We start from the raw sequence: 100,725 nt of genomic DNA on the forward strand, positions 1-100,725 counted from the left end.
GAGAGGCCGAGCGCAGGTTCTGCGCAGTGGGCAACCCGGCATGGATGCCGGGTTAGCCGCCCCCGGCCATGGATGGCCGATGGCGGCGGGCCCACGGAGCAGGACCGGAGCGAGGGCATGCCGAGCCTTAGCGAGGCACCGAACGAAAGGGGCAAGAGCCTTTTGGTTACTTTGGGGCTTTTCCAAAGTGACTCGCCGTAAGGGCGAAACCAATTGCCGCCGTTACCGCAGAAACGGATATGTACACAATCAAAACGAGCAAACGCCAGACCTCAAGACCGCTTCGCCGGCAAGCCAACTCCTACAAGGTCAGGCTCAGGATTCAACTGCTCCCACAACTCCGCCGCACCGGGAAATTCCGTGCCGTCTTCAGCGCTCATATCATCCGGATCATAACGACTCAAACACCCCTCCCCCAATGTCGCGGGAGCCTTGGAAGTAGCTTTGTCCAGTGGATCAGCCATGGTCATGTCCTCAGTGCAGAAACGGCGAAGGGCCTGGAACGATTGAACGCCCAGGCCCTTCGAATTTCAACCGCGTCGTGTGACGGTCAGAACACTACAGTCTTATTACCGTGCACCAGCACCCGATCTTCCAAGTGATAACGCAGACCGCGGGCCAACACCATTTTCTCGACATCACGACCGAAACGCACCATGTCTTCGATGCTGTCACTGTGGCTGACGCGCACAACGTCTTGCTCGATGATCGGGCCGGCGTCCAGCTCTTCGGTCACGTAGTGGCACGTCGCACCGATCAACTTCACCCCACGCATGGAAGCCTGGTGATACGGCTTGGCGCCGACGAACGACGGCAGGAAGCTGTGGTGAATGTTGATGACCTTGTGCGCATACTCGCTGCACAACTCGGGCGGCAGGATTTGCATGTAGCGGGCAAGTACCACCACTTCGGCATCGTGCTGTTTGACCAGGCGCGAGACTTCGGCGAACGCCGGCTCTTTATCCTGCGGATTGACCGGTACGTGGTAGTAAGGAATGCCGTGCCACTCGACCATGCTGCGCAAATCATCATGGTTGGAAATCACACAGGAGATTTCGCAATCCAGTTCATCGCTGTGCCAGCGGTGCAGCAAGTCGGCAAGGCAATGGGACTCACGGCTTGCCATCAACACCACGCGCTTCTTCTGCGCGGTATCGGTAATGCGCCAGTTCATCGAGAACTCTTCGGCAATCGGCGCAAACGCCTCGCGGAAAGCCTCGATACCAAAAGGCAGCGAGTCGGCACGAATTTCGTGACGCATGAAAAACCAGCCACTGAGATTGTCCGAGTGGTGGCTCGCTTCAGTGATCCAGCCGTTATGTGACGCCAGAAAGTTACTGACTTTAGCAACGATGCCGACGCGGTCCGGGCAAGCAATCACCAGCCGAAAAGTGCGCATGAGGGGGAAACTCCAGAACTTCGCAAAGGCCGCCATTCTAGCGATTGCGCAAAAAAACTGCAGTATAGATGACACCTCGCGTTGCACGAAGGCCGGTGGCACAAGCGTTGAGGGCTGTCGGTTACCTGCGCGATGGTGATCCTGTCAGCATTCTTCAAGCATTCAATTGTGAATATCTGTGATACCTGCGTCACACTATTTAACTGTACATCCAATTTGCGCCCTATTCATCGCAACTAATTTAAATAAACCCCGGTTAAATGTTTACTTGATGAAACACCCTGACTATTATTGCCGCACTGTCCCCTGCCATCCAGCGCACAACATAAGGTAGTCCCCATGTCCTTGATCAACGAATATCGTGCCACCGAAGAAGCTATCAAAGAGCTGCAAGCCCGTTTGAAGAACCTGTCCCAAGACGACAAACTGCAAACCGAGCTGGAATTCGAAGGCAAACTGCGCACCCTGATGGGCGAATACTCCAAGTCCCTGCGTGACATCATTGCGCTGTTGGATCCAGAATCCAAAACCAAAGCACCACGCGGCGGCGCAGTAAAAACTACTGGCACCAAGCGTGCTCGCAAAGTTAAACAATACAAAAACCCGCACAACGGCGAAGTCATCGAAACCAAAGGTGGCAACCACAAAACTCTGAAAGAGTGGAAAGCCAAGTGGGGCGGCGACGTGGTTGAAGGCTGGGCTACCCTGCTGGGCTAAGCCGCAAAGCTTGTCGCAGACCCATCCGCGACAAAAAAGAACGCCAGCAATCGCTGGCGTTTTTTTATGCCCGAGATTCAGGCCCGTGCATTTTCATTTTCAAAGATTCAAACGTTTGCGCAATGCCTGGACATAACTGTTCCACTCATTGAGCACCTCTTGCTGGAATGGCGTCGCAGTAATGTTCAATTGGGCTGCAGCTTCTACAAATGCTTCCAGGGTATTGGGTGCCCCGCACTCGGGCGCTGACAAACGTTGCTGACAGAATACTCGCCAGCGTTCTTGCTCTTCGAAACTCAACGTTTCGGGAAAGTTACGTGCGCGATATCGAAACAATAATTCAGGCAAACGTTCATCATCGAAAGGCCATTGCTCTTGCGCTAATTGCGCCGGGTCAGCCGCCCGGACTTGCTCACAAAGACGCCGGTCCCGATCACCGATAAAACCATCGTATAACTGTTGTTCAGGGTCTTGGCTCTGGGCGAAATCCTCTCGGGCATAAATGGCCTGAACTTTATCTCGCCAAATTGTTTGTGCGGCACTTAGTCGCAGCGTGCGTTCCTGATAAAGCGCCATATCCAGCCCCAGTCGTTGCTGATCATCGGGACGAAGCACCGACAACGGCGCCACCACCGGGCATTTGTTGATGTGGATGAGTTTGAGCGGCACCGGCAGTTCGCCTTCGGCCAGTTCATCGCGACGGGTATACAAACGCTGGCGCAAGGTCTCGGCATCCAGGTCGAGCAACCCCTGGGGATCCAGGTGCAGGTCACAGACAATCAGCGCGTTCTTGTTGCGCGGATGCCAGGCCAGCGGCAACACCACGCCGACATAACTGCGTGCCGCCGAAAAACGCCCGGAAATGTGCACCATCGGCTGCAACAGCCGAATCTGATCCATCACCTTTTGTTTGCTGCGCAACTGAAACAGCCAGTCGTAGAGCTTCGGCTGTTTTTCCCGGATCAGCCGTGCCAGTGCGATGGTCGCGCGAACGTCCGACAGCGCTTCGTGAGCATTGCCGTGATCGATACCGTTGGCGGCGGTCAGGCGTTCGAGTTTGAGCGTCACCCGTCCTTCGTCGTCCGTCGGCCAAACCAGGCCATCGGGCCGCAAGGCATACGCCGCACGCACCACATCGATCAGGTCCCAGCGACTGTTACCGCCCTGCCACTCGCGGGCATAGGGGTCGAAGAAATTTCGGTACAGGCTGTAACGAGTCATCTCGTCGTCGAAACGCAAGGTGTTGTAACCCGCGCCACAAGTGCCCGGTGCCGCCAGTTGCGCGTGAACCCGAGTCATGAAATCGGCTTCGCTCAAACCGTGTTCGGTCAGTTGGCCCGGCGTGATGCCGGTGATCGCGCAGGCTGCCGGATGCGGCAGGATGTCTTCACTGGGCTGGCAATAAAGATTGACCGGCTCGTCTATGACATTGAGATCAAAGTCAGTGCGCAGCCCCGCCACTTGCAGTGGACGATCGCAACGCGGGTTGATGCCGGTGGTTTCATAGTCGTACCAGAAGATCGAGGTCACGGGCTATTCCTGAACTGAAGATCGGCGAAGTCTAGGCGTTCACATCCCGCCCCGGCCAGTAATCTTGCATTCAATCACCTCTGACCACGCACCGTGCAATACATAGTTATGTCGTTTCCCCCCGTGAGGCTGCTAGCATCGGACACACAGAGAATCCCGATCAGGCCACATCACCAGGTTGCCCATGCTCGAGACCACAGCACTGCAAAGGAAAGCGACGCTGTCCCCGCCACTGGATACGCGGTATCAGGTTGAAACGCCGGAAGGCATCGACTTGCCACTGCGCCCGGCCGGGTTGATGGTCCGTGCGCTGGCGTTCTCCATCGACCTCGGGCTGCGCGGGCTGATTCTGGGTCTGCTGTTTATCGTCCTCGCGTTTCTGGGGAAACTCGGCGCCGGGCTGGGCTCGATCCTGCTGTTCGCAGTGAGCTGGTGGTACATGGTGTTGTTCGAAGTGCTCAATCAGGGACGCTCGCCGGGCAAGCAATGGATGGGCCTGCGGGTGGTGCAGGATGACGGCACGCCGATCGGCTGGTCCGCTTCGCTGTTGCGCAACCTGCTGCGATTTGTCGACCTGTTGCCGTTCGGCTATTTCCTCGGCGCCATCAGTTGCCTGCAACACCCCAGCTTCAAACGCCTCGGCGACCTCGCCGCCGGCACGCTGGTCATCTACCGCGAACAGCCGCTCACCCGACCGCAAGTGCCCGACGCCGAACCGCGACGTCCGGCCTTCGCCATGACGCTGACCGAGCAACGCGCCATCCTAGGGTTTGCCGAACGCCAGGGTGAACTCTCCGAAGCGCGGGTCAATGAACTTGCCTCTATCCTCGCCCAACCGTTGAACGTCGCAGCGCCACGGGCGGTGGCGGAACTCAACGGCATCGCCCGCGGCTTGTTGGGCCCCGCATGAAGCAAAGTCTTTTCGAGAATCGCCACAAGGCTGAATGGGCGCAGTTTTCCCTCATGCTCGACAGTCTGGAGCGCAATAAAGACACCTCACGTGTCGCCAGTTTTGCGAAAGACTATCGCCGGCTCTGCCAGCACCTGGCGTTGGCTCAGGAACGTGGATACAGCAGTTTCCTGATCGACTCGTTGCAGCAACAGGTCCTGCGCGGGCATCAACAACTTTATCGACATCGCAGCCGCCTGGGTGCCAATGTGCTCGGCTTCATCCTCGCGGATTTTCCGCGGCTGGTGCGCGAACAGTGGCGCTTCGTGCTGGCCGCCAGCCTGATGTTTTTCGGCAGCCTGATCGGCTTCGCACTGTTGGTGTATCTGTTCCCGGACCTGGTCTACAACCTGATCCCGGCACAACAGGTCAGCGACATGCAAAGCATGTACGACCCCAACGCCGGGCACCTGGGCCGCTCCGCGGAACGGGCGGCCAGTGAAGACTGGGTGATGTTCGGCTTCTACATCATGCACAACATCGGCATTGCTTTTCAGACGTTCGCCAGCGGTTTGCTGTTTGGCCTGGGCAGCGCGTTTTTCCTGTTCTTCAATGGCTTGATGATCGGCGCGGTGGCCGGGCACCTGACACAGATCGGCTACGGGCAAACCTTCTGGTCGTTCGTGATCGGCCACGGTGCTTTCGAACTCAGCGCCATTGCCCTGGCGGGTGCCGCCGGCCTGCAACTGGGCTGGGCATTGATCGCACCGGGGCGCCTGCCACGCGCCGAAGCGTTGCGAGTCGCGGCGCGCAAAAGCGTATTACTGATTTGCGGGGTCATGCTGTTTCTGTTGATCGCTGCATTTATCGAAGCCTACTGGTCATCCATGACCGGGCCGGCGCCGATGACCAAGTATCTGGTCGGCGCGATGCTGTGGTTTTTGGTAGCAATGTATCTGCTGTTTGCCGGACGGACTCGTCATGCGCCTGAGTGACGCGACCGTGGTGATCCGCCCTCGAACAACCTGGGAAGCCATGGACCTCGGCGTCCTGCTGAGCCAGCGGCACCGACGCCTGTTGATGACCAGTTGGGCCATCGTGACCTTGCCGGTTTTCGCCATGCTCACCTTGTTGTTGTGGGATTCACCGTCCCTCGCCGCCTTCATTTTCTGGTGGCTGAAACCGGCGTTCGAACGCCTGCCACTGTACATCCTGTCCAAAGCCATGTTTGGTGAAACGCCCACTTTGAAACAGGCGCTGCGCCAATGGCCGAGATTGCTCAAGCCACAATTGCTCGCAAGCCTCACCTGGCGACGCTTGAGTCTGAGTCGCAGTTTCCTGATGCCGGTGGTGCAACTCGAAGGCCTGAGTGGGCAAGCGCGGCAACAGCGCTTGCAGGTGCTGTTGCAACGCGACGGCGGCGCGGCGCGATGGCTGACGATCATCGGCGTGCATCTGGAAAGTGCACTGTGGGTCGGCCTGATGGTGCTGTTTTATCTGTTCCTGCCGCAACAGGTTGAATTGGACTGGAGCTGGCAGACGCTGCTGTCCGCCGCCACACAAGACTGGCGCTGGCTGGAACACCTGACCAACGTGTTTTACGTGTTGGTGCTCGTGGTGTGGGAACCGGTTTACGTGGCCTGCGGCTTCAGCCTTTATCTGAACCGGCGCACGGTGCTGGAGGCCTGGGATATCGAGCTGGTGTTCCGTCGTCTGCGCCAACGTCTGAGCAGTACCGCCGTCGCCCTGCTGCTGGCGGCATTTTTGCTGATGCCAGCGGCGCAAACCGTGTGGGCCGCCGAGCCCGCGATCTCACCGGACAGCCCGCGTCTGCTGGACCAGCCTCTGACCAGCCAGGCGTCCCGGGACAGCATCAAGGCGATCCTCGATCAGCCGCCATTCAAGAACAAGGAAACGGTCACCCGCTATCGTTTTGGCGGCGAAGACAAACCCGCCGCCGAAACACCGGACGATGGCAAGGCCCCCGAGTGGCTGAAGGCGCTGCTCAAGTTGCTGGATAACCAGCGTTTCGGTGCATTGGCCACCCTGATTGAAGTGCTGCTGTGGGGTACGGTGATCGGGGTCATCAGTTTGTTGATCTGGCGTTACCGCGACTGGTTGCAGGCGTTCGTCAGTCGCCGACCGAGGTTGCCGCGCAAAGTTGCACGGCCGCTGCCACAGCAAGCATTCGGCCTGGACCTCAACCGTGAAACCCTGCCTGCCGACATCGCCGCCAGTGCGGAAAGCCTCTGGCAAACCAACCCGCGTGAAGCTCTCGGATTGCTTTATCGCGCCCTGCTCAGTCACTTGCTGCACGACTACAACATGGCGCTGAAACCGGCCGACACCGAGGGCGAGGTGCTGGAGCGCGTTGAACACCTGCAGCAACCCGCGCTGCTGACTTTCAGCAAAAAACTGACGGGGCACTGGCAGAACATGGCCTACGGGCATCGCCTGCCCCCCGCGCAGGTGCAACAGGAACTCTGTGATGGCTGGCGGGCGCTGTTCGGCCCGGGAGCGGCGCATTGAACCGGCGTCTCTGGCTGGCGGTCGGCGTGTTCATCGCGGTGCTATTGGCTGCGCTGAGTGTTTATCTGTTTTTCAAGGCAACGCCCTATCAGGCAGACATCGATCACGGCCCTTCGCCCGAAGCCCAGGCCAACCCTTATCTGGCCGCCGAACACTTCCTGCGCAAACAGGGCCTGACCGTCGGCCATGCCAACAGCCTCGACGTGCTGCCGACGCTGGACCCGCACCAGCACAGCCTTTTGTTGCTCGGCGACCGGTACAACATGACGCCACGGCAGATTGACCAAGTGATGAACTGGACCCGCGCCGGTGGGCGCCTGTTGTTCATCGCCGAATCACTGTGGGATGAAAAAACCGGCCAAAGCAATGACCTGCTGCTCGACCGGGTGCAGGTGCACCAGTCACTGAGCAAAGACCTCAAGGACCCGCCACCCGCTACCGGTGAGGATCCTTACCCCAACCTGACCAAACTGTATCTTGAGGATGAAGACGCCCCGGCCTACGCCACCTTCGATACCGCGTTCCATCTCGAAGACCCGAACAATCTCGCGCAAGCCTGGGCCAACAGCGGCAAGGCCACGCACATGATGCAACTCAACCAAGGGCTGGGCTCGATCATCGTGGTCACCGACGCCGACCTGTGGAAAACCCCGGCCATCGACCAGTACGACAATGCCTGGCTGCTCTGGTACCTGACCGCGGACACCCAGGTGACGCTGCTGTTCAACACCGATCACGACAGCCTGCTGACCTTGTTGCTGCGCTATTTCCCTCAGGCATTGGTCGCGCTCATCGCCCTGATCGGCCTTGGCCTCTGGCATGTCGGTGTGCGCCACGGTCCATTGATTGAACCGGCGCCGAGAGCCCGTCGACAACTTCAGGAACACCTGCGTGCCAGCGCCGATTTCATCTTGCGCCGCAGCGGTCAGGACAGTCTGCTGCAAGCCTTGCAGCAAGACATCCTGCGCCGGGTGCGGCGCCGTCATCCCGGTTTTGATCAACTCGGCGTCGCCGAACAATGGCTGGTGCTCGCACGCCTGACCGGCCAACCCACACGCGCTATCAGCCAGGCCATGAGCCCGCGACCGAAGCAACGGCTGTCCAGCGTTGAATTCAGCCGTCAGGTCGCCCACCTGCAAACCTTGAGGAACGCCTTATGATCTGGAGCGTTGCTGTCGTTAGATCTATATGATATTAAAATCATAGCTCTGTTCATGGGGAGTGAAGGGTCGCATGGTTAGCCTTTACACAGACCAAGCAGACAGAGTCACAGAACGATTGGCCGACGACAGGGTGAAAGATGGAGCTAGTGTGGGGCACCGAGGATTTCGTAATCGCAGGGCAACCTTACCAAGGGTTTCCGATTCTGCTATGGGACTCGATGGAGAGCTGCACTCAGGCCAATCTATTCTTCCGTCGTTACCTCCTTCGTGGGGAGATCGGCTCGAAGCAATCCTGGCCCAGTACAGGAAGAGCGCTGTACGACTTCTTCAGCTTCCTGCAAGCCCATGACCTCGATTGGCGGGACGTAGATCGTGGTGAGGCCAAGAGCCTTGTAGCTGCCTACAGGGACTACTGCCTGGTGACTTGCGAACTGGCCCTCAACACTACCCGCCAGCGACTGACGTACATCTGCAAGTTCTACGAGTTCGCCCTGGAGAAAGGTTGGGTTAAGCGCCTGCCGTTCGGTCACGAGGAGCGAACTGTAAAGCGCGAATCCAGCTTCCTTGAGCATGTTAATGCCAGTGGTGGCAAAGCCTTGGTAAACGATGTGATGCCGCGTCGTCACAAGCCTCTGCCCAAGTTTCTGAGCATGTCCCAGACCAAGTCACTTATGTCCGTAGCGGATAATCCACATCACCGAATCATGATTCAGCTGGCCCTGCGCACAGGTCTGCGTCGTAACGAATTGGCGACTTTCCCACTGACGTATGTTTTCGACCCAGACAAGGCCGGACGAACCGAGCGCAATCTTCGCATCCGACTGGATCCTTTCGACGGCAGCGGCATGGAGACCAAGGGTAGTAAGGAGCGAGATATCTGGGTCAGTCGCAAGTTCATGTCCGAACTCCACCGCTACGTGTCCAAGGTACGTGGCGAGCGGGCGTCTCTGAGCAAGAACCAAAAGCCACTGTTCCTCAACCATCTCGGAGAGCCCTACGGCAGCGCCGGCAAGAGCCTGAACCGGATCGTTAGCGAGACCGGGAAGCTCGCTGGAATTGACGTCAATGCCCACATGCTGCGTCACACCTACGCAACCCACACCTTGGTCAACCTTCAGCGCAACCCACAGAACGGGCTCGATCCCTTGGTGTTCCTGCAGGGTCAACTTGGCCACAGCTCGGTTCAGACCACCATGATCTATCTGCACTTGGTCAACGAAATGGCCGATGAGGCCGTGTTTGCCTATGACGACGAATTGAATGAGATGGCGGGAGCGGCTTGATGGGTAAGCGTAAGGTATTTACCAAGACTGACCTCAGCGTCCCACAGGTCGAACACAGCGTGGACGCGGCAGGTAATGTGATCATCTTGCCTGAGGCTATCCCTCCAGCAAACACAGTGGTCTCATTTGGGCGCAACTCATCCAACGCCAGAGCATTCGATTTTGCTCGGTGGTACGGTTCAGGTATTGATCCCATCACCTACGTCTGCCAGCGACAAATCGAGCGCTTCCTAGCAGGGCAAGAGGGCATCCTCTCGGTTGCTACAGTGGTGAGTTATTGCAACAGTGGATTAGTGAAATTCCTAGATTTTTGCGTGCTCCAGGCGATGGCCTTAGCGCGTGAGTTGACGCTGAATGATGTGAGTCGGAGCCTTATCGACAGCTATCTAGGCCATCTCGCTGGACAGGCATTATCCACCCCTGGACAGAAAACCTATTACGCGCGTGCCAAGGCGGTGCTTCATGCCCTTGGGACGCGGGGCATTTTCCCGCTGGTCACGTCTGGCGATGATGCCACCTTTCCGCGCAACCCATTTCCGAACTCCAATCGCAAGTCCAAGGGCGAGACGCCCCTATCCAAGCGTGAACGACAAGAGTTCGCAGCGGCATTGCGGCAGGCCATAAAACCCATTTTTATCAATGACGCGCCGCCAACCAGTGAACTATTGGCCTACAGCTTGCTGGTCGTGGCTCTGCATACCGGACGTAATGCCACTCCATTGCTAGAGATGGGCCGCAATTGCTTACGTCCCCATCCCAAAGACGACACCGTCTTCCTCGTGCTATGGAAGCGCCGTGGCTACAACACCAGCAAAGTAGCTATTCGAACTGAGTCGAAGGCCGAGCGCGTGCTGGAGGCAATGCCCAGCGTCAGGGTCAACGTGGAACGCCTGATCCGTCGCGTGATGAAGTTGACTGAACCCCTGGATTCAGAAGCTCCGGACGACCTCAAGGGTCGCGTGTGGCTGTACCGCAATCGGCAAAGAAATTCAACGAGTGAGGTCACGTCACTATCCGGAGGAATGTTGGAGGCAGGCACGGCCAGCCTGGTAGCTGAGTATGGGTTGAAGGACACCGACGGAAAACCGCTTCGTATCAACATCGCTCGCCTACGTAAGACTTTTGCAAACCGCATCTTTGAGCTAACTGATGGAGACCTCGCAACCACCGCATCTGCTCTCGGCAACACCCCACGGATCACCGATCAGAACTATTTAGCTCCCAACGAGGATGCTCGGCGAAACTGGCGGTTCATGGGAGAGTTGTTGGTGGAGGAGCTTCTGACTGCGACTATCGGTGCAACCTACAAGGAAAACCCCTTAGGCCGCTGTGCAGATCCTGTAAACGGCCAGTTCGCCCCGAAACGCGAAGGCGCAACCTGCATGAATTTTATGAACTGCGTGCGCTGTAAGCACTACGCAGTGACCGCCGAAGACCTCTACAAACTGTTCAGCTTCTACTTCCGCGTTCTGGCTGAACGCTCCCGTATGGACAAGCGTCGGTGGGCACGTGAGCTTGCCCACATCCCTCGCCTCATCGACGACTACATCATTGCTGAGGGACTTCGCCGTGGCACCTTCAAGCCTGCTGCAGTGGAGGCCGCGAAGCAGCACGCTCGTACTCAACCTCACCCGTTCTGGTCTGTTGAGCTTATTGGCAGCTTGGAGGTCTTCTCATGATTGAAGACATCTCAGAAGATCTACCTTTTGCGACCATCACCGCTCAACCTGGAGATGTGCGCGGCCTGTCCGATTCAGAGCAAGATAGGCTGATCATCAGTGCCAATCAAGTTGATGGGCATTGGGTGATTATCAGCAGATATAGTGATGACGTTTGGTATCTCAATGGCTTCCCTAAAAACGTTGCGATCAGTGATAGACGGATTGCTTTCGATACGGTGCCCCCAGTGTTTCGTCAGGTTGTGAAGGCAGTGTTTTATCGTTATCTGAGACGAGGTCGGGAGGCAGGTAATCGGCCTAGAGGCGCGACAATTACCGGTCTCTTCACTGGGCTGTCACCCTTCCTACGGCACTTGGACGCTCTGAAACTTAGCCAGCTTGGCAGTGTGACACCTGTGCTCGCCGCCACGTATGTCAAGGCCTGTAAGGCTCATTTACAACCTCGCAACGGTAAGCCGTTATCAGCAGACGGCTTGCACGCTCGATTCAAGGCTGTAGAGGCGTTGTATGAGTTGAGTCAATACACCGATGACAAGTTTCCACAGCATCCTTGGCCTGAGACTTCTGCAAGAGCAATGGCGGGGATACTCGGTACGCCCAATGGGGGGAAGACACCACTGATTCCCGATGATGTGTTCTGTACTTTATTCGAGGAAGCTCATCAGCAGGTGGAGCGAGGTAAGCTACTGCTAGATCTGCGCGATGACTTGGATAATATCGCCTCGAAAGCAGGGTTTCAGAAAAGATTCGACGTAATCCGAGCTAAAAACCAGCACTTGAGTGAGGTGGGTTGGGAGGGTGGCCTTAGGAAGTTCAACAAATCGCTATTAGACCTACGCACAGCCTGCTACATCGTTCTGGCGAGCACCTCGGGTTGCCGTAATCACGAATTGGCTAACCTGCAATCGGGGGCGCATCGGCGCACCGAGGATGATGACGCGACGATTTACCATTGGATGCGATCTAAATCGGAGAAGACTGATGAAGGAATCCATGACTGGATGATCCCAGAGGCAGGGGTTCGGGCCCTCCGCGTCATCGAGCGCTGGGCTACGCCATACCAAGCGATGATTTCCGACGAAATCATTCAGCGACGTCTAACAAACGCGCAAGATCCAGAGATCACTGAAGCCCGTGCGCATCGTAACTCTGTGTTTCTAGGCTTATACCCCAAAGAAGGTAATCGAGTTCGTACACTTTCTAACGCGGGTTGGGACGGCCTTTTAAAGGCATTTGCCAAGGACTGCGGATTGAAATGGAAGCTCGCCAGCCACCAATTCAGACGCAAATTCGCTAACTACGCCGCCCACAGCCGCTTTGGCGACCTGCGCTACCTCAAGGAGCATTATGCTCACTGGTCGCTGGACATGACCTTGGGATATGCCATGGACGAAAGCTGGGGACAACATCTGGATCTTGATTTGTACGTTGAAATTCAAGGTGAGATGGAAGACATCAAGCTCGGCATCGTCGACGGATGGATTGGTGATGAACCCTTGGCCGGAGGCTACGGGCGCGCCATCAAGGGCTGGCAACGAGAACCGGAAAACCTGCTGATCTTCAAAGATCGTACCTCCATGCTGAAGTCCATCTCTGAGAGCACAGCGATCCGCAGCAATGGCCATGCCTGGTGTACGGCAGACAACGACGGTTGTGTCGGCAACACCCTTGAGCGTACCCGTTGCAGTGGTTGCGACCACTCCGTGATCGGGAGTACTCATGGGCCCATCTACCAGCGACTCTACGATGACCTTAAAGAACTGCTGAACTGCAAAGACATTGGTGAAGGAGGTCGCCAACGCGTTGAGCGCGACCTGAACCGCTGCCGAGAGGTTTTGGTACAGCTGGGCGTGCCTCCAGAGGCTCTAAGCGCATGAAGAGCAAGGACAAATCAGCCAATTACAAGCCTGCCGTGGATCGAGCGAAGGATCTGAAGCTAGCCATCTATTGTATCCAAAATGGTCGATCTCGTAGCGGGGAAACTAAGGTGACCATCGCCGCTGTGGCTCGTGAGGCCGGAGTATCGACGGCGCTCATCCATAATTACTATCCAGCAATCGCAGAGGCTATACGAGAGCTCCAGGGACGATCCAGTCGTGCCATGCGAGATGTCAAACATCAAGATCTTATTGCCGAGCGTCAGAAGTCTGCGGGCTACCGTCATGAGATTGAGGAGCTTCGGGCCAAGCTCGCGACCATCGCATCCATCAATGAGGTACTGCTGGACGAGAATCAGACGCTCAAGGCTAAGGTGAAAGAACGAAACGTGGTTGAAATGGTTTCGTCCACCCGCATAGATAAATCTCGCATCTGACGAAGTCTCCACTAATGGAAATCAAAAAAATCCGAATATCGGTCGCTGTGGGGATGGCATTTACCTGCCCCCCCTCAGATCCGGACTTACGGAACTACCACCTGAAACTCCTACAACCTCGGGTATGTGGTGCGAAACGATCCTCATCCGCATCGCTGAATCACCCTCTTTCACCCTGCCTTTCTTAAGCTCAACGATCACTATCTGCAGGCCTGAGCTTAACTAACAGGGCACGCGACACGATGCACCTCAAGATGCTGCACCCGAGGTTGTCTTCTGGCGACGAGGTAGCGTTGCGCAAAACGTATGATCTTTTCGCACAGGGAGTTGTGTCCCGATCATTTGATCATCGCACCTTTCGGTAATCATCAACGCTGCGGTAGTGGTGGCATGCCCTTGCAGGGACGGCTGTCGTTAACCAAGCCATGTCTACGACAGGTCTTGGCCCTGCGGGCTTCCATCCTCATGCCCTCCGACCTTCCAGGTCTGCGCGCTCCGCTTGCCTGGCAACGTGAGTCACTCCCTATCAGCAGCATTAGCCACGCAGGGGGAAGACGGCCTTTATAGTGATCAGATCCCTCCTAACAAAGGTAGCCTCCGCTTAAGGGTATGCTCATAACATACTGATTTTTCGTCGGAAATCTCGGAAAACCCACCTTTCTTCCTTGACCCCTGCAGCCCCGTAGGTTTCATTTCACACCACAACCTCGGAGAGATGCAGTTTGAAATCTAGGATGCTGAGCTCGCATTTAGGTCTGTCTTTTGCGTGCCCTACCGGGCCGGCTGTCGTGAACCAGGCCCGGCGATGCTCGCCGTTGTCCCGGCCCTGCCGGGCTTCCATCCTTAAGTCTGCGCGCTCCGCTTGCCTCAAAGAAAAGCCGTAGTCGCTTGCTGGAAAATAAGAGGTCTCTCCAAGCTGGGAGACCTTGCTAAGGGAGAACCCTGAGATGCATCAGTCACCATATCCCCCCCCAATGAAAATGCGTTCCATGTTTCGACAGCAATGGAGAGCGGTATGATTTTTTTATGGCGATGCATCGAATTCGTTTGGCGTGACAAAAGATCTGGCTCAGAGCAAGCGAGAGATCGCGCCTTCATTGCTGCCCTCAATAAGCTGCAGTCGCTCCGCGTGACACCTGACGGCGGCATGTCGATAAATCCAGACGAGATACGAGAGCAAGTGATAGCGAGTCGACGATCACTCAAACGATTCGTGCGATGACCATCTGCGGTCTTGCTGGCGGAATGAGCCGAGCCGTCGGCTCGAAGGAGCGACGGTTGGACAGCATTGGATCGTGCTCGACTACCGCCTTGTGAACTACGCCAGCACTCGAATGCGCTCATGAAGCGCAAAGCCCCGGTTCTAGGTAATCCTAGGTCTGAACAGATCCCTGCAAGGGAATCCGCACCGGGGTTGTGCTCTTCAATGGACAGCAGCATCAAATAGGCTGCGTACTTTCGCCGAAATTATCTATTCAATCGTCGTCCGCGTGTACGTCGTGACCTGCAAGAATTGCGCGAAATCGGCGCACTGCGGTCGATAGCCATTCCGACTCAGGCATTCCTTCTGCCCGAAGTAGCGTGGCGCTCTTCGTCAAGACAATGTCTGCGTCCAGCATAAGGTCAAGTGTGCTTCGGTCGCAGATAATACCGGGAGGCAACATGGAGCAGCTAACGATGACACTGCGTTCATGCTATCGCACATGGACTATCTTTCAGCCGGGCCTTTGGGCCCGAAATGGCGACCGCAGTCTTGGAATTCGCAGGTTGTGATGCAGTTTTCAGATTTTTTCCGAGTTTGCCCCCCTGACTGCAATCGGGAGCCTACGTAAAGTCGACCACAACGCTTAGGCGTTCAATCCGACCTTAAAGGAAAATGACATGACCAAGAAAGCTTCAGGCGCAAAATCGCAGCCTATGACTCAAGACGCCAAATCCCGCATCTACTCCGCGACGGCTCGAGAGAATGACGGCATTATCCCTCCGAATAGCTTTGCTTCCCGAGCAGCGAGTGCGGCAGACAAAACAAAAAAATGAAGGATCAGTGCCCAAGGGGGATTTCCTCCTTGGGTCAGGTGATTGTATGAAACTTCCAGTCTCACCCTATCCCTCTATAGGCGAAATCGTTTACGAGGTTGGCACCCGTAGCGGCCTTGTTCTTTCAACTGATAACACTGGCTTCTACGATGATTTAAAGGCATTCAAGGACGAGCGCAAGCGCCCTGGTCTCGATCCGATTGAAATTCCAACCACCATTCTGTGCAAGCTTGAAAAACGATTGGCCGTCTTCATTGGGGATGAGGTGTTTGCTAACGCAATTTTTGTAGCATGGCGTCGCTGGCTCGAATATTACGCGTCCCTTATCCCCCGACACGATGCAGGCTTACTCAACCGGCGAGAAATGATGTACCTGTTGTGGCCGACAATTTTCGCGTTTGGCGGCAGCTTAGTGTTGAGGATGACTCATCACATTCTGCCAGTCGTATCTTTGGATAAATTGTTGTCTGACCCAGCACCGCTCGGTTGTCTCATTAAGGCTTTCTGCACCAGGGGGGTTCAGGACTACGTCCAGATTTGTGAGTTTCGGGCAGAGGTGAATGCAATCGACCTCGACAATTGCCGAGATACTCTCGATGCATGGCTCAAAGGCTCGGCAGTTCCTAATCTGGATAGAGCTGAAGAAATACTGCAGGCGCTGGGTCTCAGCGATCAGTTCGCTCCCAAGCTGTGGATGGTGGCCTCCAGGCTCCTAGGCCGTACCCCCTTGAAGTATCGTGAGTCGATCTTAAATCACCTGAATCTTCCCGAGGGTTCCGGAACCATCGAAGAGGCTTTCTTCTGGCGCAAGCGAGAGCTATCAATGGAGCGGGGAAAAGCTCTAAATATCGGCCCAGATCGACCGTATTCAGCACTTCGAGAAGCACTCTACGACCCGGCTATACCTAGAGATGCGGATGCCGTTGAGGACATGCTTGGCCGTCTTGAAAAGACGTGGGAACCCATTGCTGAGGAGACATGCCACATCACGAAATGGCTTCGTGGACGCTTTCTAGTTCTGTCCGGACAGGAAGAAGAAGCCATGAAATGCTATCAGGATGCTTACGTGCATGGTGTGGGAAGGGAAGGTGATGTCTTCAGCCACGTCCTGCCTGAAGCTCTCGCACTTGCCAGCAGGCTGGGTAAGAAAAAGTGGGTAGCTCGGTTCGACTCGTTGCTTGGTCTTCATTGGAAGGGGGACTGGGATGGTGACCCTGAGTCGTTTGAGGGGCTTTTCGAAAAGCATTTCGATAGTCGGTTGCTGTACAGAAAAGATGAGTCCAAATAGGAGTGATGGCGTTACGGTTCATGCCCCTTTGGGGACGGCTGTCGTAAACCAAGCCCCGTCTATCGACGGGTCTCGGCCCTGCGGGCTTCCATCCTCATGCCTTACGACCCTTGGGGTCTGCGCGCTCCGCTTGCAGGATAACCGGGGCCATTTCCAATCGGCTGTCTGAACGAAGCCGCCGTCTACATGATGATCTAGGCCCTTTCCAGCTAAGGGTATGCTCGTAAGATACTGATTTAAAAAGGGAAAGAAAAAATATATTTGCCTTGTCTCCTTGACCAACCCTATCTCATGGTCTTCATTCTAGGTACCACCTAGGAGAGATGCAGTCATGCCCTTTTTATCCGTGTTTCATCCTGAAAGCGCTCCTGTATCGCTCGGCGATAACCTCCACTACGTCGTGTACAGCGCTCTGCAGTGGAATGACGCCAACCTGCGGATTGATGACCATAGAGGTCGATGGCTGGCAGATCACATTCTTCATTGACTGTGGCGATCTGGATTACTGCGACAACGGCGTTTCCCCTGACGATAGACGATATGAGTTCAGCTCAAAAGATGCATTTGATTCGGTCGGGCTTTTATCCCCGGACGAGCATCGACAGGTAGAAGAACTGCTTCGTCATATGTGAACAATTTGTAATTGTTCGACCACACTGCGAGGCTAGGAGCACGGCATGAACGACGACTACGTAGATAAGGCCAAAGGCCTTTTGTCTGCTATTGGCATCCATCAGCTTTCGGAAGGTGTATGGGCATTCACGGATGTTCACACTGCCAACCAAGCCTACATCCACCACTCACTACAACCAGTCGCCCTTGCTGCCTACGCGGCAGTTAACCCCACGTTCGCTGCTGGCCGTTTTCCAGGATGGGCGTTGGTTGATATGGTCGATAAAGTGCCTTGCATGGACGGTGGTGAGCTTACGGCGCTGGCGATGGTTTGCGGAGCATCCATCCCTACACTCCCCTGTGCATCAGAGCGCGGACATATTTTTGGGCAAGCTCTGTGGGGAATCGTAGAGGCTTACTTGCTTGATGGTTGTTTTGAGCACGTCGAACGCCCCTATGGAAGTCCAGGCAGGCATTACAACTTGCGGCCTCGCGGCTTCAATTGGGCTGGCGGAGAAGAGCCAATGCCCGAATCCTTGAAAGCAATGCGCAAAAGCTATCGCGCAATGTCGCCGCTGCAACAGGTCATGGTTTTAACGATTATGCACTTGTACAGCCAGGGTAAAGACAAGGCGTATCTGACGGGGGGCTGTCCGACGAAAATTCCTGCCGCCGAGGCAATGGACATCCTCCGCAGTAATGGGTCGGCGCTCTCGGCCTGGGGTTACTTGGTTACTCATTACGCGGGCTGGTAAGTCATGGTTTTTTGAGCCCCCATGGCGGCAGAGATGGTATGTCGTCGGATTCACAAGAGTTGATCCCGCTTTAATACCCACCCGTTGTATGCCGAGAGCGACCTGCACCTGAGTCGAAGATACGATTTGGCCTTATGAAGGAGTGCTAGCGGCAATCACCCCAGGTGCTTTCGATTGTTTCGCTATTTTTTTGACCGCAAAACAGACATCCGTTAATGACCCCAAAATGGGTCATTAAATGGCAAAAGCTAGGTTAGTGTCCCTTTTAAGGGACATTAAGTGAGGTCGTGCCTAGCCGAATCATCTCGCACCGGATAGTTGGGGCGTTACAGGCGCGATGCGCCTCATTAACGCGCTTAGAAATGAGCGACTTCAATCGTCCACGAAGTAAGGGCTGGATTGATCAGGCGTGCGTTAGGCACGGCCCTACGCACATCCTCCACGGTGCTCTCAATTGCGTGATTTGCAGAGGGGGCTTCACGGACGAATTCCAACGCCAAGCGACCTCGCTGTCGGACTCCGACCAATGCATCATCGCAGCCTTCTTCCGCCAAGCGATCCAATACCGCATCCACATCCATGTCGCCCGCTGGTAATAGATATTTCAGGGTGAAAGTACACTCCATCGCTGGCCTCCGGCTCTGAGCTCTTGTGCCTCCATCATAGTGGGTGAGGATGCCTACAACTGGCGTAGTCGCATGATGGCGTCCGTGATGCCACGGGCATTTGTGTCCAGCGTTTCCATGGCAGCAACCGCGTTGTCGGCGACACTCCCCACTCCATTCTCTGAAAGCCACTTGGTAACTTCTTCTATGGCCGCAGCTAAGGCATGCTGATTGTGCAGGAGCAGTGTGAGGGCGTCCGCTGTGGCTATGTTGGCGTCAGAGTTATTTAGCATGGGTATCGTCCGTGAGTAACCGATGCGCGAAGCCTAGCTGAATTTGCCCTTGGCTGGATCCACCGCTCCCGATTCTTGCTCGTTACATCCTTATTTTTTAATGGAAACGATTGCGGCTTTGCCATCCTTTACCTTAAAGGAAAACGATACATGGTCTCCGACCTTCAGACCTGTCAGCTGATCTTCCGTCACTGAAAAGGCCATGGTCATTGGAGGCCACTGTACGGCTGGAACCGCTCCGTGGGAGATGGTCACCGTATTCTTCGTAGTATCTATAGCCTTGATCGTTCCCTCGGCATTGGCAACTTGAGCCTGTTTTGAATCTTGTTCCATCTGCATGCCCTCCATACCGTCCATTTTCATGCCCGGCATATCCTCCGCTTGGACAGAAAGTGAAAGCGCAAATACGGTGCTTGCAACTGCAATCATGGTCAGTTTCATACGACTTTTCCTTGAGGGTTGATGGGTTCAACTATGAGGTGCCGGCGACGCATCAGGCGATAGGCTGCCGGAATGACAAACAGGGAAAGCAAGGGGGCCGTGATCATGCCGCCGACCATAGGCGCGGCGATGCGGCTCATCACTTCGCTACCAGTACCGCTGCCCAACAAAATGGGTAAAAGGCCGGCAATGATCACGGCAACGGTCATGGCCTTGGGTCGAACGCGCTGCACAGCGCCTTCGCGAATGGCCGCAACCAGCCCGCGCTCAGTGTTGTCGCCGAGGTCTTCACGCTCGGCCCAGGCGTTCTTCAGGTAAAGCAGCATGATTACGCCGAACTCGGCAGACACCCCGGCCAGGGCGATAAAGCCGACTCCGGTGGCGACCGACAGATTGAATCCCAACAGATAGAGGAACCATGCCCCGCCCGTCAGTGCGAATGGCAGCGTGGCCATGATCAACAACGCCTCATCGAAGCGCGCAAACGTCAGGTAGAGCAGCACGAAGATGATCAACAGCGTGGCTGGCACCACCAGTTTGAGGCGTGCGTTAGCCCGTTCCAGAAATTCGAACTGCCCTGAGTAGCTCAGGCTCATGCCGGGCTGCAACTTGACCTGTTCATTGACGACCTGGCGTAGATCGGCGACCACAGAAGCAATGTCCCGGCCACGCACATCGATATACACCCAGCCTGAAGGCCGTGCGTTCTCGCTCTTGAGCATTGGCGGCCCGTCGCTGACCTTGACCTTCGCCACAGTGCCGAGGGTGATCTGGCTGCCTAACGGAGTGTAAATCGGTAATCGCTCCAGGCTGCCGACCGAGTCACGCCATTCACGTGGGTAACGCACGTTAATCGGAAAGCGTGCGAGGCCTTCAATGGTCTCCCCGACGTTTTCGCCGCCGATAGCGCCGGCAACGATGGACTGCACATCAGCGATATTTAGTCCGTAGCGGGCGGCGGCCTTGCGGTCGATATCCACGTCGATATAGCGGCCACCGGTCAGTCGCTCGGCCAGAGCCGAACTGACACCGGGTACACCCTTGGCCACCCGCTCGACCGCCTGAGTAGCGGCATCGATCTCCGTCAGGTTGGTGCCAGCAACTTTCACTCCGATGGGACTCTTGATCCCAGTGGCCAGCATGTCGATGCGGTTTCGAATCGGTGGTATCCAGATATTGGTTAACCCAGGAACTCGTACCACTCGATCCAGTTCTTCCACCAACTTTTCCTGGGTCATGCCTGGGCGCCATTGCTGATGAGGTTTGAATTGAATCGTGGTTTCGAACATTTCCAGCGGTGCCGGATCGGTAGCGGTTTCGGCGCGACCTGCTTTACCAAAGACGTGTTCGACCTCTGGAACAGTCTTAATCAGGCGGTCGGTTTGTTGCAGCAATTGCGCCGCTTTCTGCGCCGACAATCCCGGCAGGGCTGAAGGCATATAGAGCAGATCGCCCTCGTCCAACGGGGGGAGAAACTCGCCGCCCAAGCGCGACATTGGCCATAGCGCACTGACAAAAACCAATAGCGCCACCAGCAGCGTGATCTTTGGTCGACGCAAGACCGCGTCCAGAGCGGGCTGGTAGATCCGGATCAGCCAACGGTTTAGCGGGTTATGTTGCTCAGTGGGGATTCGACCCCGAATCCAGTAGCCCATCAGCACTGGCACCAAGGTCACTGACAATCCTGCCGCTGCGGCCATGGCGTAGGTCTTGGTGAAAGCTAATGGGCCGAACAATCGCCCTTCCTGTGCTTCCAGGGTAAAAACTGGAATGAACGACAGGGTGATGATTAACAAACAGAAGAACAGTGCTGGGCCTACCTCCGCTGCCGCTTCAGTCATCACATGCCAATGACGCTCTCCCTTCAGTTCCTCCCCAGGATTGGCCGCATGCCAGGCCTCGATCTTTTTATGGGCGTTCTCGATCATCACCACGGCGGCATCGACCATGGCGCCGATGGCGATGGCAATCCCACCCAAGGACATGATGTTGGCGTTGATCCCTTGGTAACGCATTACGATGAAGGCAATCAACACACCCACCGGCAGGGAGATGATCGCCACCAGCGATGAGCGCAAGTGCCACAGGAAGATCCCACAGACCAATGCGACAACGATGAACTCTTCGATGAGCTTGTGACTGAGATTTTCCACAGCACGGTCGATCAGTTTGCTGCGGTCATACGTTGTGACGATTTCTACTCCAGCCGGCAAACTGCTTTTCAGTTCGTCGAGCTTCGTCTTGACCGCCGCAATGGTCTCGCGAGCATTCTTGCCGCTGCGCAAAATCACCACGCCGCCGACGGTCTCGCCTTCGCCGTCGAGTTCAGTAATGCCACGCCGCATTTCCGGCCCCAACTGGATCGTGGCGACATCGCCAAGACTCACCGGTACACCTCCAGCACCGAGCTTCAACGGGATAGCACGAAAGTCATTAAGCGTTTTTAGGTAGCCTGAGGCCCGTACAATGAACTCAGTCTCTGCCATCTCCAGCACGGCACCACCGGTTTCCTGATTGGCCTTGCCGATAGCCTCGGTTACCTCAGCTTGAGTGATACCGAGGCTGGCCAGTTTGAGCGGATCAAGCTGCACCTGGTACTGCTTGACCATACCCCCCACAGTGGCCACCTCCGCAACGTTCGGCAGGGTCTTGAGTTCGAACTTTAGAAACCAGTCCTGAAGTGCACGAAGCTGTGCCAGGTCGTGTCCGCCACTGCGATCTACCAGTGCGTACTGATAGATCCAACCCACTCCCGTTGCATCCGGCCCCAACGCTGGCTTGGCGCTGGCTGGCAACCGACTTTGTATCTGACTTAGATACTCCAACACCCGTGAGCGGGCCCAGTACAGGTCAGTACCGTCCTCGAACAGCACGTAGACGAAGCTGTCACCGAAGAAGGAATAACCGCGCACCGTCTTTGCGCCTGGCACCGAGAGCATGGTGGTCGCCAACGGATAGGTCACCTGGTTTTCGACAATCTGCGGCGCCTGGCCTGCGTAAGTTGTACGGATGATCACCTGCACATCGGAGAGATCCGGCAGCGCATCGATGGGCGTGCTCTGCACCGACCAAATGCCCCAAGCCGTGACGAACAGTGTCGCCAGTAGTACCAGGAATCGGTTGGCCACCGACCAACGAATGAGGGCAGCAATCATGGCTGGCCCCCCGATTTATCCAGGCGCTCAACACGCAAGCCATCGTCAGTCTGGCTCACCGCGACCCGAACCTTGTCACCCGTTTTGAGGCCCTGCATCAGGGCCGGGTTGGCGAGTGGGAAAGTCATCGTCATGCCAGGCATGCCCAGCGTCTTGAAGGGGCCATGGGCGAGCGTGACTTCTTTGTCGTTGATCTCAACGATCTGCCCATCCGCCTCATGAAAACTGGAGGTTGCTGCGCTGGGCGGTGACTCTTCCTCCGAGCTTGCAACGATGCCCTTGAGACTGGCCTCCGAGTCGAGCAGGAACTGGCCAGACGTAACCACCTTCTGGCCTTCTTCCAGACCTTTCACTATCGCCGTCTTGCCATCGCTTTCCTGCCCGAGGTGCACTTCCACTGGACGGTAGCGGCCCGCGTCTTCGGCGAGCATCACCAAGGCACGTCGGCCAGTGCGAATGACAGCCTCGCTCGGCACCCACAACACACTTTGCCCGGTCGAGCGATTCAGGCGTACCTGCGCCGTCAAACCCGGTCTGAGGCGCCCGTCGGGATTGGGGAGTTCTACCCGCACGCGAAGAGTACGGCTGTCCGGGTTGGTCTCGGGCAAAATCGCGCTGACTTTGCCGCTGAGCATTGTCCCTGGGAAGGCTGGCAGACGCGCTTCGACCGCCTGCCCCACGGTGATCGATCCGGCATCCGATTCTGGAACGGCCACGGCTAGCCAGACACTGCTCAAGCCATTGACGCGTGCCAGAGTATCGCCAGTAGCCACAGTCATACCCGCACGTACATTCAATTCTTGCAGCACACCACCAATTGGGCTGGTGAGAGTCAGGTAGGGCTGAACCTTACCGCCACGCTCTACCTGAGTAATCAGTGCTGCCGGCATCCCTGTGAGCTGCAGTCGCTGGCGGGCCGCAGCCAACAAATCAGCATCCCCGCTGCGCTTCAATGCAAGAAACTCTGTCTGGGCAGCCGCCCATTCCGGCACCAGGATATCCGCCAATGCCGCGTTGGCTTTGAGCACATCACCGGGAGCGTGGGCATATACCCGCTCCACAAAGCCTGTGGTGCGTGCCTGAATCACAGCGACATCACGTTCGTTGAATCCCAAGACACCCGTCACATCGAGGCTGGAGTCAAAGATTCCACGGGTGACTGTTGCAAAACGCAGACCGAGATTCTGGGTCAGACTCGGATCGATACTGACGGTCGCTCGATCCCCTGCGCCACCGGCGTACTGAGGAATCAGTTGCATGTCCATGAAGGGGGACTTACCCGGCTTATCGAACTTTTGCTGCGGGTACATGGGGTCATACCAATACAGAGCCTTGCGTTCGTTAGGTGAATCGAGGCTCTGCTCCTGGGCAGAACTGGATACCCCATTCATGCGCTGTTGAGCGAACCAGTAACCACCGGCAATACCGAATGCCAGCGAGATGCCAACCATCAATGCCCCATTCCATTTAAGGTTCATTGACTGGCCTCCCCATAAGCAAAATACAGACGCGCACTGGTCAGCGCTCGCTGCTCTTCCACGTCGATCTGCTTGAGGCGGGCCTCGATGAGTTCACGTCGAGCAGCAACAACAGCGTTTAAATCGCCTTTGCCGGCACGGTAACTGGCCATGCTGAGTTCGACCTTTTCCTTGGCCAGCGGCAACAGGCTTTCCTGGTTACGGCGTACCGCACGATTCAGGCGCTCATAGTCAGCCAGTTCGTTTTCCAGTTGCTGGGTATGCTCGCGTAACAGGGCTTCGCGCTCGGCCTCAAGCTGACTGAGTTCCGCCTGTTTGGCTGCGATTTTGGGGTTTTGGCGAGAGTCAGGAAACAGCGGCAGATCCCAGGAAAATTGCACGCTGACCATATCGCCGAACTCACGGCCACGGCGCTGGTAATCCAGTTCCCAGCTCCAGTCTGACTGTTTCTCCGACACGGCTTCACGAACCTTGGCTTGCGCTTCGCGGGTCATCGGTGCAAACGCTGCCAACTCGGGATGGTGTTGCAGTTTATGGGCGTAGCTTGAGGTATCGACGGGCCATACAGGCAAGCTGCCCACAGGCTTGTCATCGGCGGTGGAGCCAATCCAGCGTTTGAGGGCAGCTCGGGCCTGTACGCGCTGGCGAATCAAATCGTCCTGCTGCTCCGCCAATTGAGCCGCTTCTTGCTTGGGCGTCACCGCATCGGCGGGTTGAGCGCGGCCCCCGGCAATCTGGGCCCGGACGGTATCGGTCAATAATCGGTTTTCTTTGTAGAAGTCCTGGAACAGCGCATCTTTGCGCTCAACCGCGTAGCTACTTATCCAGGCCAATGCCGTGGCCTGGCGTACCTTCAGACGTTCGACTCTACGCTCCGCAGCAGCGCGATCAACGGCCGCATCGGCGACCTCGATGCGCGCTTTGCGCTTGTCGCTGTTGGGCATCTCCTGCATGACACCGACCATCTGCATGGTCATGAAATCCTGGTCGATGCTCCAACGATCCGGGCCGCCAATGGGGTAGTTCTGCACGCCCACCAGCAGCTTGGGATCAGGTAATTCCCCAGCTGGAATGGCAGCACTGCTGGCTGCCTGAATTTTCGCGTCTTGTGCGGTCAGTGACGGCGCATTATTTTCGGCCAGCCGCAACGCTTCATCGAGCGTCAAGGCGGCAGCGAAACTCGGCAATGCCAGCACGCCTGCCGCCAGGCCAGCCACGAGATACCAGCCTGTGCAATTGCACTTGGAGTTCATGTTTACGATTCCTGTGATCATCCACTGCACGCTTCAAAAGACATGCGCACAGCTAGTTCATCCCGCTAATGCGGAATGAGGCTCAATGTGGGACAGGAATCAAACGCGAGGCGGTCGCCAAACCCCGGACGAGGTCTTTACAGGTAGGGAATCGCTGAAAAATGAAAGCACTACGGGGCTGAATACGGTTACAGGAGGCTTTAGGATCGAGACTTGCAACATGCCGCCCGTCTTGCATTCCTGGCCCGGCTTACAAGGTTTGCCGTGCTCGGAAGGGCTTTTCATGTCGTTGCAGCAGTCCATCCCCATATCGTCCATCATCGCCATGCCCATCGTCTTCATAGGGCACGGTTCTGTCGGTGCCTGAACGCCCGCCATCCCGCTGAGGGGAAGCGCCAAGCTGATCATGAAGATGATGCAAAACCGCAGATAGCGTTTCATGGGCTGGAGTGTAGTCGCTGCAAATGGCTCTTACAATTGGACACGGATCAACAAAAAGCTATCGTCAATCTCCAAAGCAAGCAATAAAGCCTATCAAGAATTAAGCCAGTATTACGCGAAAAAACTAGCCGTTGAGCCGGAACTGGCACTACGTGGCAGCCCCGTAGGCATGTGTTCGCGTTCGCGCGTCATCACCTGAGTGTCGTATACCCATAACGCTTAACGCGATCTCCGCTGATCCATCACTACATTTCGACCTGTGTGCCCAACTCGATGACCCTGTTCAATGGCAACTTGAAGTACTTCAGGTTGCTGTTGGCGTTCTTGAGCAAAAACGCAAACAAATACTCGCGCCACTTTGCCATACCAATGCGCTTGGTCGGGATAACCGTCTCACGGCTCAGGAAATAGGTCGTGCGCATAGGACTGAAATCAAGTTCGGGCAAATGGCAGGCACGCAACGCTTGGGGGACATCGGGCTCTTCGGTAAAACCAAAGTGCAGACTGACCCGAAAGAAACCTTCGCCAAAGGATTCAACTTCGAATCGACGGTCGACAGGCACTCGCGGGCTGTCTTCGGAGACCACAGTCAACAACACCACCTGCTCATGCAAGACCTGGTTATGCAGCAGGTTGTGCAGCAGCGCATGGGGAACAGCATCGGCCCTGGCTGTCAGGAACACTGCCGTACCTTGCACACGATGGGGTGGTTGCGTACGAAGACTGCTGATGAATATCGGTAAAGGAAGTGAGGTTTCATCCAGCCGCTCGACGATGATCTTGCGTCCCCGCTTCCAGGTTGTCATCAAGATGAACAGGCCGATACCGGCAATCACCGGGAACGCACCGCCCTGAAAAATCTTCGGCGCATTGGCTGCGAAATACAGACTGTCCACCAGCAGAAAGCCAAGCAACATCGGGATGGCCAACCAGCGCGGCGTTTTCCACAGGAGCAGGACGACCGCCGAGGACAAAATGGTGGTGATCAGCATGGTTCCCGTCACCGCAACCCCATAAGCCGCAGCCAAGGCGCTAGATGACTCGAAACCGATCACCAGCAGCACAACACCCACCATCAACGCCCAGTTGACGGTGCCAATGTATATCTGCCCCTGCTCCTGGCTGGAGGTGTGCTGGATAAACATGCGAGGTACGTAACCCAGCTGAATGGCCTGGCGAGTCAGCGAGAACGCGCCGGAGATTACGGCTTGAGACGCGATGATCGTCGCCAGCGTAGACAGAGCCACCATCGGCAACAGCGCCCAGTCAGGTGCCAGTAAATAGAACGGATTGCGCACCGCTTCCGGGTTTCCCAGGATCAATGCGCCCTGGCCAAAATAATTGAGTGCCAGACCGGGCAAAACGAGAATAAACCAGGCACGTGAAATCGGTTTGCGACCAAAGTGGCCCATGTCGGCATACAAGGCTTCAGCACCGGTCAGTGACAGGACGACAGCGCCCAGAATCGCCACACCAATGCCCGGATGAACAACGAAGAAACGCACCGCCCAAACGGGATTGAGCGCTTGCAACACTTCGGGCTGCTGCAAAATACCGTAGATCCCTAGAGCCCCCAGCACCACAAACCACAACACCATGACCGGGCCAAACAGGATGCCGATCCGGGCTGTGCCGTGTTTCTGGATCAGGAACAACGCTACCAACACCACCACTGACAGTGGCACAACCCAGTGCTCTATGCCGTCAAACGCCAACTCAAGCCCTTCAACCGCTGACAGCACCGAAATGGCTGGGGTGATCATGCTGTCCCCGTAAAACAATGCAGCACCGAACAGTCCCAGCAGAACCAGGACTTTGCTCATGTAGGGGTAAGGTGCCGCCGCGCGGCGGGCCAAAGCCGTCAACGCCATAATGCCGCCTTCACCCTGATTGTTGGCGCGCAGGATGAACAGCACGTACTTGATGGAGACAACCCAGATCAGTGACCAGAAGATCAACGACAGAATGCCCAGTACGCCGTCGTGATTTAACTGAACGCCGTAGTGACCGGAAAACACTTCTTTGAGCGTATAGAGGGGGCTGGTGCCAATGTCCCCATAAACCACTCCGACAGCGGCAACAAGCAAGGCCACTCCTGACGTTTTGGTTTCGGAGCCGTCATTCGCACTGGTCACTGTTTTACTCAAGGGGCGTTTCTCTCAAACGGCGGGAAGGAACTGCATGCCATCCTTGGGCAATACGTTTTGCCAGAGCCGTTGGAGGCTCGGGCACATGGTCGATATAAAATCGCGGCCAGTATCGTTGCGAACGAAAGCAGCAACCGTAAAGAATGCGTAAAAATTTAATGCGTTCACGGAGCCGATTGCCTACCTTCACCACCGACAATTGACGGTTGTGGATTCAACCACCCAGTAAAAAAACGGTTTAATTCAGAGAACGTAAGCCCACCAAACACCCACAGCAGCAATAAGCCAGACTAATACAATGACCACCGCAGCAAATCTGCTCACTGGCCGCTTCTCACGGCTTTCCTCCCACTTGATCGTTTTGACCAGACACTCCTTTAGCACCTGCGCAGGCATCAGCCGGATAGCGAGAAGTATGCCAAGCGGCAGAATGATCACGTCGTCCAAATACCCCAACACAGGAATGAAATCGGGAATGAGGTCGATAGGACTCAACGCATACGCCACAACAAAAACCGAAATCCATTTGGGTAACCAGGGTGTTTGTGGATGTTGATAACAAAACCAAAGCACCATGGTTTGCCGCTTTAGCGTTCTAGCCCAGCAACGTAGACGATCCAGTATGCGTTTCATGTCGTAATTGCCGTTACCTGAAGGAGCGTGTCTGCGAGCGTAGCGTCTTGGGTGATGAATCGATTGGGTCATCAATAGCATGTCGTGATCGGCCGCATAGTCACATGTGGGTACTGCCCAACGCAGCGCTCAATCCAAAATAGTCACTCACTATTCACATATCCTTTCGTAGGGGGTGATGGCCCCAACATTGGCTGTATTTCCCCACTTCCCGCATTTACCTTTCGTGCTGACGTTATTGCCAAGACATTCAATTTGCCCCGTTTCAAGCATTGAAACAGTCGAACATCGGTTGGATTGCTAACCTGGCTAAGCCCTGAGTTGCTGGCATAGAGAATGCTAGGTCTTCCTCTACGATTCGTTGAGTGATTCAAGCGGATACAACTGGCTAAGCAGTGCGAACAGGACACTCCCATGCAGCCATTATCGGTTTTTTTCAGACGTCAGCCTTGGGAAGCAGCCGACTCAATTGCGCCGACCAAACCGCCCAACCTCTTGCGTTGGTTTTCGATCATCAGCTTCATCCTGATCAGCGCCATAGCCATTGGGCTGGGTTTTGTGTCGACGCGCTTTCTGGTCATCGAAAGCCTGGAGCGCGACGCGCTGTTGTCAGCGCAATTTATCCAAACCATTGCCAAAGGTGAATTACGTCACCACGGGTTGGACGGGATGCGGATGGGTGACGTTTTGGCCGCCACCCAATATGGGATGCTCTCAGAAGAAATGGCGCTGAACAGGCACCGGGCCCGCTCTGAGTTCCTCGACCACCTTTCGCACCTCCCGGACTCACTCCTAATCAGCATCTACTCGCCGCTTCGGACGGTGATGTGGTCGACCAATCCGCAACTGATCGGACAACGTTTTCTAAACGATAAGGCACTTGAAGCGGCATTCAGCTCGAAAGACCGAGTTTCCACCAAATACAGCAATGCGGATGAACGCCGGCCCGAACAGCAGTTCTTGCTCGCTCCCAAAATGTTCTTTATAGAGAGCTACATCCCCTTGGTAGATGATCTGGGCAATACGCTGGCGGTGGTGGAGATTTACAAGGAACCGGCCGATCTAAGCGAACGGCTCAATCGTGGCCACTGGATAATTTGGCTGTCTACCGCCGTGGGCGGCCTGCTGCTTTATTTCGGGCTGTATTGGCTTGTTCGACGGGCATCGATTCAATTAGCGTCACAGGAAGCCCAGCTCGTCGCCAACAAGACCTATGTGGGCTTGGTCGAGATGTCCACGGCGGTCGCTCATAGTTTGCGTAACCCGCTGGCCTGCATCCGCTCCAGCGCAGAATTGGCAAGCGAAATGGACGGCCAACCCGCGACGAAGAACATCGAAGATATTGTTAGCCAAGTGGATCGAATGGCGCAGTGGGTACACGAATTGCTGATGTGCTTACGACCGATCCGTGGAGAGGCAGAACTGGTAGAGCCGATGATTGTGGTACAGGCGACACTGGCCAGCTACAGCGCACAACTAGCTCAATCAAGAATCCAGGTCGAGTTCAACAATGAGCCCACCCCACGGATCATTAGTAATCCGCTTTTACTTTCCCAAATTCTGAATAGCGTCATTGCCAATGCCGTCGAGGCAATGCCGGGCGGCGGAAAGCTAACCATCCAGGCGGGTGTGGATGACACCCATCAATGGTTGCATCTCATCATCGCTGACACCGGGGATGGAATATCACGGCAACAGGAAATGATGGCTTTCAAGACCTTCTACACCACCAAGCAAGGTAAGCTGGGTATAGGGTTGATCATGGTGAAGCAGATCATGGAAAGTTTTGGAGGAGAAGCCAGCCTGACCCACCACGAAGACCAGGGAACGTCCGTGCACCTAAGTTTCAGGGTTGTGGAGAGAAGAGCCAGTGGGTTGCGCTAACTGGCCTCCACAAATGTGAAGAGGCTGCTTGAACTTAAGCCCAGTCCAGGACTTGGCTGGGCTTTTTGCATTAGTGACAGCGGTAGTCGTCACTTGTGGGGTCGCGATGGCAACCTCTATCTAGCACTCAGTGCCTCGTTAGGCGGTCAGTCCCATCCAGCCATGGAACCCTACATAGAGGCCAACACTGATGATTAACACGCTGGAAAGGTAAGGTGCGCGACGAGCAACGGTGCCCAGCCATGGCCAGCGGTTTGAAGCCTGTTTAGCACCAATGGCCGCAGCAGCACCCACAGTCACCAACGTGATCGCCAAGCCAATGCTGAAGCACAGGACGAGCATGCCTCCCAGCGCGACCTCTTTAACCTGAAGACACAGCAACAGGACGGTAATGGCGGCAGGACAAGGAATCAGACCGCCAGTCAGACCGAACATGACGATCTGGCCCGTGGTGACCTCTCGGTTGGTGAAGCGCTTACGGATATCGTTGGCATGCGCACGTTCATGCGCATCCTGGTAGCCATCAATCGACAACTCCAGGCCTTCCAGTTCGGAATGTGCGTGCCCATGGTCATGCTCCTGGTACTCCAAGTCGTAATCATGGGAGTGACCCGCATGCCCGAGACTCAAGCGAGCACTGAATTCATGAGGCTCTGGAATATTGACCTTCGATTCCAGGAAGCCTTCGCGCTCGACGAATGAAAACGTTTGAGTGCTGCCGTCTGGACGGGTAGTAGTGAGACGAACGTCTGAAGCAGGCCAGATATGCCCGGTCAACGCCTTCAAGCGCCAGTGCGGTGGCATACCCTCTTCAAAGACAGACAGTTCGATGCGCCCGTGGCCGGTATCGATTCGATGGGTCTCATCATGATGACCATGCTCATGCTCGCCGTGGTGGTGATGATCAACTTGCTCGAACTTGAACATCTGCTCACCGCGCCAGGTACGCCACAGCATCCACAGGGCAATTACGATAATCAGTGCAGAAGACGCGAGCTGGAAGTACGGCTCAGTGGTTTGAGCGTCCAGACCTTTGCCCAGGTACATACCACCGATGGCGACCAACCACACCACAGCGGTGTGCGACAGCGTCGCGGCCAAACCCAACAAAACAGCCTGTTTTACCGAGCCACGGATGGCCACGATAAAGGCCGCCATCATGGTTTTTGAATGGCCCGGTTCTAGGCCATGCAAGGCACCGAGCAAAATAGCGCTCGGGAAATACAGCCAGGCGTGAGCCCCGCCTTGTTGCAGCAGTTCAGCGAAGTTGGGCATGTCAGACCTAGAGGTACTTGGTGATTTGCTTGAAGGCTTCCAGCGGTGCGCGCTCGCCATTACCTAACGCCGAAACGGTGTCCTCAAGGCAGTGATCGATGTGATCCTGGATGAGCGTGCGCTTCGCCTGGCAGACCGCTTTTTCGACAGCGTGCAACTGCTGAGCAATGTCCACGCATTCACGACCCTCTTCGATCATGGTGATGATGCCGCGTAAATGGCCATCAGCCCGCTTGAGGCGCTTGATGATCGCCTCGTGACTTTGGTGGGTGTGCGGATGGCTATGTTGGTGTTCTTGCTCACTCATGGCTTGAGCCTCGGGCCTCAATGAATTACGCCGGCATCCTATCCCCCCCGGGGGGATAGGTCAAACGTATCAAAACCCGATAAGACGAGTTGAAGCCCGAACGCCATGTTCAGCAGAACACTCACAATGACGGTGGTACTCACGTTTGTTCTTGCCATGTTTGTGGACAGGGCCGGGCGATCTCTTTGCTTTCACTCGTGGTCAGCAGGCCACGCGGGTAGGCTGATCATAAAGGTCGTATAACCTTCTCTGGAGTCACATCCAACGGTGCCGTCATGGGCGTCAACCAGTGATTTGACGATTGCCAGCCCTAACCCCGCATGGTTCGTAGCGCTCTCTCTCCGTGCGGGATCGACTCGGTAAAAACGGTCAAACAGCCGGGGCAGATGCTCTACCGCTATCTCCTCGCCGGGGTTTTTCACTGAAAAGCTGATCATGTCGCCAAGGGGCTCGATTTTCACGGAGATCGTACAGTCAGGTGGGGTATACCTGAGCGCATTGGACAGCAAATTTGAGATCGTCCGATCCAGCATCGTCCTGTCACCATTCACCGCGCCGTGCCCGACTACCTGCAGCTTTACCCCTGTGTCGTCTGCCAGAAGCTGGTAATACTCGAACAATTTTTCGACGACCGAACGCAACTCGACTTTCTCTTTGGCAGGTAGAACCAGACCGTTGTCCGACTTTGCTAAGAAAAGCATGCCGTCAATAATGCTGGAGAGTCGGTTCAGATCTTCCAGGTTGGAATAAAGATTCTCTTCATAATCCTCTGGTGCACGTTTCTTTGTGAGGATGACTTCGGTGTGTGTGCGCAGATTGCTGATAGGAGTACGTAGCTCGTGCGCGATATCGGCTGAAAAGTTAGACAACCGAGCAAATGATTCTTCCAGGCGAGCAAGCATAGCGTTGAACGAAGTGACGAGGAGCTCTAGCTCGCGAGGCACGGAGTCCATGGGAATCCGCTCTTTCAGCGATCCGGCTGACATCGAGGCCGCGACTTGCGTCACTTGGGCAACTGGCTTCAGCCCGCTCCGCGCCACCAGCCACCCTAAACCTGCGCTGACCAAGGCGCTAATTGCCAGCCCGATCACCAACCACCAGCGCAGAGTTTCAACGAAATGCATATGGCTTGTGACGTCTAGACTCAACCACGCGGTCAGTGGCTCAGCTTCATTCGCCAAATGAACTTGGGCTTTCATGCCTCTGTACATATGGCTTCCAGCTGTCCACTCCCACATATCTTCCCTTGGATCACCAGAGGAGGAAGGAGGATGTCCAACTGCATTTGAAGTTGCGAAGAACGTCTTCCCTCCCTTCGCGATAATTGAGGCTGAGAGTTCCTGGTGAGCACCTAGGAGAGCTTGCAGTTGCAACACAACTTCTGAAGGTTCTGCAGAGCCAGCTTCGCCATCCATTATTTGCCGAATGGATTCGAGCTTTTCCGTCATCGATTGACGGTCGAGGGCCTTGAAGTGATGTTGGCTGAATCCGTCAAAAGTAAAGCCTGCAACTACCAGCACGGCGACCACGGCACAGACAAACATCATGCTTAAACGGAGGGTAAGAGATGCGCGCTTCATTCAGTATCCGGAGCATCTAGCATGTACCCCATTCCCCTCGCGGTCTGAATCATCTTGGTGTCGAAATCGTCATCGATTTTGGCCCGGAGCCGACGAATCGCGACTTCGATCACGTTAGTGTCACTGTCGAAGTTCATGTCCCAAACCTGCGATGCGATCAGTGATTTCGGCAAGACTTCTCCCCGACGGCGCATCAGCAGCTCTAGCAGCGAAAATTCCTTGGCGGTAAGGTCAATGCGTCGACCTGAGCGCGAGGCCCGTCGCTTTAGAAGATCGACCTCCAGATCCCCGATCTTAATAGATGTCTGGTTGGGTACGGCGGCGCCACGGCGAAGCAAGCTTCTGACGCGGGCAAGCAATTCAGAAAATGCGAAGGGTTTGACTAGATAATCGTCCGCACCTAACTCCAAGCCTTTGACTCGGTCATCAACTCCGTCCCTGGCAGTCAGAAACAGCACAGGAACCGAGTTCCCGGCTGTGCGGACAGATCGAATGATCTCCCAGCCATCCAGGCCCGGCATCATTACGTCCAGGATTAGAAGATCGTAGGCCTCATTTAGCGCCTGGTGTAACGCCTCTGTTCCCGTCACAACCCGGTCGACACTGAAGCCGGCCTCCAAGAGGCCTTGCTGTAGGTACATTCCAATTTTGGGTTCGTCTTCTGCAACCAAGATTTTCATGCAGGGGCTCCGGTTTTGCGGTGTTCTAGTGTGCTACCAATCTGACGACTGTGCGGAAGCTTACGCAAATGTAATTGCCCCAACAGCAAACGGATAGCTCCTAGTCGGCAGCTTACAAAAACGTAATCGGCAATCTGAGCTTTTTGCGCTTAACCTGCCTTCCATCCAGTGCGGAAGCACGACTCCTGGCCTACGGCCAGTGCATAGAGCGCAACCACACACTAAAACGTGACGAGGTGCATCGAATGTTCAAACGAAAGCTATCGCTTGCTATGGGATTGATGATTTGTGGGGTTGTGCAGGCAGCTGAGCCACTCACAATCGATGTACATCGGGACGCGAACTGCGGGTGCTGCAAGGAATGGGTCAAGCACCTCGAATCGAATGGATTCAAGGTGGTCGACCACGTGGAAACCAACATGAGCGCTATCAAGCAGAACCTGGGCGTGCCACAGGGACTCGCTTCATGCCATACGGCTGTGATTGACGGCAAATTCGTAGAGGGTCATGTCCCAGCCGATGAAATCAAGAAGCTGAATGGTCGTTCAGACCTCGCAGGAATTGCAGTGCCAGGCATGCCCGCAGGTTCTCCTGGTATGGACTACGGCCAGAATCATCAACCTTACCAAGTCCTGGGGCTCACCAAGGCAGGTGCGCAAGAAGTGGTCGCTGACTACCCCATCAGCCGATAGTCGTTGCTCAGATCTGAGCGCCCTTGGGGCCGCTCGGATCTAGCTCCTGGATCACCCTTGAGCCATCTCGATTGAGGGGCTCAATGTTCCTAGCCAAGCCACCAAGCAAACGATGACGACAGCACAGGTCGATTCGATCACCACACTTTTTCTCAAAGCAGTTGCTGCTAGAGAAAAATCACCGGCCACCACAGACCGCTCTAGTGAAGGGCTCAGGTAGAAACGATTGAGGGTAGCCAGCCCGATCATGCCCACGAAAAGTAGGATCTTCACGAGTAGGAGAGCGCCATAGGTGCTGGTTACGACTTCGATTACTGTCGGCCCGACGATGAAGAGATAATTAGCGACGCCAGTAACTATGATCGTACCAACAATGAATGCGCCCGCTGTTTCGAATCCCCTGAGCGCTCGCGATAGCACTCTTACCAATTGCTCCGAATTAGCCCCCCTAATACTCAACATCAGACCAAACGCCGCGAGAGCTCCGATCCATCCGCCAGCGGCAAGTAGGTGCAGAATATCAGCGGCAAAGTGCCAGAATCGCAGGGCGCCTTCATCCATCGCCCCGTGACCTGTCCATGGGATTGTCGCTAAGGCAATGCTGCCCGCAATGGTAGCGACCCAGAGACTGCCCGTCGGCCATCGCCTGTTCTGGCTTCCAGCAAAAATCACCACTGCTAGCGAGATCATGCGTGTCACCCAGCTGTAGCCGACCTCAGTCTCGTACAGCATCATTTCCATGTGAGGTCGCAGCTCCGCCCAGTCGGATGCGCCGCTCATATTTTTTGTCATAACTACAAAAGCTGCTATGGACAAAAGCATACCTATAACAGCGGTGCCAGGTAGTAGCGACCCAAAATGCAACAGCGTCCCCGATACACGCTCTTTTCCCCGAAAGCTGTATAGCCCAAAGACGGCAAGACCGAACAGGAGCATAAGATCCAGGTAAAGCGCGAGGCGCAGTACCACATTCAAAGGGTCGCTCATGCTTATTTCACTTTGAAAGTAACGCTGCCGGTAATCGGATGGGTATCGGAGGAAACCGCTCGCCATTCCACTTTGTAGGTGCCAGCTGTGAGAGGAGAGGCCGGGGTCAAGACCATGGTTTTAGGATCGTTACTGCCGGCCACGCTGGCTTTCACACCCATAGGCGAGTGTGACATGCCAGGCATGTCGGTCATGATCAACTTGGCTCCTGAAAACTGGGTAACCAAGTTTTCAGAAAAGTGCAGCTCAATCTTTGCTGGAGCTGGGCCGCTCTCGCCTTCAGCCGGAGTCGAAGACACCAGTTTCGGGTGAGCCTGGGTAACTGCACTGAGCAGAAGGCTGGATGAAAGAGCGACGGCCACAACACAGGATTTAAATACAGACATGCAAGGCTCCTCACAGCGCGTAGCTGTTGTAATGAGGTTATATAATTATTTGGTGCCGCTAACTGTGGTTTAGAACCACACCCGTACGCCGAGCACCAGGCGTGCTTCGTTACTGTCGTCGCCTTCCTCGCTGGCATAGTCAGCGGTCTTTCCATAAGCCCGATTCCAAGTCACGCCTACATAAGGTGCGAACTCTGGACGGATTTCGTATCGGAGCCGCAAACCGACTTCACTCTCAGACAGCCCTGAACCAACTCCACGTTTGGGATCGTTTTTGCCATAGAAATTGAATTCTGCCGTCGGTTGCAAAATCAGCTTATTGGTTAGGAGAATGTCGTAGTCACCTTCCAGCCGCGCTGCGGTCTGGCCGCCTTCACCCAAATAAGCAGTAGCCTGGGCCTCGAAATTGTAGAGCGCCAAGCCCTGGATACCGAAAGCCGCCCACGTTTGAGGGTCGCCTGGTTTGAAGTCTTGACGAACGCCGCCGACTAGATCCCACCAAGGGCTGATGGCGTGTCCCCATAAAGCTTGAACCTCAGCTTCTTCAGTCTTCCCATTGGTACGCTCGCCTTCGGAGCGCAACCATAGACGATCAACATCTCCCCCTATCCAACCTTGGGCTTCCCAATTCAGTGCGCTTCCATCGTCAGCATCCTGCCATTCCAACTTCTCAAATATAAAAAATGAGTTGAGGGCTGTGTCATGAACCGCGTGACCACCAGGGGACTTATAGACAGCGGCTCTGTCGGCATCAGTCAATTGCGGTATCGGCGTCCGGCTTTGGGTCTGCGGTTGTTGCTTGGCGGGCTGCATACCCTCCATTTTGCTGTGATCCATACCCTGCATCTGGCTGTGATCCATACCCTGCATCTGGCCGTGATCCATAGTCTGCATCTGCCCGTCTTCGGTACCCTGGCTTGTTTCAGCGGCTGCGGGGAAGACAAAACCAGCGGTCAGAGCGACCGTAAACACAGCTGAGTGCATGCGAGTCCCGCAAAGAAAATTGCTCATAGTCGACTCCTTATTCCTCTACACGCACTTCGCGGAACATCCCCATTTCCATGTGGTACAGGAGATGGCAGTGATAGGCCCAGCGTCCCAGTGCATCGGCTGTCACTCGGTAACTGCGCTTTGATCCAGGCGGCATATCAATGGTGTGTTTGCGGACAAGGAATTGCCCGTTTTCATCTTCAAGGTCGCTCCACATGCCATGCAAGTGGATGGGATGAGTCATCATGGTGTCGTTGACGAGAACGATCCGGACTCGCTCGCCGTATTTCAGTTTTAAAGGCTCGGCGTCCGAAAACTTCACCCCATTGAAAGACCAGGAAAATTTCTCCATATGCCCGGTCAAGTGCAGTTCGATAGTTCGACTTGGCTCACGGCCATCTGGATCCTCAAACGTGCTCTTTAGGTCGGAATACGTCAGCACCTTTCGACCATTCTCGCGAAGGCCCATGCCAGGATCATCAAGCTTTGGCGACGTCGACATTGCCTGCATGTCGACGAGAGGATTGTTGGATTCTGTGGCTGGGTGCGACTGCATTTCTCCCATACCACTCATGCCGCCCATGGACATTTTGCTGTGATCCATCCCAGCCATGCTGTCCATGCCGGACATGTCTTGCGTAGCGCCATGGTTCATGCCTTTCATGGCACCGCCGTCCATGCCTGACATGCCCTCCATTGAGCTGTCCCCCATGCCGGCCATCTTGCTGTGATCCATTCCAGCCATATCGCCCATACCAGCCATCGCGCCATGATCCATACCGGCCATACCCATGTCGGCCATGGTGACGAGAGGACGTGGGTCTAGCTCAGGTACTGGAGCGGCCAAGCCAGACCGGACGGCCAAGGTGCCTCTTGCGTACCCCGACCGATCCATCGACTGCGCAAACAGTGTGTAGGCGTCCTGAGTTGGTTCGACGATCACATCGAAGGTCTCAGCTGTGGCGATCCTGAACTCGTCCACGCTTACGGGCTTAACATACTGGCCATCGGCAGCCACGACAGTCATCTTCAAACCCGGAATACGGACATCAAAGTAGCTCATGGCCGAACCATTGATGAACCTCAACCTAAGCTTTTCGCCAGGTTTGAAGGTGCCCGTCCAGTTGGAGTTCGGCGCGTGGCCGTTCATCAAGTAGGTGTATGTCGCGCCACTGACGTCTGCAATGTCAGTGGGATTCATCTTCATTTCTGCCCACATCTTGCGGTCAGCGACGGTAGCTGACCAACCTTTGTCAGCTACGTCATGTATGAAATCACTGACTGTACGTTTGTGGGTGTTGTAGTAGTCAGACTGCTTCTTCAATGTTTTCATCAACGAAGCAGGATCTTCATCCGTCCAGTCAGTAAGCATCACCACGTAGTCACGGTCATACTCAAATGGCTCGGGCTCTTTCGCGTCGATTACCAATGGGCCGTATACACCTACCTGTTCTTGGAAGCCGGAGTGACTGTGATACCAATACGTTCCATTCTGCTTAACCTTGAATTGATAGACGTACGTGCCGTTAGGCTCGATCCCATGGAAGCTAAGGCCCGGCACACCGTCCATATTCGCGGGGAGGATAATCCCGTGCCAGTGGATTGATGTCATATCCTTAAGGCGGTTCTTGACCCGCAAGGTCACGGTATCGCCCTCACGCCAGCGCAGCTGAGGCCCCGGAATCCCGCCATTGATTGTCATGGCAGTCCGGGCATTCCCAGTGATATTTACCGGTGTTTCTCCGATAAAGAGGTCGAACTCTGTACCTGACAGGACATTAGTCTCGCCCAAGCTACGGGCCGCCCATATAGGTGTATGCCAGAGGCCTAAGCCACCGAGAATCCCGCCTGCGGTGAGACCTTTCACAAAGGTGCGCCGAGAAGTTTTGGAATGCATACCGATTCATGTCCCGTCAGTCGGATGTCAGGTGCACGCACGTTAGCGTGTTCCCGAGGGTTCACGCTTTGGATAGCTAGTGCGCTTGATACATTGGAAGATGCCATAAGCCAGCAAACGGGGTGATTACATTTCCGTAAGCTGGGCGACTCAGCATTGATGCTTCTGCTCTTCAGCCGTGGGCTTTTCCTGTGCAATATCCTCTTGCACTTGCGATTGTGGGACGGGTTTTGTGGTGGTCATTGCCGTCTCGCGAGCTCGTTCCATGCGCTCAACCGCACGGTCGCCGCCACCTTCGGCAAAGGCCAGGGACGATATAGCCAAACTGAGTGTAAGAATCACAACGTTGGTTGCTTTCATAGTGCATCTCCTTCAAGGAATTGACTCTCGATGAAACCAGAGAGTTTGAGCGTCAGCTCGATGAGGATGATGAGGGGACGCACCTGTCAGCACGCTTAGCCGGTGATTACACTTTTGACAGCACACGGAGAAACTCAACATCTGAAAGATCGACGGGCGTCATAAAATTTGACCGCACCACAGAACCGACAGCCGGCTGCATAAATTGATGTAGATCAACCGTGGCATTTCAATGTGGCGTATGTTGAAAAAATAAAATCCGCTAATCAGTACCGGAGATTCTCCATGTTCTGGTTTCGCCATCGTCAACCAACGTTCATACGCCTCGCCATCGTGCTGTGGGTGTTAGCGTTTGGTCTGGCAGCGACCCAGGGATGTCTGGCACAGCCCAGCCACAATCCGGCTACAACTCATGTCTCGCTGATCACCGCGCAAGATCACGATAGCCACGACGCCCATGCCATCGGTTGCCTTCAGCACTGCGCCGATGCGGCAATAGCTGTAAGTCCTTCGCTCCATCTTCAAATATTTGACCTGTTCAGTTGGACGTTTCTGCTCCTTATCCCAGCGTTGCTAATTTTGTATCCCGCCAATCCCTCCGCTTTTGCCTTTCTTGCATTACTGCGCCCTGTACCGGCCAGACCTCCTGCCCGCCTGATTTTCGTCCGTTTCAACGATTAAACCGACCTTCTGCGCGCCGATCTTCGGCGCACTGTCTGACTGCGCCAACCTGGCGCGGCTCGGTATTACCTGAGTTGTCCTGACCCTTTGGAGATTGCCATGCATGCCACATTGAAATTTATCCTCGCCACCCTGCTCGTGAGCAGCCCACTTATCGCCTCGGCAGTCGATGAGCATCATCCGGAGGGGCAGACCGCGCCCGCCAAGACAAGCGAAGCAGCTACGCCGATGCAAAACAATGTCATGACCGAGCAAATGCAAAAAATGCAGGCTGCACACGACAAGGCAGCCGCCGCCAAGACCCCTGCCGAGCGACACGCCGCCATGCAGGAGAGCATGAAGACGATGAAGGACAGCATGGCCATGATGCATAAGAACTGTCATGGCAAGGGCATGGGCATGGACGGCAACAAAGACGGCATGGAGATGGGAATGATGAACATGATGATGAAAATGATGGATCAGCAATCGAGCATGATGAACATGCCGATGAGCAAGTGACGCGCACAAGTCTGTAGGCAATGCAGCGACGGTTTTACTTTAGCCAATATGCCAAGGGTAAAACTGCCGCCCGTTGCACCTTTACGACGTATCACTAAACAGCACTCCCTCAGGAGTACAGAACCATGATGAATTCACCACATTCCGCTAACACCTCTCCAACATTTTGGAGGAGCAAACCCGGCATAGCGCTGGGCATGCTGCTGGTGATCGTGCTGTTCTATCTGGCAAGAGAACACTACGGCCATATGCTGGGCTTACTGCCTTACATGATTTTGCTGTTGTGCCCGCTGATGCATTTTTTCGGGCACCACCACGGTGGTCACAGCCATCACGACGACACCTCAGCCTCAACCAAGGATGCGAACAGGAGTTAGCTCATGCACACCCCTGAGCTTCGTCAAGAGCACGACTTAATACAGAAGTCTGAACCTCAACCCACCGGCACCCATGATCCGGTATGTGGCATGACCGTCAGTAACGACAGCCAGTTCAGCACGGAGTATGAGGGGCAAAACTACCGGTTCTGCAGCCAGAAATGCCAAACGACCTTCAGGGCCGAGCCCGAGCGTTATCGAATATCTCAACTGAAAATCGAACCAGTCCATCAGAGAACAGTAGAACCGGTAACGGGCGCCGCTGAATACACATGTCCCATGCATCCGGAAATTCGCCAGATCGGCCCCGGCGTCTGCCCTAAGTGCGGCATGACCTTAGAGCCGGTGATTCCCGAATTGGAGGAAGAAGAGAACTTAGAACTCAAGGACTTCACCCGGCGCTTCTGGTGGACATTGCCACTGACAGTGATCGTAACCGTGCTGGCTATGGGTGGCCATGCTCTGGAGCTGTTCCATGGCACCACGCAAAATTGGGTCGAGCTGGGATTGGCTACACCCGTCGTGCTGTGGGCTGGCTGGCCGTTTTATGTGCGTGGTGTGCGTTCGGTGATTCAGCGAAGTCCGAACATGTGGACGCTAATCGGCCTCGGCACGGCGGCGGCCTTCCTTTACAGCGTCGTGGCCACCCTGACCCCCGATGTATTCCCCAGCAACTTCATGATGGAGGGCCGCATCGGTGTGTACTTCGAAGCGGCGGCTGTGATCATTTCACTGACCCTTCTCGGCCAGATGCTTGAGCTCAAGGCTCGCTCGCAAACCTCAGCTGCCATCAAGTCGTTGCTTGGACTGGCACCCAAAACTGCCCGACGGATCAATGCTGATGGCACGGAAGAAGACATCCCGCTGACACACGTACACAGCGGCGACACGTTACGTGTGCGACCGGGCGAAAAAGTGCCTGTCGACGGTCAGGTGTTGCAAGGCGAAAGCGCTGTAGATGAGTCGATGCTCACCGGCGAACCAATACCGATCATGAAGAGGGCCGGCGACGCGCTGATCGGAGCCACCCTCAACATCCACGGCAGTCTGGTGATGCAGGCGCAGAAGATAGGATCAGCGACCCTGCTCGCACAGATTGTGCAGATGGTTGTGCAGGCACAACGTTCAAAAGCGCCGATGCAACGGCTGGCAGACGTGATTGCCAGTTACTTTGTGATAGTAGTGATTGCTATCGCCGCGCTGACTCTACTCGGCTGGGGGCTTTGGGGGCCCGAGCCAAGTTGGGTGTTCGGACTAATCAACGCTGTCGCGGTCATGATCATCGCCTGTCCCTGTGCCCTTGGCCTAGCGACACCGATGTCAGTCATGGTTGCCACCGGCAAGGCTGCTGGCAGCGGCGTATTGTTTCGCGATGCCGCCGCCATCGAAAACCTGCGCAAGATAGACATCTTGATAGTCGACAAAACTGGCACCCTCACTGAAGGTCGACCAGCGTTCCATAGCGTCGAGGCCGTACACGGATTTACTCAGAATGAAGTGTTGCGCTTGGCCGCAAGTCTCGATCAGGGCAGTGAGCATCCATTGGCCCACGCCATCGTCGAGCAGGCTCGTGCCGCAGGGCTAAAACTGGTGACACCTGAAACCTTCGAGTCAGCCTCAGGTATTGGTGTAAGCGGTCAGGTCGAGGGTCGCCGCCTGATGCTAGGCAATACCGCGTTGATGCAGGAGGCCGGCGTTTCCACAGAGAGCTTGCAAGCACATGCCGAGAAGCTACGCGGTGACGGTACGAGCATCATGTACCTGGCAGTCAATGGCGCCCTTGCGGGTTTGCTGGCTGTTGCCGACCCCATCAAACCCACCACGAAGCTGGCCGTCGAGCGTCTGCAGGCGGATGGCGTCAAGGTCATCATGGCCACTGGCGACGGCCTTACGACTGCTCGCTCGGTAGCTCGCCAGTTGGGCATCGAGGAGGTGCACGGCGAGGTCAAACCGCAAGATAAAGAACGTCTGGTGGCATCTCTGCAACAAGCCGGACACCGCGTGGCGATGGCCGGCGACGGCATTAATGATGCCCCCGCACTGGCTCGCGCTGATGTAGGTATCGCCATGGGCACTGGCACTGATGTGGCGATGAACAGCGCTCAGGTCACCCTGGTCAAGGGCGATCTGCTCGGTATCCTGCGTGCTCGCAGCCTGTCAGTAGCAACGGTGAGAAATATGCACCAGAACCTGACCTTCGCCTTCCTTTACAACGCTATGGGCATCCCACTGGCTGCCGGCTTGTTCTATCCACTTACCGGTCACCTTCTGTCACCGCTCATTGCCGCACTGGCCATGAGCGTGAGCTCGGCGTCGGTGGTATTCAACGCCTTGCGTCTGCGCCAGGCGTCCTTTGATTGAGTGAAAACGACCGCTTGACCTTGCCATGGCGGCAAGGTTGACGATAAGCCAACGCCGCAGAAAAGCCTCATGCGTCAGTCTTTCCATGATCAACTTTGTTGTGAGGAGTCATCAATGAAAACTGTTGAACTGCGAGTCCAAGGCATGAGCTGTGGTTCATGTGTCAAACATGTCACCGAAGCGCTGCGCCCAGTTGAAGGCGTGAGTGACGTAGCGGTGGATTTACAAGCCGGACAGGTGAAGGTCAGCGGCGATTCGGACAGCCATGCGCTGCTTGCAGCCCTGGAGAACGCGGGCTATCCAGCACAGCTGGCGACAGTGGAAAGCGTAGAAAGTAAGAAATCCTCCGGTTGTGGCGGGAACGGCGGCGGTTGCTGCTGTCGGTAAGCATTATTTATAAACAGGAGAACTCCCATGAATGCCAGTCTGCGAATTGCTGCGTTCACGACACTACTCATGACCGGAGCGGCACAAGCCGCTGAAGTCATCGACGTTTACCGCGATCCTAACTGCGGCTGCTGCAAGGACTGGATAAAGTATCTTGAAGTTAATGGCTTCAGCGTGCGCGACCATGTCGAGCCCAACATGAGCGAAGTCAAACAGCGCCTCGGCGTCGCTCCACGCTTGGCCTCCTGTCATACCGCGATGATTGACGGAAAATTTGTCGAAGGCCATGTACCGGTAGCGCAGATTCTCGACCTGAAGAACCACCCCGACCTCGTCGGAGTTGCGGTGCCGGGTATGCCCGCTGGTTCGCCTGGAATGGAGTACGGCCAAACCAAACAGCCGTACCAGGTCATAGGTCAGACCCTAACGGGTACCGATCAAGTAGTCGCCGATTATCCTAGCAATTTACGTTAACCAACCCTGCCAGTGTCTGATAGTCCTGAGTCGCCTTAGCCTGGAAGCCGATGCGTCCGCTGAAATCTCCTGCTTCTTCAGCGTTCTCAAAATCACTGGCGTAGTGCAAACCATCTCAGCCCTATCGCTACCATCATGACGCTTTAGTCAAATGCTTGAAGCGTCGTCATCAGAAGTCTTCCTGCACCTCCCGAATGTCGACTTCGCCCATCGCTCCCAGGTGAATGTTCCGACAAGGTAACTTGGTGATGAATCCGCATTCGAAAAGCATCCTTGGTATTTCCGATAACAAGCTCGACACCTCCCATCTCTCGGTCAGCGGCTTCATTACCTCTGTAACGAATGAATCGAGGTCGAAGTCCTGCGTAGCGACAAATGGCCCGGCGCGGTCGTACCCTTCGAAAATGCCCGAGGCTATGCAGATGATTTCGCCTGCCTTGACGATCATGACACCACCTTGGAGTTACTCAGGAAGCTTCATCCATGGCGAAGAAAAACACGACCATCACTGCAGCACGTGGGGGGGCAAATGGTGGTGCCCCCGTGAAAGACGCAGGAACTCACGGAGGGTTGAGCGACCGTTCCCTCGCTGAAAAGTCGCAACTACGTACCGTGAGTTCACTGTTGTCAGCACCCAAAATCGTCCCTCGCGTTCAGCCTTAATAACGTCTGAAGTTCGGATTAAATGACCATCGCCGAACCGACCGTACTGGTCTTCGCGTTTGTGGCCAAAAACCACACCGATGCCAGTGCGCGCCCTGATGGCGACTCCGCAGAGGTAGGCGGTAACGGGCTCGTCAAACCCTTGCCCCTGAGCTTTGATGATTCGCATAAGTTCGAAATCTGTATGGCGCTTTACGTGAAAACTTACTTCAATCGTGTTCGGCATAATTGCGTTCCTTTGACCGCTCGTATGGCGCGACTAGGAGTTCGACACGGAATCAACCAAGCTGATGCCGTGCCGAAAACCTGATGGATTTCAGGCTGCGCGGATCATGCCCGCTTGAAAAATCGGGCTGAGATTGGTCAGCAAGTTACTTTGGAAAGCAGGGTTGTGGGAGCTGTGGTATGTGGAGCCTGTCTCTACTTCCACTAGACACACCACGCCCTCGTTCTCGTCTTCACCAAGTGTCACCTTGGTCAGAGTTTCCATGCGCCAACCTTTTGTGCCATTCATGTGGGCCGGCGTGACTACCTGAACATCGGTGACGATGGTCTCGGCGTCTTGGGCAATCAAAATTTGCTGTAGCCGATTTTCGTTGTCGACCATCAGCGCCGCTTCGGTGATTTTGTCTTGGTACTTTGCTTGGACGGTCACGTGATACCAATGGGTTCGTAGCACTCTGGATACCTTCTGCCAATGGCATTGACCTTCGCCAAACATGCCCGGTAGACCGAGCATGTCGTCGTCGTGTGTTCTAAACATCGTATGTCCTTGGGTCTCAAGAGGCCGCGTTACAGAGCGCAGATTAGAAGAAGGAAAAAATAGTCTTCAGGCTCGCAGGTTGTTCATGACCTGGGCCGATCAAGGCGTAAATGGTGTTTCTGGTTTCGAACACGACACCGTCGTTGAAATTGGTGCACATGCTTGAGCGAACCCAGTCGCCTTGCTGAAAACGTCCCTGACTGTCCTCGACCACATTGTGAGCAAACACGATCATTGGGAGCTGACCCGCTGCATGAACCTTGGAGAGTTCGTCGGGAGTGACTTCGATGCGAAATATTGTCCAGTCCGTGATCAAGCAGTACGGCTTTCCGGGGAAGCGTTGGCTCACCAGCGCTCGTGCTTCTGAGCTGCTCGACAGGCCTTCAAGAGGCGTCCGTGGCCCTTTCATAAAGTCGGGTTCTTCGACGCTAGCCATAGGGTGTCCTTTGATTAATAACCAGGAAATTGACAATTCAATCCTGTTTGTTGCCGTTCGCCGTCGTGCGGATAGGCCTCCCGCACGCGTGCTGCGTTGCGCTATTTGCGACGATCTAAATCATGGAAGGCCGACCTTAGACCTCGGCGCGCACCGTAATACGGATCATAGCCCGTGTTATGGTGCGTCGCAATATGGCTTTATCCTCGATTTACTTGAGGAAAAGTCATGGAGGCGGCAGAAGCACTAGCTGTAGTGGTACGCGCCGTGCGTAGAAGAAAAGGCCTATCTCAAGAAAACCTGATCAGCATCGACCGTTCCTACTGGGGCCAGATAGAGCGTGGGGAAGTAAATATCACGATTGACGTCCTCATTCGGCTAGCAGCGCTACTGGAGGTAGAGGCGGCTTCGTTGATCCTCATGGCGACCTCTCTGCAGTCCAATGAACCATTCCGGGAAGGGCTGAAGCGTCTAAACAAGCAGTTGAATAAGATTAAAAGAGATGGCGTCGATTCTGAGATGGAGTCGTTGTCACGTGCTGGGAAGCTACCACCTGGCCGACCACCTCGATCCGGGGCGGCGGACAAGGCTGCAGAGGCTAATCGTCTGAACAACGAAGGAGTATCCGTGGCCGAGATTTCGGAAGCATTGGGGCTGTCGAAAACTACCGTTCGCAGATATCTGAAAACAACCACACCCGAACATCCGTGATTTCCGAATGACCTCTAAATGACCAGCACCCGACTGAAAATGTCACAGGAGGGACTGCTGTGGAAGGCTGCTCTGGAACACCTTGGCCCCATAGATCTCCATCAAGTGGTGGTCGAACTATGGACAATAACCCGGCCACCCGCCCGCACTACTGTCGAGTATCTGGACAGCGACTACGTCGGTGGTGACGTGCTGAATTTACTGAGAATTGCTCAAATCGCTGTCGGCGCGGTAGTGCCTTACAGGCCGGTTGAGTCAGGCAGGATCGCGATCTATTCCGCTCACGCCGAGCATCTTGCACATGGGTTATTGCAGGCCATGCCGGTCGGAAAGCTTCCGCCCAGTTTGAAGGGGGCCCGGCTTGAGGCTGAGCTGGGAATGTAGATCGAATGCCGTACTCCGGCCCAAGCAGGCCATTTCACTCCTATTCATGCTCAGCTTGGCCTCGACCTGTCCCGAGTGGCCGGGTAGGTCGGGTAGGTCGGGTAACCAATAGATTTTTTCGACCCAGGTACTTCAGCGAGTCGCCTAACCAGGTAATTAGATGGTTGTGAGAAGTTTCCATACCGGGCACTGCGATGTGATCGTGGCCTTCTCTGGAGTCAACCATCTATTTCGAAGGAAGACCGAAGCTCGCGATAAGGCTTGCCGTCGCTAGAGTGCACATCACAACGAGCAAAGGTGTTGAGCCTAGTTTGTCCAGAATCACAGCCGCTGCTACAGGGCCTACTGCTTGTGCGACCAGCATTGGGCGGGCCAATAAGCCCATGCGAGTACCGTAGCCATCTTGCCCAAAAAGAGTCAGTGGTAATGTCCCACGGGCGATGGTCAGAATCCCATTTCCAGCGCCGTATAGCGCCATCGCAATGAATGCCAGCCATGGAATAGCCGGTATCAGCAGCCCGATTCCTATCCCGCTTAGCAATATCGCCGCCTTGGCAGATGTGGTCGGATGCAAGTTTCGCCCAAGGGAGAGCTCTGCAAGCCGGGCTACGACTTGAGATGGCCCTATCATCATGCCGATGGCCAGTGCGGTGGCTGTAGCGATGCCGAGCAGTTTCAGCACATCAAGCAAATGGACAGAAATTGAAGAGATCACCAGCGACTGGAGTGTCAGTAGCGCTGCCAACAGCAGAAAGAGGCGATTACCCGATTTTGTGTCATGGGCGGTGGCGGCGGAAGAGGCGTGTGTAGGAACTGCCGCCCTGCTAGGGATGCACTCACTCTTTGGAATCAACAAGAGATGAATCGGTAATCCTACGACCAGATGAGCTGCGGCTAACGTGACGCAGCTATATCTCCAGCCAATCTGATGTTCTAGGCCAGCGATCAGTGGCCAGCCCAAAGTGCTGGCGAACCCACCCAGAAGAGTGAGTCCGGTCATCGAAGTGCGCGCGCTGTCCCCAAATAGACGTCCAAGAGTCGAGAATGCGGCGTCATACAGGCCGGCAGCCATGGCGGCGCCAATGAATGTCCAGGCCACGTAGTAGATGACCAGGTTGCTAGCCACACCCATCAGCAGCAGCCCCAGTGCCATCAATATCGAACTGGTTGCCAGGACGGGGCGGCCACCGTGCCGATCTATCTGCCTCCCAACCATGGGAGAACAAGCCCCTGCAACCAACAAACCCCATGAAAGTCCGGCCACGGTGCTGGTAATCGACCATCCCATCTCTCGTGCAATCGGCGTCGCGAGGACTGCGGGCAAGTAGTACGTTGTACTCCACGCGAGTATCTGTGCGATGCCCATCGCCCAGACCAGCCCAACTCGATTGACTGTGCCCTGTCTGCTGATTGGATAACTCACAAGGTGCGAGCCTATTTTAGTTGTTAGATGCAACAAATTAGCGAGGCCTGTACAGCATCGTCAACCAAAATGAAGAAGTGGTTGACCGTTTCCTGAAACCAAGATTATCGTTGCACCTAACAACTAATTTGTGATGGCCATGGCAAAGCGAAAAAAAGACCAGCTGACTCAGGATTCCGAAGATCTGTACGAAGCCTTGAACCAGCTCGTCCGGGTGTATCAGTTCCGCGACCGGGATCGCATCTGCTGCTACGACGTTTCGGTCACGCAATGCTATGCCATCGAGACTCTGGTCAAAATGGGCCGACTCCGCCTGCAAGCGCTGGCAGAAGAGATGTTTCTGGATAAAAGCACTGCAAGCCGGGTGGTCGATACGCTTGAGCGCAAGGGTTATGTGTCGCGGGTGGAGGACTGTGAGGATCGTCGTGCAGTGCAGGTTGAGGTTACTGAATCTGGTCATGAGCTTTACCAGAAGATCCGCGCTGACCTGATCGCTGAAGAGCGGGCAATGATCGAGCAGTTGTCACCCGAAGCGCGGCAAGGCGCGTTGAGCTTGCTGAAGCAGATCACTAGGGCGACTGAGATTCGCTGTGGCCTGGTCAGTGGCTGCTGCCCGTCGGTGCCCGAAATGAAATAAAAGGTAAACCCCTTTTTTATCTGAAATGTTGTTACTACCAACTGGATGGGTTCAAGCATGCACATTCGATTCGCCGAAGTCAGGGACGCTGCGTCGATAGCTGGCATCTACAACCAGGGTATTGCGGAGCGAAGCTCTACATTCGAGACCACGTTGCGCGGGCCAAATGACATGCTTGAGCGCATTGCCTTGATGGAGCGCTATCCGACCTTGGTTATGGTTAACGATGCGGATGAGGTGGTCGCTTGGGCAGGTTTGAGTAGTTACCGTTCCCGTACCTGTTACGACGGTATCGCAGATTTTTCGATCTACCTGGATCGGAGCATTCGAGGCCAAGGACTAGGAAAAGTTTTGCTTCAAGCGCTACTGGATGAGGCCAAAACCCGAGGTTTCTGGAAGGTGCTATCACGCATTTTCACCTTTAACACGGCCAGTTTGGCGTTGTGTCGTTCGTGTGGGTTTCGGGAGGTAGGTGTGTACGAAAAACATGCATGCCTTGAAGGTCAGTGGCTTGATTGTGTGATCGTTGAGCACCTAATTCCTGTTAATCAGCCGCACTGAAGCGAGGAGTCAGTCATGGACAGTAAACTTCCTGTTGCCATCATTGGTGCCGGCCCTGTGGGGCTGGCTGCTGCCTGCCATCTCATCGCGAGGGGGCTGACACCTTTGATCTTTGAAGCGGGGCCCAGCGCAGGGGCTAGCATCGAAAACTGGGCGCACGTGCGGATGTTCTCTCCATGGGGGTTCAACGTCGACAAGCAGGCTGCCACGCTGCTCACGGCCCAAGGATGGGTGGCGCCCGCTGAAGACGTTTATCCCACCGGACGTGAACTGCTGGATGAGTACGTATATCCACTTGCAGCGCTGCCATCCGTGAATAGGTACCTGTGCCTGAACACCGAAGTCCTGGCGGTGACTCGGTTCGGCCAGGACGTCATGAAGACGAAGAACCGTGCAGCCGCATCATTTCTGCTACGGGTCAGGACACAAGAGGGCGAAAAGGATGTGCTCGCCAGTGCAGTCATAGATGCATCCGGTACGTTCCGCTCGCCAAATTGGATGGGGGCACATGGTATTCCTGCCTTGGGCGAGAAGGGCCTGGCTGATCGCATCGCTTACGGCATTCCCGAAGTGCTTCATAGTGAGCGGCAACGCTATGCAAATCGGCGAGTCATGGTGGTTGGCAGCGGCCATTCGGCGTTCAATGTCTTGCAAGATTTGACTCGGCTTGCCCAGCAGGAGCCCCGCACGAAGATCTATTGGGTGATTCGTGGCGCATCTTTGGATCGCATATTGGGTGGTGGGGCAAACGACAAGCTGGAGGAACGAGGAAAGTTAGGACAGAGGGTTCGCCAACTGTTGAACGATGGGGCCATTGAGCTGTTCACTGACATCGCCATCGACAAGGTTAGTGCATCTATCAATGGCATCGTTGTCGAGGCGGACGGCCATGCTCTCCCGGTTGCGGATGAAATCGTGGTCGCAACGGGTTTCCGACCTGAATTGGGACTACTTGCCGAACTGCGCTTGGCGCTAGATTCAGCGACTCAAAGCCCCATTCATCTTGCTCCGCTGATTGATCCGAATGAGCATAGTTGCGGCACTGTTCGTCCACATGGTGCCGTCGAGCTGGCTCATCCTGATGAAGGGATCTTCATCGTAGGAATGAAGAGCTATGGCCGCGCCCCGACCTTCCTCCTCCTGACAGGCTATGAACAGGTGCGTTCGGTGGTAGCGGCGCTGGCCGGTGATTGGGATGCGGCCAAGCGAGTTGAATTGGTCTTGCCAGAGACAGGTGTGTGTAGCACGCAGTTCGATGATTCTGAGTGCTGCGACCGAGCGGCAAGACCTGGTTGCTGCGAATCAAGTTGTTGCACCGTTGCGGATAAGGCTAAGGATGTGGCGCCGACCAGGTAGGCGTGCATCATTGCTTTAGTTGCTCATCGCTGCGCGACTATCAACATTTTTTTACCCGTGATGCGCAGATGGCGTAGCAAATGTGGAAGGATGACTTCAGCGTCAGGCCCTACACCTCTGAGAGTTGCTGAGGCGAAATTGCGCTGCTTTGGTAACCCCATAAAGTACAGGCCTGGGATGTGCAGTGCTCGTCCATCGCGCTGCATTAATCGCCCTCGATCATCCGTCACCGCGAGGTCTTCTAGAAAGGAAATATTTGGGCGGAAACCAGTGGCGAAGATTAGGCAATCAACGGCTTCGTGGTGACCATCCGTCCAAACAACTCCGGTTGGGGTTACTTGCCCGAACATCGACCGCTGGTTGAAAAGTCCTGACTTCAGTGCCTTTTTGTAAGTACCGTCATCCAGTACCGGAGTGCTCTGGTCATTGAGCCAGCGGGTTCTTTCCAGGCCTGTCCATTTCAGCCAGGCGTGGAAATCTGCGCCGAGCAGCTTCTGCGGAAAGAATCGAATCGCCTCGCGCGTGGCAAGCGTGACCTCGGCCACCTTGGCTAGCTCGTAAGCAATCTGCACCGCCGAGTTCGCCGCTCCAATCACTACAATGCGTTGACCACGGAGCATTTCCACATTCCGATACTCGGCACTGTGAAGGCGAACACCTTGGAAGCTTTCGAGCCCAGGAATGTCCGGTGTATAGGGACGACTGAATGCCCCCGATGCCACGATCAGCGCCCTGGTAAAGAAGCGCTGCCCATTGGCAGCCACTATCTGGAACCCCCCAGCTTCCTCATCCACCTTTATGACCTGTATCCCCGAAAGAATCGGCAACTGGAAGAAGCTGGCGTACTGCTCCAGGTAGCGCACTACTTCATCGCGGGAGGGGTAGCGCCCCGGTTCTCCAGGAAACGGCAGTCCCGGTAGAGAGGAGTAGGCTGCCGGAGAGAACAGTTCGAGGCTGTCGTAGTAATTACGCCAGTTGCCACCTGGTTGCTGCTGTTCATCCAGGATCAGGAAATCGAGTCCCTGCTGTTTCAAATGCCAGCCACAGGCCAGTCCTGCCTGCCCTGCGCCTACTACGACAACATCGAATGGGTGATCTATTGCGTTCATGTGTGCGCACCTATACACATTTTAAGGTAAGAAAAAATCAGCGAGACCCACCTGGGCAGCACAATAAAGCAATGCTCTTGGTGTGATGGAGGATGTCCTCCAGTCGCTTGACGATGGCTGGGCCGTCCACCTCATAGAACATCTGACGTCCCACCTTAGTGGCGCGCACGATCCCGGCATCCAGCAGCACCTGAAGATGACGAGATACCACCGAACGCTCCTGGGGTAGATCCGCCGCAATCGCGGTCACATCTGCTCGGCCCAATTGCATCACGCGCTTTAGCACCGCGACTCTTGGCGGCTCGCAGAGGGCTTTGAAAAATGCACCATCGAGAGACTCAATGGCAGACTCAATGGCTTGTGATCGGTTGGTGGTGACGTTCATACCGAGAATATATGTGCATGTTGATGCACATGTAAAGTCCCGTTTGAAGGATGGCGTTGCCCCTTCAGCCGAGAATAGGCAGGGTCAGTTTGTTCAGCGCAAGGCTCATGTTTGAGGTTGCGGTGCGGGAGAGCCTAACGCGACAACGATGACAGATTAATTACCAAATACGGATATGCGAGTAATCAGATGTTAAATAGCCGGAGACAAGCCATTGAATGCGATCAGACTGAGGCTTATGGGCGTCTCTGGTCTGAAATTGGCTATTTTGTGGAGTCACCAGTCTTGCTGCTTTACTGAATATTCGGAAAATCGTATATTCGTAAAACCATATCCAATTCGAGACTTGGCGATGACCGATAAGACCCGCGTGCTGTTTGTTTGTGTGGCTAATGCTGCCCGCTCGCAGCTTGCTGAAGCGCTGCTGCGCCACACTGATTCAGAGCAATTCGAAGCCTTCAGTGCAGGTACTGCGCCCGGCGAGATTGATCCCCGCACCTTGGGATCACTTCAGCACCTGGGTGTAAGTACCGAAGGGTTGCACAGCAAGTCTATCGATGAGTTTGCGGGAGAGCGTTTCGATTACGTCATCACGCTGTGCGATAAATCGTCTCTGGAATGTCATGCCCTTCCAGGCGCCGGAGAGGTGCTGGCCTGGAACTTTGAAGACCCGGTCACTAGCACCAAACATGATGCATTTCGTCACACCCTTCACGAGATCCATGAACGCATCAAGATGTTCGTGTTGGTGAAAAACAAACGTTGAGACCCCTATGGCTGACCATCTGACACCGACCACCGTATTCAAATGCCTGGCCGACGAAACCCGCATTCGCCTGATGTTGCTCATCACCCGTGAGGAAGAGCTGTGTGTTTGCGAACTGACCTGCGCACTCGATGAGAGCCAGCCGAAGGTTTCCCGCCACCTGGCGCAACTGCGCAATTGCGGTTTGCTGGAGGATCGTCGGCAAGGTCAGTGGGTGTATTACCGCCTGCATCCCAGTCTGCCGGACTGGGTGATCGCCGTACTGAAAACCACTCTTGACGCCAATCAGCATTGGCTCAGTACCGACGCCAAACGCCTCGACGTGATGGGGGATCGCCCTCAGCGCCTAGCCGCTTGCTGCTGAGTTAACGCCTGCCCGAGCAGCGCTCGGTCTTTACGAGATAGCCTGATGAAGATTCTGTTTCTGTGCACCGCAAACAGCTGCCGCAGCATTCTTTGTGAAGCCATGTTCAATCATTTGGCTCCGACGGATATGCACGCCTACAGCGCCGGCAGCCAGCCGAAGGGTGAAGTGCACCCGCTGAGTCTGAAAACGTTGGATAAGGCTGAAATCTCGCCCGCAGGGCTCTATAGCAAGTCCAGTGATGTCTACGAGAACCTGGCGCCTGATTTCGTCATCACGGTGTGTGACAAGGCTGCCGGCGAAGCCTGCCCGGTGTTTTTCGGGCCGGCCACCAAGGCCCATTGGGGCTTGGCAGACCCTTCGGAATATCAAGGGACTCAAGAAGAGATCGAGGCGGCTTTCGAAGCCACTCTGGAGCAGATCAGAACCCGAATCGAAGCCTTCCTCGCTTTACCGCTCAAGCGGTTAAGTGCCGAACAACTCAAGGCCGAGCTGGCCCTGATCGGCACCCTCTGACACTGGAGACATGACGATGAGTAAAAGCCGTCTTTCTTTTTTGGATCGCTATCTGACGGTCTGGATCTTTCTCGCCATGGCGATTGGTGTCAGCTTGGGCAGTCTGTTCGAGGGGCTGCCGGCCTGGCTTAACAGTCTTTCGGTGGGTTCGACCAACATCCCGATTGCCATCGGCCTGATTGTGATGATGTATCCGCCGTTGGCCAAGGTCAGGTACGAAGAGCTGCCGGAGGTGTTCAAGGACAAGCGCATCTTGGCGCTATCGTTGATCCAAAACTGGGTGATTGGCCCAGTGCTGATGTTCGTACTGGCCATCGTCTTTCTCGCTGACAGGCCGGAGTACATGACCGGCCTGATCCTCATCGGTTTGGCTCGCTGCATCGCCATGGTGCTGGTGTGGAATCAGATCGCGGGTGGCAACAACCAATACGTCGCTGGGTTGGTTGCCTTCAACAGCATCTTCCAGATCCTGTTCTTCAGTGTGTATGCATGGATCTTCCTTGGTCTGCTGCCGCCATTGTTCGGTCTACAGGGCAGCGTAATTGACACCAACTTTGTCAGCATCGCCGAGTCCGTGCTGATCTACCTGGGCATCCCATTCCTGGCTGGTTTCCTTACGCGCAAGATCCTCATCAGTCGCAAAGGCGAGACCTGGTACAGCCAACGCTTCATTCCGCGTATCAGCCCCCTGACGCTGGTCGCGCTGCTCCTGACCATCGTGGCGATGTTCAGCCTCAAGGGCGACATGGTGTTGCAGCTTCCGCTGGATGTGCTGCGTATCGCTATCCCGCTGACTATCTACTTCGTGGTGATGTTCTTCATCAGCTTTTGGATGGGCAAGCTGCTCCGCGCTGACTATCCACGCACTACCGCGCTGGCCTTTACCGCTGCCAGCAACAACTTCGAGCTGGCCATAGCCGTGGCCATCGCGACTTTCGGTCTCGCCTCACCGGTGGCCTTCGCCACGGTGATTGGCCCACTGGTGGAAGTGCCGGTGTTGATCTCCCTGGTTGGCGTGGCCCTCTGGCTGAAACGCCGCTGGTTCGATCAACCCAAAGGCGCCCTCACACAGGAATAAATCTATGACTGAAGAACTGATCCCCAACCTCGATGCCGAACTGGTTGATCTGCCGAAACTCGATAAGCTCGGCAGTACGTTGTCGGCCACGCACAAGCCGCGCATCCTGCTGCTCTACGGTTCGACTCGCGAGCGTTCGTTCAGCCGCCTGCTGACTGAAGAAGCTGCGCGCCTGCTGCAGCACTTCGGCGCAGAAACACGCATCTTCAATCCATCTGAGCTGCCGTTACCAGATGTCGTGCCGGACAGCCACCCCAAAGTGCAAGAACTACGCGAACTGGTGCTCTGGTCAGAAGGTCAGGTCTGGTGTTCCCCAGAGCGCCACGGCTCGATGAGCGCGGTGTTCAAAGCGCAGATCGACTGGATTCCGTTGACCATGGGCGCGGTGCGCCCAACCCAGGGTAAGACGCTGGCGGTGATGCAGGTCTGTGGTGGCTCGCAATCCTTCAACGTGGTCAACCAGCTGCGTGTGCTGGGTCGCTGGATGCGTATGTTCACCATTCCCAACCAGTCCTCGGTGCCGAAGGCCTACCTGGAGTTCGATGAGGCCGGGCGGATGAAGCCCTCCGCATTCTACGACCGTGTCGTGGACGTGATGGAAGAGCTGGTGAAATTCACTTTGCTGCTGCGTGAGCGGCAGGACTATCTGGTCGACCGCTATTCCGAGCGTAAGGAATCGGCGGAAGAACTCATGAAACGTGTTAATCAGCGCTCCATTTGAGGGTATTTCGCCGTGCAACAACACCCATATTCCGTACTACCCCTGGCACAGTTCAGTGGCCAATTGATCTTCACCCCGTGCCCCGGCACCAAGGGCACCCTACCTTTCGAGGCGCTGCAAACCCTTAAGGCAGCAGGTGCATCGGCGCTGCTGACTCTGATGCCGACCGAGGAGTTGCTTCAGAACGAGATCGACCTGCTGCCCGAAGAGTGCCAAATGCTCGGCATCGAGTGGTTTCACCTGCCAGTGGACGATGATCAAGCTCCTGGCGAAGCATTCAAAACCGCATGGGAACAGCACAATTCACGACTTAAGCAGCTGCTGAACGAAGGGAAAACCATTGCCATCCATTGCAAGGGTGGTTCGGGCCGTACCGGCTTGATTGCGGCGCAACTGTTAATCGAGAGCGGTGTGCCATTCAACGATGCCATCCGTGACGTTCAGTCGTTGCGTCCTCGCGCTATCCAGCATCCTGCCCATATTGAATACATCGGCCAGTTTGACTCTGAGTCGAACTCCCACTGACGACAGATACAGAGCAAAACAACATGACTATCAAAGTTGGTATTAACGGTTTCGGTCGCATCGGTCGTCTCGCCCTGCGTGCAGCCTGGAGCTGGCCAGAGTTCGAGTTCGTGCAAATCAACGACCCGGCAGGCGATGCAGTAACCCATGCGCACCTGATCAACTTCGACTCTGTGCATGGTCGTTGGCACAGCGAAGCCAGCGCAGAAGGCGATCATGTAGTGATTGGCGGCAAGCGCATCAAGGTCAGCGCGAACAAAGCGATTGCCGACACCGACTGGTCGGGTTGCGATTTGGTGATCGAGGCCAGCGGCAAGATGAAGACTGTGGCAGTGTTGCAGGCCTACCTGGATCAAGGCGTTAAGCGTGTGGTGGTCTGTGCGCCGGTTAAGGAGCAAGGCGCCTTGAACGTGGTGATGGGCGTTAACCAACACCTATTCGACCCGGCGCAGCACCGTATTGTGACCGCTGCCTCCTGCACCACCAATTGCCTGGCCCCGGTCGTCAAAGTGATCCACGAGAATCTGGGCATTCGCCACGGCTCGATCACCACGATTCACGACCTGACCAACACCCAGAGCATCCTCGATCAGCCGCACAAGGATCTTCGCCGTGCCCGTGCCTCGGGCATGAGCCTCATCCCGACCAGCACCGGCTCGGCCACCGCCATTGCGGAAATCTTCCCCGAACTGCGTGGCCGCCTGAATGGTCACGCGGTGCGCGTCCCGCTGGCCAACGCCTCGCTCACCGATTGTGTGTTCGAAGTGGAGCGCGCCACCTCAGTGGACGAGGTTAATGCGTTGCTCAAGGCGGCGGCAGAAGGCCCACTGAAAAATATCCTGGGCTATGAAGTTCGCCCACTGGTGTCCATCGACTACCGCACCGACCCGCGCTCATCGATCATCGATGCGCTGTCGACGATGGTGATCAATGGCACTCAAGTGAAGATCTATGCCTGGTACGACAACGAATGGGGTTACGCCAACCGCGCTGTTGAGTTGGCCAAACTGGTCAGTTTGGCCGATTAACAGGGAGAGGTCATGAACGCGTTGTCAGCTCTTTCTCCGCAAGTGCGCCAGTACCTGTTGGTGACCGGCAATTACTGGGCCTTTACCCTCACCGACGGTGCGCTACGCATGTTGGTTGTGTTGCACTTCCATGCGTTGGGCTACAGCCCGTTACAGATTGCGTTCCTGTTTCTGTTCTACGAAATCTTCGGCGTCATTACCAATTTAGTGGGCGGTTACCTGGGGGCCCGTCTAGGCCTGAATCGCACCATGAACATTGGTTTGGGCTTACAGGTGGCAGCCTTGTTGATGCTGACTGTGCCCGCCGCCTGGCTGACCATCCCTTGGGTGATGGGGGCCCAGGCGCTGTCGGGTATTGCCAAAGACCTCAACAAGATGAGTGCGAAGAGCTCCATCAAGCTGCTGGTGCCCGACAACCAGCAAGGCACCCTTTACCAGTGGGTGGCAATTCTCACCGGCTCGAAGAACGCGCTCAAAGGCGTGGGTTTCTTCCTGGGCGGTGCGCTGCTGGCATTGCTGGGCTTCACGGTTGCCGTGCTGGCGATGGCCGCAACTCTGGCGCTGATATGGATAGCCAGCCTGTTCCTGCTGAAGAAGGATCTGGGCAAAGCCAAGGCTAAACCGAAGTTCCGCGACATCCTCTCCAAGAGCAAGGCGATCAACATCCTCTCGGCGGCGCGAATGTTCCTCTTTGGTGCCCGAGACGTGTGGTTCGTAGTGGCGTTGCCGGTCTACCTGAGCACGGTGTTTGGTTGGGACTTCTGGATGGTTGGTGGCTTCTTGGCGGCCTGGGTCATCGGTTATGGCATCGTCCAGTCGTTGGCCCCGAACATCACCGGAAAGAAGCGCGGCCACGTCCCGGATGGGCGGGCTGCCTTTGTTTGGGCGGCATTGCTGGCAGGTCTGCCTGCTGCAATCGCTCTCGGTCTCTCGGCGGGTGGGTCGCCTCACGTTGTGCTGCTGGGTGGGTTAATGGTGTTCGGCGTGCTGTTCGCGGTGAATTCCTCGCTGCACAGCTATCTCATCGTCTCGTATGCCAAAGAAGACGGGGTATCGCTGGATGTGGGTTTCTACTACATGTCCAACGCCTTGGGCCGATTGCTCGGAACCGTGCTGTCCGGCTGGATTTATCAGAGTTACGGATTGGAGGCTTGTTTGTGGGTTTCCTCGGCCTTCGTGTTGCTGGCTGCCCTGATCTCTATCGCCTTACCCAGGCATGTCCAGGCGATATGAAGCCGTCAGGCAGGACGGAGTGATCCTCTAAACGACTGCATGGTCAGTATCCAGCTATATGCTTCAGCGGAAGGTATCCAGCAAGGCCCCCCCCTCAACAGTCAGCGGTATATACCAAGGCCGACTGTAGTCCGCCTCAGGTGGACTGATCAGCGAGAAAGGCCACGATCTCACTGACTGTGCTCCTTGCTGTTCGTGTTACACCGATCAAAGTGGCGGAAGCCGAACCTGTCCACTCGCCGTAACCGACCAGCCATAGTCTTGGCTCTTCGGTCGAGTGTGTACCTTCGACCTCAACGCGGCCCTCGGTGTTGATCACCCCCAGTGAATCCAGATGCTGTAGGGCTGGTCTGAATCCGGTACACCAGATCACCACATCCACGGCAGATTCAGATCCATCGGCCCAAATCACGCCATCGCGAGTGAAACGTTCAAAAGGGCGTACAGATTTGAGAGCTGCACGCTCACGGGCTTCTACAACTGGCGGCACCATTACAATGTCCCCCAACCCGCCGACGGGCTGGTCAATGACACGCCCGTCCTGCTGAGCTTTCAAGCGCTGAGTGGCACGCTCGAATAGTACCCGTCCATCCACTTCGTCAGGCAAAAACACCGGTTCAGTAGGGGTTACCCAAGTGGTCTCGGCGACTTTGGACACCTCGGCCAGAATCTGTGCCCCTGAATTACCGCCACCCACCACCAAAACCTTCTTGCCAGCAAACGCTTGTGCATCGACATAGTTCGCGGAGTGCAATTGCCGACCGGCGAATAACTCGGCATCAGGGTAGCGAGGGATATACGGATTGCTCCAGGTGCCGGTAGCGCTGATTACAAACCTGGCATCCCAATACCTGTCGTCAGAACGTACTCGTAAGCCAGACTCTAGACGTTCCACAGAAACGACCCGAACCGGGCGTTCAACCGAAAATTGGTAACGCTGCTCATATTGGTTGAGATAGTCGACCACATGATTTCGTGTGGGGTAACCCTCTTGCGCGGGCGGCATCATCCAGCCAGGGATCGAACTCCAGGTGGACGGCGAGAATAAACGTAACGAGTTCCAGCCGTGCCGCCACGCACCACCGGGTTCTTCCTCCGCATCGAGGATAACGAATGAAAGTTGGGTTCGGCGTAGGAAATACGCTACCGCCAAGGCTGACTGCCCCCCACCGATAATGACTACATCTAGCTGGCCACTGAGCGAATGAGTCACGGGGAAACCTTAGGTCGGTGCTGGACGGCGAGTATAGCGACTCAGGTTTAAATCCAACTGATCTAGCTCATATGTTGAGGATGCTGGAGCCGGGTAAGCGGGTGAAATGGGCCGATGGGAGAGCGCTGATGAAGCGAGGGAGGAGATTCGCAAGTCGCTGCGAGCTTCTTGCCGCTTCTGGCCTGGCTACACTGGCAGTACCCGACTACTACCGAATGAGCGGCATATCTACGGCTCGCGGCGTGGCTCGATCCTCGCCAGCTTTATCCATGTCGTAACTTTGCTGGTGGTCATGGGCTCGCTCGGCTGGGAGTCTCTCCATCGCTTGCAGACGCAAGTGCCTATACCGCCGACTTGGCTCAATTGAGAACGTCCCATAGGGCCCACACCTATTGCGGCTTGCGGTAGGCATTATTTGCCCTGCACTACTCGAACATGTGCATGGCTTATAGCTTTGTAGACACGAATCGATCTTAAAAGCGGCCACCAGTCATATAGAAAAATCTGCAGCGGTCGCCACATTGCCACCCAGCCAACGATCATCAGACTTTCGCGCGCTATGCCGACTACGGCGCTAGCACTAAGTTGGCCGATGACATCGACTGCGATAAGGCAAAGGGTAACAAAACCGATGCCGATCAACAGGCTAATGCGGCCCTCTCGAAGGAGGCGTTTCAACTCACTGCGTACGAGACCTGCTTTATGATCAAAGTAGTTGTGGATTGCATCGACCATGATCGCACTTGGATCGCCTTCTGCTGGCAGGTGCTCAAGGTGGATTGTGATACGAAGCAGGCTGTCCGACGGAAACTCTGCTGCCCAGGTCTCGATGAACGCTTCAGCCTCGCGATCAAGATCCTTGTTAAGGAAAGGTGTCGGATCCATCGAGTTAAACAACTGTGCAAGTTCGCTTACCCGGAGTTGAAGGTGATGCTCATGGTGATGTTTTTTTTCATGGCACTACTCGATTATTATGCATTGTCAGTTTCGAGTCGCACGACTCGCTTGCGCTGCGCCTCTGTCCTTATACAGCGCACTGACCGCCGCTGGCATCACCCTCAAATTCCAGCTTCAATTTACCCTACAGCCTGCCGGTGAACGGCGGGCTAGAGAGGACGTGATTGGCGTGCGCGGATTGTCCGTGGAGGACAGCCATGAACGAGGAATTGAGGTGGATTGCACGTAAACCTTTATGGAGCAACTGCTTGCCACGCAAATGTCCTAGTTTTCCTTTATCTCGGCATGACGACTATAGCTAGGATTCAGCAGCTCACACTTCATGCTCCATTCAGGGGCTGCAGGTATCGGACAGTGTTTCCGTCATTTGCGTCCATGGTTATCATCTGATCACATGCGTCGGCTTTCTAGTACAGAGAACAGATACATACCAGCCAACATAGCCAATACGAAAATGATTATTTGCCAGCGACCTGTTAGCAGAATAGCTACAGCCGGCCCAGGACAAATACCCGCAATTCCCCAACCAACACCGAACACTAGACTGCCGCCAATCAAGCGGGGGTCTAGCTCCCGCTTTACGGGTAACTGCATGCGGGCACCCAGCAAGGATTGCTTGTTCTTGCGCGCCCAACTCAGGGGGATAACCGCCACTGCGATGGCCCCTCCCATCACCAGAGCAAGTGACGGATCCCAGGCCCCGGCGACATCAAGAAAAGCCAATACCTTTGCAGGGTTTGCCATGCCTGCCAGGAGTAGACCCAGGCCAAAGATCAGTCCTGCGAAAAATGCGGTCAACTTGATCATCTTCAAGCTCCCAGCACATGACGAATGACGTACACCGTTGCAAAGCCGGCGGTCATAAAACACACCGTCGCAACTATGGAGCGAGGAGACATCCGAGAGATCCCACAAACACCATGACCACTTGTACAGCCCGAACCGTAACGGGTTCCCACGCCGACGAGCAGACCCGCAATGATCAGGGCCGGCCACTCTGTCTTGATCTCTATTTCCGGCAAAACGGTCAACGCTCCCCACAACAAGGGCGCAAGTAAAAGGCCAAGAAGAAACAACGCCTTCTCGCTCCAGCCTTCACTATCAAATTGCATCACGCTTCCAAGCAAGCCGCTGATGCCGGCGATGCGACCATTAGCGAGAACGAACAAGCTAGCCGCCAGCCCTATCAAGGCGCCTCCGCCTAATGACGTCCAGGGTGTGAAGTTGATCCAATCGATGCTCATTTTGCATATCCTGTACAGAAGTGCTGGTAAAAGACGTTGATCAGCGAAGCAACAACACAGGCATGTGTGGCTGGCCAATACAGACTTCGGTTCCATGCGCCTTAGCAGGGCAGCCCTTTCTTTGGACTCCCTCGGGCGAACATGCTAGCTATGATACGGGCATCCAGGAGAGCGTGATGTGGAAGTGGAATCCCGTCGCTTATGGCATCTAGAGTGGTTGCGTCAGTGGGGTAATTCCGGACATTCCTTGGCCATTTCCCATCGGCATATGCGAGTTCGCAGAAAAGCTCCCAGTCGTACTGTGGAGCGTCTGTGACAATCTCCAAGGCTTCGTCGAACGACGCGAGAAACTCGAGCAACGCTGACCTTGCCCCAATGATCGATAGTACATAGCTTCCGCCCCAGAGCTGCGGAAGGACGATCTCTACGACGAAGTCGCTGCATTCTGCTTCTAGCCACGTGTCGAGTAATTCCACATAGAATTCGCGCCCATCCTCGGCCACCAATGCCAGCGATATAAGCTTCGCTGACGCTGAGAGCCGGGTAAACTCGCAATCAAGAAAGAGCCTCATGCTGTTAGAACTCCGTGATGACTAGGGCTCGCCTCCATATGGCGCAGGAAGGTCACCCATGAGAGATGGCTCTCGAGCATCTGGGCTCAGAGGGTGTGCTTCAATCCTATTAGAAATTGTCGAGCTAAGCTCCGCCCTTTGAGATGTTGTATGAACTCTGAATTAACTGAAGAAGAAATGCGTCGTGCCCTGTTCGGTACGCCTCAGCCCGAAGAGCAGGTGTCTGCTCCTGTAGTAGAGGAGCCTGTGCCAGAGGTTGTCTTTACGAAGCCGGTAGCTGCTCCCGTAGCAAAGAAGAAAGCGGCGAAAGCGTTTACGCCCAGGCTTAGGGTCACGCTCCGGGTTGGGAACGAATTTGAGGGGAAGATGCAGGAGTTGACTCACGAGGCCGACACGTTGAGCTCGTTGCTTGCCGAGCAAGAGGCTGTGAAGGCTGCCAGGAAGAAGTACAAATATGTGGAAGTGGTATCGGTTAAATCGATGTAGGCGTCTCAGATGACCTGGCTAGGCGGCTGGACGTGCGCCCGCTAGGATCATTGATTGTGGCACCTACATGGAACGGCTGTCGGAACCCAGCCGCCTAGCGATGGCGGGCGTATTATCGGCTGAGTAGTCGAGGAGAATATGACATCGTGACGGCAGCCAACCTTAGTGAGCTAGCCAAGCTGCTCGCTGCCCTAGAAGCATTTGCGAATGAGTGAGACATACCAGCATCACCGAATTACTCACTTTGGAAGGAAGCACTACACATGTTGAGCGAGCTCTCCTCACACCTTAATGCCTTGGTGGATTGTGACCCTAACCTTGCAGTACGAGAAGCTCGTGAAATCGTTGTAGATGGGCCGAATCGCTTTAATTTGATGTCTCTGCGTGCAGCCACTCTGGTTAATGCCGGCGCGTTGCTTGGGAACCAGGACGCCATTGGGGAGGGCCTTGAGCTATACCGCGAGCTTCATGGCCTATATCCGATGGCTGATATCACCTACAACTTAGCAAACGGGCTCGTGGCAGCAGCAAATTGTGGGGCGGATAATTCCGAGTGGGTAGATCATCAGGAACAAACCCGCGCCTACAGAGCTGAAGCCCGACGATGCTATTGGAGGGTTTTGCAAGACGGGGATGCCGATCCTGATTTACGCACACAGGCTTGGACGAACATCGCTAATTTGTTCGCAAAAACCTACCGGCTTTCTGAGGCCCATGATGCACGCCTTTCCGCGTTAAAGGTTGATCCAACGAACGGCGTCGCCGCGTTCTGTGCAGCATTGGATCTGATGTGGCTTTTTAAAAGAGGTGGTTGCTCAGAGTTAACGCGCATGGAAGCAGTGATGCTAGCCAAGCAGGCACTTCGAAATAAGGAGCGAATTGTTCAGTACGCCGGCGCACGCGTAGCGGCCAAGGTTGAAGCACTAGCCAGTGAGTTAAGCGATTCGCCATCCCGGTCTCATCACACCAATCCATTCATCAGATGGGTGGAAGAGGAACGTCTCACACTTGCCCCAGTTGTCGAACTCGTCGATCCATCCTTGGGCAAGCTCGATTGGCTTACCCTTCCAGGAATTCTCGAGCGTGAACCAGAAGTGGGCAGCAGGCCGGCGCCATTGTTCGCCATGTTCAATATGCTGAAGAGCGATTTTGCCCTTGCACGAGATTTAGCATGGCGTGCAAGTGACGAAAGCGTATGGCCAAAGACAGGACAATTTGCAGACACTCTGGACTATGCACTGTACGGCCCTGATACCTCGGCGCTCATACTTGCACATCGAACTGCCCTTGACCTGCTCGACAAAGTAGCCGTAATGGCAAACCACTATTTCGAGCTGGGATTAGCTCCTAACAAAGTAAGTTTCGGGAGGCTATGGAGAGATTCCGCAGACAAGAAAACAGGCACTCCGCTCACAAAAAAAGTAGAGGTACTGATTCGTGCAGGCGTGTACGCGATGTACGGCTTGGCCGAACTGGCAGATGACTACGATGGCAGCGATGGGATTCTCCGCTCACAAAAGGATCTGCGGAATTCGGGTACGCACCGATTCGTAGTGCTTCATGACTTTGGAGATCCCTCGCGAGCGAGGCAAGCTCCAGAAATCGAGCATCTCAACCACTCAGATTTTATCGCTGAGGCACTGCGTGCGCTTCGGGTAGCAAGATCTGCAATCCAGATGATCGCACTGGCAATTTCTCAGCACGAAGAAATCCTGAGAAAGCAAACGGATGGCATGATCGGAACCCTGGTCGTTCCTGATCACCACTGAGTTCGTGGTGCAGATGAGGAACTCTGATTCTTGGCTATTGAGCAGTCGGGACATTCCGTTCGTGTCGTGTTCTTTATTGATATCCAGATGAGGAGTGAACTGTATCCAGCAAAAAAAACGCCACCACTTTGTCCCTAAAGCATATCTAAAAGCCTTCGCGAATAAGGATGGCCAGGTTCTCGTTTACCGTAAGGACAGTCCTGGACGTGCGCTCCCTGCCAAGCCCGATACAACGCAGTTTGAGCGCTATTACTATTCGCAACCGTTGCCCGAAGGCGGCCAGGACAATAACACCCTTGAGGACATCTTTAGTGAAGTAGAGTCCGCGTGGCCCTCTCTCGTCGCAAGACTGGCTCGGAAAGAATCCATAGACGATGAGATAGATCACTTCATCCAATTTGTGGCTCTGCAGCGAGCCCGTGTGCCTGCGGCACGAGATGCAGTTGAGGCAGTATTGGCGGCAACCGTTAAGGACACTATGAAAATGCTGGTGAGGATTGGAAAAATCCCTGCACCACCCTCTGGCTCCGAAGACATCCTCGACAAGATTGACGTGTCCATCGACCCTCATCAAAGCATCCACGCGATGCCTGGCTTGATCACCAAGATTGGGGAGCTTTTCAATACGGTTGGCTTGGCCATCATTCACAACACTTCAGACGTACCGTTTCTGACAAGCGATAATCCAGTCGCTTGGTACGACCCATCTGTCCCATTTGAAAAGCAAAATCCTTATGCTATTTCCCCTGGTGGGCCGATAGCGATCCAGTTTCCTATAAGCCCCGAAATGATGTTGTTTGGAGTTAAAGAATACCGTGAGCGCTACAGCTCGGAGGGGCTAATGCATGGTGAGATCCCAGACGTTGAATGGGTACGCTCTGTAAACGCCCAGACCTGTCGCTTCGGCTATGGCGCTGTGATTGCCCAGCAACCTGGGCACGAGGAAATGATCCTGGCGCATAGTGAGCTATCGCCAGTATTCGACCACTCATCACTGGAACTCGGCGCCAAGACAGTCTTGATGGGACGGTTCGTTTTCGGTGCGCGAGTAGTCAAGCCAAAGTGGATGCCTCACAAAGATTGATCCGCCTGAACTCGCGCTGTGCTTGGAGCCAATCCGAATTTTCATCCACCGTCTACCACCGCATCGTCACCGAGACTCGGTCATCGGGATTCACCGGCTCCTGGTGCTGAACGTACAACAGCTGCGGATGCATGTCGGGCTCGGTCGTCGGTTGGTTGCTCGGCTGCGGGAGCAGCGTGACGATGTATCCACTCAAAATCCCCACGGCCAGGCTTAGAAGCGTTTTTTTCAGTTCTTTTTTAGTCATCAGCTGCCCACCTCCTTTTTCGAGGGCAACCGTATTTAAACAGCAGTTTTTCCGCCTATCAGGCAAGGTTTCCGATTTGTTTTTTGCCCCCCCACATTGTGGGTTCAATGCGCTGCCTTCAGGCAGTGAGAAGCGCTGACCCTACGGGGTCTCGAGCCCTAGCGAATTACCCGGCGCGGTAACCTCGGAGGGGGCTTCAGCCAGCAGAACCGTCAAGCGCCAGACCTGAGGGGGCCTGCATCCATGCCGCTCAATGGCAGCCTCCGGCGAATCCCAGCTAAAGCAATCTGAAGCAGGATAAGACTCAAAACCTGCAAAGCTGTGGGTAAATAATTTTGAAAACACCGGTAGTCAACGCTTTCCACTGGCTCAAGGTAGTGTCCTTGAAGTTTGAGCGAACGAACTGCATCCGGTGCGAGCGCAAATCCCTATTGCTTTCAGTCTGCATCCTGAGCTTTTCGGAATCCAGCGCTTCATGCTGCCGGCTACGAAGCATTGTGTTCAACTGTCTCTGCTGGTACTTGATCCTAGTCAGCGGTACCTGCTCGCCGCTCTGGATCTCTCGCATATTCACCAGGTCGTAGTCCTTGATGCCAGCAATTCTGATGTCATGCTTTTCGCGAGTGCAGTAGCTCCAAGCGAGGTTCAAGGCGCACATGTTGTGAAGCTCGTTCTCGCTTGCCTTGTGCTCTATGAAGTCGATTTTCTCCCAGCTCAGAATCCACTTTACTTGAGCATAAACTCGATCTAAATGCACAGTCTTCAGTGGACGCCAAGTCTGCTCCTTTCCGAAGCTAGGGCCTGAAAGGCTATCCATCAGCCAGGCTCTGAAAGCATCTTCATCGAGGTCGGCTGGTACTCGATCAATTCCTGCCACTTGAAGACTCTCGACCAAGCTCAGCAGGCTTGGCACAGCGATATCTTCATAACGCTCCAGCTCTAAAAATTCCCAGTGGTAGCGATTAACCATGGCTGCCAGCAACAGCTTTGCTGCAAGCGAGTCCTTACTCTCGTTGACGTCCTCAAGAATATGGCGAACAGCATGGTTGCTTTGGACTGTGACCCGTTGGTGGCGCCATTTGGTTTCCGCTACGGAATTAAAGACCGGCACGTGTTCTAGGAGCTTATTTATCTCCTCGTAGCGAATTTTCCAGCACAGATCTAGCCGCTCCAGGGTGTCCCAGAGCTTGATGTTAGGCAGGGCGCTCATCATAGCCTCGCAATCACCTAGCAGGTCGCCGTAATCCCGCTGCTCCTCCGGGCGAAGCTGATCAAACAACTCAACGAGGAAGCGCCGCCTAGCGCCGTTCAGTTTAGAAATTTGATCAGCCGCATCGCGTAGATGCTGAGCGAGAGGTTTTCCATCCTTGATGGCCCCTAGCAAAAATTTACCCAACGGGCCAATGTAGCTGGATTGATCCTTCCCAGATGTTACCTCTGGTGCGGTCAGTAGAAGCTGGCTCGACCACTGAATGTGCTCGGCATACATGATCGTGCAGAGTTCCATGTAACGTCCGACCTCACTGTCGTGGGTAGAAAGTTCTTCCGGAGTCATGCTATCGAGCCAGTCTTGATACGTTTGCTTGTCGAGCCCTAGAATTTCCTGGATGCTTTGAACAGCTCGATCTTTACGAGCCAGAAATCCTTCGCCAAGCCTCTCTTGTCCTTTGTCGTTCATGTTCTCTTCCATTTCTGATTATTGGGCAGGAACAGCGGAAGGTTGAGCTTCGAGGATTGCCCTAGTCCGCCTGCCCAGCTCCTGGCCACCCAGCACGCCAACAGTGTACTCGTCTACAGATATGGCATGGCGCATAGCCTCGCCGAAGCAGGCGTCAGGTCTTACGTCATGTATCGCCTCTGCCAGTGCATTGAGATAGTCGCGCTCAGAGAAGCTCTGGCGAGCCTTCTGCAGGTGGTAGGAGTCACTGCCTGCTGCCCAGGCGAAGGAAAGGGTTTTCTTGATCATGGAATGCCTCTGCGTTTCGGTTAGTTGGGACTGCGAGGCCAGTGTCGACCGAACAGCCATCTACCTTCGAGCAAGGAATCCGATTTAATTTTTTGGGTATGGACAGGTGTCTAGAAATCGTTACCGAGCCCGGCCCGTGCCCCTAATCTCTAATCATTAGTTACGGCAGATTTACTCAAGAGGGCCTTAATGCGTTTGGAAAGGGACTCAAAGTGATTTGCATGTCTGAAGAGGACATCTACAAGGCCCTAGGCCAGCGGATACCCATCGCTGAGGTCATCGACCGCAAGGTGACGGCAGCCGCAGAAACAGGTGCTGCATTCGTGCCATTAGATGACTTATTCAAGTAATGACTGAGTGAAGTGAACGATTAACCGAAGCCGTCAATCGTATTTTCAGACCAGGCTTCAGGTACAGCAAAGCGGAAGTTTTGCTGATGGATCTGCGACAGCCTGGTGAGTTTACCGATGACCTGTTTGCGCATTCGCAGCCAGCGATGGCTGACAAGGTGATGAGTGTTTTGGATGAGATCAATGGCCGCTGGGGGAAGGGAGTTCTGCGGGTAGCCAGTGTGCCGACAGCGCCTGCTTGGGCGATGCGCCGAGAATTGATGAGCCAGAGTTACACGACGAAGGTAGATCAGTTGTGGACGGTTAAAGCTCGGTAGCAGGCCCGCATGCGCAGACGGCACTCTACTTAAGCGGGGCGCCGTGATTGGCTGCTTACGCCAAAAGCGGACGTTCACTATTTAAGAAACCCGGGACGATTCAAAGGGCCGATTGTAGTCATTGGTTGCCCCACGATTCTCTACCGGTCATTGCTATACTGGCGAATCAGCGTTGGGGCAGCCACGGGGCGCCGTAATATCATCCTAATGCGTACCTACCGACGCCCTCGGAGCCAACTCACATGGACATGATCCGGTTCAACGATTTTTACCTCCGCCTCTACAGAGCCAACCTTGAGCAGGATGGTCAAGCCTTGCTGGGCGAGTTCTATGCCCTCTGGCGCGAGGCGGAAACCTCCGGAGTTGAGGCCGATACCCTGGTAGATGAAGCAAAGGACTGCCTCCATCGAATTGCGTCTGCTGACTTGTTTGTCCTGGCTGCCTGCAAATGGATCGGTGACAAAGGCCACCACAGGTTGAGCAAAGCGTTGGTGCACGAAGTCAGCGTCCAGTACCTCCAACATCCCAAGTTGGTGAGATTCGCGCTGTCCGGGGCCACAGAGGCATCCACCAGCGCCGTGGCCCGCAGATTGTGTGCCCTGAACGTTGCAGTACCAGTATCACTTGGCTGGGTGTTGAGCTTGAACGAAGACCTACCCCCAAGCCCTCTGATTTCTGAAACGACCTGTGTAGTCATCGATTTTTTGGCGACAGAGTACCCAGCCACCTGCAAACGTCTCCTTGAAGCAGAGCCCTCACGGCTTACTCAGTCAACTCCCGCCAAGCACTTAAGCGAAAGGTTGTCCGCCGAATGCAGTGCCTTGGACGCCCTGCCCCACCTCACTGAGCTACAGATGTCATCGGAAATGCGGCGGAGCTTCAACTACCTTCGCCGGAATGAGAATCGGGCGGTGACGGAGAAGGCTCACGGCGAATCCCTGTTTGAGATGTTCATGACCGCGCAGCATTTCAAGTATTCCAACCAAGTATCAGTGGAGTATCAGAACGATCACGAGACCGTCGAGGCGATGATCCCCATGTTCACGCAGGAAATGAGTATGGAATTGCCTCAGACCTGGATTGCCGACCCGTTGCTGTATGACCAGAAGATCATGAGCCTATGGAAGGAAGCTGACCAATGAGCATCCAACTGGTTCTCTCACACTACCTTTCAGGGCTTCGCGAGCGCGATGAGCTGGATGCACTCCTTCCAGAGCTTCTCCAAGCGATGGGGCACTCGGTGCACAGTCGTGCTCAGATTGGAGTGAATCAGGGTGGTGTCGACGTCACGTCCACCAAGGAAGATGCTCAGGGGCAGACGGAAGTTTTCCTGTTCATCATCAAATTTGGCAATGTGAACCGGAACGACTTCTACGGCACTCAGCAGGCGATCTCGCCCTCCATCCGCCAAGCGTACACCGAGTACGTCCGGAATCGGCTGCAAGAGCCTCTGCGGGGCCTAAAAAAACGAATCGTCCTTGTTTCAAACGGGATCCTCAAGCAAGACGCACAGTCAGATTACTCGGCAATCTCGAAAGAGGTGGCCGAATTCTCTCCTCTATGCTCGCTGGATTTCTGGGGCATGGATCAGTTGAGTCCCTATATCGAGGAGTACCTCTTTGACGATGCCTTGCTGCTCGGAAAAGGAAAATCCAACCTGAGGGCAGCCTTGGCCGGGCTTGAGGATACGCAGGCTTCATTCTCCAGGTTCGTTCGGTTTGTTGATGACTGCATGGCCGCGCTTGAGGATGACAAAGACGTATCAGAAAATACGCGTGCGAACCGCTTCCACAAGCGAGCAGCGGCGGCGGGAATGGGATGGGCTGTTCTTCTCGTCTGGGGCGAAAGTGAGGGCAATCAGAAACCAGGCGTGCTCGCAGGTGAGTACCTTTTGCTACGGCTCTGGAGCGAATCGATAACGCTTGGCCTGCAGACCGACACTCAGTTCCTCAAACGTTTCGAAACGCTTGCTCAGCTCCATGCGAACGCCTTGTTACGGTACTACGAGCGCGTGATGCCCTCACTCCTAAACCGCAGACGCATGCTCCGCTACCGCCCCGATCAGGTGCTCTACATCGACTTGATTTGCGATGAGCTTGGCCGGTTGGGCACCACATTGCTGTTGCTTCATTCCCTGATGGTCGATACCGCAACTCTCCGATCCATGCACGGGAGCCTGGTGTCCTTGATCAACGCGCACAACGGATGCTTGCTGCCCGTCTATGACGGACAAACCATTGACCTTTCGATAGCCATGACCGCGATCATGGCCGTGGGTGATACAGCTAGCACCCAACTCATGGTGCGTGAGTGCATTGATCGCTTTGATGCCGCTCTGCATCGGAACAGGATCATGCCCGTGGATACAGATGATCTTGAAGATGCCATGGCCCTGTTCTCCGGGAAAGAAACCCAAAGAGGTCGATTCTTCAAAACCACGACTTTGGTGCCGCTTCTGGGAACCATGGCTGCTCTGCTGGGCGACCAGGAAGCCCTCGATCAACTGACTGCAGAGATTGTTCCAAATCTTGAAAGGGTGACCATGGAAAGGTGGTTCCCCCAAAAGGCACTGCAGATGCTGACGGGTTCCGATGCCTATGTGAATGCCATTGGCATATCACGTGCCCTGACTGGTTTTCGGCAGACGCCAGCTGATGAAGTTGAGGCTTCTGTGAAGGTGCCGAGCCAGGCCGCCTCCCCAGAGGACTTTGCTTGGCACAACACCACCTGGGAAGTGCTGATTGCGATCTCAGCTAGGTTGCACCGCCATCCTTTGCCTACCTGGTACGTTGCGAAGCTTGCCAAAGTACATCCGGCGCTTTGACCGCACTCACCTGATCGACCTGACCCTCCTCATCGATGTAGAGGGCTCGGGCACCACCAGACGAGCCTTGAGCTTGACAATTTATAGGATGGGTACATGTGTATTCAAATGTTGCCGGACGGCAAATCAACAATGCCGCTAAAAATTGGATTGGGGCAAGCTTAATCAATCCAAACGAAGGCAGATTTTCTTTACGGACAGGGAGGACATCGTCAACACTGTTCGTAGTGTCGCCCTTGGTCGCACCGCATGTGCCGCGAAGGCCATCAACATCCTTCGATGACCGGATACCTTTTTGATATCTAATGGAGTTATTGGGCAGCATGACTTAGGCGTGCAAACGATACTGGCGGCTTCTAATACTCTTTTCTGGCTAGAGTAGTGCAAACAATAAAGGACTGTTAAATGAATCTATGCTTCGTGTGGGTCAAAGATTTCAAAAATTTACAAGGCGTAGGTCTGAATTTTTCCAATGAACTTGAGTTTCATTTTGAGGCTACTACTCGAATCCTAAGCCAGTCAGAAAAAGACCCGATGCCGAGCTTGTTTGGAGAGCAGATTACCAGCATAACAGGGATTCTAGGCGTCAATGGCTCAGGGAAAACGAACTCTCTGGAATTAATTTGTCGCGCATTGAAGTCTCCAGAAAAACTAAAAAACGATTACATCTTAATCTATAGCGTTGAAGGCGCTTTATTCTATTCAACAAACATAAAAGAAAAAATTAACTCCGGATTTGAAATCGCAGCCGGCACCGAAGACCACTTAGATAACTTTCACACCATCTACTTCTCTAATGTCTTTGATAAAAACTATATAGATTTTGGCGGCGGCGTCGTAGATGTATCTGTAAATAATAAAAACAATCCGCGCACCCTTGCTCGTCAAAGACATGTTATGGAGTCGGACTTCCTTAATGATCTGGATTTTCTGCATTCACCCGAGTTTGCCAGTATTGAGCTGCAGCCACCACCAAGGGTAGAGATAAAAATCGATAGATTCATCTCTAGGCATGATCGTAATTTAGACGAGGATGAAGCGATGCCTGTCCTCAGATATTTCGCTGAGGTCAGACGAGGCAATAAGAATAGAGATAAGGTTGCAGTCGTAGCCCAGACGATCCAAATAGAATTTCTAAAAGCATTGTTAATCAACGTGCCTCATAAAGAAAAGTTCACTCCTGTTATGAATTCAATCTTGGCGAGCGAGGGCGAATTCGACTTAAAGGCTTTCATAATAACCTTTAGAGATATGTATTTAGCTACCAATGCACCCGTCCCCTGGGACAATAATTTTTCCATGTTCGAATCATTAACAGTGCTTTTAAAGCTGGAAAGCTTTTTCGACGAAATGCACCTCCGCATTGATGATACAGTCAAGGGGTCACGCTATACTTTCACTATAAATTATGAGGATTCAGAAAGCTTTTATTATCGACATTTAGCCTGCATTCTCCAAGGGGTAAGGTATAGCTCAATTACTTGGGCGGGGATTAGTTCGGGGCAGCGGGCTTATTTCAACTTATTCAGCTCTATTTGGAATGGGATGCAAAATCAGCGCCTTGCGCCTGTAAAAAGGCAGGGGACGCTTATATGCATCGATGAGGGTGATCTGTATTTGCACCCACAATGGCAAATTGAGTTTATTGATAGACTGATCAAAAGCCTCCCTAAAATTTCCGGAGGAAAAATTCAAGTTGTAATTACAACGCACTCTCCAATTCTTATAAGTGATTTGCCTCGCCAATGTATTGTTCTGTTAAATCGGCACGGAGATAGCTCAGCTGCATGTGATACTGACAGCATTGAAGTGCCCAAAACGTTCGCCGCGAACCTGTATGATATCTACCAGTATTCTTTCGGGCTCCAGCACAAAAGAAGTGGTAATTTATCATCTCGATATCTAAAGAAAATATATAGCCTGCTCGACAAAAAGATACTAAGCGATAGTGAAGCCCACGAGCTGAAACTCGCTATATCAGTTATTGATGACGAGATCATTAAATACCATATCAAATCACGGGTGGACGTACAGTGATTAGTATCAGCAACCACCTGACAACGATACACGAGAACGTACCGCAATTTCTCAATGAAGTGGTAGAGAAGATGTGGTTAGACCTTAACCCCGTTAATCGCTTTGGCCAACCTATGCGGCGAGCATTAACTGCAAGAGCTAATGCATTAAGTGCGATAATTAAAGGGGAGGAATACATAGGCAAGGTAGGGGTGGAGGCCTCGGCTCGGCACTTGAAGTATGCTGAATACCTGGAAGTGCCGCAGAACCTTAAAAGTATAATTACTGCGAAGCCTGCAGAATTGAAGGATATCATTGGCACATCAAGAATCTACTTGGAGGACGGCGATATATGTCTCAAGGTTGACGAGAAGGTAGAAATGCAGCCGTTTGGCCAGCTCTTACTTAAGCTTTTCAACTATGAAAGTTATCGAGCCAGTAAACATTGCCATGAGCGTTACGAAGCATTAAGGTTTACTGAGGCCACCTGCCCCTACTGCAATGAAAACTCAGTCAGAATCCTGAAAACAAACAAGCTGCCAAAACAGGATGTAGTAATGCTTTACGATATTGATCATTTTTATCCTAAGCATATGTTCCCCTTTTTGGCGCTATCCTTTTATAACCACATACCATCCTGCAAGACTTGCAATCAGACCTATAAAGGAAGTAATCCGTTCGATATTGATACTCATATCCATCCATACCATCTATGTTTCGATTCTATATACACGTTTGAGTTTAATCATTCAATTCTATCTAATGATCCAATTAGCAAAGTAAAGCTTAAGAATAAAACAGATTTTCCCGATCAGCTTGTGAGTGTGCTTCAGCTCGAGTCGCGCTACGAAGGAAGCACCCGGCTAGCGCGTACACCAAGGCTTATTGATATTTTAAGCAAGCGTAGTCATTTACTCCGCGAATCCGCGCTCAATGCCAGCGAACATGAAATGCTGATTCAAGCACTTGCTGATTTTGGATTAGTGCAGAAGAAAGAGGATATACTTTCCAACCTTCACAGCAAGTTACATCGGGATATAGTAAAGATGTTTGATGTTCGGAACACTCTAAATCTCAGCTAGATCTTAAGATGTAATATTTATTAATTTATAGATATCCGCTTGTAGGTGCTTAGAATATTTCCACGATCAAAAGGTAACGCCCTTCCTCAAAGCGGGCGGATCTATAAACTGGCTTGGCGTGTCATCGTGCGATGAAAAGCCGGGCTCTAAATATGATCTTGTGATCAGAGGTGACATCTGATGCCTTCTATGCGCCCCTCTCAATACGCCATGCAACAACGCACCTACGGCGGCCTCTTTCTCCGTATTGATCTTAATTACGCAATAACGATAACTGAGGAGGAGATGAAGGACGTTGAATCGTAAGCGCTCCATAAACCCCATGCTAAATATGCCCAGCCCAGATACGAAACTTTCACGTTACTCATCATTGCCAGGCCCGTATTAGCCTTACGCACACCCTGTTGACCAGTACGAAGTCGACAAACTGCTCAGTGGCCTAACCGTCCGGAATTCCTGTTTCGACAGCCTGTTTCACGTGGGAACCAGGCGTGAGCGTACCAAGCCCAATTGCCTAGGATGTGAGTGGACTGCCCCCGGAAACGTAGACATCCCCGGCATATGCTTTGGCATCAAAAGCCTAATCCATCTATCGCGCCAAGGACGGCTGGCGATATGATTTGATCGGGTGTGTCCAAAAATCTGGTTCAGCACTCGGAACGATGGACTGTTTGAGGTGCTGATGAAAATTGCCAAGACTCTGAACACATACGAAATCGAAGACCTATACCCGCTTTGCCAGGAGGATGCGTCTTTGCGTCTCCCAAAAACCATGAGTCACGGTGGCTTATTTGGGGTCGATGCGGCGCTTGCACAGTTGGTGATCAGTTGGGCCCGCGCACACGAGCAAAGTGTCCTACATCTGTATGCGGGTGCTGAAAACGCTCCAGATCGGATTCTGCAACTCGGCCAGACTGCAGCTGGCCTCGCGGCTCTGATCATGTCTTCTCGCATCAAGACCGAGGCGCATGAAACGATAGAAAAGCGTGCCGCACTTACTGTGATCAGGCCCTTGATCGAAGCGATGTATGACGGCGATCTTCGTAATACCTCGAGCGAACGAGGAGCGCGCCCTACCACCATTAACCTCTTCAGCATTAACTTCGCGAAGATGGAGTTCATCAAGCCCTTCTACTACGGAGGGACGAGCCCTCAGATCCACTCCCACTCCTCCTTCGCAAGCCTGTTGGAAATGTCATCCGCGCTGATGCATAGCAAGCAGGACAAGAAATCACTTCACAGGGGCGGTTTACCTGCCCTGGGCAGCGTGCTTGCCGAGTTGATCGCCAACGCAGATCAGCACTCAGTCACGGATGTACATGGGGTGAAGTACAAGAAGGGTCTCAGAGGCACTTCAGTGAAATCCGGGAGGATAAAGAAGGAAGACATCCACCTAGTTTCGGACAAAGAGCCGCAGTTCGCCTTGTTTGTGATGCGAAACATGCTTAAGGACGCGGATTATCTCGAATTTATTGAGATTTCAGTCATCGACAGCGGCCCCGGCCTAGCACGACGCTGGCTCTCGGCGAAACAAGGCGCTCCAGTCGAATCTCTCAACGATCTCCCCTTAGCAGTGGAGCTTGAGGCAACCCTGGAATGCTTCAAAAAACATGTCACGACCAAAGATTCAGTGACCTCTGGTATGGGCCTGCACAACGCAGTCCAGGCGCTCAACAAGCTGAAGGCCTACGTACGTCTCCGCACTGGGAGGGTTTGCTTGTATCAGGCATTCCAAGGCCAAGATCAAGTCGTAGAGTTTAACCCCAAAAATTGGAGCGGTGACCGTGAGCTGGTTGCAGCTGAAGGCACTGTATTCACCATCTGCATTCCGGTGAACTGAGATGCCTGAGTTGTTCGACTTTGAAGTAACCCTGACCCCTTCCCCTACCGCTGAACCAGCGCAAGTGGTGGTTTTTTTCAACGGCCCAGAGCGAATCACAGACGCTCATATCACCGAAGCCCTGCAGAATCGGCTAAACGAATACATCCTGCCGGATCATGTCACCTTTTTAGTACCCGATTGTCATCGCGCATGGATCAAGGATCAGTGTGCTGACAAGTCGTCAGCCATTGCGATTGCTCTGGAGCGACGCTCCAACGGCGGGTCACCATCTTATGGATTCTCTTTTTTCAACGAGCACGGAGAAATTTCTAAGTATGTAAAAGTCGCCGGCGCCGAAAAGGGTATCGGCAAGCTCATAACCCGAGCCACCGAGAATTTTGTCCAGGCTGGAATGCGAAAGCTCGTCAAATGCACATCCGTGCTGACTAAAGCGCCTGCTGGTTTTTTGTTCTCGAAACCCTCCTCACGCGCGTCCAACTATTTCATCCGCGCTGAGAACCTGCTTACTGAAACGCTCCATTCGCACTTCTTGGCGTTCTCCTGCCTCAAAGTAATCAAAAATGCCTCCAGCGACGGCATGAGCGAGCCTGAGACAATTTACCTGGACACCATGGCGTTCCTGCCAGTGGCGCTCTCGATCCAGCTATTCCAAACGAAATTCGGCAACCAAACAATCTCCAGCATCAAGTCGTTTCACTCACACGACGGTTTGAGCGATGGTAGCTTGGTCGATGCAGCCGCATCACTATGTCTGATCTCGGCCTCCACCAACTGTGGTCTCGCCAAGGAGTGGGTGAAGGTCAACGGCGCTCCACCCACCCGAGTCGCGACCTTCCTGTCTTTCGTCAGTCAATCTGATTCGTGCACCGTGCTGCATGCCATTGAGAAGCCCGAAGACTTCGAAACCGTAGCCGAGCGTGAGTCAACCGAAGGTCGTAAGCTCATTCGCATCCATGGCGAACGATTTGTTGCACAGCACACCGAAACTCGGGTGCTCAACATTGGCATGGGTCATCTACCAGAAGGGCTTCAGACCAAGTTTTTCTCGTTTATGGGCAAAGGTTTGTTCACGTGCTTTAGCCAAATACCCCAAAGAGAACGCTACAGAACCGTGCAGGTCGACAAGGACAAGCTTGTGCGCACTGGGGATTTCGAGAAATGGTTCGAGAAAATGCTCATGGAGGAGTCTCCTGCCTCAACGTCGCTCATCATCCATGACGATGACAGTGCCAGTCAGAAGATGGCCATGGATGCTTTGGCGTTCCTCAAGGCAAGGGGCCTTAACTGTGAAGTGGTAAGCGCCTCAGCCTTCGACCCTAAGACCAAATTCAACGGGTCAGTGATCATCGTTGCCGCTGCAGCAGAACGAGGCACATTGCTCCTGAGCATCAGTCGCCGCCTCAGGTCTGCCCAAGAGGCTGGTACTCGCATTTACCTCGTAGGTGCCCTACTGGGCCGCTCGCATGAGCTGATGGATGAGCTTGCTTCGAACCTCACGCAGCCACCGAAAGGAAGTCGCAAGTATGTCTTCAAATCCTTCATCGAAATTCCGGTTGCCAGCCTCGCTTGCAACAATCACTGGCACCAGGAACAGAAGTTGCTCAACCGGTTGCTTTCATTTGGAGAGGAGAGCGTATCTGACGTTGTAAAAGCGCGTATCGAGGCTTTCGATAAGGCTACTACTGACGGGCTTTCCGAGGCTGCGTTCTGGCCGAGCAGCTACCAACCGGGTCAGATGAAGCTTACAAAAGGCTTCGCCTTTGTCAGCGGAGCTAACGATGTCACTGTGGCCGCATGTACAGATATTTTCCTGACGATTGTGTGGATCCTGCAGAACGCTCGAAAAAGCGCCAAAATTGATCAATCGAAGCGACTGGAGTCGGGTGAACTTCAACAGGTACTGCTCTCTCCCGAGATATTCTCTCGCTACGACGATGGGATCATTCAAGGGGCGTTCCTCAGAGCTGCGCTGCCCACTGAGCTTGATTACAGCGCCCATGAAACGCACAGCGCGTCTATGGCCGACATCATTTTGCGCGTTGTTCAGGGCCATGGTTTCGAACGGGGTGATGCTTCCATGGAATTCATAACTGCGTTGGCCATTGGTAAAATCCGGCTTCACAAAGAGGTTGACGAGAAGCTTCGAAGCAACATCAGGCAGGCCCTTCCAGGTCATACCGATGCGATCAAGATTCTTTTTGGAGAGGAATCGCCCTTCTAGGTCGATTAGAGCATCGGTCGCTTTCAAGATGTGGCCGATGCTTTTAGTTGCGATACCCGCACCAGGTTGGTTCTCGCCTCCGGTACCAGGAATGCGTATTGGCCAGAAGGTCATACAAAACCGTTAGATCAGGTAAGCGATTGATTTATGGAAGATAATTCGTTACTAACAGTTAGGGAGGCTCCGGAAGGTATGAGTGAACAGATCGAGCCCGGCGCGCCTAGCCATGCCGAGCAGCAACGCCAGCGCGCCAGTTATCTGGCCCAAGCGATAAGAGTTGAATTGCAAAAAGCCGTGATCGGCCAGAACACGGTGATCGATGACGTACTCACCGCGTTGATTGCCGGCGGTCATGTGCTGCTCGAAGGTGTGCCGGGGCTGGGCAAGACCTTGTTGGTGCGCGCCCTCGCCCGCTGCTTCGGTGGCGAATTCGCGCGCATTCAGTTCACCCCGGACCTGATGCCCAGCGATGTCACCGGCCACGCGGTGTACGACCTGCAAACCGAGCAATTCAAACTGCGCAAAGGGCCATTGTTCACCAACCTGTTGCTCGCCGACGAAATCAACCGCGCCCCGGCGAAAACCCAGGCGGCGCTGCTCGAAGCCATGCAGGAACGACAAGTCACCCTCGAAGGCCGCGCCCTGCCCATCGCGCAACCGTTCATGGTGCTCGCCACGCAAAACCCCATCGAACAGGAAGGCACTTATCCGCTGCCGGAAGCCGAGCTCGACCGTTTCATGCTCAAGGTACGCATGGACTACCCCGACGCCGAGCAAGAGCTGAACATGGTGCGTCAGGTCAGCCGTTCTACCCGGGCCGACATGCTCGATGTGCAACCACTGCGCACCGTGTTGCAAGCCAAGGACGTGCTGGCCTTGCAACGCATCGCCAGCGATTTGCCCCTGGACGATCAGGTCCTCGACTACGCCGTACGCCTGGCCCGCACCACCCGCAGCTGGCCCGGCCTGACCCTCGGCGCCGGGCCTCGGGCCTCCATCGCGCTGGTGCGCTGCGCTCGGGCGCGGGCCTTGTTGCGCGGCGGCGAATTCGTGATTCCGGACGACATCAAGGGCTGCGCGCTGGCGGTGTTGCGCCATCGCGTACGCATCGCACCGGAGCTGGATATCGAAGGGCTGGAGGTCGATCACGTGCTGCGGCAACTGCTCGATCAAGTGCCGGCGCCACGTCTGTGAAACCCTCGCGCCTGCTGCTGATCTGGCTCGCAATCCTGCTGGCCATCGGCATCGTGCTGGGCACCTTGCGCGCACTGGACATTGCGCTGCCCTCAAGCCTGTTGTCGATCCAGTGGGGTTTATTGCTGGCGCTACTGGCCCTGGCAATACTCGATGCCTTGCGCCTCACGCGCCTGCACTCGCCCCGGATAACACGACAAATGCCCGGCAGCCTGGCCCTCGGTCGCTGGAGCGAAGTTCGACTGGAGGTTGAGCACAACTTTCCCCAACCACTGACGATCCAGATTTTCGACCACGTCCCCGACGGCCTGAACTTCGAAAACCTCCCCCTGTCAGTCGAACTTCAGCCCGGCCAGCACAGCCAGGTCGGCTATCGCCTGCGTCCGCTCAAACGTGGCCACTTCAGCTTCGATCACTGCGAAATCAACCTGCCCAGCCCATTGGGCCTGTGGTCCGGCAAACGGCTTCTGAGCGTCACCGACCACACCCGCGTCTACCCCGACTTCGCCCGCCTCTACGGCGGCCAACTGCTCGCGGTGGACAACTGGCTCAGCCAGCTCGGCGTACGCCAACGACAACGACGCGGCCTGGGTCTGGAGTTTCATCAGTTACGGGAATTTCGCGAAGGCGACAGCCTGCGCCAGATCGACTGGAAAGCCACCGCCCGACAACGCACACCGATTGCCCGGGAATATCAGGATGAGCGCGATCAGCAGATTATCTTCATGCTCGATTGCGGAAGACACATGCGCAGTCACGACGGCGAACTGGCGCATTTCGATCATGCGCTGAATGCGTGTTTGCTGTTGAGTTACGTGGCGTTGCGCCAGGGTGATGCGGTGGGTCTGAGCACCTTTGCCAGCGATCAACCGCGTTATCTCGCTCCGGTGAAAGGGGCCGGTCAGCTCAACGTATTGCTCAACACGGTTTACGACCTGAACAGCACTCAACGCAGCGCTGACTATCAGGCCGCTGCTACTCAACTGCTGGCCCGACAGAAACGGCGGGCATTGGTGGTGGTAGTGACCAACCTGCGGGACGAAGACGACGAGGAATTGCTCACCGCCGTCAATCGCCTGGGCAAGCAGCATCGAGTGCTGGTCGCCAGCCTCAGGGAAGACGTGCTCGACACGCTACGCCAGTCACCGGTGCAAACGTTGCACGAAGCGCTGACGTATTGCGGGACTGTGGATTACTTGAATGCGCGGGCCGAACTCCATGAGCGGTTGGACGCTTATGGAGTGCCGGTGGTGGATGCGCTGCCCGGTGAACTGGGGGCGGCGTTGGTGACGCGTTACATGAGCTGGAAAAAAGCAGGGATGAGTTAACCGATTGTCATGCCCTGCCCCTCATCTACCTGCCATCACCAACGTTTTAGCAACACGAAAACTCAGGCTGGCACTTCATAATGCCTGCCGTCGACCTTGAGGCCTGTCAACTTAAGAGGCACAAGATGCAGGTCCACTCTAATGTCAGTCATGCGCAATCCCGACGAGCTACCTAAATCAGAGCCCTGCAGTTTCAGAGCAATATTTTCGTCGGCTGCCACCACATCCCTGATCCCATAAGAGGGATAGAGATTCCAGTCGGCTAGCGGCTGCCTGGTTTTTTTGCCGCTCAAATCAATAAAATCTTTTTTCCCGGAACCGGTTTCAATCTCCACACCGGCGTTGTCGCCTTCCCCATAGTTTTCATATTGAAAGGAAACTCGATAGCTTGCCCCCTTCAGTTGTTCTTCAGTGAAGATCGCCGTATTGAATGCCTGAGAAACACCAGCCTTCATGTTCATTGTCAGGTAGTTACCAAAAACAGGATCCCCAAATGACACCGCGTTCCCGACGCCATCGTGCCTCCAGTTACTTTTCCACGTTGCTGGGAATCTGCCATCTTTAATCAGATTACGTCCCTGGATTTCGATTTCGCTCATGATGATTTCACCTCTATTGATCCATGGTTGTCGATTCAGCCCACTACCCGTTATTCCGTTTGCCAGCGCCCCAGCATCAGGGCCGTTTCACCTCAATCGCCCAGCTTGTCCAGCACGGCTTCGGTGTAAGCCGTGCCACCGGCCTTCGCCAGATAACGCACGTGCACAATGATGTCCGTCAGACTGCTGATCAGCTTTGCCTGGTCAACTGATTTTGGTCGTGGAAACGCGAGCCGCCAAAGCGAAACACAGCCGGTCCCCTCAAATGGTAGATAGCGTTCATCACCGAAAGTCAGCTGATGCATACCGGGATCGTCAACTCCGTGGTTGATCCCTATTTGCTGGTGGCTGCGCGGGTTGAGCAAAATATCGAGGGGCAGCATTTGGTTTTCTTCGGGCTCATAAAAATAACCAAGCGAGTCGATGTTGGCTTTGAGTACCGTGGCGCTGCTGATTTGCGTCAGGGTTGCGCGAACATCCTGATACGGGCCCAGCACCGCCGGCAAAGACACTGAGACGGTGGTGATCTGTCGGCAGTAATGACCGGGGTAATCACTGTCGAACATACGCTGGGTGAGATCGAAATCGAGTTTGCCTTCCTTGAGTTCATCGATCACCGACTTCCAGGTTTTTGCCAGTGTGTACTTGCCTTGCTCGAACAGCTGGCGCAAGGAGATCGTCTTGGTCAGCTCCAGTCGACGCTCGTTGCGCTCAAGGAACATGCGTTCCATGCGCAGCAGGTCAAGCAGCATCGACTGCCCGGCGCTCAGGCCGTGGCGATCGTCCATCCAGGCGTTGGTACGAATCACCCGCGTGTCGAAGTCGCCCATTTCGTACTGGAAGGCGGCTTCCACGCTCAGGCACAACCCCACCACGGCGTCATAGGCCTGGAAGTACAACGTGGCCATCTGGCCCAACAACCAACGGTAGAGTTCGACGTTCGTGGCCCGGGTTTTGTAGAACGCGTAGATTTCCTGGGCATGCTGGTTGGCTTTTTTCGTTTGAGCCAGGCTCTCTTTGGCTCCGAGGAGCGTGTGATGCAGGGACTTCAGATTCTCCTCTACAACTATTTTTTCGTAATCGGCTTGGTTTGCGGCGTGGGTCCACTCCTCAGATCGACGCAGATAAAAAGCCGTTCGCTGAAAGGCTTCACCCGTCGCATACGCAACGCCGCCGAGTATTGACAGTGCTGCACCAACTGCATTCACGGGCTCTCCGCGCTCCCCGCCTTTGGTACCTGCAAGCGCTGCGGGAAATGGAGCTATTGTTCCTGTGAGCGTTTGTTCTTTGATGCTCGCATTAATAACACTCCCAGCCGCTATGGGCACCATCGCAGCAATCCCCAACCCCTTACCTAATAACCCGAAGGCATCCCCGGCTATTTCCGGCGCAAGCAACGGGCTCTCATTGATCTTCTTATAGTGCTTAGCCCGCTCTTCAATCATGAGTTTGCTGTTCTCTAGACCTTTCTCCGAAGCCTCTAACTGCTTGATCGTCTCCTCCTGAATCTTTACGGCATGCACTCCCAGTGCGAGGACATGGCTGTGCTGCAACTCTTCCAGCTGCCCACGATCACGCTGTTCCATCAACTGAAGCACCTCACGGCCGAACCCGATAAGGGTTTGCACCGCGTTTTGCGCCGTGGACAGTATCGTGCGGAAACGATAGTGCGGAATGTTCAGCCAGCCCCCCGCGTTGCGCGACGCTCCCGATGAGCCGCCGGCCTGTGCTATATGCAGCAAATCAACCGGGTTGGTCGGAGGGGCATACAACTGCAGCGACATTGGTTTGCCATCGATGGTCAGGTTGTGCCGCATGTTCCAAAGGCACTCTTCAATGTATTTCCAGGTGTCGAGCAATTGTTCATTGGTGAATGGGCGAAACACGTCCAGCTCCAGTATCTCGAAGTCGGGCGTTCCATTGACGCGCGCTGGCAGGTTCGCGACATCGACGTCCAGCGATCGTGCGAATGTTTCCAGCGACGAGGCACCGGCCTTTGGTTTGGAATCGAGAATGTCTTTTGCAGACTGGGGTTTCCAGTGGCTCATGGCTTTTGCAGTGGGTGCCGGGCCCATCAGCGACAAGGCGCGCACGTATTGCAGTTTCGCCGCCACCAGGCTGTCGCGGGTCAACCGCCGGTAAAGCGAATCGGCGTGGGCAATGATGCAGCGCACGTACCCCATGAAAATGGCTTTGCGGTAGTGAATCCGATTCGAAAACGCGATGGCGTCGGGGTCCACCAGGCCCTTGGCTTCAAAACCGACATCGCCTTTTTCCAACAACGGACGGCAGAGCCAAAAGCGTTCACTCGTATCCGTTTCGCCCGGACGTGCTGTTCGAATGTGTGGGTCGAATATGTAGTGGTACCAGCGCTGCGATTCCTGGTAATTGCGCTCCTCGCACAAACGATGGGCAATCAGGAATGGCAGGTGAAAGAACAGCTCCCAGTAAAATTGCCCGTGGGCGCTGTTGAAGTCGATAACGGTATTGCCGCTCTCTGGTCCGGGCTCAAGGGTGTTCTGAGTAGCCAAGGACAAGACTTCATCAATGGAAATAGCGGCCTTGGCCACCAGTTCGGGACCGAACGTAGAGTTGAGGCGTATCCATTTGACCCCATTGACTCCCAGAGGCCGAGTATCCAGAAACTGCGCACCGGAGGCCTGTTTGCTGAGCAAAGGTACGTTGCTGGCGTTGGGTACCTGTTTGATCTCGATGTCATAGCGGTTGCGACCAAAACGGCCATCGGCATTCTCACCCCACGCGACGCTCAACTTTTTACCGACAGGGTTACCTGTCCAGCGATACTCGATCCAGGGGGTTTGAAACCACCCTTGCAACTCGCTGATGCTCTCCCAATACCCGGGCATAGCAGCAGCACCCTCCATAACTTTCAAAGCCAGCTCAACGGTCTCTGGCTTTTTCAGCATCGAAAGAGCGTTTTGACTATTCGTTAACGGCGTATAGGCATTGCCGATCAATACTGAAAACCCGGCACCACTCCTGATATCACGTGGTTGCATCGACCACAGTGTTTCCAACTGCTGGGGCGTTAACAATACAATCTTGTTAACTGTTGCCCATCCATTAGCCCTTGTGAAATCTGCAGCCTTGAAAGTTTCTAAAACAACGGGAGTTCCATCCAAACCATCAAAACACAACGAAAAATCAACTCCGAGCTCAGACCTGAAGCATGTACATCTGACCCCCTTGTCCCCAGCTTTTGAGAGCTCGAAATAGGTGACTTTAGACAACACCTCCTCTTTCACCACAAGGACAATTTCCTTCAGGTCAAACTCCGGCCGATCGAGGTCACATACACCTTGCACCTGCAATACGTTAACGGTTTCGAGTACCCCCTCGATCAGAGCTTGCCGGCTGCTGAAGTTGAAGTTCAATGACAAAAATTTGCTCAGCAATCCTTCCCGGGTATCTCCGACCGCCGTAACACTTGTAGCGGGTACAAGCGACTGAGTAATCGTCACAGACTCACTGAGCAATAATTTATGCTGCAAAATGTTTTGATTGGAAAAGCGACCATTGGCCAATACCTTGAGACTTGCAACATTCGGAACCTGGGGTTCGAACAGTGCATTTCTCGCCGCGAAAATCCATCCGTTTTCTTGCTCGCCCATTGCTTCCGCGCTTGCCACCCCCGGTGGCAAGTCCGTGGTGGTAAAGCACACCGCCAACAGGTCGTCGACATCTTTTTTTACTCCGGCATAGGTCACCACCACCAGACGCGATGACGCCTCGGACGCCTTGGCGAACTCCTTTTTACCCAGGCTCAAAGGCGTCGACCATATCCCGTTCACGGCCAGATAAGACAGCGTGACCTCTATCTGCCAAGTGCCCGGGATGGTGATCTCTTTGCCGTCATTGTCCTTTTCAATCCTATCTGGTGCTTGCAACCCTTCGACCTGAACAATCATCAAACGCCCGGCGAAATACACCGCCCGCATTGCCAGTACCGTCGCCGAAGCGGGAATGCCTATGGCCTTCCATTCAGTCCAGGCTGTGGGATTGAGAAATGTGCTGCTGGCGTTTAACTCGACATGGGCTTTGCGGCAGAAATAGCCAAAGGGTTGAACTCGTTGCCGACCAATAAAGTAATAATCAGCATTTTTGAAGTTCTGGCCCTTTCCGGTTCCCGTACTGTCAATACTGTCGATGTACCCTGAACACATATCGAGATTGCAGATCTCTTCAAAGCCTTTCAAATGTTCAAACAAAGCCATCTGTACGGACGCATCGCCAAGGCTTGCTTGACCCAGATTATTTTCAAGCTCTTTGAATGACTCGGATTTTGTCAGGCGCAGTGTTGGGCTTATCCAGTTTTCCGGATAATCGACCAACATCTGATAGCCCGCCCAGTCGCTGATATTGCAATAGCGCTGATGCCAGGCCACTAACTCGTCGCGGGTAAATTTCTGGGTATGCCCGGGTTCCAGACCACCGTAAATGGCGCCAATATACTGTTGCATGCAAGCAATGGCTTCAGCCAGACGCGATGTCTCGGGTTGCTGGCCTACCTGACTGTCCAGCAGCAGGTAGTGATACAAATCATCGAGAGAGGTGAGATCAAGGTTCTGGGTTTCCTCTTTACTCGGTGCAACTTGCCCAAGATAAAAATCCGCGAGGGCCATGCAACGACGCTCTTCCAAATTGCCAATAATAGAACTATCCACTGTTATTCTCCTGGAATTTTGCATGACCCTGGGCAATGTTCGGGATGATGAAGTTCCCGAAACGGACTGAAAACTGCACCGCAGTTTCCAGCGTTTCGATAGTTCGCAAACATCTTTCAATCAACGTTACAACAACAGAGTCGTTACCGACTTGTTAAGATTTTGGAATAACTGTCAACGAGAAGGGTGTCCACTTTCTCGGCTCTGCATTATCCACAAAAAATCCAACCGCCAAGTCATGTTTGCCCGGCACAAGGTTCGGTTTGAACTGGACCCGCCAATGGCCGTTTTTGTCCACCATCCCGCTGGCGTAAATTGTTGCTGGGCTATTAGCCCTCACTACACGCACTTCAACGCCCGGCAAGCCCAAACCTTCAATCCATGACTCAGCCCTGACCGTGCTGTCCGGGGCGGGTTTCAGGACTTTTGGAATGTCGACAAAGGTGCCCGACACATTTACGCGAGCATTCGCCGCCCACGCCTCGGTCGTATCGATATGCCGTTGCTTGACCGTCAACACATGCGGCCCTGGGGACAGCACCTCGGCCAACCGCACCGACCATGTGCCATCGTCACGCACACTGGTCCGGGCCAGCAGGGCTTTCTCATCCCGGTTCTCAAAGATGTAAATCTGGGCCGACGGACTGCCCTTGCCGTGAAGCAGCGGCTGGACTTCCACTTCTGTCGAGCCATCGACGGGATACGACAGTTGCGGTGCCGGTGCATCCAGACGGCCAGGCAACACAAGGCGCTGGTCGATCCGGTTGCAAGAGAACGTCAGGTCAAACGTGCTGTTGCGCAGATCTTTGCAATCGATGTCCCAACTGAGGCTCTCGTCGGTGCCCACCAGAACATAGGCACCGGTCGGCGGACTGAACACCATCCCCAGGCCGGCAGCGGAGAATTCACCGGTCCAGGCCAGCATTGCCCGCGCGTCTGAAAGGTCGACCGAATCCGGCATGTCGATTTTGAGCGTATAGCGATGGCCCCGGATAAATTCCAATCGCTCCCGGGCGGTCACTTGCCGGATGACGGTCGCCGTCGTGACGTCCGTCAGTTTGTATACCCACTCGATAGCCGGGACGACTGTAATGTTGAAGGTGCGTTTATCCTCCGGAGTACTTCGGTTTACTGCCGTCACCACATACTCACCCGCCTCCTCAAACTCGTAAGGGAAAGTCGAACGCCCCAATGCGTCCGTCGGATAGGAAATCGGTACCAGTTCCGGCTTGGTTTTTTTGGTCACTGTCCACCAGATCGGGCATCTGGCAACCACTTTCGCCTGGTTGTGCTTGTCCTCCCGGGTTTCGACCCACAAGGAGGTGGGTGCACCCGCTACGGGGAATATATAGTCCAGGGACTCGCCGTGAATGAACACATTGCTGGCCACGTAAACGTCGAGTTGCTGTTGACCCATTGTCACCTTGGCGGTGAAGGAGTGATTTCCTGCTTGCGGCGTGCTTACCGTGAATTCAGCGATGCCGTTTTCGTTGGTAGCAATTTTAACGGGGACAATATCGGTCCCAGAAAACTCGACCTCCACACCGACCGACGGAAGTTTGCCAAGGCCAATCACATGGCAATAAATCACCAGCGGCTGCCCGGCAACCGCCATCGAAACCGCCTCCAACAGTTTGATAGACGGCTGGTCGACAAAGGTAATGCTATTGATGACAAGCGGGTCCTTGTTGCTGTAACTGGCCACTACGCTTGCCTTCTCAATAGGTTCGATACTGGTGATTCTGGTGCGGGCATAACCCTCTTCATCCGTGCGTACCGACCAAGGGTCAGCCACGACCCCCCGACCGGAAAATGTCACGGTACGACCCACACCTGGGTTTTCAGGTTTATCCACGAGACGAACAGCCACTGCGAAATACGCCTGTCCGCCCGCCAAGAACTCTTGCTTGGGATCGAGATCCTTGACCTCGAAGTTCAGCGTCGCCTCATCGCAATCAATAAGGATTTTCGGCGCATACACCACTTGAGCCAGGCCATAAGTGGCTTTGACTTGCACGGCCCCCATCCACGTCGACTTCTCTGGTTTGAAGCGAACCACCGCACGCCCCTCATAGTCGGTGATCGACGTACGGGCGAGTAGCCCGGGACGATCACTGCTCCAGCTCACCGTGACGTTCGGCACGACCTGGTTGGTGAGATCACGCAGTGTCAGTTCGATCATGGCGTATTGACCATTCACATTGGCGATCAGGGTGTCGTTGATGCACCTGATTTCGTGGGTCACGCTCTGACCCACTTCACCGATCAACTGCGCCTGCCCTTGAATGGCTGACTCGGACAATTTTTCCAGCACATGTTCTGCTGCGCTTCGGCAGGCGTGCTTGTCGCTGTCCGGCGTGAGCGCACCCAGCCCGATGAGGGCCTTGGCATCCAACCCGGTCCTTACCGCCAGCGCACGGATACGCAGCAGCGTATCAAGGGACGTCATGTCGCGAATCACCGGGATCTTTGGATTCGGCTTCAGATAAAGAATGCATTCAAGCACCTCCCTGACGCCCCACTGCACCACGTCTGCCAGCAAGCTTGCCGCAGAATCACGAATCAGACGTACATCCTCAGGTGTCAGGTTTTCCGGAAGCCCGTTGACCAACTCCAGGTAATGCAGGAGTTTTTCGGCAGGCTGCCCGGTATCCGCCACCACCCGCTGAAACAGGGTCAGGTAATACAATGTGCTGAGCGTGAGTTCTTTTGGATGCTTGAGACCAAACCATTCCCAGTTCTCTCGCAGGGTCAGGGCCACCAGCGTGGCGGAGCTCAACCCCAGTTGTTGAACGACTTCAGCGCGCCGCACCAGGTGTGCCAGCAAGCTGAGCACATCATCACCGACCTTGACCTTCTCCGTACCGGATGTGACGGCGTCCAGCGCCCGCGCAGTCTCCAACAACAGCAGGTAAACACCGTTCGTATCGACCCACCTGAGCAACGGCAGTGCCAAGTCTTGAGAAATGCTCAAATACACCGACAAGCTTTCCTGCACCACCGCCCGCTGCGCATCCCTGGCCTGCAGCAGCAATGCCAGAATCACGTTGCGAACCCGTTCGACATCACCGGATGACAGGTTTGCCAACTCGACAGCCGATTGAATTTCTCCGCGAGCTACCCGCTCGTAGTCCTCCTCATCGCCTTCTTTCCCTAACACCAGGCCATTAAGGTCAACGACATTATCAAGCAACAACATCCAGCCCGCCTGCTTGAAGTCATTGCTCTGGGGTACGCCCGCTGCCCGAAGCGCGTCCTCGGAGAATCGCACCGGGTGCAGTCGCTTGTGGACTTCCTGCAGCAGCGTGACTTCTGCTTCAGTGGCCAAAGGAGGTGCAATCACGGGCGCCACCTTCTGCACCAGCCAAAGCACGCTCAAGTCGTGTTCCTGCGCCCACTGGACGCAGGATTTCGCCGCTTGCATCACGTTCAGCACGTCGCCAACGCCGCTAGTGCCGCTGACCAGCAAAACGGATTCGCCGAGAACCCGTTGCAGCAATTCGCTGCCGTTTTTCTCGCTGAAGGCCTCCAGCAATGCCGCCAGTTCTATGGCGCTGATGCGCAGGAAAGAAGCCAGCAACACCAGGCGATACAAGGAAGAGAGTATTGGCAGGCTGCGTTGCAGTTCGTCCCTCAGGTTGTAGCTCTTGGCCACGAAGCGTGCGAGGTAGCGCCAGGTTTCCTGATTGATACCCAGGCTGGTGCAAATCTGGTCGACGGTGCGCTTGTCGGCGCGGGTTTGTGCTTCGATCGCGAAGTAACCGTTGTCCACCCTCAACGGTGTATCGAACAATGCCTGGGCATTGAAGATGCGGTCGAACTGTGAAAGTTCTTCCCCACGGAAGTAAGGGCAAATCTCATCCATCAACGCAGCAAATTGCTCGACTGAGCATTTGAACCGCAGGCGAAACTCTTGAAACAGGCCGATGGCCCGCAGGGTATTGGCGGTGATCCGGGAAGGTTTGGTTGCCAGCGCGGCTTTGCGGGCCTCCGGGTCACGGATGTCACCCCGCAGTTCTGCGTTGAACGCGGCCATGATTAGCCGATCGCACTGGTCCACCGGCAACTTCAGCCAGCGGCTGAGACGAAGAATCCGGTTCATCCGCTCAAACCGGTTGTGGGTGGTGTTGGTGAGTTTGCGAGTTGTGCCCGTCGCCGGTTCCGACAGGTCCATCGCATCCTCGGAGCCATAATTGATGTAGGTCGAACCGAACACTTTGGACAGCTGCGGCTCCTCTGGCTCCTCTGGCTCCTCTGGCTCCTCTGGCTCCTCTGGCTCCTCTGGCTCCTCCGATTGCGGCTCCGCCACATTGCTGGAACGCTTCGGTGCGTAACCTTCAATCGACAACAATGAGGTCAGCGCTTCTGCATCAATTGAGGTCTTGGCACAGAAATGCACCGAGTCCTTCAGGTTCGCCTCCGTCGATCCAAAGTTGTCTTTGTAGAACTCAGCCCATTGACTGTTGGATGGAAGAAAATTCTCGGTCAACAATCGTTGCCCTTGTGGCCCGATGTTGCAGGATTGATGAAGCGCAATATCGGAAAAGTCACCACGAGCACCTGGTTGCTTGAAGTAGGGGCCTGACTCATCGATGGTCCGCACGACCTCCCCCAACGACAGTTTGTTCGCCTCCAACACCTGCTTCCATTGTTCGAAATACCACTCGAACGGCATGGTGCGAAATGGAAATCGCGTTTCCAGCAAGTGGTCATCGACCACTCGGTCGGTCAGCGCTGCCGACGGGAGGAACGTTTTGATGATGCTTTCCAGCACTTCACTGACCAGGGTCACGGTCGCTTTGATTTGGAACATGCTCGTCGTGTCAATGATGAGTTTGACAAGATCGGGGCGCCGGGTTTCGAAAGTTATCAACCCTGGACCGCCCTTGGCTCGTTCTTCAAGATCCCGAGCCAACACTACCAGGCGCAAAAAATACGCCGCCGGGGAAATACTCGAATCCGGGCTCTGTGAAGGGCTTGCGCCTTCCCAGTCTGGATCGAACAAATCCTCGAAAGTAGGCCCCTCCACCCGCGCCCTGATGCCGGTCCGATGCAACGGATTGGGAGGCCCTGGCCTCACCAGGCGTTGTTCACGAAACTCGCGCGCGGTATGCACCGCCAGGACCGTGGCTTTGTCCAGCAACGCTTGTGCGTCCTGGCTGTGCAGCCCGAACGTCTCCACCACGCGTTGACGCCCCATCTTCAGCATCGTGTAAACCGAGCCGCCGTTATCAATGAAGCGCCCAAGGTTTTCCGTGACTGATGCGTCTAGTACGCCTGGCGTCAATTCGAAAAGCTGCTCGAGGGCAGGGTTGGAATCGTTATTACTCATTGAACTTCTCCTGCGAGCGAGGCTGGGAGGAACGGAATGCGAAAGGCAAATCTGTTGTCGTCTTTAGTTATTTTTTACGCTGCGTGCACCACGACTTCTACCTGTTAAAACTGACAGTCATGACGAACGGTATTGCTAACTCGACGCGCAATAAAATTCCTTACGGGCTACTCCGCAAAACAATGTTTATGGAGATTCAATTGACCCGCAGATATCTGAAAGAAAAGTTTGCGGGAGTAGAACTAGGAGGGAGGGGTCAAAACATATATATCGAAAATAAATTCCGCTTTTTCCCCTTTATTGCCTTCAGCCCAATTAAAACCTAAATATATCCGCGTAGGACCTGGATCTACTGGTAACGAAATATCATAAGGCGAATCGACTAAGCCGACGACGTGTTGTCGTTCATCTTCGTAATGGACTATTGCTCCGGCAGTTGCATTCGGAGCCCCATAAAAATAAGATTTCCCACTAAATCTAAGCGGATTGGCTACAAACGTATTTGGTTGAGGTAATGAATCGGGCGGGTAGGGATACGGTTCCGCGGAGTTGAATTCTTTAGGTGGCATGACGCGAGGGGTTACCATGGGTTTCTCCTTTTTGCATGCGGTGCTCCGGGAACAAATGCAGCGCACCATTGTTGTTGCTATTTAGCCTCCTTACTAAAGCGTCTGGCTACTGTCAGAAATAACAGGTAGTTACTCGACACCCCAAAAAATAGCTACCGCCTGTCGGTTTTGATCAATGATCAGCAATGTTCACCGATCCGTAAGACCCACTCGCCAGTAAAACTTTTGTTCCCAAAATTCCCTTCTCTGTTCCATCTGGCCGACAGCCTCGACGACAGCGCGGCTTAAAGTCTCCGAGTTCGGGATGCGCCAGGCCTGCTCGCGAAAGCGATCACAAATGCACCGCAGATTTCACGCAGACGCCGGCAACGGCTGAAAACTGAAGTACTGCTTCAACGCCTCCACCAATTGCCCAAACTCCGGCGGTGCCCATTGCAGGCTGAACCCGGCGTCATAGTGGTGGGGGGTTGCGTCTTCGTGGCACCACAGGCAGCAGGCCTTGAGGTCGATGACCTGCTGGCAGCCATCGGCCATGGGGATTTTCAGGCGCAGATCAAAATCGGCGCCGATCATCATCGGTAACTGACTGATGAGCATCAGCCCGTCTTCAGAGACGTTGCCCAGGAAACCAATCGGTTTGTCGGTGACACTGTTGAACACTTTCAGAAAATACGGCAGTTGATGCCGCTCGATCCGGCGGTCAGTGAACATGCTGATTTCGCTACGCAAGGCCCTTAAGCAGGGCCGCACTAATGCTTCGGAACGGGCCTGCCTGCCGTTATCACAAGGGCCAGGCAATGAGCGCGCTCTCCCTGATCCCGGTGCGGCAGTCCATGGAACCGCTGCCGCCTACGCCTGCCGATCACAGGTGTTACGTCGATTTAGAAACAAGGCTCTAAACCGGTTTATTCGACTATAGCTCACCACCGGCGCTGGGCCAGTGGTTGAATGACCGCTGCAATCAGAACCGTGTAGGCCGCACCGCCGCCGCACTGCGCAGCGGGTAGTGACCCAGCGACTGCAAGGTTTCCAGCCGGGCGCGGGCGCGGTAGGCGTACTCGCTTTGCGGGTACGACGCCTGAATGAACTGGTAGGTTTGCGCCGCATCCACGAACATTTTCTGCCGTTCCAGGCACAAACCGCGCAGCATCGACACTTCCGGCCACACATAAGGCCGCGCGCGGCTGGCGCGTTCGACTTTGGACAGTTCGAGCGTCACTTGCTCGCAATTGCCACGGTCATAAGCGCTGTAGGCATTATTCAAATGATGGTTCATCGAAAAACGGGTGCAGCCCACGACACTGAGGGCAAGGGCGGCTATGAGCACGAATCGCATGGGGGTTCTCCTGTCTTGAGCTCTGTATCGACCCGTGGGCGAAAATCTTCAGGAATGTTCATTTAAAGATAAAAACGAATAAGTAGTGCAAACGAACAATGACTACACCCCAAGAGCATAGTAGCCTCACTCAGCGCTTGAACTCAGGAGTCTTTGCATGTCCGTCCGTCGTACCAAAATCGTCGCTACCCTTGGCCCGGCCAGTAACTCGCCGGAAGTTCTCGAACAGCTGATTCTGGCTGGCCTGGACGTCGCCCGCCTGAACTTCTCCCACGGCACCCCCGACGAGCACAAGGCTCGTGCGAAGCTGGTGCGTGACCTCGCTGCCAAGCATGGCCGCTTCGTTGCCCTGCTGGGTGACCTGCAAGGCCCGAAAATCCGTATCGCCAAATTCGCCAACAAGAAGATCGAGCTGAAGATCGGTGATCAATTCACCTTCTCCACCAGCCATCCTCTGACCGAAGGCAACCAGCAAGTGGTCGGCATCGACTACCCGGACCTGGTCAAAGACTGCGGCGTGGGCGACGAGCTGTTGCTCGACGACGGCCGCGTGGTGATGCGTGTCGATACCGCCACCGCCACCGAACTGAACTGCACCGTGACCATCGGCGGCCCGCTGTCCGACCATAAAGGCATCAATCGTCGCGGCGGCGGCTTGACCGCTCCAGCCCTGACCGAGAAAGACAAGGCCGACATCAAGCTCGCTGCCGAGATGGAAGTCGACTACCTCGCCGTGTCCTTCCCGCGCGATGCCGCCGACATGGAATACGCCCGTAAGCTGCGCGACGAGGCCGGCGGTACTGCCTGGCTGGTAGCGAAGATCGAACGCGCCGAAGCCGTGGCCGACGACGAAACCCTCGATGGCCTGATCAATGCGTCCGACGCCGTGATGGTGGCCCGTGGTGACCTGGGCGTGGAAATCGGCGATGCCGAGCTGGTGGGCATCCAGAAGAAAATCATTCTGCATGCACGCCGCCACAACAAGGCTGTGATCGTGGCGACCCAGATGATGGAGTCGATGATCCAGAACCCGATGCCGACCCGTGCAGAAGTGTCCGACGTAGCCAACGCCGTGCTCGACTACACCGACGCCGTGATGCTCTCGGCCGAAAGTGCTGCCGGTCTGTACCCGCTGGAAGCGGTGCAAGCGATGGCGCGCATTTGCGTCGGCGCTGAAAAGCACCCGACCAGCAAGACCTCCAGCCACCGCATCGGCAAAGAGTTCCAGCGCTGTGACGAGAGCATTGCCTTGGCGACCATGTACACCGCCAACCACTTCCCGGGCGTGAAGGCCATCATCGCGTTGACCGAAAGCGGCTACACCCCGCTGATCATGTCGCGCATCCGTTCCTCGGTGCCGATCTACGCGTTCACCCCACACCGCGAAGCCCAGGCGCGTGCCGCAATGTTCCGTGGTGTGTACACCATTCCGTTCGACCCGGCTTCGCTGGCTCCAAACGAAGTCAGCCAGGCGGCAATCGACGAACTGGTCAAGCGTGGCGTAGTGGAAAAAGGCGACTGGGTCATCCTGACCAAGGGCGACAGCTACCACACCACCGGCGGCACCAACGGGATGAAAATCCTGCACGTTGGCGATCCGATGGTCTGAGTTTCAGACCGCTGAAACGCAAAAGCTCCGCAGTTAACGCTGCGGAGCTTTTTTTTTGTTTAAAAGCAGTCTGATAGATGATTTACCGCTTCCTACCTGTCATATCTGACAGTAGACGCCCCTGCGTTCAGCCCCTTTAATCGACTCCGTCCACCTGCTATCGCTGTCATCAAGGTTTTCTCACGCTTGGCTGTTGCGGCCTGTCATTGGCAGTTCTCTATGGATAACTCACTCCGGAAACTCCAAATAAAGGAATAGAACGATGAGCCAGTACACAGCCCTGACCGCTCGCGCCGACGGTGATCTCGACCCGACATTTGGCGACGATAAAGACGGTAAGAAGATTCTACGTTTCCTCGATGCCCGAGATACTTCAGGCGAATGTATTGTCGAAGGCCCCGACGGCAACATCTATGTCGGCGGCGCCGTCGATGCAGACGGCGATGACATCATTCACAAGTTAGGTATTGCCTGCCTGCACAAAGATGGCACTCCGAACGTCGATTTTGGCAACAAAGGGTACGTAATCGTACGTTTTGGCCCTATGCAGGACACCCATCTGCGGCAAATCCTGTTTGTGACGGTCGGGGGTGAAACAAGAATCCTGCTGTCCGGTATCGATACGAAAAAAGGCGAGGTTGTACTTGCTCGCCTTCATCTCGACGGGCGTGTGGATGAACGCTTCGGTGTGAAAGGTCTGCTAACGGTCAAACTGCCCGCCAACCTTTCCGAGAGCCTTGGTCTGGGCTCTACACCGCTGACGACAACCAGCAGCGGCGCCTCGGGGCCTTGCGCGGTGGATGAGGGGAAAATCTATGTGGTCATGGAAATGTACATGCCGATCTGGATTGCCAGGGTCGCGTTACTGATCCGGCTCAACCCTGATGGCTCGTATGATACCGGCTTCAACAAGAGTGGCTATGTCGCCGTGACCAATCAACACTGGGGCAACAGCACCATCAGCGACATTCTGGTGCGCAACGGAAAAATCACCGTGTGCGGAACACTGGCAGGTCATGGCATGGTGGCTCGTGTGAATGAGGATGGCTCTTTCGACCAGATCTTTGCAGACAAGGGTTTCAAAGTATTCGACAACCTTGGCGTCGCGTTCGAAAGGCTCTCCCCGTACTCCGATAGAAGTGTTCTTGTTGCAGGTTGGGGGTTGACTCCACGCCATGGCGTACTGGCCTGCCTCACCGAAAACGGTGAGTTTGAATCCACATTCAATAACGCAAAGGTGCTGCTTCAATCCCTCGGAGAAGGGGTGATGTTTTTTGGTGTTGGACTGGTTGATGGAAAAATCATTGCATCAGGCAGGTTTTGGCAAGAAGACAACACCCCCGAGTTCGTGGTGGTGCGCTACCTGATTAACGGCAAATTGGATACCGATTTTGGCCGCGGAAAAGGCTGGAGCTCAACCCGATTCGAAAATCATTACACGATCGCTAATACTATGACCTTACAAAAAGACGGGAATGTGCTGGTGCTAGGCGATTGGGGCGGCGGCGTCAGCTACGCAGCGCTCATCGCCCGCTTCCTGAACACCACACCATCGGTGGCAGCAACAGCATGAAGATCCTGCAAGCTGGCGATCCGATCGTCTGAGTGATCGGTTGCTGAAAAAAGAAAGCCCCGCCATATGAATGGCGGGGCTTTTTGGTTTCTGATCCGGAAGATGTGTTGTTTTCGCGGACCCCATCGCTGGCAAGCCAGCTCCTACAAGAGCGGTGATAACCCTGTAGGAGCTGGCTTGCCAGCGATGAGGCCAGATCAGGCACCGCAAATTCAATGCCTGTTGATAAACCCCGACAACGCCGCTATCGCTTCCGGCGAGCGCAACCGCTGGGTGAACAACGCGCCCTCTTCTTCTATCACTTTGCGCAGTTGCTCGCGGTCAGGTGCTTTCATCAATTGCTTGCTGATGCGCACCGCTTCCGGTGGCAGGGACTCAAACCGCAACGCCATCTCCCGCGCCTTGGCCAATGCCGCTTCGCCACTGCCCAGCGCTTCGGTCGCAATGCCCCAATCGGCCGCTTGTTCACCGCTGAAACCTTCACCGAGCAACAACAATTGCGCCGCTTTGGCATGCCCGAGCAATCGAGGTAAAAGCAGGCTGGAACCAAACTCCGGGCAGAGTCCGAGGTTGACGAAGGGCATGCGCAATCGCGCATCGCGGGCGACATACACCAGATCGCAATGCAGCAGCAGTGTCGTGCCGATTCCCACGGCGGCGCCAGCCACGGCAGCGATTACCGGTTTGCGGCATTCAAGCAGGTTGAGCATGAAGTGGAACACCGGGCTGTCGAGGTTGCTCGGCGGTTGTTGAATGAAGTCGGCGATGTCGTTGCCAGCGGTGAAGCACTCGGCGCTGCCGGTGATCAACACGGCGTTGATTTCGGGGTCGGTGTCAGCCTTTTTCAACGCCTCGGCCAAGTGGCTGTACATCGCCCGGGTCAGGGCGTTTTTCTTGTCGGGGCGATTGAGGCGCAGGGTCAGCAGGCCGCGTTCGCGTTCAATCTGGATGGCATCGGTCATGGTCGGTCTCGCGTCTGAAAGTCAGCGCTCAACCGCGGGGCAGGAAGACGTCGGCCAGCAGTTGATTGCGCGGCAGTCCCGCCAGGTACAGGCGCCGGGCAAAGGCATCGACGCTGTCGGGGGACCCGCAGAGTAAGGCCAGGGTTTGCCGGGAAACAAGCCGCAGTTGCGCCAAAGCCGCGGGCAACTCGGTCGGTGTCCACAGCTCGATGCTGAGGTTCGGGCGGCTGGCGGCCATGGCTTGCAGGGGTTTGGCCAGATAATGCTCATCGGCATCATGGGCCAGGTGAATGACGCGGATGACTCCCTGGTGATCCTGACGCAGGGCTTCGCGCAAAACGCCGAACAACGGACCCAGCCCGGTGCCGGCGGCCATCAGCCACAACGGTCGGGTGTGCCAGTCGGCGTCGTAATGCAGCGCGCCGCCACGCAGTTCGCCGAGACGCAGCGAGTCGCCGATCTGCAACTGACGCGCAGCATCACTGAATGCACCGGGCTGGCGACAATCAAGGTGAAACTCCAGAAAGCGGTCTTCTCCCGGCAGGCTGGCCAGGGAATATGGCCGCGCCACGTTTCCGGCCCACAACACCAGATGCTGCCCGGCGCTGTAGCGCAACGGACGCTGAGGGGTCAGGCGCAAACGCAACACGCTGCTGCTCAACCAATCGACGGCGGCGACCTCGGCCGGGCTGCCGTCCTGTAGCGGGTCGAAGGCATGCACCTGCAAATCCTCGACCACCTGACACTGGCACGCCAGGCGCCAGCCTTGCTGACGCTGTTCTGCGCTCAAGGCATCGGGACGGCTATCACTCGGCAATCCTTGCATGCATTGCACCAGGCACGCATGGCAACTGCCGGCGCGGCAACTGTAGGGAACGGACACGCCGTTTTGATTCAACGCGTCGAGCAGGTTGCTGCCCACTGCCACCGACCATTGGCGATCGCCGACCCGCAACTCAGGCATCGACGTTCTCCCACGCCGCCGCGCAACGATTGCGGCCGTCGCGTTTGGCGCGATAGAGCGCCTGATCGGCACGTTGCAAGGCATCGTCGAGATCGTCGCCCGGCTCCAGCAGCGTCATGCCCGCCGACAGACTGAGATTGCCGACCTTCAGGCCGATCAACTCGACATCGGTGAAGGCAATGCGCAGCCGTTCGCAGCAGGAGGTCAGGCGTTCGCCGCTGCAATCGGGCAGCAACACCACGAACTCTTCGCCGCCATAACGGGCCAGTACATCGCCCTCGCGCAGGCAGGCGCTGGCCACACCGGCGAAGGCTTGCAGCACTTGATCGCCAGCAGCATGGCCGTGCATGTCGTTGATGCGTTTGAAGTGATCGAGGTCGATCAGCGCCAGGCCATGCAGCACGCCGGGTTCCATGGCGTTGAGCTCGCGGGAGGCCAGGCGCAGGAAATGCCGGCGATTGAACAGCCCGGTCAATTCGTCGGTGGCCACCAGGTCTTCGAGCTGGCGCATCATTCCGCGCAGGGTGTCCTGATGCGCCTGTAAGGCAAATCGGCGCTGCCGCATCCGCAGGCGTGAGGCCTGGACGTAACGGGCGTAAAGCTCCAGCCAGACCAGCACGATAAACAGCACGCACACCTGCAATGCCGCCAGCGCCGGATCGGCCAACTGGAAGTGGTAACCCTCCCACAGCGTGATCGCGCTGAAACTGAAAAATACCAGCAACGCGCACCGCAAAAAGGCCCGACGCGACAGGTGAAACAGCCCGAACAACAGAATCAGCACGTAGAACACCAGGAACGCGCCACGGGCCTCATCCAGATTGGCGATCAGCCAGGTTTGCCAGCCCAGCCCCAGCAACACTTGTGCTTCAGTCAGGCTGGGGTCGGAAAACCGCAGGTTGCAACCGCTGTAGAACACCGCGAACAGTGCCGCCTGACTGATGACCACCAGGGCGCTGCCGACGGCGACATTCGCCAGGGGTTCATCGTAATGACCGGTGAAAAACGCCAGCCACAGCAGCAGTAGAGCCAGGGCGTAGGTGCCGGCCGCAAGGGCAAAACGTTTGAGCAAAAGGCGCTGGATAGCGTTATGGGTCAATCGTTGACTCACCGTGCGAAAGGAGGCTGACCGAGTGTCCTACTCTACAGACCGAATGCCACTTTAGTGGCGTGTCTGATAAATGACCATTCAATTTTCAGGCCGGAAAACCGGCGTCAAGGGCATGACTTTAGACCCATCCTGAATTTGTGCACAAACATCACC

General features: G+C 55.0%; 92 protein-coding genes and 1 pseudogene. 48 read left to right on the forward strand and 45 right to left on the reverse strand.

Annotated features, from left to right (window positions below):
- Positions 1–272 precede the first annotated feature (272 nt).
- Positions 273–464 (reverse strand): hypothetical protein, encoded by a 192-nt coding sequence (locus KGA97_RS03770; protein ID WP_207285822.1) that lies wholly within the window; start codon positions 462–464, stop codon positions 273–275.
- 86 nt (positions 465–550) lie between these two features.
- Positions 551–1,399 (reverse strand): formyltetrahydrofolate deformylase, encoded by an 849-nt coding sequence (purU, locus tag KGA97_RS03775; protein WP_008031689.1) that lies wholly within the window; start codon positions 1,397–1,399, stop codon positions 551–553.
- 339 nt (positions 1,400–1,738) lie between these two features.
- Between purU and mvaT the strand changes: the two genes are divergently transcribed.
- Positions 1,739–2,116 (forward strand): histone-like nucleoid-structuring protein MvaT, encoded by a 378-nt coding sequence (mvaT, locus tag KGA97_RS03780; protein ID WP_007933316.1) that lies wholly within the window; start codon positions 1,739–1,741, stop codon positions 2,114–2,116.
- 99 nt (positions 2,117–2,215) lie between these two features.
- On the opposite strand, the gene sbcB is transcribed toward mvaT, so the two are convergent.
- On the reverse strand, positions 2,216–3,646 hold the full coding sequence (sbcB, locus tag KGA97_RS03785; RefSeq protein WP_223480237.1) for an exodeoxyribonuclease I: 1,431 nt from the start codon (positions 3,644–3,646) through the stop codon (positions 2,216–2,218).
- Between the two features lie 184 nt (positions 3,647–3,830).
- Between sbcB and KGA97_RS03790 the strand changes: the two genes are divergently transcribed.
- The 11 genes from KGA97_RS03790 to KGA97_RS03840 all read left to right on the forward strand — a co-directional run bounded on the left by KGA97_RS03790 (position 3,831) and on the right by KGA97_RS03840 (position 18,195).
- Positions 3,831–4,556, forward strand: coding sequence for an RDD family protein (locus KGA97_RS03790; protein WP_223480238.1), 726 nt, complete (start codon positions 3,831–3,833; stop codon positions 4,554–4,556).
- On the forward strand, positions 4,553–5,530 hold the full coding sequence (locus tag KGA97_RS03795) for a stage II sporulation protein M (protein WP_223480239.1): 978 nt from the start codon (positions 4,553–4,555) through the stop codon (positions 5,528–5,530). The genes KGA97_RS03790 and KGA97_RS03795 overlap by 4 nt, the downstream gene beginning before the upstream one ends.
- A complete protein-coding gene (locus KGA97_RS03800) occupies positions 5,517–7,064 on the forward strand; it encodes a DUF4129 domain-containing protein (protein WP_223480240.1) in 1,548 nt (515 codons plus the stop codon). The genes KGA97_RS03795 and KGA97_RS03800 overlap by 14 nt, the downstream gene beginning before the upstream one ends.
- Positions 7,061–8,224 carry a DUF4350 domain-containing protein gene (locus tag KGA97_RS03805; RefSeq protein ID WP_223480241.1) on the forward strand — a complete coding sequence of 388 codons (1,164 nt, stop codon included), beginning with the start codon at positions 7,061–7,063 and terminating at the stop codon, positions 8,222–8,224. Before KGA97_RS03800 ends, KGA97_RS03805 begins: the two co-directional genes overlap by 4 nt.
- A 140-nt stretch (positions 8,225–8,364) precedes the next feature.
- Positions 8,365–9,510, forward strand: coding sequence for a tyrosine-type recombinase/integrase (locus KGA97_RS03810; protein WP_223450199.1), 1,146 nt, complete (start codon positions 8,365–8,367; stop codon positions 9,508–9,510).
- The gene (locus KGA97_RS03815; protein ID WP_223450198.1) at positions 9,510–11,189 is read left to right on the forward strand and encodes a hypothetical protein; all 1,680 of its coding nucleotides are present in this window, start codon (positions 9,510–9,512) and stop codon (positions 11,187–11,189) included. The genes KGA97_RS03810 and KGA97_RS03815 overlap by 1 nt, the downstream gene beginning before the upstream one ends.
- On the forward strand, positions 11,186–13,066 hold the full coding sequence (locus KGA97_RS03820) for an integrase (RefSeq protein ID WP_223450197.1): 1,881 nt from the start codon (positions 11,186–11,188) through the stop codon (positions 13,064–13,066). Before KGA97_RS03815 ends, KGA97_RS03820 begins: the two co-directional genes overlap by 4 nt.
- On the forward strand, positions 13,063–13,503 hold the full coding sequence (locus tag KGA97_RS03825) for a TetR family transcriptional regulator (RefSeq protein WP_223450196.1): 441 nt from the start codon (positions 13,063–13,065) through the stop codon (positions 13,501–13,503). The genes KGA97_RS03820 and KGA97_RS03825 overlap by 4 nt, the downstream gene beginning before the upstream one ends.
- 1,881 nt (positions 13,504–15,384) lie before the next feature.
- The gene (locus tag KGA97_RS03830; protein ID WP_223450195.1) at positions 15,385–15,540 is read left to right on the forward strand and encodes a hypothetical protein; all 156 of its coding nucleotides are present in this window, start codon (positions 15,385–15,387) and stop codon (positions 15,538–15,540) included.
- A gap of 46 nt (positions 15,541–15,586) precedes the next feature.
- Positions 15,587–16,828, forward strand: coding sequence for a hypothetical protein (locus KGA97_RS03835; RefSeq protein WP_223450194.1), 1,242 nt, complete (start codon positions 15,587–15,589; stop codon positions 16,826–16,828).
- A gap of 677 nt (positions 16,829–17,505) precedes the next feature.
- Positions 17,506–18,195, forward strand: coding sequence for a hypothetical protein (locus tag KGA97_RS03840; protein ID WP_223450193.1), 690 nt, complete (start codon positions 17,506–17,508; stop codon positions 18,193–18,195).
- 356 nt (positions 18,196–18,551) lie between these two features.
- Here KGA97_RS03840 and KGA97_RS03845 read toward each other — a convergent pair whose 3' ends face one another.
- From KGA97_RS03845 to KGA97_RS03885, 9 genes are all read right to left on the reverse strand, one after another.
- Positions 18,552–18,821, reverse strand: a complete 270-nt coding sequence (locus tag KGA97_RS03845) for a hypothetical protein (protein ID WP_223450192.1) — start codon at positions 18,819–18,821, stop codon at positions 18,552–18,554.
- Between the two features lie 53 nt (positions 18,822–18,874).
- A complete protein-coding gene (locus KGA97_RS03850; protein WP_223414687.1) occupies positions 18,875–19,093 on the reverse strand; it encodes a hypothetical protein in 219 nt (72 codons plus the stop codon).
- A gap of 90 nt (positions 19,094–19,183) precedes the next feature.
- The gene (locus tag KGA97_RS03855; RefSeq protein WP_223450191.1) at positions 19,184–19,534 is read right to left on the reverse strand and encodes a copper-binding protein; all 351 of its coding nucleotides are present in this window, start codon (positions 19,532–19,534) and stop codon (positions 19,184–19,186) included.
- Complete coding sequence (locus tag KGA97_RS03860) at positions 19,531–22,689, reverse strand: efflux RND transporter permease subunit (protein ID WP_223480242.1); 3,159 nt, start codon at positions 22,687–22,689, stop codon at positions 19,531–19,533. Before KGA97_RS03860 ends, KGA97_RS03855 begins: the two co-directional genes overlap by 4 nt.
- Entirely contained in the window at positions 22,686–24,167 is a 1,482-nt protein-coding gene (locus KGA97_RS03865) for an efflux RND transporter periplasmic adaptor subunit (protein ID WP_223450189.1), read from the reverse strand. The genes KGA97_RS03860 and KGA97_RS03865 overlap by 4 nt, the downstream gene beginning before the upstream one ends.
- Positions 24,164–25,420 carry a TolC family protein gene (locus KGA97_RS03870; protein WP_223480243.1) on the reverse strand — a complete coding sequence of 419 codons (1,257 nt, stop codon included), beginning with the start codon at positions 25,418–25,420 and terminating at the stop codon, positions 24,164–24,166. The genes KGA97_RS03865 and KGA97_RS03870 overlap by 4 nt, the downstream gene beginning before the upstream one ends.
- A 99-nt stretch (positions 25,421–25,519) precedes the next feature.
- Positions 25,520–25,861 (reverse strand): hypothetical protein, encoded by a 342-nt coding sequence (locus KGA97_RS03875; RefSeq protein ID WP_109631482.1) that lies wholly within the window; start codon positions 25,859–25,861, stop codon positions 25,520–25,522.
- Positions 25,862–26,106: 245 nt separating this feature from the next.
- Positions 26,107–28,008, reverse strand: a complete 1,902-nt coding sequence (locus KGA97_RS03880) for a potassium transporter Kup (RefSeq protein ID WP_223450187.1) — start codon at positions 28,006–28,008, stop codon at positions 26,107–26,109.
- Positions 28,009–28,251: 243 nt separating this feature from the next.
- Positions 28,252–28,641 carry a YkvA family protein gene (locus KGA97_RS03885; RefSeq protein ID WP_223450186.1) on the reverse strand — a complete coding sequence of 130 codons (390 nt, stop codon included), beginning with the start codon at positions 28,639–28,641 and terminating at the stop codon, positions 28,252–28,254.
- Positions 28,642–29,055: 414 nt separating this feature from the next.
- Between KGA97_RS03885 and KGA97_RS03890 the strand changes: the two genes are divergently transcribed.
- The gene (locus tag KGA97_RS03890; RefSeq protein ID WP_223450185.1) at positions 29,056–30,525 is read left to right on the forward strand and encodes a sensor histidine kinase; all 1,470 of its coding nucleotides are present in this window, start codon (positions 29,056–29,058) and stop codon (positions 30,523–30,525) included.
- Positions 30,526–30,663: 138 nt separating this feature from the next.
- On the opposite strand, the gene KGA97_RS03895 is transcribed toward KGA97_RS03890, so the two are convergent.
- The 4 genes from KGA97_RS03895 to KGA97_RS03910 all read right to left on the reverse strand — a co-directional run bounded on the left by KGA97_RS03895 (position 30,664) and on the right by KGA97_RS03910 (position 34,367).
- Positions 30,664–31,800 carry a nickel/cobalt efflux protein RcnA gene (locus KGA97_RS03895; RefSeq protein ID WP_223450184.1) on the reverse strand — a complete coding sequence of 379 codons (1,137 nt, stop codon included), beginning with the start codon at positions 31,798–31,800 and terminating at the stop codon, positions 30,664–30,666.
- A gap of 7 nt (positions 31,801–31,807) precedes the next feature.
- Entirely contained in the window at positions 31,808–32,107 is a 300-nt protein-coding gene (locus tag KGA97_RS03900; RefSeq protein WP_101209371.1) for a metal-sensing transcriptional repressor, read from the reverse strand.
- A 191-nt stretch (positions 32,108–32,298) separates the two neighbouring features.
- Positions 32,299–33,687 (reverse strand): heavy metal sensor histidine kinase, encoded by a 1,389-nt coding sequence (locus tag KGA97_RS03905; protein WP_223450183.1) that lies wholly within the window; start codon positions 33,685–33,687, stop codon positions 32,299–32,301.
- Entirely contained in the window at positions 33,684–34,367 is a 684-nt protein-coding gene (locus KGA97_RS03910) for a heavy metal response regulator transcription factor (protein WP_223450182.1), read from the reverse strand. Before KGA97_RS03910 ends, KGA97_RS03905 begins: the two co-directional genes overlap by 4 nt.
- Before the next feature lie 245 nt (positions 34,368–34,612).
- On the opposite strand from KGA97_RS03910, the gene KGA97_RS03915 reads away from it, so the two are divergent.
- Complete coding sequence (locus tag KGA97_RS03915) at positions 34,613–35,059, forward strand: DUF411 domain-containing protein (protein WP_223450181.1); 447 nt, start codon at positions 34,613–34,615, stop codon at positions 35,057–35,059.
- Positions 35,060–35,110: 51 nt separating this feature from the next.
- Here the strand turns inward: KGA97_RS03915 and copD are convergent, their stop codons facing one another.
- The 5 genes from copD to KGA97_RS03940 form a co-directional block, all read right to left on the reverse strand.
- Positions 35,111–36,046 carry a copper homeostasis membrane protein CopD gene (gene copD / locus KGA97_RS03920; RefSeq protein WP_223450180.1) on the reverse strand — a complete coding sequence of 312 codons (936 nt, stop codon included), beginning with the start codon at positions 36,044–36,046 and terminating at the stop codon, positions 35,111–35,113.
- Between the two features lie 2 nt (positions 36,047–36,048).
- Complete coding sequence (gene copC, locus KGA97_RS03925; protein WP_223450179.1) at positions 36,049–36,432, reverse strand: copper homeostasis periplasmic binding protein CopC; 384 nt, start codon at positions 36,430–36,432, stop codon at positions 36,049–36,051.
- Positions 36,433–36,501: 69 nt separating this feature from the next.
- A complete protein-coding gene (locus KGA97_RS03930) occupies positions 36,502–37,443 on the reverse strand; it encodes a copper resistance protein B (protein WP_223450178.1) in 942 nt (313 codons plus the stop codon).
- A 10-nt stretch (positions 37,444–37,453) separates the two neighbouring features.
- A complete protein-coding gene (locus tag KGA97_RS03935) occupies positions 37,454–39,319 on the reverse strand; it encodes a copper resistance system multicopper oxidase (protein WP_223414708.1) in 1,866 nt (621 codons plus the stop codon).
- A gap of 150 nt (positions 39,320–39,469) precedes the next feature.
- A complete protein-coding gene (locus tag KGA97_RS03940) occupies positions 39,470–39,679 on the reverse strand; it encodes a co-regulatory protein PtrA N-terminal domain-containing protein (RefSeq protein ID WP_223450177.1) in 210 nt (69 codons plus the stop codon).
- Positions 39,680–39,964: 285 nt separating this feature from the next.
- Between KGA97_RS03940 and KGA97_RS03945 the strand changes: the two genes are divergently transcribed.
- From KGA97_RS03945 to KGA97_RS03970, 6 genes are all read left to right on the forward strand, one after another.
- On the forward strand, positions 39,965–40,360 hold the full coding sequence (locus tag KGA97_RS03945; RefSeq protein ID WP_223450176.1) for a hypothetical protein: 396 nt from the start codon (positions 39,965–39,967) through the stop codon (positions 40,358–40,360).
- Positions 40,361–40,459: 99 nt separating this feature from the next.
- Positions 40,460–40,861 (forward strand): hypothetical protein, encoded by a 402-nt coding sequence (locus KGA97_RS03950; RefSeq protein WP_150747173.1) that lies wholly within the window; start codon positions 40,460–40,462, stop codon positions 40,859–40,861.
- A 125-nt stretch (positions 40,862–40,986) separates the two neighbouring features.
- Positions 40,987–41,238, forward strand: a complete 252-nt coding sequence (locus KGA97_RS03955) for a DUF2933 domain-containing protein (RefSeq protein WP_223414714.1) — start codon at positions 40,987–40,989, stop codon at positions 41,236–41,238.
- Between the two features lie 90 nt (positions 41,239–41,328).
- Positions 41,329–43,599: a heavy metal translocating P-type ATPase gene (locus KGA97_RS03960; protein ID WP_223450204.1), complete on the forward strand. Its 2,271-nt coding sequence runs from the start codon at positions 41,329–41,331 to the stop codon at positions 43,597–43,599.
- A gap of 114 nt (positions 43,600–43,713) precedes the next feature.
- Complete coding sequence (locus tag KGA97_RS03965) at positions 43,714–43,986, forward strand: heavy-metal-associated domain-containing protein (RefSeq protein ID WP_223414717.1); 273 nt, start codon at positions 43,714–43,716, stop codon at positions 43,984–43,986.
- Between the two features lie 27 nt (positions 43,987–44,013).
- On the forward strand, positions 44,014–44,460 hold the full coding sequence (locus KGA97_RS03970; protein WP_223450175.1) for a DUF411 domain-containing protein: 447 nt from the start codon (positions 44,014–44,016) through the stop codon (positions 44,458–44,460).
- Between the two features lie 169 nt (positions 44,461–44,629).
- Here KGA97_RS03970 and KGA97_RS03975 read toward each other — a convergent pair whose 3' ends face one another.
- From KGA97_RS03975 to KGA97_RS03990, 4 genes are all read right to left on the reverse strand, one after another.
- Entirely contained in the window at positions 44,630–44,908 is a 279-nt protein-coding gene (locus KGA97_RS03975) for a hypothetical protein (protein WP_223450174.1), read from the reverse strand.
- A gap of 57 nt (positions 44,909–44,965) precedes the next feature.
- Positions 44,966–45,349 (reverse strand): hypothetical protein, encoded by a 384-nt coding sequence (locus KGA97_RS03980; RefSeq protein ID WP_223450173.1) that lies wholly within the window; start codon positions 45,347–45,349, stop codon positions 44,966–44,968.
- A 90-nt stretch (positions 45,350–45,439) separates the two neighbouring features.
- A complete protein-coding gene (locus KGA97_RS03985) occupies positions 45,440–45,886 on the reverse strand; it encodes a hypothetical protein (RefSeq protein ID WP_223450172.1) in 447 nt (148 codons plus the stop codon).
- A gap of 43 nt (positions 45,887–45,929) precedes the next feature.
- Positions 45,930–46,322: a DUF6957 family protein gene (locus KGA97_RS03990; RefSeq protein WP_223450171.1), complete on the reverse strand. Its 393-nt coding sequence runs from the start codon at positions 46,320–46,322 to the stop codon at positions 45,930–45,932.
- Between the two features lie 228 nt (positions 46,323–46,550).
- On the opposite strand from KGA97_RS03990, the gene KGA97_RS03995 reads away from it, so the two are divergent.
- Positions 46,551–47,033, forward strand: a complete 483-nt coding sequence (locus KGA97_RS03995; RefSeq protein ID WP_200667644.1) for a helix-turn-helix domain-containing protein — start codon at positions 46,551–46,553, stop codon at positions 47,031–47,033.
- 18 nt (positions 47,034–47,051) lie between these two features.
- The gene (locus tag KGA97_RS04000; RefSeq protein ID WP_200667642.1) at positions 47,052–47,417 is read left to right on the forward strand and encodes a hypothetical protein; all 366 of its coding nucleotides are present in this window, start codon (positions 47,052–47,054) and stop codon (positions 47,415–47,417) included.
- Positions 47,418–47,643: 226 nt separating this feature from the next.
- Here KGA97_RS04000 and KGA97_RS04005 read toward each other — a convergent pair whose 3' ends face one another.
- A complete protein-coding gene (locus tag KGA97_RS04005) occupies positions 47,644–48,783 on the reverse strand; it encodes an MFS transporter (RefSeq protein ID WP_223450170.1) in 1,140 nt (379 codons plus the stop codon).
- 196 nt (positions 48,784–48,979) lie between these two features.
- On the opposite strand from KGA97_RS04005, the gene KGA97_RS04010 reads away from it, so the two are divergent.
- Genes KGA97_RS04010 through KGA97_RS04020 form a run of 3 tightly spaced genes read left to right on the forward strand, consistent with a single transcriptional unit; the run spans position 48,980 to position 51,394 of the window.
- Complete coding sequence (locus KGA97_RS04010) at positions 48,980–49,477, forward strand: MarR family winged helix-turn-helix transcriptional regulator (protein ID WP_223450169.1); 498 nt, start codon at positions 48,980–48,982, stop codon at positions 49,475–49,477.
- A 57-nt stretch (positions 49,478–49,534) separates the two neighbouring features.
- Entirely contained in the window at positions 49,535–50,038 is a 504-nt protein-coding gene (locus KGA97_RS04015) for an arsinothricin resistance N-acetyltransferase ArsN1 family A (protein ID WP_223450168.1), read from the forward strand.
- Between the two features lie 15 nt (positions 50,039–50,053).
- Positions 50,054–51,394, forward strand: coding sequence for an FAD-dependent oxidoreductase (locus KGA97_RS04020; RefSeq protein WP_223450167.1), 1,341 nt, complete (start codon positions 50,054–50,056; stop codon positions 51,392–51,394).
- 23 nt (positions 51,395–51,417) lie between these two features.
- On the opposite strand, the gene KGA97_RS04025 is transcribed toward KGA97_RS04020, so the two are convergent.
- Together KGA97_RS04025 and KGA97_RS04030 are read right to left on the reverse strand one after the other, a co-directional pair.
- Positions 51,418–52,503 carry a flavin-containing monooxygenase gene (locus tag KGA97_RS04025; protein ID WP_223450166.1) on the reverse strand — a complete coding sequence of 362 codons (1,086 nt, stop codon included), beginning with the start codon at positions 52,501–52,503 and terminating at the stop codon, positions 51,418–51,420.
- A 37-nt stretch (positions 52,504–52,540) separates the two neighbouring features.
- Positions 52,541–52,888, reverse strand: a complete 348-nt coding sequence (locus KGA97_RS04030) for an ArsR/SmtB family transcription factor (protein WP_223450165.1) — start codon at positions 52,886–52,888, stop codon at positions 52,541–52,543.
- A gap of 352 nt (positions 52,889–53,240) precedes the next feature.
- Between KGA97_RS04030 and KGA97_RS04035 the strand changes: the two genes are divergently transcribed.
- Genes KGA97_RS04035 through arsJ form a run of 8 tightly spaced genes read left to right on the forward strand, consistent with a single transcriptional unit; the run spans position 53,241 to position 59,119 of the window.
- Positions 53,241–53,654 carry an arsenate reductase ArsC gene (locus KGA97_RS04035; protein ID WP_046819802.1) on the forward strand — a complete coding sequence of 138 codons (414 nt, stop codon included), beginning with the start codon at positions 53,241–53,243 and terminating at the stop codon, positions 53,652–53,654.
- Positions 53,655–53,661: 7 nt separating this feature from the next.
- Positions 53,662–54,018 carry a metalloregulator ArsR/SmtB family transcription factor gene (locus tag KGA97_RS04040; protein ID WP_223450164.1) on the forward strand — a complete coding sequence of 119 codons (357 nt, stop codon included), beginning with the start codon at positions 53,662–53,664 and terminating at the stop codon, positions 54,016–54,018.
- A 45-nt stretch (positions 54,019–54,063) separates the two neighbouring features.
- The gene (locus KGA97_RS04045; protein WP_223450163.1) at positions 54,064–54,534 is read left to right on the forward strand and encodes an arsenate reductase ArsC; all 471 of its coding nucleotides are present in this window, start codon (positions 54,064–54,066) and stop codon (positions 54,532–54,534) included.
- A gap of 16 nt (positions 54,535–54,550) precedes the next feature.
- Entirely contained in the window at positions 54,551–55,612 is a 1,062-nt protein-coding gene (gene arsB, locus KGA97_RS04050; RefSeq protein ID WP_223450162.1) for an ACR3 family arsenite efflux transporter, read from the forward strand.
- Between the two features lie 4 nt (positions 55,613–55,616).
- The gene (arsH, locus tag KGA97_RS04055) at positions 55,617–56,333 is read left to right on the forward strand and encodes an arsenical resistance protein ArsH (RefSeq protein WP_223450161.1); all 717 of its coding nucleotides are present in this window, start codon (positions 55,617–55,619) and stop codon (positions 56,331–56,333) included.
- A gap of 12 nt (positions 56,334–56,345) precedes the next feature.
- The gene (locus tag KGA97_RS04060) at positions 56,346–56,858 is read left to right on the forward strand and encodes a tyrosine-protein phosphatase (RefSeq protein WP_223450160.1); all 513 of its coding nucleotides are present in this window, start codon (positions 56,346–56,348) and stop codon (positions 56,856–56,858) included.
- A 23-nt stretch (positions 56,859–56,881) separates the two neighbouring features.
- On the forward strand, positions 56,882–57,886 hold the full coding sequence (locus KGA97_RS04065) for an ArsJ-associated glyceraldehyde-3-phosphate dehydrogenase (protein ID WP_223450159.1): 1,005 nt from the start codon (positions 56,882–56,884) through the stop codon (positions 57,884–57,886).
- Positions 57,887–57,898: 12 nt separating this feature from the next.
- Positions 57,899–59,119: an organoarsenical effux MFS transporter ArsJ gene (gene arsJ, locus KGA97_RS04070; RefSeq protein ID WP_223450158.1), complete on the forward strand. Its 1,221-nt coding sequence runs from the start codon at positions 57,899–57,901 to the stop codon at positions 59,117–59,119.
- A 136-nt stretch (positions 59,120–59,255) separates the two neighbouring features.
- Here the strand turns inward: arsJ and KGA97_RS04075 are convergent, their stop codons facing one another.
- The 5 genes from KGA97_RS04075 to KGA97_RS04095 form a co-directional block, all read right to left on the reverse strand.
- Positions 59,256–60,332, reverse strand: a complete 1,077-nt coding sequence (locus KGA97_RS04075; protein ID WP_223450157.1) for an ArsO family NAD(P)H-dependent flavin-containing monooxygenase — start codon at positions 60,330–60,332, stop codon at positions 59,256–59,258.
- Between the two features lie 411 nt (positions 60,333–60,743).
- Positions 60,744–61,217 carry a hypothetical protein gene (locus KGA97_RS04080; protein ID WP_223480244.1) on the reverse strand — a complete coding sequence of 158 codons (474 nt, stop codon included), beginning with the start codon at positions 61,215–61,217 and terminating at the stop codon, positions 60,744–60,746.
- Between the two features lie 462 nt (positions 61,218–61,679).
- The gene (locus tag KGA97_RS04085) at positions 61,680–62,096 is read right to left on the reverse strand and encodes a DUF6691 family protein (protein ID WP_223450155.1); all 417 of its coding nucleotides are present in this window, start codon (positions 62,094–62,096) and stop codon (positions 61,680–61,682) included.
- A 2-nt stretch (positions 62,097–62,098) separates the two neighbouring features.
- Positions 62,099–62,533, reverse strand: a complete 435-nt coding sequence (locus KGA97_RS04090; protein WP_223414754.1) for a YeeE/YedE family protein — start codon at positions 62,531–62,533, stop codon at positions 62,099–62,101.
- 101 nt (positions 62,534–62,634) lie between these two features.
- Positions 62,635–63,105, reverse strand: coding sequence for a 3'-5' exoribonuclease (locus KGA97_RS04095; RefSeq protein WP_223414756.1), 471 nt, complete (start codon positions 63,103–63,105; stop codon positions 62,635–62,637).
- A 150-nt stretch (positions 63,106–63,255) separates the two neighbouring features.
- Between KGA97_RS04095 and KGA97_RS04100 the strand changes: the two genes are divergently transcribed.
- From KGA97_RS04100 to KGA97_RS04110, 3 genes are all read left to right on the forward strand, one after another.
- Positions 63,256–63,591, forward strand: a complete 336-nt coding sequence (locus KGA97_RS04100; RefSeq protein WP_223414758.1) for a hypothetical protein — start codon at positions 63,256–63,258, stop codon at positions 63,589–63,591.
- 263 nt (positions 63,592–63,854) lie between these two features.
- Positions 63,855–65,360, forward strand: coding sequence for an LA2681 family HEPN domain-containing protein (locus tag KGA97_RS04105; RefSeq protein WP_223480245.1), 1,506 nt, complete (start codon positions 63,855–63,857; stop codon positions 65,358–65,360).
- 94 nt (positions 65,361–65,454) lie between these two features.
- Positions 65,455–66,444, forward strand: coding sequence for a DUF4238 domain-containing protein (locus tag KGA97_RS04110; protein ID WP_223450153.1), 990 nt, complete (start codon positions 65,455–65,457; stop codon positions 66,442–66,444).
- A 52-nt stretch (positions 66,445–66,496) separates the two neighbouring features.
- On the opposite strand, the gene KGA97_RS04115 is transcribed toward KGA97_RS04110, so the two are convergent.
- The 3 genes from KGA97_RS04115 to KGA97_RS04125 all read right to left on the reverse strand — a co-directional run bounded on the left by KGA97_RS04115 (position 66,497) and on the right by KGA97_RS04125 (position 68,657).
- A complete protein-coding gene (locus KGA97_RS04115) occupies positions 66,497–66,691 on the reverse strand; it encodes a hypothetical protein (RefSeq protein WP_223450152.1) in 195 nt (64 codons plus the stop codon).
- Between the two features lie 304 nt (positions 66,692–66,995).
- Positions 66,996–68,369, reverse strand: a complete 1,374-nt coding sequence (locus KGA97_RS04120) for a hypothetical protein (protein ID WP_223450151.1) — start codon at positions 68,367–68,369, stop codon at positions 66,996–66,998.
- A gap of 18 nt (positions 68,370–68,387) precedes the next feature.
- Positions 68,388–68,657, reverse strand: a complete 270-nt coding sequence (locus KGA97_RS04125; RefSeq protein WP_223450150.1) for a hypothetical protein — start codon at positions 68,655–68,657, stop codon at positions 68,388–68,390.
- Between the two features lie 221 nt (positions 68,658–68,878).
- Between KGA97_RS04125 and KGA97_RS29435 the strand changes: the two genes are divergently transcribed.
- The 10 genes and pseudogenes from KGA97_RS29435 (at position 68,879) to KGA97_RS04170 (ending at position 81,832) form a co-directional block, all read left to right on the forward strand.
- Positions 68,879–69,007: a hypothetical protein gene (locus KGA97_RS29435; protein ID WP_263287962.1), complete on the forward strand. Its 129-nt coding sequence runs from the start codon at positions 68,879–68,881 to the stop codon at positions 69,005–69,007.
- A 23-nt stretch (positions 69,008–69,030) separates the two neighbouring features.
- A pseudogene (locus KGA97_RS04130) lies at positions 69,031–69,324 on the forward strand (DUF4113 domain-containing protein); the annotation flags it as partial.
- Positions 69,325–69,566: 242 nt separating this feature from the next.
- The gene (locus tag KGA97_RS04135) at positions 69,567–70,466 is read left to right on the forward strand and encodes a hypothetical protein (protein WP_223450149.1); all 900 of its coding nucleotides are present in this window, start codon (positions 69,567–69,569) and stop codon (positions 70,464–70,466) included.
- Positions 70,463–72,148 carry a hypothetical protein gene (locus tag KGA97_RS04140; protein WP_223450148.1) on the forward strand — a complete coding sequence of 562 codons (1,686 nt, stop codon included), beginning with the start codon at positions 70,463–70,465 and terminating at the stop codon, positions 72,146–72,148. The genes KGA97_RS04135 and KGA97_RS04140 overlap by 4 nt, the downstream gene beginning before the upstream one ends.
- Before the next feature lie 405 nt (positions 72,149–72,553).
- Complete coding sequence (locus tag KGA97_RS04145) at positions 72,554–74,185, forward strand: AAA family ATPase (protein WP_223450147.1); 1,632 nt, start codon at positions 72,554–72,556, stop codon at positions 74,183–74,185.
- A gap of 71 nt (positions 74,186–74,256) precedes the next feature.
- On the forward strand, positions 74,257–75,246 hold the full coding sequence (locus KGA97_RS04150) for a hypothetical protein (RefSeq protein WP_223450146.1): 990 nt from the start codon (positions 74,257–74,259) through the stop codon (positions 75,244–75,246).
- Between the two features lie 682 nt (positions 75,247–75,928).
- Positions 75,929–77,086, forward strand: coding sequence for an ATP-binding protein (locus KGA97_RS04155; protein WP_223450145.1), 1,158 nt, complete (start codon positions 75,929–75,931; stop codon positions 77,084–77,086).
- Between the two features lies 1 nt (position 77,087).
- Positions 77,088–79,310, forward strand: coding sequence for a hypothetical protein (locus tag KGA97_RS04160; RefSeq protein ID WP_223450144.1), 2,223 nt, complete (start codon positions 77,088–77,090; stop codon positions 79,308–79,310).
- A gap of 192 nt (positions 79,311–79,502) precedes the next feature.
- On the forward strand, positions 79,503–80,504 hold the full coding sequence (locus KGA97_RS04165; RefSeq protein WP_008041951.1) for an AAA family ATPase: 1,002 nt from the start codon (positions 79,503–79,505) through the stop codon (positions 80,502–80,504).
- A complete protein-coding gene (locus KGA97_RS04170; RefSeq protein WP_223480246.1) occupies positions 80,501–81,832 on the forward strand; it encodes a DUF58 domain-containing protein in 1,332 nt (443 codons plus the stop codon). The genes KGA97_RS04165 and KGA97_RS04170 overlap by 4 nt, the downstream gene beginning before the upstream one ends.
- 62 nt (positions 81,833–81,894) lie before the next feature.
- Here the strand turns inward: KGA97_RS04170 and KGA97_RS04175 are convergent, their stop codons facing one another.
- The 6 genes from KGA97_RS04175 to KGA97_RS04200 all read right to left on the reverse strand — a co-directional run bounded on the left by KGA97_RS04175 (position 81,895) and on the right by KGA97_RS04200 (position 94,353).
- Entirely contained in the window at positions 81,895–82,431 is a 537-nt protein-coding gene (locus KGA97_RS04175; RefSeq protein ID WP_223480247.1) for a hypothetical protein, read from the reverse strand.
- 92 nt (positions 82,432–82,523) lie between these two features.
- A complete protein-coding gene (locus tag KGA97_RS04180) occupies positions 82,524–87,116 on the reverse strand; it encodes a neuraminidase-like domain-containing protein (protein ID WP_223480248.1) in 4,593 nt (1,530 codons plus the stop codon).
- Between the two features lie 154 nt (positions 87,117–87,270).
- Complete coding sequence (locus KGA97_RS04185; RefSeq protein WP_223480249.1) at positions 87,271–92,448, reverse strand: Tc toxin subunit A; 5,178 nt, start codon at positions 92,446–92,448, stop codon at positions 87,271–87,273.
- A 242-nt stretch (positions 92,449–92,690) separates the two neighbouring features.
- Positions 92,691–93,035 carry a hypothetical protein gene (locus KGA97_RS04190; RefSeq protein ID WP_008041956.1) on the reverse strand — a complete coding sequence of 115 codons (345 nt, stop codon included), beginning with the start codon at positions 93,033–93,035 and terminating at the stop codon, positions 92,691–92,693.
- 333 nt (positions 93,036–93,368) lie between these two features.
- On the reverse strand, positions 93,369–93,728 hold the full coding sequence (locus KGA97_RS04195; protein ID WP_032828936.1) for a PilZ domain-containing protein: 360 nt from the start codon (positions 93,726–93,728) through the stop codon (positions 93,369–93,371).
- A 250-nt stretch (positions 93,729–93,978) separates the two neighbouring features.
- The gene (locus tag KGA97_RS04200) at positions 93,979–94,353 is read right to left on the reverse strand and encodes a tetratricopeptide repeat protein (RefSeq protein WP_008031709.1); all 375 of its coding nucleotides are present in this window, start codon (positions 94,351–94,353) and stop codon (positions 93,979–93,981) included.
- Between the two features lie 157 nt (positions 94,354–94,510).
- On the opposite strand from KGA97_RS04200, the gene pyk reads away from it, so the two are divergent.
- Both pyk and KGA97_RS04210 read left to right on the forward strand, forming a co-directional pair.
- Positions 94,511–95,962, forward strand: coding sequence for a pyruvate kinase (gene pyk / locus KGA97_RS04205; protein WP_008031711.1), 1,452 nt, complete (start codon positions 94,511–94,513; stop codon positions 95,960–95,962).
- Positions 95,963–96,224: 262 nt separating this feature from the next.
- Positions 96,225–97,535, forward strand: a complete 1,311-nt coding sequence (locus tag KGA97_RS04210; RefSeq protein ID WP_223480250.1) for a delta-60 repeat domain-containing protein — start codon at positions 96,225–96,227, stop codon at positions 97,533–97,535.
- 212 nt (positions 97,536–97,747) lie between these two features.
- Here the strand turns inward: KGA97_RS04210 and KGA97_RS04215 are convergent, their stop codons facing one another.
- From KGA97_RS04215 to KGA97_RS04225, 3 genes are read right to left on the reverse strand one after another with little or no spacing between them, the layout of a single operon-like run.
- Positions 97,748–98,497: an enoyl-CoA hydratase-related protein gene (locus tag KGA97_RS04215; RefSeq protein WP_223480251.1), complete on the reverse strand. Its 750-nt coding sequence runs from the start codon at positions 98,495–98,497 to the stop codon at positions 97,748–97,750.
- Positions 98,498–98,525: 28 nt separating this feature from the next.
- Positions 98,526–99,461: an iron-sulfur-binding ferredoxin reductase gene (locus tag KGA97_RS04220; RefSeq protein WP_223480252.1), complete on the reverse strand. Its 936-nt coding sequence runs from the start codon at positions 99,459–99,461 to the stop codon at positions 98,526–98,528.
- Positions 99,454–100,560 (reverse strand): GGDEF domain-containing protein, encoded by a 1,107-nt coding sequence (locus KGA97_RS04225; RefSeq protein ID WP_008031716.1) that lies wholly within the window; start codon positions 100,558–100,560, stop codon positions 99,454–99,456. Before KGA97_RS04225 ends, KGA97_RS04220 begins: the two co-directional genes overlap by 8 nt.
- Positions 100,561–100,725 lie beyond the last annotated feature (165 nt).

The organism is Pseudomonas sp. BF-B-15 (assembly GCF_019946675.1).
Lineage (GTDB): Bacteria > Pseudomonadota > Gammaproteobacteria > Pseudomonadales > Pseudomonadaceae > Aquipseudomonas > Aquipseudomonas migulae.

Coding starts and splice junctions, on each gene's coding strand:
- KGA97_RS03770 (WP_207285822.1), bottom strand. CDS start 464: ATGGCTGATCCACTGGACAAAGCTACTTCCAAGGCTCCCGCGACATTG.
- purU (WP_008031689.1), bottom strand. CDS start 1,399: ATGCGCACTTTTCGGCTGGTGATTGCTTGCCCGGACCGCGTCGGCATC.
- mvaT (WP_007933316.1), top strand. CDS start 1,739: ATGTCCTTGATCAACGAATATCGTGCCACCGAAGAAGCTATCAAAGAG.
- KGA97_RS03790 (WP_223480238.1), top strand. CDS start 3,831: ATGCTCGAGACCACAGCACTGCAAAGGAAAGCGACGCTGTCCCCGCCA.
- KGA97_RS03795 (WP_223480239.1), top strand. CDS start 4,553: ATGAAGCAAAGTCTTTTCGAGAATCGCCACAAGGCTGAATGGGCGCAG.
- KGA97_RS03800 (WP_223480240.1), top strand. CDS start 5,517: ATGCGCCTGAGTGACGCGACCGTGGTGATCCGCCCTCGAACAACCTGG.
- KGA97_RS03810 (WP_223450199.1), top strand. CDS start 8,365: ATGGAGCTAGTGTGGGGCACCGAGGATTTCGTAATCGCAGGGCAACCT.
- KGA97_RS03815 (WP_223450198.1), top strand. CDS start 9,510: ATGGGTAAGCGTAAGGTATTTACCAAGACTGACCTCAGCGTCCCACAG.
- KGA97_RS03820 (WP_223450197.1), top strand. CDS start 11,186: ATGATTGAAGACATCTCAGAAGATCTACCTTTTGCGACCATCACCGCT.
- KGA97_RS03825 (WP_223450196.1), top strand. CDS start 13,063: ATGAAGAGCAAGGACAAATCAGCCAATTACAAGCCTGCCGTGGATCGA.
- KGA97_RS03830 (WP_223450195.1), top strand. CDS start 15,385: ATGACCAAGAAAGCTTCAGGCGCAAAATCGCAGCCTATGACTCAAGAC.
- KGA97_RS03835 (WP_223450194.1), top strand. CDS start 15,587: ATGAAACTTCCAGTCTCACCCTATCCCTCTATAGGCGAAATCGTTTAC.
- KGA97_RS03840 (WP_223450193.1), top strand. CDS start 17,506: ATGAACGACGACTACGTAGATAAGGCCAAAGGCCTTTTGTCTGCTATT.
- KGA97_RS03845 (WP_223450192.1), bottom strand. CDS start 18,821: ATGGAGTGTACTTTCACCCTGAAATATCTATTACCAGCGGGCGACATG.
- KGA97_RS03850 (WP_223414687.1), bottom strand. CDS start 19,093: ATGCTAAATAACTCTGACGCCAACATAGCCACAGCGGACGCCCTCACA.
- KGA97_RS03855 (WP_223450191.1), bottom strand. CDS start 19,534: ATGAAACTGACCATGATTGCAGTTGCAAGCACCGTATTTGCGCTTTCA.
- KGA97_RS03860 (WP_223480242.1), bottom strand. CDS start 22,689: ATGATTGCTGCCCTCATTCGTTGGTCGGTGGCCAACCGATTCCTGGTA.
- KGA97_RS03865 (WP_223450189.1), bottom strand. CDS start 24,167: ATGAACCTTAAATGGAATGGGGCATTGATGGTTGGCATCTCGCTGGCA.
- KGA97_RS03870 (WP_223480243.1), bottom strand. CDS start 25,420: ATGAACTCCAAGTGCAATTGCACAGGCTGGTATCTCGTGGCTGGCCTG.
- KGA97_RS03875 (WP_109631482.1), bottom strand. CDS start 25,861: ATGAAACGCTATCTGCGGTTTTGCATCATCTTCATGATCAGCTTGGCG.
- KGA97_RS03885 (WP_223450186.1), bottom strand. CDS start 28,641: ATGAAACGCATACTGGATCGTCTACGTTGCTGGGCTAGAACGCTAAAG.
- KGA97_RS03890 (WP_223450185.1), top strand. CDS start 29,056: ATGCAGCCATTATCGGTTTTTTTCAGACGTCAGCCTTGGGAAGCAGCC.
- KGA97_RS03895 (WP_223450184.1), bottom strand. CDS start 31,800: ATGCCCAACTTCGCTGAACTGCTGCAACAAGGCGGGGCTCACGCCTGG.
- KGA97_RS03900 (WP_101209371.1), bottom strand. CDS start 32,107: ATGAGTGAGCAAGAACACCAACATAGCCATCCGCACACCCACCAAAGT.
- KGA97_RS03905 (WP_223450183.1), bottom strand. CDS start 33,687: ATGAAGCGCGCATCTCTTACCCTCCGTTTAAGCATGATGTTTGTCTGT.
- KGA97_RS03910 (WP_223450182.1), bottom strand. CDS start 34,367: ATGAAAATCTTGGTTGCAGAAGACGAACCCAAAATTGGAATGTACCTA.
- KGA97_RS03915 (WP_223450181.1), top strand. CDS start 34,613: ATGTTCAAACGAAAGCTATCGCTTGCTATGGGATTGATGATTTGTGGG.
- copD (WP_223450180.1), bottom strand. CDS start 36,046: ATGAGCGACCCTTTGAATGTGGTACTGCGCCTCGCGCTTTACCTGGAT.
- copC (WP_223450179.1), bottom strand. CDS start 36,432: ATGTCTGTATTTAAATCCTGTGTTGTGGCCGTCGCTCTTTCATCCAGC.
- KGA97_RS03930 (WP_223450178.1), bottom strand. CDS start 37,443: ATGAGCAATTTTCTTTGCGGGACTCGCATGCACTCAGCTGTGTTTACG.
- KGA97_RS03935 (WP_223414708.1), bottom strand. CDS start 39,319: ATGCATTCCAAAACTTCTCGGCGCACCTTTGTGAAAGGTCTCACCGCA.
- KGA97_RS03940 (WP_223450177.1), bottom strand. CDS start 39,679: ATGAAAGCAACCAACGTTGTGATTCTTACACTCAGTTTGGCTATATCG.
- KGA97_RS03945 (WP_223450176.1), top strand. CDS start 39,965: ATGTTCTGGTTTCGCCATCGTCAACCAACGTTCATACGCCTCGCCATC.
- KGA97_RS03950 (WP_150747173.1), top strand. CDS start 40,460: ATGCATGCCACATTGAAATTTATCCTCGCCACCCTGCTCGTGAGCAGC.
- KGA97_RS03955 (WP_223414714.1), top strand. CDS start 40,987: ATGATGAATTCACCACATTCCGCTAACACCTCTCCAACATTTTGGAGG.
- KGA97_RS03960 (WP_223450204.1), top strand. CDS start 41,329: ATGACCGTCAGTAACGACAGCCAGTTCAGCACGGAGTATGAGGGGCAA.
- KGA97_RS03965 (WP_223414717.1), top strand. CDS start 43,714: ATGAAAACTGTTGAACTGCGAGTCCAAGGCATGAGCTGTGGTTCATGT.
- KGA97_RS03970 (WP_223450175.1), top strand. CDS start 44,014: ATGAATGCCAGTCTGCGAATTGCTGCGTTCACGACACTACTCATGACC.
- KGA97_RS03975 (WP_223450174.1), bottom strand. CDS start 44,908: ATGATCGTCAAGGCAGGCGAAATCATCTGCATAGCCTCGGGCATTTTC.
- KGA97_RS03980 (WP_223450173.1), bottom strand. CDS start 45,349: ATGCCGAACACGATTGAAGTAAGTTTTCACGTAAAGCGCCATACAGAT.
- KGA97_RS03985 (WP_223450172.1), bottom strand. CDS start 45,886: ATGTTTAGAACACACGACGACGACATGCTCGGTCTACCGGGCATGTTT.
- KGA97_RS03990 (WP_223450171.1), bottom strand. CDS start 46,322: ATGGCTAGCGTCGAAGAACCCGACTTTATGAAAGGGCCACGGACGCCT.
- KGA97_RS03995 (WP_200667644.1), top strand. CDS start 46,551: ATGGAGGCGGCAGAAGCACTAGCTGTAGTGGTACGCGCCGTGCGTAGA.
- KGA97_RS04000 (WP_200667642.1), top strand. CDS start 47,052: ATGACCAGCACCCGACTGAAAATGTCACAGGAGGGACTGCTGTGGAAG.
- KGA97_RS04005 (WP_223450170.1), bottom strand. CDS start 48,783: ATGGGCATCGCACAGATACTCGCGTGGAGTACAACGTACTACTTGCCC.
- KGA97_RS04010 (WP_223450169.1), top strand. CDS start 48,980: ATGGCAAAGCGAAAAAAAGACCAGCTGACTCAGGATTCCGAAGATCTG.
- KGA97_RS04015 (WP_223450168.1), top strand. CDS start 49,535: ATGCACATTCGATTCGCCGAAGTCAGGGACGCTGCGTCGATAGCTGGC.
- KGA97_RS04020 (WP_223450167.1), top strand. CDS start 50,054: ATGGACAGTAAACTTCCTGTTGCCATCATTGGTGCCGGCCCTGTGGGG.
- KGA97_RS04025 (WP_223450166.1), bottom strand. CDS start 52,503: ATGAACGCAATAGATCACCCATTCGATGTTGTCGTAGTAGGCGCAGGG.
- KGA97_RS04030 (WP_223450165.1), bottom strand. CDS start 52,888: ATGAACGTCACCACCAACCGATCACAAGCCATTGAGTCTGCCATTGAG.
- KGA97_RS04035 (WP_046819802.1), top strand. CDS start 53,241: ATGACCGATAAGACCCGCGTGCTGTTTGTTTGTGTGGCTAATGCTGCC.
- KGA97_RS04040 (WP_223450164.1), top strand. CDS start 53,662: ATGGCTGACCATCTGACACCGACCACCGTATTCAAATGCCTGGCCGAC.
- KGA97_RS04045 (WP_223450163.1), top strand. CDS start 54,064: ATGAAGATTCTGTTTCTGTGCACCGCAAACAGCTGCCGCAGCATTCTT.
- arsB (WP_223450162.1), top strand. CDS start 54,551: ATGAGTAAAAGCCGTCTTTCTTTTTTGGATCGCTATCTGACGGTCTGG.
- arsH (WP_223450161.1), top strand. CDS start 55,617: ATGACTGAAGAACTGATCCCCAACCTCGATGCCGAACTGGTTGATCTG.
- KGA97_RS04065 (WP_223450159.1), top strand. CDS start 56,882: ATGACTATCAAAGTTGGTATTAACGGTTTCGGTCGCATCGGTCGTCTC.
- arsJ (WP_223450158.1), top strand. CDS start 57,899: ATGAACGCGTTGTCAGCTCTTTCTCCGCAAGTGCGCCAGTACCTGTTG.
- KGA97_RS04080 (WP_223480244.1), bottom strand. CDS start 61,217: ATGGATCCGACACCTTTCCTTAACAAGGATCTTGATCGCGAGGCTGAA.
- KGA97_RS04085 (WP_223450155.1), bottom strand. CDS start 62,096: ATGATCAAGTTGACCGCATTTTTCGCAGGACTGATCTTTGGCCTGGGT.
- KGA97_RS04090 (WP_223414754.1), bottom strand. CDS start 62,533: ATGAGCATCGATTGGATCAACTTCACACCCTGGACGTCATTAGGCGGA.
- KGA97_RS04095 (WP_223414756.1), bottom strand. CDS start 63,105: ATGAGGCTCTTTCTTGATTGCGAGTTTACCCGGCTCTCAGCGTCAGCG.
- KGA97_RS04100 (WP_223414758.1), top strand. CDS start 63,256: ATGAACTCTGAATTAACTGAAGAAGAAATGCGTCGTGCCCTGTTCGGT.
- KGA97_RS04105 (WP_223480245.1), top strand. CDS start 63,855: ATGTTGAGCGAGCTCTCCTCACACCTTAATGCCTTGGTGGATTGTGAC.
- KGA97_RS04115 (WP_223450152.1), bottom strand. CDS start 66,691: ATGACTAAAAAAGAACTGAAAAAAACGCTTCTAAGCCTGGCCGTGGGG.
- KGA97_RS04120 (WP_223450151.1), bottom strand. CDS start 68,369: ATGAACGACAAAGGACAAGAGAGGCTTGGCGAAGGATTTCTGGCTCGT.
- KGA97_RS04125 (WP_223450150.1), bottom strand. CDS start 68,657: ATGATCAAGAAAACCCTTTCCTTCGCCTGGGCAGCAGGCAGTGACTCC.
- KGA97_RS29435 (WP_263287962.1), top strand. CDS start 68,879: ATGTCTGAAGAGGACATCTACAAGGCCCTAGGCCAGCGGATACCCATC.
- KGA97_RS04135 (WP_223450149.1), top strand. CDS start 69,567: ATGGACATGATCCGGTTCAACGATTTTTACCTCCGCCTCTACAGAGCC.
- KGA97_RS04140 (WP_223450148.1), top strand. CDS start 70,463: ATGAGCATCCAACTGGTTCTCTCACACTACCTTTCAGGGCTTCGCGAG.
- KGA97_RS04145 (WP_223450147.1), top strand. CDS start 72,554: ATGAATCTATGCTTCGTGTGGGTCAAAGATTTCAAAAATTTACAAGGC.
- KGA97_RS04150 (WP_223450146.1), top strand. CDS start 74,257: ATGTGGTTAGACCTTAACCCCGTTAATCGCTTTGGCCAACCTATGCGG.
- KGA97_RS04155 (WP_223450145.1), top strand. CDS start 75,929: ATGAAAATTGCCAAGACTCTGAACACATACGAAATCGAAGACCTATAC.
- KGA97_RS04160 (WP_223450144.1), top strand. CDS start 77,088: ATGCCTGAGTTGTTCGACTTTGAAGTAACCCTGACCCCTTCCCCTACC.
- KGA97_RS04165 (WP_008041951.1), top strand. CDS start 79,503: ATGAGTGAACAGATCGAGCCCGGCGCGCCTAGCCATGCCGAGCAGCAA.
- KGA97_RS04175 (WP_223480247.1), bottom strand. CDS start 82,431: ATGAGCGAAATCGAAATCCAGGGACGTAATCTGATTAAAGATGGCAGA.
- KGA97_RS04185 (WP_223480249.1), bottom strand. CDS start 92,448: ATGAGTAATAACGATTCCAACCCTGCCCTCGAGCAGCTTTTCGAATTG.
- KGA97_RS04190 (WP_008041956.1), bottom strand. CDS start 93,035: ATGGTAACCCCTCGCGTCATGCCACCTAAAGAATTCAACTCCGCGGAA.
- KGA97_RS04195 (WP_032828936.1), bottom strand. CDS start 93,728: ATGTTCACTGACCGCCGGATCGAGCGGCATCAACTGCCGTATTTTCTG.
- KGA97_RS04200 (WP_008031709.1), bottom strand. CDS start 94,353: ATGCGATTCGTGCTCATAGCCGCCCTTGCCCTCAGTGTCGTGGGCTGC.
- pyk (WP_008031711.1), top strand. CDS start 94,511: ATGTCCGTCCGTCGTACCAAAATCGTCGCTACCCTTGGCCCGGCCAGT.
- KGA97_RS04210 (WP_223480250.1), top strand. CDS start 96,225: ATGAGCCAGTACACAGCCCTGACCGCTCGCGCCGACGGTGATCTCGAC.
- KGA97_RS04215 (WP_223480251.1), bottom strand. CDS start 98,497: ATGACCGATGCCATCCAGATTGAACGCGAACGCGGCCTGCTGACCCTG.
- KGA97_RS04220 (WP_223480252.1), bottom strand. CDS start 99,461: ATGCCTGAGTTGCGGGTCGGCGATCGCCAATGGTCGGTGGCAGTGGGC.